This window comes from Novosphingobium sp. SG919 (assembly GCF_012932495.1).
Taxonomy (GTDB): domain Bacteria; phylum Pseudomonadota; class Alphaproteobacteria; order Sphingomonadales; family Sphingomonadaceae; genus Novosphingobium; species Novosphingobium rhizosphaerae.
On sequence record NZ_JABCNG010000003.1, the window covers coordinates 229,103 to 344,445 of the forward strand.

Annotated in this window: 100 protein-coding genes and 2 tRNA genes (2 of these 102 running past the window's edge); 44 read left to right on the top strand and 58 right to left on the bottom strand. The window is 67.1% G+C overall.

Features of this window, described 5'->3' with window-relative positions; all coding sequences use genetic code 11:
• Both prfA and hisS read right to left on the bottom strand, forming a co-directional pair.
• Positions 1–368: the beginning of a peptide chain release factor 1 gene (prfA, locus tag FHT19_RS14050; RefSeq protein ID WP_168555836.1), read on the bottom strand. It extends 703 nt beyond the left edge of the window; only the first 368 of its 1,071 coding nucleotides appear in the window; the start codon lies at positions 366–368; the stop codon falls past the left edge of the window.
• Positions 368–1,630, bottom strand: a complete 1,263-nt coding sequence (gene hisS / locus FHT19_RS14055; protein ID WP_169475635.1) for a histidine--tRNA ligase — start codon at positions 1,628–1,630, stop codon at positions 368–370. Before hisS ends, prfA begins: the two co-directional genes overlap by 1 nt.
• A 114-nt stretch (positions 1,631–1,744) precedes the next feature.
• Between hisS and FHT19_RS14060 the strand changes: the two genes are divergently transcribed.
• The 3 genes from FHT19_RS14060 (at position 1,745) to ppa (ending at position 5,101) form a co-directional block, all read left to right on the top strand.
• Positions 1,745–3,757, top strand: coding sequence for a M61 family metallopeptidase (locus FHT19_RS14060; protein WP_169475636.1), 2,013 nt, complete (start codon positions 1,745–1,747; stop codon positions 3,755–3,757).
• Positions 3,758–3,807: 50 nt separating this feature from the next.
• Complete coding sequence (locus FHT19_RS14065; protein WP_248290469.1) at positions 3,808–4,428, top strand: DUF1345 domain-containing protein; 621 nt, start codon at positions 3,808–3,810, stop codon at positions 4,426–4,428.
• A 118-nt stretch (positions 4,429–4,546) separates the two neighbouring features.
• Positions 4,547–5,101 carry an inorganic diphosphatase gene (gene ppa, locus FHT19_RS14070; protein ID WP_168555832.1) on the top strand — a complete coding sequence of 185 codons (555 nt, stop codon included), beginning with the start codon at positions 4,547–4,549 and terminating at the stop codon, positions 5,099–5,101.
• Between the two features lie 169 nt (positions 5,102–5,270).
• On the opposite strand, the gene thrS is transcribed toward ppa, so the two are convergent.
• From thrS to pdxH, 4 genes are all read right to left on the bottom strand, one after another.
• Positions 5,271–7,262: a threonine--tRNA ligase gene (gene thrS / locus FHT19_RS14075; RefSeq protein WP_169475638.1), complete on the bottom strand. Its 1,992-nt coding sequence runs from the start codon at positions 7,260–7,262 to the stop codon at positions 5,271–5,273.
• Positions 7,263–7,502: 240 nt separating this feature from the next.
• Entirely contained in the window at positions 7,503–8,792 is a 1,290-nt protein-coding gene (locus FHT19_RS14080; RefSeq protein ID WP_169475639.1) for a glycosyltransferase family 39 protein, read from the bottom strand.
• 107 nt (positions 8,793–8,899) lie between these two features.
• Positions 8,900–9,871: a cation diffusion facilitator family transporter gene (locus tag FHT19_RS14085; RefSeq protein WP_169475640.1), complete on the bottom strand. Its 972-nt coding sequence runs from the start codon at positions 9,869–9,871 to the stop codon at positions 8,900–8,902.
• 9 nt (positions 9,872–9,880) lie between these two features.
• Complete coding sequence (gene pdxH / locus FHT19_RS14090) at positions 9,881–10,516, bottom strand: pyridoxamine 5'-phosphate oxidase (protein WP_248290470.1); 636 nt, start codon at positions 10,514–10,516, stop codon at positions 9,881–9,883.
• A gap of 152 nt (positions 10,517–10,668) precedes the next feature.
• On the opposite strand from pdxH, the gene FHT19_RS14095 reads away from it, so the two are divergent.
• From FHT19_RS14095 to fabI, 3 genes are all read left to right on the top strand, one after another.
• The gene (locus FHT19_RS14095; protein ID WP_168555828.1) at positions 10,669–11,607 is read left to right on the top strand and encodes a DnaJ C-terminal domain-containing protein; all 939 of its coding nucleotides are present in this window, start codon (positions 10,669–10,671) and stop codon (positions 11,605–11,607) included.
• An 81-nt stretch (positions 11,608–11,688) separates the two neighbouring features.
• Positions 11,689–12,774: a YihY/virulence factor BrkB family protein gene (locus FHT19_RS14100; RefSeq protein ID WP_168555827.1), complete on the top strand. Its 1,086-nt coding sequence runs from the start codon at positions 11,689–11,691 to the stop codon at positions 12,772–12,774.
• 65 nt (positions 12,775–12,839) lie between these two features.
• Positions 12,840–13,643, top strand: coding sequence for an enoyl-ACP reductase FabI (gene fabI / locus FHT19_RS14105; protein ID WP_168555826.1), 804 nt, complete (start codon positions 12,840–12,842; stop codon positions 13,641–13,643).
• A gap of 59 nt (positions 13,644–13,702) precedes the next feature.
• Here the strand turns inward: fabI and FHT19_RS14110 are convergent, their stop codons facing one another.
• The 9 genes from FHT19_RS14110 to FHT19_RS14150 form a co-directional block, all read right to left on the bottom strand.
• Positions 13,703–14,344: a hypothetical protein gene (locus tag FHT19_RS14110; RefSeq protein WP_246866066.1), complete on the bottom strand. Its 642-nt coding sequence runs from the start codon at positions 14,342–14,344 to the stop codon at positions 13,703–13,705.
• Between the two features lie 196 nt (positions 14,345–14,540).
• Complete coding sequence (locus tag FHT19_RS14115) at positions 14,541–15,056, bottom strand: demethoxyubiquinone hydroxylase family protein (RefSeq protein WP_168555825.1); 516 nt, start codon at positions 15,054–15,056, stop codon at positions 14,541–14,543.
• A gap of 4 nt (positions 15,057–15,060) precedes the next feature.
• Positions 15,061–15,555 (bottom strand): disulfide bond formation protein B, encoded by a 495-nt coding sequence (locus tag FHT19_RS14120; protein WP_169475641.1) that lies wholly within the window; start codon positions 15,553–15,555, stop codon positions 15,061–15,063.
• 21 nt (positions 15,556–15,576) lie between these two features.
• Positions 15,577–16,911, bottom strand: a complete 1,335-nt coding sequence (locus tag FHT19_RS14125) for a S41 family peptidase (RefSeq protein WP_168555823.1) — start codon at positions 16,909–16,911, stop codon at positions 15,577–15,579.
• A gap of 146 nt (positions 16,912–17,057) precedes the next feature.
• Entirely contained in the window at positions 17,058–18,272 is a 1,215-nt protein-coding gene (locus FHT19_RS14130; RefSeq protein WP_248290471.1) for a peptidoglycan DD-metalloendopeptidase family protein, read from the bottom strand.
• 14 nt (positions 18,273–18,286) lie between these two features.
• Positions 18,287–18,712, bottom strand: a complete 426-nt coding sequence (locus tag FHT19_RS14135; RefSeq protein WP_168555821.1) for a 23S rRNA (pseudouridine(1915)-N(3))-methyltransferase RlmH — start codon at positions 18,710–18,712, stop codon at positions 18,287–18,289.
• 78 nt (positions 18,713–18,790) lie between these two features.
• The gene (rsfS, locus tag FHT19_RS14140) at positions 18,791–19,189 is read right to left on the bottom strand and encodes a ribosome silencing factor (RefSeq protein ID WP_169475642.1); all 399 of its coding nucleotides are present in this window, start codon (positions 19,187–19,189) and stop codon (positions 18,791–18,793) included.
• 157 nt (positions 19,190–19,346) lie between these two features.
• On the bottom strand, positions 19,347–20,069 hold the full coding sequence (locus FHT19_RS14145) for a nicotinate-nucleotide adenylyltransferase (RefSeq protein ID WP_248290472.1): 723 nt from the start codon (positions 20,067–20,069) through the stop codon (positions 19,347–19,349).
• A gap of 8 nt (positions 20,070–20,077) precedes the next feature.
• Positions 20,078–21,358 carry a glutamate-5-semialdehyde dehydrogenase gene (locus tag FHT19_RS14150; protein WP_168555818.1) on the bottom strand — a complete coding sequence of 427 codons (1,281 nt, stop codon included), beginning with the start codon at positions 21,356–21,358 and terminating at the stop codon, positions 20,078–20,080.
• Between the two features lie 191 nt (positions 21,359–21,549).
• Between FHT19_RS14150 and FHT19_RS14155 the strand changes: the two genes are divergently transcribed.
• On the top strand, positions 21,550–22,743 hold the full coding sequence (locus FHT19_RS14155; protein WP_248290473.1) for a M23 family metallopeptidase: 1,194 nt from the start codon (positions 21,550–21,552) through the stop codon (positions 22,741–22,743).
• Positions 22,730–23,116: a polymer-forming cytoskeletal protein gene (locus FHT19_RS14160; protein WP_168555817.1), complete on the top strand. Its 387-nt coding sequence runs from the start codon at positions 22,730–22,732 to the stop codon at positions 23,114–23,116. The genes FHT19_RS14155 and FHT19_RS14160 overlap by 14 nt, the downstream gene beginning before the upstream one ends.
• A gap of 223 nt (positions 23,117–23,339) precedes the next feature.
• On the opposite strand, the gene rpoC is transcribed toward FHT19_RS14160, so the two are convergent.
• Positions 23,340–27,620 (bottom strand): DNA-directed RNA polymerase subunit beta', encoded by a 4,281-nt coding sequence (gene rpoC, locus FHT19_RS14165; protein WP_168555816.1) that lies wholly within the window; start codon positions 27,618–27,620, stop codon positions 23,340–23,342.
• 94 nt (positions 27,621–27,714) lie between these two features.
• Positions 27,715–31,878 (bottom strand): DNA-directed RNA polymerase subunit beta, encoded by a 4,164-nt coding sequence (gene rpoB, locus FHT19_RS14170; protein ID WP_169475644.1) that lies wholly within the window; start codon positions 31,876–31,878, stop codon positions 27,715–27,717.
• Between the two features lie 446 nt (positions 31,879–32,324).
• Here rpoB and FHT19_RS14175 point away from each other — a divergent pair, with 446 nt between their 5' ends.
• The 7 genes from FHT19_RS14175 (at position 32,325) to groL (ending at position 40,052) form a co-directional block, all read left to right on the top strand.
• Positions 32,325–33,530, top strand: coding sequence for a GGDEF domain-containing protein (locus FHT19_RS14175; protein WP_169475645.1), 1,206 nt, complete (start codon positions 32,325–32,327; stop codon positions 33,528–33,530).
• Positions 33,531–33,870: 340 nt separating this feature from the next.
• Positions 33,871–34,386: a 50S ribosomal protein L10 gene (gene rplJ, locus FHT19_RS14180; protein WP_168555813.1), complete on the top strand. Its 516-nt coding sequence runs from the start codon at positions 33,871–33,873 to the stop codon at positions 34,384–34,386.
• A 78-nt stretch (positions 34,387–34,464) separates the two neighbouring features.
• Positions 34,465–34,839 carry a 50S ribosomal protein L7/L12 gene (gene rplL, locus FHT19_RS14185; RefSeq protein ID WP_110763792.1) on the top strand — a complete coding sequence of 125 codons (375 nt, stop codon included), beginning with the start codon at positions 34,465–34,467 and terminating at the stop codon, positions 34,837–34,839.
• A 245-nt stretch (positions 34,840–35,084) separates the two neighbouring features.
• On the top strand, positions 35,085–36,419 hold the full coding sequence (locus tag FHT19_RS14190; RefSeq protein WP_248290474.1) for a chloride channel protein: 1,335 nt from the start codon (positions 35,085–35,087) through the stop codon (positions 36,417–36,419).
• 112 nt (positions 36,420–36,531) lie between these two features.
• On the top strand, positions 36,532–37,860 hold the full coding sequence (locus FHT19_RS14195; RefSeq protein WP_169475807.1) for an MATE family efflux transporter: 1,329 nt from the start codon (positions 36,532–36,534) through the stop codon (positions 37,858–37,860).
• Positions 37,861–38,070: 210 nt separating this feature from the next.
• The gene (gene groES, locus FHT19_RS14200) at positions 38,071–38,358 is read left to right on the top strand and encodes a co-chaperone GroES (protein ID WP_110763794.1); all 288 of its coding nucleotides are present in this window, start codon (positions 38,071–38,073) and stop codon (positions 38,356–38,358) included.
• Between the two features lie 50 nt (positions 38,359–38,408).
• Complete coding sequence (gene groL / locus FHT19_RS14205) at positions 38,409–40,052, top strand: chaperonin GroEL (protein WP_168555808.1); 1,644 nt, start codon at positions 38,409–38,411, stop codon at positions 40,050–40,052.
• Between the two features lie 168 nt (positions 40,053–40,220).
• On the opposite strand, the gene FHT19_RS14210 is transcribed toward groL, so the two are convergent.
• The 11 genes from FHT19_RS14210 to FHT19_RS14260 all read right to left on the bottom strand — a co-directional run bounded on the left by FHT19_RS14210 (position 40,221) and on the right by FHT19_RS14260 (position 51,190).
• Complete coding sequence (locus FHT19_RS14210; RefSeq protein ID WP_169475647.1) at positions 40,221–41,555, bottom strand: family 1 glycosylhydrolase; 1,335 nt, start codon at positions 41,553–41,555, stop codon at positions 40,221–40,223.
• Between the two features lie 25 nt (positions 41,556–41,580).
• Positions 41,581–42,441, bottom strand: coding sequence for an alpha/beta hydrolase (locus FHT19_RS14215; protein WP_169475648.1), 861 nt, complete (start codon positions 42,439–42,441; stop codon positions 41,581–41,583).
• Positions 42,442–42,520: 79 nt separating this feature from the next.
• A complete protein-coding gene (locus tag FHT19_RS14220; RefSeq protein WP_169475649.1) occupies positions 42,521–44,734 on the bottom strand; it encodes a TonB-dependent receptor in 2,214 nt (737 codons plus the stop codon).
• 90 nt (positions 44,735–44,824) lie between these two features.
• On the bottom strand, positions 44,825–45,658 hold the full coding sequence (locus tag FHT19_RS14225) for a fumarylacetoacetate hydrolase family protein (RefSeq protein ID WP_168555804.1): 834 nt from the start codon (positions 45,656–45,658) through the stop codon (positions 44,825–44,827).
• A gap of 30 nt (positions 45,659–45,688) precedes the next feature.
• Positions 45,689–46,609 (bottom strand): VOC family protein, encoded by a 921-nt coding sequence (locus FHT19_RS14230; protein ID WP_169475650.1) that lies wholly within the window; start codon positions 46,607–46,609, stop codon positions 45,689–45,691.
• Positions 46,606–47,046, bottom strand: coding sequence for a heme-binding protein (locus FHT19_RS14235; RefSeq protein ID WP_169475651.1), 441 nt, complete (start codon positions 47,044–47,046; stop codon positions 46,606–46,608). The genes FHT19_RS14230 and FHT19_RS14235 overlap by 4 nt, the downstream gene beginning before the upstream one ends.
• Positions 47,043–48,569 carry a bifunctional 3-(3-hydroxy-phenyl)propionate/3-hydroxycinnamic acid hydroxylase gene (locus tag FHT19_RS14240; RefSeq protein ID WP_169475652.1) on the bottom strand — a complete coding sequence of 509 codons (1,527 nt, stop codon included), beginning with the start codon at positions 48,567–48,569 and terminating at the stop codon, positions 47,043–47,045. Before FHT19_RS14240 ends, FHT19_RS14235 begins: the two co-directional genes overlap by 4 nt.
• On the bottom strand, positions 48,570–49,802 hold the full coding sequence (locus tag FHT19_RS14245) for an amidohydrolase family protein (RefSeq protein ID WP_169475653.1): 1,233 nt from the start codon (positions 49,800–49,802) through the stop codon (positions 48,570–48,572). It lies immediately after the preceding gene.
• Positions 49,803–49,906: 104 nt separating this feature from the next.
• Complete coding sequence (locus tag FHT19_RS14250; protein WP_168555800.1) at positions 49,907–50,824, bottom strand: LysR family transcriptional regulator; 918 nt, start codon at positions 50,822–50,824, stop codon at positions 49,907–49,909.
• Positions 50,825–50,993: 169 nt separating this feature from the next.
• A tRNA-Gly gene (locus FHT19_RS14255) sits at positions 50,994–51,068 on the bottom strand.
• A 47-nt stretch (positions 51,069–51,115) separates the two neighbouring features.
• Positions 51,116–51,190 (bottom strand) — tRNA-Gly (locus FHT19_RS14260).
• A 295-nt stretch (positions 51,191–51,485) separates the two neighbouring features.
• On the opposite strand from FHT19_RS14260, the gene FHT19_RS14265 reads away from it, so the two are divergent.
• Entirely contained in the window at positions 51,486–52,403 is a 918-nt protein-coding gene (locus tag FHT19_RS14265; RefSeq protein WP_248290475.1) for a tetratricopeptide repeat protein, read from the top strand.
• Between the two features lie 5 nt (positions 52,404–52,408).
• Entirely contained in the window at positions 52,409–53,035 is a 627-nt protein-coding gene (locus FHT19_RS14270; RefSeq protein ID WP_168556088.1) for an LON peptidase substrate-binding domain-containing protein, read from the top strand.
• 61 nt (positions 53,036–53,096) lie between these two features.
• Here FHT19_RS14270 and FHT19_RS14275 read toward each other — a convergent pair whose 3' ends face one another.
• The 5 genes from FHT19_RS14275 to erpA form a co-directional block, all read right to left on the bottom strand.
• A complete protein-coding gene (locus FHT19_RS14275; RefSeq protein ID WP_168556087.1) occupies positions 53,097–53,558 on the bottom strand; it encodes a transcriptional repressor in 462 nt (153 codons plus the stop codon).
• 36 nt (positions 53,559–53,594) lie between these two features.
• On the bottom strand, positions 53,595–54,275 hold the full coding sequence (gene msrA, locus FHT19_RS14280; protein ID WP_168555798.1) for a peptide-methionine (S)-S-oxide reductase MsrA: 681 nt from the start codon (positions 54,273–54,275) through the stop codon (positions 53,595–53,597).
• Positions 54,275–54,427 carry a hypothetical protein gene (locus FHT19_RS14285; protein ID WP_168555797.1) on the bottom strand — a complete coding sequence of 51 codons (153 nt, stop codon included), beginning with the start codon at positions 54,425–54,427 and terminating at the stop codon, positions 54,275–54,277. The genes msrA and FHT19_RS14285 overlap by 1 nt, the downstream gene beginning before the upstream one ends.
• Before the next feature lie 130 nt (positions 54,428–54,557).
• Positions 54,558–55,331 carry an exodeoxyribonuclease III gene (xth, locus tag FHT19_RS14290; RefSeq protein WP_169475808.1) on the bottom strand — a complete coding sequence of 258 codons (774 nt, stop codon included), beginning with the start codon at positions 55,329–55,331 and terminating at the stop codon, positions 54,558–54,560.
• Positions 55,332–55,342: 11 nt separating this feature from the next.
• Positions 55,343–55,690 (bottom strand): iron-sulfur cluster insertion protein ErpA, encoded by a 348-nt coding sequence (gene erpA, locus FHT19_RS14295; RefSeq protein ID WP_168555796.1) that lies wholly within the window; start codon positions 55,688–55,690, stop codon positions 55,343–55,345.
• A gap of 95 nt (positions 55,691–55,785) precedes the next feature.
• Between erpA and FHT19_RS14300 the strand changes: the two genes are divergently transcribed.
• The 5 genes from FHT19_RS14300 to FHT19_RS14320 all read left to right on the top strand — a co-directional run bounded on the left by FHT19_RS14300 (position 55,786) and on the right by FHT19_RS14320 (position 64,760).
• Positions 55,786–56,532 (top strand): alpha/beta hydrolase, encoded by a 747-nt coding sequence (locus FHT19_RS14300; protein ID WP_169475655.1) that lies wholly within the window; start codon positions 55,786–55,788, stop codon positions 56,530–56,532.
• Positions 56,533–56,539: 7 nt separating this feature from the next.
• Entirely contained in the window at positions 56,540–57,439 is a 900-nt protein-coding gene (locus FHT19_RS14305) for a hypothetical protein (protein ID WP_168555794.1), read from the top strand.
• Positions 57,436–58,431, top strand: coding sequence for an LLM class flavin-dependent oxidoreductase (locus tag FHT19_RS14310; protein ID WP_169475656.1), 996 nt, complete (start codon positions 57,436–57,438; stop codon positions 58,429–58,431). The genes FHT19_RS14305 and FHT19_RS14310 overlap by 4 nt, the downstream gene beginning before the upstream one ends.
• 192 nt (positions 58,432–58,623) lie before the next feature.
• A complete protein-coding gene (locus FHT19_RS14315) occupies positions 58,624–63,378 on the top strand; it encodes an NAD-glutamate dehydrogenase domain-containing protein (RefSeq protein ID WP_169475657.1) in 4,755 nt (1,584 codons plus the stop codon).
• A gap of 140 nt (positions 63,379–63,518) precedes the next feature.
• Positions 63,519–64,760: an FAD-dependent oxidoreductase gene (locus FHT19_RS14320; RefSeq protein ID WP_168555791.1), complete on the top strand. Its 1,242-nt coding sequence runs from the start codon at positions 63,519–63,521 to the stop codon at positions 64,758–64,760.
• A gap of 13 nt (positions 64,761–64,773) precedes the next feature.
• On the opposite strand, the gene FHT19_RS14325 is transcribed toward FHT19_RS14320, so the two are convergent.
• Positions 64,774–66,282: a YifB family Mg chelatase-like AAA ATPase gene (locus tag FHT19_RS14325; protein ID WP_169475658.1), complete on the bottom strand. Its 1,509-nt coding sequence runs from the start codon at positions 66,280–66,282 to the stop codon at positions 64,774–64,776.
• Positions 66,283–66,465: 183 nt separating this feature from the next.
• The gene (gene polA, locus FHT19_RS14330; RefSeq protein WP_169475659.1) at positions 66,466–69,297 is read right to left on the bottom strand and encodes a DNA polymerase I; all 2,832 of its coding nucleotides are present in this window, start codon (positions 69,295–69,297) and stop codon (positions 66,466–66,468) included.
• A 362-nt stretch (positions 69,298–69,659) separates the two neighbouring features.
• Between polA and FHT19_RS14335 the strand changes: the two genes are divergently transcribed.
• Positions 69,660–69,857, top strand: coding sequence for a hypothetical protein (locus FHT19_RS14335; protein WP_022677666.1), 198 nt, complete (start codon positions 69,660–69,662; stop codon positions 69,855–69,857).
• 274 nt (positions 69,858–70,131) lie between these two features.
• Here the strand turns inward: FHT19_RS14335 and FHT19_RS14340 are convergent, their stop codons facing one another.
• Both FHT19_RS14340 and FHT19_RS14345 read right to left on the bottom strand, forming a co-directional pair.
• Entirely contained in the window at positions 70,132–71,121 is a 990-nt protein-coding gene (locus FHT19_RS14340; protein ID WP_168555788.1) for a serine hydrolase, read from the bottom strand.
• 179 nt (positions 71,122–71,300) lie between these two features.
• Positions 71,301–72,806 (bottom strand): replicative DNA helicase, encoded by a 1,506-nt coding sequence (locus FHT19_RS14345; RefSeq protein WP_168555787.1) that lies wholly within the window; start codon positions 72,804–72,806, stop codon positions 71,301–71,303.
• 173 nt (positions 72,807–72,979) lie between these two features.
• Here FHT19_RS14345 and FHT19_RS14350 point away from each other — a divergent pair, with 173 nt between their 5' ends.
• From FHT19_RS14350 to FHT19_RS14370, 5 genes are all read left to right on the top strand, one after another.
• Positions 72,980–73,462 (top strand): UPF0262 family protein, encoded by a 483-nt coding sequence (locus tag FHT19_RS14350; RefSeq protein WP_169475660.1) that lies wholly within the window; start codon positions 72,980–72,982, stop codon positions 73,460–73,462.
• A gap of 152 nt (positions 73,463–73,614) precedes the next feature.
• Positions 73,615–74,310: a glycoside hydrolase family 25 protein gene (locus FHT19_RS14355; protein WP_169475661.1), complete on the top strand. Its 696-nt coding sequence runs from the start codon at positions 73,615–73,617 to the stop codon at positions 74,308–74,310.
• Positions 74,311–74,324: 14 nt separating this feature from the next.
• Positions 74,325–74,756 (top strand): cytidine deaminase, encoded by a 432-nt coding sequence (locus FHT19_RS14360; RefSeq protein WP_211184928.1) that lies wholly within the window; start codon positions 74,325–74,327, stop codon positions 74,754–74,756.
• Positions 74,757–74,789: 33 nt separating this feature from the next.
• On the top strand, positions 74,790–75,344 hold the full coding sequence (dcd, locus tag FHT19_RS14365) for a dCTP deaminase (protein ID WP_168555783.1): 555 nt from the start codon (positions 74,790–74,792) through the stop codon (positions 75,342–75,344).
• A 106-nt stretch (positions 75,345–75,450) separates the two neighbouring features.
• Complete coding sequence (locus tag FHT19_RS14370) at positions 75,451–76,011, top strand: DoxX family protein (RefSeq protein ID WP_169475663.1); 561 nt, start codon at positions 75,451–75,453, stop codon at positions 76,009–76,011.
• 45 nt (positions 76,012–76,056) lie between these two features.
• Here FHT19_RS14370 and FHT19_RS14375 read toward each other — a convergent pair whose 3' ends face one another.
• Complete coding sequence (locus FHT19_RS14375; RefSeq protein ID WP_248290494.1) at positions 76,057–76,380, bottom strand: hypothetical protein; 324 nt, start codon at positions 76,378–76,380, stop codon at positions 76,057–76,059.
• A gap of 288 nt (positions 76,381–76,668) precedes the next feature.
• Between FHT19_RS14375 and FHT19_RS14380 the strand changes: the two genes are divergently transcribed.
• A complete protein-coding gene (locus FHT19_RS14380; protein WP_169475664.1) occupies positions 76,669–77,667 on the top strand; it encodes an adenosine kinase in 999 nt (332 codons plus the stop codon).
• 20 nt (positions 77,668–77,687) lie between these two features.
• Here the strand turns inward: FHT19_RS14380 and FHT19_RS14385 are convergent, their stop codons facing one another.
• The 3 genes from FHT19_RS14385 to FHT19_RS14395 form a co-directional block, all read right to left on the bottom strand.
• Positions 77,688–78,449: a LytTR family DNA-binding domain-containing protein gene (locus FHT19_RS14385; protein ID WP_169475665.1), complete on the bottom strand. Its 762-nt coding sequence runs from the start codon at positions 78,447–78,449 to the stop codon at positions 77,688–77,690.
• Between the two features lie 8 nt (positions 78,450–78,457).
• Positions 78,458–79,900 carry a histidine kinase gene (locus FHT19_RS14390; RefSeq protein ID WP_248290476.1) on the bottom strand — a complete coding sequence of 481 codons (1,443 nt, stop codon included), beginning with the start codon at positions 79,898–79,900 and terminating at the stop codon, positions 78,458–78,460.
• Positions 79,901–80,148: 248 nt separating this feature from the next.
• The gene (locus FHT19_RS14395; protein ID WP_169475667.1) at positions 80,149–81,672 is read right to left on the bottom strand and encodes a fumarate hydratase; all 1,524 of its coding nucleotides are present in this window, start codon (positions 81,670–81,672) and stop codon (positions 80,149–80,151) included.
• 168 nt (positions 81,673–81,840) lie between these two features.
• Here FHT19_RS14395 and FHT19_RS14400 point away from each other — a divergent pair, with 168 nt between their 5' ends.
• Genes FHT19_RS14400 through FHT19_RS14415 form a run of 4 tightly spaced genes read left to right on the top strand, consistent with a single transcriptional unit; the run spans position 81,841 to position 84,909 of the window.
• Positions 81,841–82,440 (top strand): protein-L-isoaspartate O-methyltransferase, encoded by a 600-nt coding sequence (locus FHT19_RS14400; protein WP_246866060.1) that lies wholly within the window; start codon positions 81,841–81,843, stop codon positions 82,438–82,440.
• 5 nt (positions 82,441–82,445) lie between these two features.
• Complete coding sequence (locus FHT19_RS14405) at positions 82,446–83,909, top strand: TolC family outer membrane protein (RefSeq protein WP_169475668.1); 1,464 nt, start codon at positions 82,446–82,448, stop codon at positions 83,907–83,909.
• 44 nt (positions 83,910–83,953) lie between these two features.
• Entirely contained in the window at positions 83,954–84,529 is a 576-nt protein-coding gene (locus FHT19_RS14410) for a DUF2497 domain-containing protein (RefSeq protein ID WP_169475669.1), read from the top strand.
• Positions 84,529–84,909, top strand: a complete 381-nt coding sequence (locus tag FHT19_RS14415; protein ID WP_168555775.1) for a (2Fe-2S) ferredoxin domain-containing protein — start codon at positions 84,529–84,531, stop codon at positions 84,907–84,909. The genes FHT19_RS14410 and FHT19_RS14415 overlap by 1 nt, the downstream gene beginning before the upstream one ends.
• 108 nt (positions 84,910–85,017) lie before the next feature.
• Here the strand turns inward: FHT19_RS14415 and FHT19_RS14420 are convergent, their stop codons facing one another.
• The 4 genes from FHT19_RS14420 to FHT19_RS14435 all read right to left on the bottom strand — a co-directional run bounded on the left by FHT19_RS14420 (position 85,018) and on the right by FHT19_RS14435 (position 88,112).
• Positions 85,018–86,418 carry a sodium:solute symporter gene (locus FHT19_RS14420; RefSeq protein WP_169475670.1) on the bottom strand — a complete coding sequence of 467 codons (1,401 nt, stop codon included), beginning with the start codon at positions 86,416–86,418 and terminating at the stop codon, positions 85,018–85,020.
• Positions 86,415–86,594 carry a hypothetical protein gene (locus FHT19_RS14425; protein ID WP_168555773.1) on the bottom strand — a complete coding sequence of 60 codons (180 nt, stop codon included), beginning with the start codon at positions 86,592–86,594 and terminating at the stop codon, positions 86,415–86,417. The genes FHT19_RS14420 and FHT19_RS14425 overlap by 4 nt, the downstream gene beginning before the upstream one ends.
• 5 nt (positions 86,595–86,599) lie before the next feature.
• Positions 86,600–87,745: a P1 family peptidase gene (locus tag FHT19_RS14430; protein WP_169475671.1), complete on the bottom strand. Its 1,146-nt coding sequence runs from the start codon at positions 87,743–87,745 to the stop codon at positions 86,600–86,602.
• A gap of 67 nt (positions 87,746–87,812) precedes the next feature.
• Positions 87,813–88,112 carry a hypothetical protein gene (locus FHT19_RS14435; RefSeq protein WP_168555771.1) on the bottom strand — a complete coding sequence of 100 codons (300 nt, stop codon included), beginning with the start codon at positions 88,110–88,112 and terminating at the stop codon, positions 87,813–87,815.
• Between the two features lie 116 nt (positions 88,113–88,228).
• Between FHT19_RS14435 and FHT19_RS14440 the strand changes: the two genes are divergently transcribed.
• On the top strand, positions 88,229–88,660 hold the full coding sequence (locus FHT19_RS14440; RefSeq protein ID WP_169475672.1) for a CBS domain-containing protein: 432 nt from the start codon (positions 88,229–88,231) through the stop codon (positions 88,658–88,660).
• A 134-nt stretch (positions 88,661–88,794) separates the two neighbouring features.
• On the opposite strand, the gene FHT19_RS14445 is transcribed toward FHT19_RS14440, so the two are convergent.
• Positions 88,795–89,505 (bottom strand): DUF1013 domain-containing protein, encoded by a 711-nt coding sequence (locus FHT19_RS14445; protein WP_168555769.1) that lies wholly within the window; start codon positions 89,503–89,505, stop codon positions 88,795–88,797.
• A gap of 159 nt (positions 89,506–89,664) precedes the next feature.
• On the bottom strand, positions 89,665–90,666 hold the full coding sequence (locus FHT19_RS14450) for an NAD(P)H-quinone oxidoreductase (protein ID WP_169475673.1): 1,002 nt from the start codon (positions 90,664–90,666) through the stop codon (positions 89,665–89,667).
• Positions 90,667–90,766: 100 nt separating this feature from the next.
• Between FHT19_RS14450 and FHT19_RS14455 the strand changes: the two genes are divergently transcribed.
• A complete protein-coding gene (locus FHT19_RS14455) occupies positions 90,767–91,030 on the top strand; it encodes a DUF1192 domain-containing protein (RefSeq protein WP_168555767.1) in 264 nt (87 codons plus the stop codon).
• Between the two features lie 239 nt (positions 91,031–91,269).
• Positions 91,270–93,627 (top strand): ATP-dependent Clp protease ATP-binding subunit ClpA, encoded by a 2,358-nt coding sequence (clpA, locus tag FHT19_RS14460; protein WP_168555766.1) that lies wholly within the window; start codon positions 91,270–91,272, stop codon positions 93,625–93,627.
• 115 nt (positions 93,628–93,742) lie between these two features.
• Here the strand turns inward: clpA and FHT19_RS14465 are convergent, their stop codons facing one another.
• Both FHT19_RS14465 and FHT19_RS14470 read right to left on the bottom strand, forming a co-directional pair.
• The gene (locus FHT19_RS14465; protein WP_169475674.1) at positions 93,743–94,699 is read right to left on the bottom strand and encodes a glyoxylate/hydroxypyruvate reductase A; all 957 of its coding nucleotides are present in this window, start codon (positions 94,697–94,699) and stop codon (positions 93,743–93,745) included.
• Between the two features lie 50 nt (positions 94,700–94,749).
• The gene (locus FHT19_RS14470) at positions 94,750–95,757 is read right to left on the bottom strand and encodes a DUF3667 domain-containing protein (RefSeq protein WP_169475675.1); all 1,008 of its coding nucleotides are present in this window, start codon (positions 95,755–95,757) and stop codon (positions 94,750–94,752) included.
• Between the two features lie 136 nt (positions 95,758–95,893).
• Here FHT19_RS14470 and FHT19_RS14475 point away from each other — a divergent pair, with 136 nt between their 5' ends.
• From FHT19_RS14475 to FHT19_RS14500, 6 genes are all read left to right on the top strand, one after another.
• Positions 95,894–97,477: a M23 family metallopeptidase gene (locus FHT19_RS14475; protein ID WP_248290477.1), complete on the top strand. Its 1,584-nt coding sequence runs from the start codon at positions 95,894–95,896 to the stop codon at positions 97,475–97,477.
• Positions 97,478–97,579: 102 nt separating this feature from the next.
• Complete coding sequence (locus FHT19_RS14480; RefSeq protein WP_169475676.1) at positions 97,580–98,806, top strand: GDSL-type esterase/lipase family protein; 1,227 nt, start codon at positions 97,580–97,582, stop codon at positions 98,804–98,806.
• Complete coding sequence (locus tag FHT19_RS14485; RefSeq protein ID WP_169475677.1) at positions 98,803–100,137, top strand: GDSL-type esterase/lipase family protein; 1,335 nt, start codon at positions 98,803–98,805, stop codon at positions 100,135–100,137. Before FHT19_RS14480 ends, FHT19_RS14485 begins: the two co-directional genes overlap by 4 nt.
• A gap of 10 nt (positions 100,138–100,147) precedes the next feature.
• On the top strand, positions 100,148–101,542 hold the full coding sequence (locus FHT19_RS14490; RefSeq protein WP_169475678.1) for an MBOAT family protein: 1,395 nt from the start codon (positions 100,148–100,150) through the stop codon (positions 101,540–101,542).
• 10 nt (positions 101,543–101,552) lie between these two features.
• Positions 101,553–101,867: a hypothetical protein gene (locus tag FHT19_RS14495; RefSeq protein ID WP_169475679.1), complete on the top strand. Its 315-nt coding sequence runs from the start codon at positions 101,553–101,555 to the stop codon at positions 101,865–101,867.
• A gap of 42 nt (positions 101,868–101,909) precedes the next feature.
• Positions 101,910–102,545, top strand: a complete 636-nt coding sequence (locus tag FHT19_RS14500) for a YoaK family protein (protein ID WP_169475680.1) — start codon at positions 101,910–101,912, stop codon at positions 102,543–102,545.
• On the opposite strand, the gene FHT19_RS14505 is transcribed toward FHT19_RS14500, so the two are convergent.
• From FHT19_RS14505 to hemB, 3 genes are read right to left on the bottom strand one after another with little or no spacing between them, the layout of a single operon-like run.
• Positions 102,523–102,810, bottom strand: coding sequence for a DUF167 domain-containing protein (locus FHT19_RS14505; protein WP_169475681.1), 288 nt, complete (start codon positions 102,808–102,810; stop codon positions 102,523–102,525). The two genes, FHT19_RS14500 and FHT19_RS14505, sit on opposite strands and share 23 nt — an antisense overlap.
• On the bottom strand, positions 102,791–103,372 hold the full coding sequence (locus tag FHT19_RS14510; protein WP_211184929.1) for a gamma carbonic anhydrase family protein: 582 nt from the start codon (positions 103,370–103,372) through the stop codon (positions 102,791–102,793). Before FHT19_RS14510 ends, FHT19_RS14505 begins: the two co-directional genes overlap by 20 nt.
• 7 nt (positions 103,373–103,379) lie before the next feature.
• Positions 103,380–104,375, bottom strand: coding sequence for a porphobilinogen synthase (gene hemB / locus FHT19_RS14515; RefSeq protein ID WP_169475683.1), 996 nt, complete (start codon positions 104,373–104,375; stop codon positions 103,380–103,382).
• 348 nt (positions 104,376–104,723) lie between these two features.
• On the opposite strand from hemB, the gene FHT19_RS14520 reads away from it, so the two are divergent.
• Positions 104,724–105,299 carry a cell wall hydrolase gene (locus FHT19_RS14520; RefSeq protein ID WP_169475684.1) on the top strand — a complete coding sequence of 192 codons (576 nt, stop codon included), beginning with the start codon at positions 104,724–104,726 and terminating at the stop codon, positions 105,297–105,299.
• A 247-nt stretch (positions 105,300–105,546) separates the two neighbouring features.
• Here the strand turns inward: FHT19_RS14520 and FHT19_RS14525 are convergent, their stop codons facing one another.
• The 6 genes from FHT19_RS14525 to xseA form a co-directional block, all read right to left on the bottom strand.
• Entirely contained in the window at positions 105,547–108,369 is a 2,823-nt protein-coding gene (locus FHT19_RS14525; RefSeq protein ID WP_169475685.1) for a TonB-dependent receptor, read from the bottom strand.
• Positions 108,366–108,560 (bottom strand): hypothetical protein, encoded by a 195-nt coding sequence (locus tag FHT19_RS14530; protein ID WP_168555753.1) that lies wholly within the window; start codon positions 108,558–108,560, stop codon positions 108,366–108,368. Before FHT19_RS14530 ends, FHT19_RS14525 begins: the two co-directional genes overlap by 4 nt.
• A 282-nt stretch (positions 108,561–108,842) precedes the next feature.
• Complete coding sequence (locus tag FHT19_RS14535) at positions 108,843–111,701, bottom strand: TonB-dependent receptor (RefSeq protein WP_248290478.1); 2,859 nt, start codon at positions 111,699–111,701, stop codon at positions 108,843–108,845.
• Between the two features lie 365 nt (positions 111,702–112,066).
• Positions 112,067–112,918 (bottom strand): M23 family metallopeptidase, encoded by an 852-nt coding sequence (locus FHT19_RS14540; RefSeq protein WP_248290479.1) that lies wholly within the window; start codon positions 112,916–112,918, stop codon positions 112,067–112,069.
• Between the two features lies 1 nt (position 112,919).
• Entirely contained in the window at positions 112,920–113,126 is a 207-nt protein-coding gene (locus FHT19_RS14545; RefSeq protein ID WP_169475686.1) for a DUF2093 domain-containing protein, read from the bottom strand.
• Between the two features lie 37 nt (positions 113,127–113,163).
• The gene (gene xseA / locus FHT19_RS14550) at positions 113,164–114,648 is read right to left on the bottom strand and encodes an exodeoxyribonuclease VII large subunit (RefSeq protein ID WP_169475687.1); all 1,485 of its coding nucleotides are present in this window, start codon (positions 114,646–114,648) and stop codon (positions 113,164–113,166) included.
• Between xseA and purD the strand changes: the two genes are divergently transcribed.
• A protein-coding gene (purD, locus tag FHT19_RS14555; RefSeq protein ID WP_169475688.1) for a phosphoribosylamine--glycine ligase crosses the window boundary here: on the top strand, positions 114,647–115,343 show its 5' portion. 581 nt of this gene lie beyond the right edge of the window; 697 of the gene's 1,278 nt are visible here — the first part of the coding sequence; it begins with the start codon at positions 114,647–114,649; the stop codon falls past the right edge of the window. The two genes, xseA and purD, sit on opposite strands and share 2 nt — an antisense overlap.

Genomic DNA, 115,343 nt, shown 5'->3' on the forward strand with positions numbered 1-115,343 from the left:
GCCGCTTCGTCGCCGCCGGTCCCGGCGCGGATTTCCAGCATGGCCGGGCGCACGTCGGCCGAATCGCGCGGCAGCATGGCAATGGCCAGCGTCCGCTCGGCCTCGGGCAGCAGGCTGCGAAGGCTGTGCATTTCCTCTTCGGCGAGCGCGCGCATCTCGGCGTCGGGTTCTTCCAGCGCGGCCAGGCTGGCCAGTTCGGCGCGCATGACCTGCACCGCCCGCGCGGCCCGCGCGACCGGTTCCAGCTCGGCATAGTCGCGGCTGGCGGCAACGAAGCCTTCGCCTTCCAGCGTGCCCGAAGCCAGGCGCGCTTCCAGTTCGGCAAAACGCGCCGCGATCTGCCCCAGACGTGCGTCGGAAACGGCCATCAGGCGGCGATGTGCGCCGGAATCGCGTGGAGGGCCATGCGCTCCTGCGTGCCGGTAACCAGGTTCTTGACCGTCGCTTCGCCCGCCGCCAGTTCCTCGTCGCCCACGATCAGGGCAAAGCGCGCGCCGCTTTCGTTGGCGCGGCTCATCCGCTTCTTCATGTTGCCGCGATAGCCCATGTCCACGGTCAACCCGCCCCGGCGCAGCGTGGCGGCCAGGCCCAGGCACGCGGCCTCTGCCGCCGCGCCCATCGGCACGATCGCCACGTCGGCCGCCGGTTCGGCAATCGTGCGGCTATCGGCCACCAGCATGGCCAGCCGCTCGATCCCCGCAGCCCAGCCCACCGCCGGGGTGGCCGGGCCACCCAAGGCTTCGAGCAGCCCGTCATAGCGCCCGCCGCCCAGCACGGTGCCCTGCGCGCCCAGCCGGTCGGTGATGAATTCGAACGCGGTGTGGCGATAGTAATCCAGGCCCCGCACCAGCGCCGGCGCGCGAACCCAGGCCACGCCGGCCGCATCGAGGCCCGCCGTCACCTTGCCGAAAAAGTCCTGCGCTTCATCAGACAGGAACTGGTCGATCATCGGCGCATCGGCCGTGAACGGCTTGTCGCGCGGGTCCTTGGAATCGAGGATGCGCAGCGGGTTGCGCTCCAGCCGGTCCTGCGAATCTTCGGAAAGCTGGTCCTTGTGGGCACGGAAGTATTCGATCAGCGCCGCGCGCCAGGCCTCGCGGCTGGGCCCGTCGCCCAAGGTGTTGAGGTTAAGCGTCACGCCGTCGGCAATGCCCAGTTCGCGCAGCAACTGGTCGGCCATGACCAGCAATTCCACGTCGGCCTGCGGCTCGGCGGCGCCGATCACTTCGGCATCGATCTGGTGGAACTGGCGATAGCGGCCCTTTTGCGGGCGTTCATAGCGGAACAGGGGGCCATGCGTCGCGATCTTGAGCGGGGCGTGCTGCTGCCAACCGTTGGTGAGATAGGCCCGGGCCAGGCCGGCGGTGAATTCGGGCCGCAGGGTCAGCGATTCCCCGCCGCGATCCTCGAACGAATACATTTCCTTGGAGACCACGTCGGTGGTTTCGCCCAGCGAGCGAGAGAACACCGTGGTCTTTTCGAACACCGGCATTTCCACCCGGCGAAAGCGGTAGAGCTTGCGCACGCGCTCGAACGTTTCGACGACATGGCCGAAGGCTTCCGCCTCGGCGCCGAAGATGTCCTGGGTGCCACGGATGGCCTGCGGGGTGGGGATCGCTTGCTTGCTCATGGCGCGCGCGGATAGCGGCTTTCGCGCGGTGGGGGAAGCTTCTGCGGCAAATGGTCGCGCTTTGAGCCCATCTGGCCGTTGCGAATGAGACTTTATCACGCCATGAAAGGGGCCATGCGCAAGACCCCCCAAGGCATTGGCCTCCTTTCCGCCCTTTCGTTGTCCACCCTGATGCTGGTTCAGCCGGCGCTGGCCCAGGTCCAGCCCCCCAGCAACAGCCGCCCGATGGCTGTGCCGATCACGCCGTCGGTGCCCGATGCACAGGATGTGCCCTACGTTGGCACGATCGGCTTGCAGATCGACGCGACCGATCTTGCCACCGGTGCCTTTCGCGTGGTGGAAACCGTGCCCGTGGCGCAGGGCGCCAAGGAACTGATCCTGCAATTGCCGCGCTGGCTGCCCGGCGAACACGGCCCGCGCGGCCCGGTGGCCGAGCTTGCCCAGATCACCTTCGAGGCCAAGGGCCAAAAGCTGGCATGGACGCGCGATCCGGTGGAAGTGAACGCCTTCCACATCACCCTGCCGGCCGGCACCAGCGAAGTGGTGGCCCGCTTCGTCCACACCTCGCCGCTGCGCGAGAGCGAAGGGCGCATCACCGTCACGCGCGAAATGCTCAACCTGCAGTGGGAGAAGATGAGCCTCTATCCCGCCGGCTATTACGTGCGCCAGATCAAGGTGCGCCCCACCGTCACCTTCCCGCAAGGGTGGACCGTGTTCACCGCGCTCGACGGCAAGACGCAAAGCGGCAGCGGCAACACTGTGACCTGGGCCGAGACGGACTATGAAACCCTGGTCGATTCGCCGATCTTCGCCGGGATCTATGCCGCGCGGCACGATCTGGGGCATGACGTCACTCTCGATCTGGTGGCCGACAAGCCCGAACTGCTGGCGATCAAGCCGGAAAACCTGCAGGCCTATCGCAACCTGGCCGACGAGGCCGTGGCCGCGTTCGGCGCGCGCCACTTCGATCACTACGATTTCCTCCTCGCGCTGACCGACCGGATGGGCGGCATCGGCCTGGAGCATCACCGCTCCAGCGAAAACCAGCAGGAGCCCAAGAGCCTGACCGACTGGGCCGGCTATGACTGGGACCGCAACGTGATCGCCCACGAATTCAGCCACAGCTGGGATGGCAAGTATCGCCGTTCGGCCAAGCTGTGGACGCCCGACTATCGCCAGCCGATGCAGGACAACCTGCTGTGGGTCTATGAAGGGCAAACCCAGTTCTGGGGCTTGGTCCTGGCCGCGCGCTCGGGCGTGCAGAGCAAGGACATGGTGCTGGGCAGCCTGGCCAACTATGCCGGCACCTTCAGCCAGATGGCCGGGCGCGAGTGGCGCTCGGTCGAAGACACCACGCTCGATCCGGTCTTCGCCGCGCGCAAGCCCAAGCCCTATGCCTCGCTCACCCGGGGCGAGGACTATTACACCGAAGGCGCGCTGGTATGGCTGGAAGCCGACCAGATCATCCGCGACGGCACGGCCGGCAAACGCGGCCTGGACGATTTCGCCAAGGCATTCTTCGGCGTGCGCGACGGTGATTGGGGCGTGCTGACTTATGAATTCGAGGACGTGGTCAAGACGCTGAACGGCATCTATCCCTATGACTGGGCCAGCTTCCTCACGACCCGGCTGCAGACGCCGGGCCAGCCGGTGCCGCTGGGTGGGGTCGAACGCGGCGGCTACAAGCTCGAATTCCGCGAAGAGCCCAACCCCTATGACAAGGCGCGCATGGCCGATGCCAAGGTGCTGGGCCTGTTCAACTCGCTCGGCGTGACGCTGGACAAGGACGGCAAGGTCACGGCCTCGCGCTGGGATGGCCCGGCGTTCAAGGCCGGCCTGGTTTCGGGGATGCAGGTGGTGGCCGTCAACGGCGACGCCTATGACGCCGACAAGCTCAAGGCCGCGATCACCAATGCCAAGACCGGCAACCCCGGCGCGGGCCGGCCGATCGAACTGCTGGTCAAGCGCGACGATCGCTATGTCACGCTGCCGATCACATATGCCGATGGCCTGCGCTGGCCCTGGCTGGTGCGCGCCGCGCCCGGCACGGCGCCGACCGGTCTCGACAAGCTGCTCAGCCCCAAGGCCGGCAAGAGCAAGACCGGCACGAGCAGGGCTGGCAAGTGATGGCGCGGGCCGGGTGGCACCCGGGCCGCCTGGCCCCGCCCCGCTTTCTTATGTTCCTGTTGCTGTTCATGGGCGGCACCGCTGGCTGGTGGGTGTGGCACCCGCTCAGCCAGAAGGGTGCCGAACTGGCCGATTCGCTGGCCATGGGCTTTGACTTTGCTGCACTCGCCTTCCTGGGCTCGTTGATTCCGCTGCTGCGCTGTGCCGATGCCGATACCATGCGGCAAAGCTCGGTGGACAACGATGCCAACCGCGCGGCGGTGCTGTGCATCACCACGGTGCTGACCCTGGTGGTCATGGCGGCGATCGCCGGCGAACTGCCGCGCGCCGCCCATGGCGATTCGCTGGCCAAGGTGCGGCTGATCGGCACGCTGCTGCTGACCTGGCTTTTTGCCAACACGGTCTATGGCCTGCACTATGCCCATCTTTACTATACCCGCGACGAAGACAGCGGAAAGGATCGCGGCGGCTTGGACTTTCCCGATACCAAGACCCCCGACTATTTCGATTTCGCCTATTTTTCATTCACCTTGGGCATGACGTTCCAGACTTCGGACACCGCGATCACCAGCGGGCGCGTGCGCCGGATCGTGACGCTGCATTCCTTTGCCGCCCTTGTTTTCAACATCGGCGTGATCGCCTTCACCATCAACGCGCTGGGCGCCGGTTAACCAACGATAGGGGAATGCGTCACAAGTATTGTTGCGACGCAAAAGCCACGGCGCTAGAGCCGGTGGACGGCGAACAACAACTGGCCCGACGGGCCTGAACCAAGGCAAGAAAGAACCGATGCGCATCGACCTTATCCCCACCGGGGACAATCCGCCCGAAAGCCTCAATGTCGTGATCGAAGTGCCGGTCGGCGGCGAACCGGTGAAGTACGAGTTCGACAAGGAATCCGGCGCCCTGTTCGTGGACCGCATCCTGCACACGCCGATGCGCTATCCGGCCAACTATGGCTTCGTCCCCCACACCCTGTCGCCCGATGGCGACCCGCTCGACGCGCTGGTCATTGCCCGCTCGCCGTTCATCCCCGGCTGCGTTGTCCGCGCCCGCCCGATCGCGGTGCTGAACCTGGAAGATGAACAGGGCGGCGATGAAAAGCTGGTCTGCGTGCCGGTCGATTCCACCTTCCCGTATTACACCGAAGTGCTGGAAAAGGATCACTTGCCCGAAATCGTGCTCAAGCAGATCGAGCACTTCTTCACCCACTACAAGGACCTGGAAAAGGAAAAGTGGGTGCGCGTGGGCACCTGGGGCGGCGCCGACGACGCCCGCCGCATCACGGTGGAAGCGATCGAACGCTACAACGAAGCCAAGGCGGCCAAGCAAGCGGCGGAGTAATCCACCCTTTCGCCTGATGGCATAAAAAGGCCAGGGTCGGACATGCGACCCTGGCCTTTTTTGTATCCTTGGGGCCCTCCACCACCACTTCGCGGCGGTCCCCCTCCCCGCCTTCGGCAGGGAGGATCGAGGGAAAAGATCCTCCCCATACAATGGGGAGGTGGCTCCCTTACCCCCGCAGATCCGGCGCCAGCGCATCGGCCTTGATCAGCGCAATCGCCTCGGCCAGCGGCAGCACGGCTTGCGCCTGCTCGCCCAGGCGGCGGATCGCCACGGTGCCTTCCTCGGCCTCGCGCTTGCCCACCACCAAAAGGTACGGCACCTTTTGCAGTGAGTGTTCGCGCACCTTGTAGTTGATCTTCTCGTTGCGCAGGTCGCTTTCCACCCGGATGCCGGCGGCGCGCAGCGCCTCGGTCGCCTGGACGGCAAAGCCATCGGCGTCCGAAACGATGGTCGCCACCACGGCCTGGGTCGGGGCCAGCCAGGTCGGCAGCTTGCCGGCGAAATGCTCGATCAGGATGCCGATGAAGCGTTCATAGGAACCGAAGATCGCGCGGTGCAGCATGACCGGGCGATGGCGCTCACCATCCTCGGCGATATAGCCGGCGTCAAGCCGCTCGGGCAGCACGCGGTCGGACTGGATCGTGCCCACCTGCCAGGTACGGCCGATGGCATCGGTCAGGTGCCATTCCAGCTTTGGCGCATAGAACGCGCCTTCGCCGGGCAGTTCTTCCCAGCCATATTCGGGCGTGGCAAGGCCGGCGGTGGCGACGGCATCGCGCAGTTCGGCCTCGGCCTGGTCCCACATCGCTTCGGTGCCAAAGCGCTTTTCCGGGCGCAGCGCCAGCTTGATCGAATAGGTAAAGCCGAAGTCCTTGTAGATGCGGTCGGCCAGTTCGCAGAACGCGCGCACTTCGTCCACGATCTGGTCTTCGCGGCAGAAGATATGCGCGTCATCCTGGGTGAACTGGCGCACGCGCATCAGCCCGTGCAGCGCGCCGTGCGGCTCGTTGCGGTGGCAACAGCCGTTTTCATAAAGGCGCAGCGGCAGCTCGCGATAGGATTTCAGGCCCTGGCGGAAGATCAGCACGTGCGCCGGGCAGTTCATCGGCTTGAGGGCCATCCAGTCGGCCTCGCCGCTGATCACCGGGCCGTCGTCCTCGGTGTTGGGCACTTCGTCGGGAATCACGAACATGTTTTCGCGATACTTGCCCCAGTGGCCCGATTGCTCCCACTGGCGCGCGTCCATCACCTGCGGGGTCTTGACCTCGCGATAGCCGGCGCCGTCGATCGCGCGGCGCATATAGGCTTCCAGCTCGCGCCAGATGCGATAGCCCTTGGGGTGCCAGAACACCGAACCATGCGCTTCCTGCTGCAGGTGGAACAGGTCCATCTCCGCGCCCAGCTTGCGATGGTCGCGCTTGGCCGCTTCCTCCAGGCGGTGGAGGTGTGCATCCAGCTGCTTCTTGTTGAGCCAGCCGGTGCCATAGATGCGGCTGAGCATCGCGTTCTTCTGGTCGCCGCGCCAATAGGCGCCCGACACGCGCGTGAGCTTGAAGGCATTGGGATCGAGCTTGCCGGTGGAGGCGAGGTGCGGCCCACGGCACATGTCGAGCCAGTCGCTGCCCGACCAATAGACCGTCAGTTCCTCGCTCTCGGGCAGTTCCGCGGCCCATTGCGCCTTGAACGTCTCGCCCTGCTCGCTCCAGCGGGCGATCAGGTCCGCGCGGCTCCACACTTCGCGGCGCAACGGCTTGTCGGCGGCGATGATCTTGCGCATCTCCGCCTCGATCGCCGGCAGGTCCTCCTCGGTGAACGGGCGGACGGGGGCGAAATCGTAATAGAAGCCATCGTCGGTGGCGGGGCCGAACGTGATCTGCGTGCCGGGGAACAGCGCCTGCACCGCCTCGGCCAAGACGTGGGCATAGTCGTGCCGCACCAGTTCCAGGGCGTCGGCCTCGTCGCGCGCGGTGACCAGCGCCAGTTGCGCGTCACCCTCGAACGGGCGGGTGATGTCGAACAGCTCGCCATTCACGCGCGCGCCGATCGCGGCCTTGGCGAGGCCCGGGCCGATCGCGGCGGCAATATCGGCCGGCGTGGTACCCGGCGCCACTTCGCGCAGCGAACCATCGGGCAGGGTGATCTTGAGCAGGTCTGACATCGGATCTCTCTTGCGGGATATGACGCGCGCCATGGCACAAGTGCCGCGGCGCCGAAAGGGGCGGCATCTCGGGTTTGGCCGAAACCGGCAGAAACGATCCGGGAGGAAGATGCCATTCCGCCCGAACCGGGGCGGTGGCGTTGCGGTGGGGCCGATCAGGCGCCCGCGCGACCCCACCCCCGGCACACCGGGGTGGTGATAGTAGTCAGCGCGGCGGAACGGAGGTCCATGGGCAGCGCCTTAGCGCAAGGGCGCCGTGCTGTCACGCCCGCGCAGCATGGTCACGATCAGCCAGGCCGCCGCGACGCACACGAACGGCATCGCCGGATAATGAAAGCGCGATTGCCCGGAAAAGACCATGGCAATAACGCTAGGATAGGCGGCAATGCCATAGGGCAGCAGCCACCAATCGATGAGGCCGAGGCCGGCGCTGCGCCGCGCGCGCAGCATCACAGGAAAGGCCGCGACGAACAGCGCCAGCAAGGCCCAATACCACGCCTGGTTGGCCACGCGCAGCGCCAGGAACGCGCGCGGCGCGGCCGCATAGGCCCACGACCCGGTTTCATAGGCCCATTGCCCTTCGCCATCGGGCCCCCACAGCCGCGCCAGCTTCATCGGCATCAGCTTGAGGAAGGGAGCCGGGTGCGCCTTGATCCAGTCCATGCCCAGCCTGCCGGCCTCCCGGTCATAGGCCAGTTCGTTCAGGTCGGTGCGTGCATCGAGCGCCTTGACCACCGGATCGTCGGGCGTGAAGCCGCCGCGCGCGCTGTCGTTGTTGCCGGTCAGCAAGGTGATGCCACCGTTGGTGGAAACCAGCACCCAGGCGCCCAGTTCGCGATGGTTGCGCAGGGTCCACGGGGCAATCACCAGCAGGGCGGCCGCGCCCATGACCAGGCCTTGCCCCACGATGCCCGGCAGGCGCGGCCAGGGCGCGGGCTGTCGCAGCCAGGCAATCGTCAGCAGCAGCGGCGCCAGGATCAGGCTCTGCGCCTTGACCAGCGTGGCCAGGCCCAGCACCAGCCCGGCCAGCACTGTCCAGCCCCAGCCCTGCCGCGCCACCACGATCCAGCACAGCGCCAGCAGCAGCGTGGTATAGAACACCTCGGTCAGCGCCAGCGGCACATAGAGCACGGCATTGGGATAGACCGCCCAGAGCAGCAGCGCGAGGCGGCCCGCCGCTTCATGGCCGGCCAGGCGCCGCCCAAGATCGAGCGTAAGCCAGCCAGCCAGCGCCGACAAAGCGAGGTTGCACAGGCCCACCACCCAGATCGAAGGGCCGGTCAGGCGAAACACCAGGCTCAGCGCCAGCGGCCAGCCCGGCGGCCAATAGGCCGTCGGTGCGCCATGATCGCCCAGGTAACCCCGGCCATCGGCCAGCATCGCCGCGCGCGAGAAATACCAGGCGGCGTCGGAACTCGGCTCGACCGCCGCCAGAATCGCCAGCGCGCGCAGGCCCAGCGCGACGGCGAACAGCACGATCACGGTGCGGCGCCCTTCCGCCAGCCAAGCCCAAGCCCGATGAAACCCCATGGCCCCGACCTACAACGCCAGCGTTAAAAAAGCCCCATCGTCTTCAGAGCAGGAGGAGGAGGAGAGGGAGAAAATCACACAACATCCGTTCGCCCCGAGCGCCGGCCCTATCCCTCGCCTGGCCCGCCCTGCACCGCCAGCGCCGGGCTTTCGCCATTGGGGCCGGGCGCCAGCAGGTCGGTGGCGCCCAGGCCGGCTTCGTCGACGTGGCCTTCGGGATCGGGATGGATCAGCACTTCCAGCCCGGGAAACTCGGCCATCAGCTTTTCCTCGATCTCGTCCATCACGCGGTGGGCCTGGGCCACGGTCATCTTGCCGTCCACCCACACGTGGAATTGCACGAAATCGCGGTTGCCGCTGGTGCGCGTGCGCAAGTCGTGCAGGCCTTTCAGCTCGGGATGCTGGGCCACCACTTCCAGGAACCGCTCGCGCTTTTCGATCGGCCATTCGTGGTCCATCAACTGGTCCACCGCTTCCTGCGAGGCACCCCAGGCGCCCCAGGCCAGCCACAGCGCGATGCCAAAGGCAAAGACCGCGTCGGTGCCGGGCAGGTTCAAGGTCCGCTCGATCACCAGCGCGGCGATCACCGCCGCGTTGAGCAGCAAGTCAGACTTGTAGTGCACGTTGTCGGTGCTGATCGCCAGGCTGCCGGTGCGGGCGATCACCATGCGCTGGTAGGCGAGCAGCGCGAGCGTTGCCCCCATCGCCACGGCCGAAACCACGATACCCGATTCGGCCTCGATCGCCGGGGCGCCGGCCAGGAACTGGGTAATCGCGCGCCAGGCCAGGCCCAGCGCGGAAAACGAGATCAGGATCACCTGGAACATGGCCGCCAGCGCCTCGGCCTTGCCATGGCCGAAACGGTGGTTGTGATCGTCGGGAATGGCCGCGATCCACACGCCCAGCAGCGTCGCCAGGCTGGCCACCAGATCGAGCGCGGTGTCCGCCAGGCTGCCCAGCATCGCCAGCGAGCCGGACTGGACCACGGCCCAGCCTTTTAGGCCCAGCAGCAGGAGCGCCACCGCGCTGCTGGCCATGGCGGCGCGGCGATTGAGGTCTGCGTGCGAGGTCTGGGTCATCCCGCCCCTTTACGGATAAAGCAGGGTGCTGGTCCAGCCGCCTTGCCCATCCGCCACGAAACGGCGGCGTTCGTGCAGGCGATAGTCGCGATCCTGCCAGAATTCGATGGCGCGGGGCACCACGCGATAGCCCGACCAGTGCGCCGGGCGCGGCACGTTACCGTCAGGAAACTGCGCGCGCAGGGCCGCCACGCGATCGAGATAGACCTGGCGCGAGGGCAGCACGCGCGACTGGTCCGACGCGGCCGAACCCAGCCGCGATTCGGGATGGCGGCTGGCGAAATAGGCATCGGCCGCTTCCGGCGTCACTTCCACCACCGGCCCTTCGATGCGGACCTGGCGGCGCAGGCTTTTCCAGTGAAACAGCAGGGCCACTTGCGGGTTGGCGGCCAGTTCACCGCCCTTGCGGCTTTCGAAATTGGTGTAGAACACAAAGCCGCCGGCGTGATCGAAGCTGGGCCCGAGATCGGCGCCGTGGCCCTTGAGCAGCACCATGCGCAGCGAAGGCGCGCCTTCGGGCGTGGCGGTGGCCAGCGCCATGGCATTGGGATCGTTGGGCTCGCTCGCCTGGGCCTGGGCGAACCAGTCCTCGAAGATGGCAAAGGGATCGCCGTGGGGAATCGCGTCCTGGCTCTGTTCGGTCACGGGAAAATGTCCTGTTGGCAGCATGGTGGCGGGCATGATGGACGCCTTGCATCCATTCCCGCGATGATATGGGTCAAGGCGCTCTATCGCGGGCGCAACGATGTTGAAAGCGAGCCTTGCGGGCAAGGCGCCCTGTCCCTAGCTAGAGAGCCATGGCAGCAGACCCTTATTCCATTCTCGGCGTGGCGCGCAGTGCGAGCGAAAAGGACGTGAAATCGGCCTATCGCAAGCTCGCCAAGGAACTGCATCCCGATCACAACAAGGACAATCCCAAGGCGGCCGAGCGCTTTGCCGAAGTGACTCGCGCCTATGATCTGCTGTCCGACAAGGACAAGCGCGCCAAGTTCGACCGCGGCGAGATCGATGCCGACGGCAACCCGACGATGCCATTCGGGGGCGGTGGTTTCGGCGGCGGCGGCTTTCGCGGTGGCCAGGGCGGCTTTCGCCACGATGGCGGCTTCGAAAGCGGTGACGGGCCTGACCTGTCGGACCTGTTCGAAGGCCTGTTCGGCGGGCGCGGCGGCATGGGTGGAATGGGCGGAATGGGTGGCGGGCGCCGTCCCCCACCGCCCAAGGGCGCCAATGTCAGCTATCGCCTGCAAGTGCCCTTCGTGGAGGCGGCCACCCGCGCCGCGCAGCGCGTCACGCTGTCTTCGGGCAGCACGATCGAACTCAAGCTGCCGCCGGGTGTCGAATCCGGGCAGCAGATGCGCCTGGCTGGCAAGGGCGAACCGGGCCCCGGCGGGCCGGGCGATGCGCTGATCACGATCGAGATCGCCCCGCATCCCTTCTTCGTGCGCGATGGGGACAATATTCGCCTGGACCTGCCGATCACCCTGGAAGAAGCGGTCAATGGCGCCAAGGTGAAAGTGCCCACTGCCGATGGCGCGGTCATGCTCACGGTGGCGCCGGGCAGCAGCAGCGGGCGCACCCTGCGCCTCAAGGGCAAGGGCTTTTCCCGCAAGGATGGCGAACGTGGCGACCAGCTGGTGACGCTGCAGATCGACCTTCCGGCCGACGACGCCGATCTCAAGGCGCGCCTTGCCGGTTGGCACGACGGGCGCAATCCGCGCGCGCGCCTTGGTGCCTGAACCGGCTGAAACCATCCTTGTGGCACCCGCGGGTTGCGCCCGGCCGGGAGCCGACCGGCCTTCCGTGCATTGCCACAAGTGATGGACAATCAATTCGATCCTGCCGGCGCCGATCCCGCCAACATCGACCCTGATCGCGCCGATCACGTGCCGGGGGTTCCCGACGGGGCCAAGGCGCTGGTGCCCGATCTTTCGCCAGAGGCGCGCCGCCGCGCCGCGCTGCACCGCCGCTTGCGTGCCGAATGGGACGAAGCGCGCGAGGAATTGCGCCCCGGCACCCGCATCCATGAAACGCTCAAACGCATCTGGACCGGCGTCATCAACGACGGTTTCATCCACGCCGGCAACTTTGCCTATATGGTGCTGATCGCGCTGTTCCCCTTTTTCATCACCGGGGCCGCGCTGTTTTCGCTGATCGGAGAAGCCAGCCAGCGCACCGCCGCGATCAACACCGTGCTCATGGCCCTGCCCCCGGTGGTGGCCACCACGATCGAGCCGGTGGCCCGCGCCGCGGTGGAAGCGCGCACCGGCCACCTGCTGTGGATCGGCGGCCTTGTCGGGCTGTGGACGGTGAGCAGCCTGGTCGAAACCATCCGCGATATCCTGCGCCGCGCCTATGGCACGAACTGGGAGCACGCGTTCTGGCGCTATCGCCTGATGTCGACGGGTCTGATCATCGCCTCGGTCGTGCTGATTCTCGTTTCCATCCTGGCGCAAGTGGCGATCGGGGCAGCGCAGGAAGTGATCGCGGCCTGGCTGCCGCAGTTCGGCGCCTGGATCGATGGCCTGGCGGCGGGGCGTTTCCTGCCCACGCTGGTGCTGTTCGGCGCGCTGTGGCTGCTGTTTCTCTCGCTCACGCCCAGCGCCTATCGGTCGAATCGCTATCCCAAATGGCCGGGCGCGCTGTTCGTTTCGCTGTGGTGGCTGGGGGTGAGCATCCTGTTGCCCAAACTCCTCGCTTCGGTTTTCTCGTATGATCTGACCTACGGCAGCCTGGCCGGGGTGATGATCGCCCTTTTCTTTTTCTGGCTGGTCGGCATAGGGATGGTAATAGGTGCCGAACTCAATGCCGCGCTCGCCGAAACTCCGGAGGAGCGCGACATGCTGGGCCAGGCAGATGATCGCGCGCGGGCCATTCGCCAGGCCGGCGCGCCCGAACCAGAATGACATGCCCGTTGGCCGCGCCTCTTTGAGGGGCACGCGCACACCGGGGCAGGAGCGTACGAGGGCGCATGACCGGATTGATGAAGGGAAAGCGCGGCCTGATCATGGGCCTCGCCAATGACAAGTCGCTAGCCTGGGGCATAGCCCGGCAGTTGCACGAACAGGGGGCAGAGCTGGCCTTCTCCTATCAGGGAGAGGCGCTGGCCAAGCGCGTGCGCCCGCTGGCCGCAAGCCTCGACAGCGATTTCCTGATCGAATGCGACGTGGCCGACATGGACGCGCTCGATGTCGCGTTCGAAACGCTCAAGGCGCGGTGGGAAACGATCGACTTCGTCGTCCACGCCATCGGCTATTCCGACAAGAACCAGTTGCGCGGGCGGTTCTACGATACCACGCTCGACAACTTCCTGATGACCATGAACATCTCGGCCTACAGCCTGGTCGCCGTGACCAAGCGCGCCATGCCGATGATGCCCCATGGCGGATCGATCCTGACGCTGACCTATTATGGCGCGGAAAAGGTCGTGCCGCATTACAACGTGATGGGCGTGGCAAAGGCGGCCCTGGAAGCCAGCGTGCGCTACCTCGCCAACGATTGCGGCCCGCAAGGGGTGCGCGTCAATGCCATCTCGGCCGGCCCGATCAAGACCCTGGCCGCCAGCGGCATCGGCGATTTCCGCTACATCCTCAAGTGGAACGAGCTGAACGCGCCGCTCCGCCGCAATTCCACGATCGAGGACGTAGGCGGCTCCGGCCTCTATTTCCTGTCCGACCTGTCCGCCGGCGTCACCGGCGAAGTGCACCATGTCGACGCAGGCTATCACCTGGTCGGCATGAAACAGGAAGACGCACCGGATATTGCGCTGAGCTGATCGGCCTCAAGGTCGAAAGGCCACCCCGGGTTCGCCCCGAGGTGGCCTTTTTCTATGGGTCAGTTCGATGCAGGCGGCGCGGCGGGGGTCGGCGCCGGCGTCGTCTCGCCGTCGCGCTCGCGCGCCAGGCGGGCGTCGTATTCCTTTTCCAGCTGTTCCACGCGCGATTGTTCGGCGGCCGCGTCCTTGTCGATGGTGGAAAGGCGGCGTTCGCGCTCTTCCTGGATCAACTTGCCGAACTGCACGTCGCTGCCCTGCTTCTTTTCGGCATAGGCCTGGTTGATCAGGCGCATGGTGCAGCCCGAAGCCCCGCCCGAGCCGACCGGCGAGCACGAGTTGATCCCGGCCGCACCCACGGTTTCATAGGCTTTCACCCGGTCGGTCCAGGTCTGGTTCTTGGGATCGTTGGGATTGTCGCGCAGCGGCGTGGGGATGCGATAGCGTTCCGCTTCGTCCTTGCGCGCGCAGACGGTGATCTGCTCGGCCGTGGAAACCGGGCAGGGATCATCGCCATAGATGATCAGCTGGTTGACCTTTTCATCGCCCTGCACCGGCCCTTCTTCCACCGGCTGGGTGGCGGGGCCGCGCGTGGCGCCCTGCGCGGCCAAAGCCGGCGTTGCCCCCATGAGCAGCCCGCCCAGCAGCAGGGCCGGAACCCCAAGGCGCACCGTCAGGCGCGAAGATGTGGCAGCAAGGCGCATTGTCGGTTCGTCTCCAGCGGGTGAGGCGATCGCAGGCCGCCCCCGGTTCACCCCACCATAAGGCGGCGGGGCGGTGAATGATAGATGAAGGGGCAACGCACGAAGCGGGCTTTCGTCATCGCATCGTTTTGCGAAAAACCGGTTCCCGCTTTTCCGCACGATGCTTCGTCCGCTCCCCCGCCGGCCACCGGTATTTTCAAATCCGTTCCGACAGCTTGATCGCGGCGCGGCATCCCAGGCGGATGGCGTTGAACAACAGCGGATAGGCCGGCGTCTGTTCCGCCCCGGCCGCCAGCGCCGCATCACGGTGGGCGCGCTCGTCATCGCGGAATTCACGGATCGTGGCGGCCAGTTCCGGGTCGGTATCGCCCAGTTCCTCCAGCTGCTCGGTATAGTGACGGTCGATTTCGGTTTCGATCGCCGCGGTGCAGGCCATGGCCGCCTTGGGGCCAAGCAGCGCGGTGGCCGCGCCCAGGGCAAACCCGGCAACATTCCACACCGGCTGCAGCGCGGTGGGCCGCACGCCACGTGCCACGATCATGGCGTCGAACTTGGCGCGATGATCGGCTTCTTGCCGCGCCATTTCCACGATTTCGGCCGAATCCGGGCCGCGATCGCCCATCACCGCCAGTTGCCCGGCATAGATGCGGGTGGCGCCAAATTCGCCGGCCTGGTCCACGCGGATCATGCGTGCAGTGTCGGGACGAGTCATCGCTTCAGGCTCCCTTGGCGCGGCTCTTGGCCAGCAATCCCAAGATTGCCAGCGCCGCCGGAGTGGAAAACAGGAAATTGAAGCCGGCCATGCTCACGCCCAGCATGGTCCAGGCCGGAGTATCGCAGCGCACCAGCGGCGCGGCCATGATCGCAGCGAGCGGATCGCCCTCGATATGGCTGGACGAGCAGGTGGTGAGCCCTTCCCACCAATGATACTCCACCCCGGCGTGAAACGCACCGATCACCCCGCTCGAGAGGATGCCCAGCGCAGCCAGCGCCACCAGCCAGCGCGCTTCGGGCCGGCCGCGGCGCAGCAGAGCCAGGATCGCCAGCGCGATCGCCGCGAGGTGGCCATAGCGCTGCCACCAGCACATCTCGCACGGGGGCAGGCCAAAGCCATATTGCGCCACCAGCGCGGTGCCCATGGCCACCAGCGGCACGCCCAGCGCCAGGGCATGCGCCAGCGACAGGGGAGAATTGCGAATGTCCGTGCTCATCTTCAAGGTCCGCAGTCTGTATCAGCGCTTGCGCAGGGCCAGCAGCGCGCCGGGCGCCGTGCGCTTGAGCGTCTGCACCGCATAGTAGAGCTGGAAATCGTCGATGCCCTTGGCCTTCAGCTCCTCGGGCGTCATCTTGAAACGCGGATCGTCGATCTTGTCCTTCTCCAGATCCTTGTCCTCCTTGATCTCGTTGATCAGGTGGCGGCGCAGGTCGCTTTCGCGGTAGGAGCGGAGCGCGCGCTTGCGCAGGTCGGGATCGGAAATCTGCGGCACGGCGATGTCGGGTTCGATCCCGCCTTCCTGCACCGAACGGCCCGAAGGCGTGTAATAGCGCGCCGTCGTCAGCTTGAGCGCGGCATCCTTGCTCAGCTGGATCAACGTCTGCACGCTGCCTTTGCCAAAGCTGCGCTGGCCCATGATCAGCGCGCGGTGCTGGTCCTGCAAGGCGCCGGCGACGATTTCCGAGGCCGAGGCCGAACCTTCGTCGATCAGCACGATCATCGGCAAGCCGCGCGCCACGTCGCCGGGGTGGGCGGAATAGATGTCGTTGTCCTGCGGATCGCGCCCGCGCTGCGAGACGATCGTGCCCTTGTCGAGGAAATCGTCGGACAGCGAGACCGCTTCATTGAGCAGGCCGCCGGGATTGCCCCGCAGATCGAGCACCACGCCAGCCAGGTTGTTGCCCAACTGGGCGCGGATCGCCTGCACGGCCTGCGCCACTTCGCTGCCCACGTTTTCGCTGAAGCTCGACACCGAGATCACCCCGATGTTGTCCTTCACCTTCCATTCCACCGGGCGCAGCTTGATCACCTGGCGGGTGAGCGTGAGATCGAGCGGCTCGTCGCGGCCCGGGCGATAGACCGTCAGCTTGATCTTGGTGCCCGGCACACCGCGCATCTGGTCCACCGCATCGTCGAGCGAGCCGCCGTAGATCAGCTTGCCATCGAGGTGGGTGATATAGTCGCCGGCCTTGATGCCGCCCAGGTCGCCCGGCGTGCCCTTCATCGGCGCGATGACCTTGACCGCGCCGTCATCGAGCGTGACCGACAGGCCCAGGCCGCCATAGGCGCCTTCGGTCTGGGTGCGCAGGTTCTCGAAATCGCGGGCTTCCAGATAGGCGCTGTGCGGATCGAGCGTGGCCAGCATGCCATCGATGGCGCCCTTGATCAGGGTGTCGTCGTCCACCGGCTCGACATAGTTTTCCTTGATCTTTTCATAGACCAGCTCGAGCTTCTGGAACTGCGGCCCGGTGCGGGAATCCACCGCCGCCAGGCCGGCCGTGGCCACGGGCAAAACCGCCACGGCCGTGACCAGGGCCGTTGCACGCAGCAGGGAAGCAAGCGGTTGTGCCATGTTTGCAATCGAACCTTAGATAGGGGGCATGCTGGCACGACGAGCGCCAATCTGCCCGCTTGTATAGCCCCGCAAGCCTGAATGCCAGATGGAGCGACACCGGATTCCCGTTTGGCCGGTGGAACCCCGGCGCGCCTTGTTGCCGATCAATTCCGCAGGGCCACCAGCGGGTTGACCGGCACGCCATCCTTGCGCAGTTCCACGCCGACCAGCGGATTGGCCGGGGCGGCGATCCCCAGGGGCGAGCCTTGCACCACGCGATCGCCCACCGCCGCATCGATCCGCCCCAGGCCCGTGACCAGCGACGTCCATCCGCCCGGATGCTCCACGATCACGATCTGGCCATAACCGCGGTAGGAACCGGCAAAGGCCACACGCCCGGCCGCCGGCGCGACGATCTGCGCCGATGGCAAGGGCGCGATGGACAGGCCTTGCGCCGGGCCCGCTGCGCTCGCTTCAGCAAAGCCGGTGACCACGCGGCCCGATACCGGCAGGATCCACACCAGGGGCGTGCCGGTGCGCAGCAGGGGATCGGCGTCTTCCACCATCAGCACCGCGCCGGGCCGGTCGGGCCGCTGCATCGGGCCGGGCAGCGCGGCCAGCAGGTCGCGCATCTGCCCATCCCGCCCCAGGCGTTCCATCAGGGCCGCCAGGTCGCGCGTTTCCTCGGCCAGGGCCAGGGCATGGTCGGCCTCGCGGCTGGCGGTGCCGCTGGCGGCACGGCTGGCAATGCGCTGGCGACTTTCCAGCGCGGCCAGTTGCTGGCGCCGCTCGGCCAGACCGGATTGGCTGGCGCGCAGGCGCGCCGCCTCGCTGCCAGCCTGTTCCTGCAAGGCGCGCCCGCGCACGATCGCGCCGCGCAAGGTGGCGGTGCGGCGGCGCACTTCGGGCACCATCGTTTCCAGCACCGCGCGCAGATAGACCGTGTCACGCAGCGAATCCGCGCGCAGCAGGCTGAACGCCAGCGGCCGGCGGGCAAAGAGCTGCAGCGCGGCGGTCAGCCTCACCACCGGTTCCTGCCGCGCGGCAATGCGCAGGCGCAAGTCGGCGCGCTCTTGGTCGATCAAGGCGATCTTGGCTTCGCTCAGGCGGATTTCGGCTTCGGATTGCTGGATGCGCGCAGCAATCGCGGCAGCTTCCTGCGCGGTCTTGTCGGCCGCCGCGGTGGCAGCCTGGGCCTGGGCCTCCAGCTTTTCGCCGCGGGTGCGCGCTTCGACCAGCGCGCCTTGCGCGCGGGCCAGCGCCGCAGCGGCTTCGCCCCTGGTCTGGTAGGAAGGCGCCGGATCGGCCCCGGCGATCTGCCACAGCGCCAGCGGCGCCAGCAGCAGGGCCGCAAGGACCAGCGAGCGACGCGCGTTCATGGTCCTTGCTGGCATCATCCCTCGCGGTGATAGGGGTGGCCGGCGATGATGCTGGTGGCGCGCCACAGCTGCTCGGCCAGCATCGCGCGGGCCAGCATGTGCGGCCATGTTGCCGCGCCAAATGCGATCAGCAGGTCGGCACTCTCGCGCAGGGCTTCATCGTGCCCATCGGCGGCGCCGATGAGAAAGCGTGCCTCGCGCACGCCGTCGTCGCGCCAGCGGCCCAGCACTTTGGCAAATTCGCTTGAAGCCAATTGCTTGCCGCGCTCGTCCATCACCACGGTGCGGGTGGGGCTGGCGGTCACCGGCGGCACGGCGCCGCCCCGGTCGGGCAGCTCGGTCACCTTGAAGCCCCAGGTCACCCGCTTGCCATAGCGATCGACCAGTTCCGCCTCGGGCGAGCGGCCGATCTTTCCCCGGGCGATGATGTGGAGGAGCATGGATGTCCGTGTCTGGCGTTGGGCTGGGCTTCCGCCACCCCCTGGCCCCCTCCCCTGACGAGGAGGGGGAAGAGATCATCAGGCAGAGCCGGCGTCGCCGAAGCCCCACATGCGCTCCAGGTTGTAGAAGCTGCGCACTTCGGGGCGGAACAGGTGAACGACCACGTCACCGGCATCGATCAGCACCCAATCGGCGGCGGGCAGGCCTTCGATGCGCACGTGGCCATAACCGGCGTGCTTGATGCGCTCGGCCAGCTTCTGCGCCATGGCAGCGACCTGGCGGGTGGAGCGACCCGATCCGATCACCATGTAATCGGCGATCGAGCTTTTGCCTTCCAGGGGGATCGACACCACGTCCTGGGCCTGGTCATCATCCAGCGATTGCAGGACAAGGTCGAACAGGCTGGCAGGCACGCCGGCAGAAGGGGCCGAGACAGCGGCGCCGGCATCTGCCGGCTGGGGTTGGGCACTGGTCATTGGATTGCGGTGAACTCCGGTTGAAAGATGGCTATGTTCGCAACGCCCGGTCGCCCATTGCGATCCAACGACAAAACCGCCTTGCGCCAGGGCGCGCGGCGGGAAAGCCGAAGTACCGGACAGGCGTGCCGGAAAGCAGGGATGGCAGCCAGGACGCTCAGTGTCCGCTCCTTCCGCCAGGCATTTGCACGATGCGAGTATGAGTCACATCATCGCGCAGGCCGTTTGCGGAAACGTGGTCGGCCCAATCGGGCTCTGCCTGGCGCAAGGCCGTGGCGGAGCGGGGATCGGGATCGAACCGCAGGATGACAAGCGCTGGGGCGCGAGGCATCGGATCGTGCGGGATACTGGCGTTCAGGGCGGCACCCCCTGCTGGCCCACAAACGGACCAAAGAGCGCCATCACTTTCCTGCCTGCACCGCCGGCGCCATCGGCGCAGCCATACCATGGCGGGGCTCGCCATCGCAGCGCCATCATAGCCCGGACGCGCGATAACCGCAATCGGCATGGTGCGGGCGATCCCGCGCCAGTCCCGCCAGCGGTGGAACTGGGCAAGATTATCGCTTCCCATCAACCAGATAAAGCGTCGACGCGGATAGCGGCGCACCAGCGCGCGCAGCGTATCGACGGTAAACCGGGTGCCCAGTTCGCGCTCGATCGCCGTCACCCGAATCGGCGCACGGCGGGCCTGCCGCCGGGCCGAGACGACCCGCGCGGGCAAAGGCGCCATGCCCTGGGCGGGCTTGAGCACATTGCCCGGCGAAACCAGCCACCACACTTCGTTCAGCCCCAGCGCCGCGCGCGCAAACAGGCTCACCCGGCGATGGCCGCCGTGCGCCGGGTTGAAGCTGCCGCCCAAAAGGCCGGTCAGCCGGGGCAAGCCGTGTTTCAGGGGCGAACCTGCCCGCTGCCGTGGACCAGCCACTTGTACGTGGTCAGCCCTTCCAGCGCGACCGGGCCGCGTGCGTGCAGCCGCCCGGTGGCAATGCCGATTTCCGCGCCCAGCCCGAATTCGCCGCCATCGGCAAACTGGCTGGAGGCGTTGTGCATCACGATGGCGCTGTCCACTTCGGCCAGGAAGCGCGCGGCCGCATCGGCATCGGCCGTCACGATCGCGTCGGTGTGGCCAGAGGAATGGCGCGCGATATGCGCCAGCGCGGCGTCCAACCCATCGACCACTGCAACAGACAGCACCGCATCGAGGTATTCGGTGTCCCAGTCGTTGTCGGCCGCGGGCACGATGCGCGGATCGATCGCGCGGGCGCGGGCATCGCCGCGCACTTCGCAGCCGGCCTCGATCAGCGGGGTGACGAGCGCGGCCGCGGCGGGATAAGTCGCGTCGATCAGCAGGGTTTCCATCGCCCCGCAGATGCCGGTGCGGCGCATCTTGGCATTGAGCACGATCGCTTCGGCCATCGCCCGGTCGGCGCCGGCATGGACGAAGGTGTGGCAAATGCCGTCAAGGTGCGCCAGCACGGGAACGCGGGCATCGGCCTGCACGCGGGCCACCAGGCTCTTGCCGCCGCGCGGCACGATCATGTCGATCAGGCCCGCAGCGGTCAGCATGGCGCCAACGGCAGCGCGATCCTGGGTGGGCATCAGTTGCACCACCTCGGCCGGCACGCCGCCTTCGACCAGGCCCGCCACCAGGGCGGCGTGGATCGCACGGTTGGAATGGACCGCCTCGCTGCCGCCGCGCAGCAGGGCGGCATTGCCCGAACGCACGCAGAGCGCGGCAGCATCAGCCGTCACGTTGGGGCGGCTTTCGTAGATGATCCCGATCAGCCCGATCGGCACGCGCACGCGCGACAGGATCATGCCGTTGGGGCGGGTAACGCGGTCGATTTCCTGGCCTACGGGGTCGGCCAGGCTGGCCACTTGCGCCACGGCATCGGCCATGGCGGCCACGCGGCCTTCGTCCAGCTTGAGCCGGTCAAGCAGCGCCGCGGTCAACCCGCGGGTGACGCCATTGGCCATGTCGATGGCATTGGCCGCCAGGATTTCCGGCGCAGCGCGGCGCAGCGCATCGGCCGCCAGCTTGAGCGCGGCTTCCTTGGCCGGCGCCGGCATGCGCGCCAGTTCACGCTGCGCAGCACGGCCAGCGCGGGCAAGGCGCTCCACCAGCTGCTCGGGAGACTCGAGGGCGATTTCCTGGGGCTTGGTCGACATAGTGGCGCGGGGCTTACCATTGCTGGCCCGCGCTGTCACGGGCGCGCGGGGCATTGCAAACGATTCATCGCCACCCAGGCACGGCCCGCCCCGGCCTGGCGCCTGCGGATTCGACTCCCGGGTTCCCGCTCGATAAGCGCCGCGCCCCAGGGGTCGTCAACACGTCTTGTCTTGCGGGGTCGCTGGAAATCTTGCCGTCTGCCAAATCCGAAACCGCGCGCCGCGTGGGTCCCGCCCCTGCGGCCGGCGCCACGCCCGGCACCCGCCTGCGCCGCCTCCGCGTGCGCCTGGCGGCTGCGCCGGCGCAGGTACGCGGCTGGTTTCCCGATCGCGAGTTCTTCATGCGCGCGCACGGCCAAGTGCGCTTCATCCGCCTGTCCGGCCGCCTGCAGATGCGCGTGGCGGCGGGCGCGGCGCTGGCCTTGCTGGTGTGGCTGGGGGTGATGATCGCCATGCTGGTCGGCCAGGTTCTTGCCCAGCGCGATCTTGCTGCCCTGCGCCAGCGCGAAGCCGCCGTGACCCAGGCCGAACAGCACATGGCCCGCACCAAGGGCGGCGTGGCCGGCGCGCTGCAAGACCTGCAGCGCCGGCAGGACATGATCGAAACCATGGTCAAGGGCCAGCTGGGCGATCTGCCGCCGGCCGAGGCCAGCGCCACCGACGGCAAGCCCTTGTCGCTCAATGGCGCGCCCGAAGCCGCCACGCTCTCGCGCCTTGCCGGGCGGCAGGCGGCCTTCGTGGCGGCGCTCACGCACTATGCCGATGCCCGCGCCACGCAGGCCGAAACCGCCATCCGCCGCGTCGGTCTCAACCCGGCGCAAGTGGCGCCCTTGCGGCTGGCCAATCGCCGCGCCATGGGCGGCCCGCTGATCGCGCTCGGCCAGGATGATCCTGCGCTTGCCCGCCTGGGCCAGGCCATGACGCGCCTGTCCGCGCTGGAACAGGGGCTGGCGCGCCTGCCCCATGCCCTGCCCGCCAGTGCCGACTATATCTCCAGCGGCTTTGGCTATCGCGCCGATCCCTTCACCGGCGGTGGCGCGTTCCATCCCGGCCTCGATTTCAAGGGACCGATCGGCGCGCCGATCTATGCCGCCGCCCAAGGCGTGGTCAGCTTTGCCGGCGTCCGCTCCGGATATGGCAATTGCGTGGAAGTGGACCATGGCCAGGGCCTGGTCACGCGCTATGCCCACATGTCGCGGATCGAGGCGCGGCCCGGCCAGCGCGTGGGCCCCGGCGTGGAAATCGGCAAGATCGGTAGCACCGGCCGCTCCACCGGCCCGCATCTGCATTTCGAAGTGCGCATCGCCGATCGCCCGGTCGATCCGCGCCCCTTCCTGGAGACTCTACCCGATGTTTTCAAAGAAGCCGGCCATGACCACCCCTGATCGGGCACCGGCCACTTTCTCGGTGCTCGGCGCAGACCTGGCCGTGCGCGGCGACATCACCGCCGAGGCCGACCTGCACATCGACGGCAAGATCGAAGGCGACGTGGCCTGCGCCGCGCTGGTCCAGGGCGAAAGCAGCGTGATCACCGGCGCCATCACCGCGCGCAACGCCCGCCTGGCCGGCACGGTCAACGGGGCGGTGAGCGTGGCCGACCTGGTCATTACCCGCACCGCGCGCATCGTGGGTGACGTCGGCTATGACACGCTCACCATCGAACAGGGCGCCCGCGTGGAGGGCCGCTTTGCCCCGCGCGGCGCCAATGCCGCCGCCGCCGTGCCCGACAGCCTGATCGCGGTGCGCACTTCGGCCTGAGTACAGGCCCCTCCGCCATTGCCCCCTCCACCACCCGCTGCGCGGGCGGTCCCCCTCCCCATTGCATGGGGAGGATCTGGCAGGTCCTCCCCGCTTGGCGGGGAGGTGGCAGGCCGTAGGCCTGACGGAGGGGCGAAGCCTCACCCCAGACCCGCAAACGAAAAACCCCGCCGGTCGCCCGGCGGGGTTTTCGTTTGTCAGCCATCTGACCAGGCGTCGAGGATCAGTCCTCGTCGCCCTTGATCAGGTAATCGGCCGCATCGGCATCGGTGCCGTGGGTTTCACCCTCGACAGCCGCCAGCGGATCGTTGCCGATCGCCGCTTCGGGGCCTTGGGCCAGTTCGGCGGCATGCTCTTCGGCGGCCGTGCGCGGCGCGATCAGGGCTTCCTGAAGGCGACGGTTGGCAGCGCGCAGGGCAGCGTCGCGGCTGTTGGCCGCCACGCGCATGCGGTTCATGCCAGCGCCGGTACCGGCGGGAATGAGCCGGCCGACGATGACGTTTTCCTTGAGGCCGATCAGGCTGTCGCGCTTCCCTTCGACCGCCGCTTGCGTGAGCACGCGGGTGGTTTCCTGGAACGACGCGGCAGAGATGAACGAACGCGTCTGCAGCGAAGCCTTGGTGATGCCCAGCAGCACCGGCTTGCCTTCCGCGAAGCGCGAGCCCCCCGGCAGCTTGGCGTTGGTCTCGTTCATTTCCTCAAGGTCAACCTGCTCGCCCGGCAGCAGGGTGGTGTCACCGCCATCGGTGATTTCCACCTTCTGCAGCATCTGGCGAACGATCACCTCGATGTGCTTGTCGTTGATCTTCACGCCCTGCAAGCGGTAGACTTCCTGGATTTCCGCCACGAGGTATTCCGCCAGGGCCTCGACGCCGAGAACCTCCAGAATGTCGTGCGGATCAGGCGAGCCCGAGATCAGGTTGTCGCCCTTCTTGACGTAGTCGCCTTCCTGGACGTCGATCACCTTGGACTTGGGGATCAGGTACTCGACCGGTTCGCCCTCTTCCGGGATGATCGCGATCTTGCGCTTGGCCTTGTAGTCGCGAATGAACTCGATCCGGCCCGAGATCTTGGCGATGATCGCGTTGTCCTTGGGCTTGCGCGCCTCGAACAGCTCGGCCACGCGCGGCAGACCCCCGGTGATGTCGCGGGTCTTGGCGGCTTCGCGGCTGGCACGGGCCAGCACGTCACCGGCCTGGACTTCCTGGCCGTCTTCCACCGACAGGGTGGTGCCCGGCGCCATCATGTAGCGCGCGGATTCACCCGAGGCATCGTCGAGCAGGGTCAGGCGCGGACGCAGGTCTTCCTTCTTCGCGCGGCCACCGGCACGGTTTTCGGTAACGACGCGCTGGGCGATGCCCGTCGCTTCGTCGACCTGTTCCGTCAGGGTGCGGCCGTCGATCAGGTCCTGGTAGCGCACGATACCGGGCTTTTCCGTGATCACCGGCAGGGTGAACGGATCCCACTCGGCCAGGCGCTGGCCCTGGGCCACCGTCGCACCGTTTTCGTGCAGCAGGTGGGTACCATAAGGCACGCGGTGCATGGCGCGTTCGCGGCCGTCGGTGTCCATGATCACGATTTCACCGTTGCGCGCCAGCGACAGGCGGCGATTGCGGCTGTCGGTGATCGTCGGGATGTCGCGATAGTGCACGGTACCGTCGCAGATCGATTCCAGGTGCGACTGTTCGTTCACCTGCGCCGCGCCACCGATGTGGAACGTGCGCATGGTCAGCTGCGTGCCGGGTTCACCGATCGACTGGGCGGCAATGACACCGACCGCTTCACCGATGTTCACCGGCGTACCGCGCGCGAGGTCGCGGCCATAGCAGGTGCCGCACACGCCCTGGGGCGCTTCGCAGATCAGCGGCGAACGGATGCGGGCCGATTGTACGCCGGCCGCTTCGATGCGCGCCACGGCGGCTTCATCCAGCAGCGTGCCCTTTTCGCAGATCACCTTGCCGGTCTTGGCCTCGATCATGTCCTCGGCCAGGGTGCGGCCCAGGATACGTTCGCCCAGCGAAGCGATGGTCGAACCGCCCTGCACGATCGCGCGCATTTCCAGCGCCCGCTCGGTGCCGCAGTCGTTGACCGTCACCACGCAGTCCTGCGACACGTCGACCAGACGGCGGGTCAGGTAACCCGAGTTCGCCGTCTTGAGCGCGGTATCGGCCAGGCCCTTACGCGCGCCGTGGGTCGAGTTGAAGTATTCAAGGACGGTCAGGCCTTCCTTGAAGTTCGAGATGATCGGGGTTTCGATGATCTCGCCCGAAGGCTTGGCCATCAGCCCGCGCATACCCGCCAGCTGCTTCATCTGGGTTGGCGAACCACGCGCGCCCGAGTGGCTCATCATGTAGATCGAGTTGATCGGCTTTTCACGGCCGTGCTCGTCGCTCGGCGTGGCGCGGATTTCGTCCATCATGGCGTTGGCCACCTGGTCGCCGCAACGGCTCCAGGCGTCGATCACCTTGTTGTACTTTTCCTGCTGGGTGATCAGGCCGTCCTGGTACTGCTGCTCATAGTCCGCGACCAGTTCCTTGGTCTCGGCCACGAAGGCGTCCTTGGTGGCGGGGATGATCATGTCGTCCTTGCCGAACGAGATGCCCGCCTTGAACGCGTTGCGGAAGCCCAGGCTCATGATCGCGTCGGCGAAAAGGACAGTCTCCTTCTGGCCGGTGTGGCGATAGACCTGGTCGATGACGTCGGCGATTTCCTTCTTGGTGAGCAGGCGGTTGACCAGCTCGAAGGGCACCGTGTGGCTCTTGGGCAGGCACTCGCCGATCAGCATGCGGCCCGGCGTGGTTTCATACCGCTTGAGATAGGTCTTCCCGTTCTCGTCGGTCTGCGGCACGCGCGCCACGATCTTGGTGTGCATGGTGACCGCGCCAGCGAACAGCGCCTGGTGCACTTCGGCCATGTCGGCCAGCAGCATGCCTTCGCCCGGCTCGCCCTTGCGGTCCATCGACAGGTAATAGAGGCCCAGCACCATGTCCTGCGAAGGCACGATGATCGGTTTGCCGTTGGCGGGCGAGAGGATGTTGTTGGTCGACATCATCAGCACGCGCGCTTCCAGCTGGGCTTCCAGCGAAAGCGGCACGTGGACGGCCATCTGGTCCCCGTCGAAGTCGGCGTTGAAGGCCGAGCAGACGAGCGGGTGCAGCTGGATCGCCTTGCCTTCGATCAGCACGGGTTCGAAGGCCTGGATGCCCAGACGGTGCAGCGTGGGCGCACGGTTGAGCATGACCGGGTGTTCGCGGATCACTTCGTCCAGGATGTCCCAGACTTCCTTGCGTTCCTTTTCCACCCACTTCTTGGCCTGCTTCAGGGTCATCGACAGACCCTTGGCGTCAAGACGCGCGTAGATGAACGGCTTGAACAGCTCGAGCGCCATCTTCTTGGGCAGGCCGCACTGGTGCAGCTTGAGTTCCGGCCCGGTCACGATGACCGAACGGCCCGAATAGTCCACGCGCTTGCCGAGCAGGTTCTGGCGGAAGCGGCCCTGCTTGCCCTTGAGCATGTCGGACAGCGACTTGAGCGGACGCTTGTTGGCGCCGGTGATCACGCGGCCACGGCGGCCGTTGTCGAACAGCGCGTCGACCGCTTCTTGCAGCATGCGCTTTTCGTTGCGCACGATGATGTCGGGCGCGCGCAGCTCGATCAGGCGCTTCAACCGGTTGTTGCGGTTGATCACGCGGCGATAGAGGTCGTTCAAGTCCGAGGTGGCGAAGCGGCCACCGTCGAGCGGCACCAGCGGGCGCAGTTCGGGTGGAATGACCGGCACCACGTCGAGGATCATCCATTCCGGGCGGTTGCCGGAATCGATGAACGATTCCACCACCTTGAGGCGCTTGATGATCTTCTTGGGCTTGAGTTCCGACTTGGTCTCGGCGAGTTCCTTGAGCAGGTCTTCGCGCTCTTGGACCATGTCGAGGTCCATGAGCATGTGCTTGACCGCCTCGGCGCCGATGCCGGCCGAAAAGGCGTCTTCGCCATATTCGTCCTGCGCGTCGAGCAGTTCGTCTTCGGTCAGCAGCTGGTAGCGTTCAAGCGGGGTAATGCCCGGCTCGATGACCACGTAGCTTTCGAAGTAGAGGATGCGTTCGAGCTGCTTGAGCTGCATGTCGAGCAGCAGGCCGATGCGCGAGGGCAGCGACTTCAGGAACCAGATGTGCGCAACCGGGGCGGCCAGTTCGATGTGGCCCATGCGCTCGCGGCGCACCTTGGTCACAGTCACTTCCACGCCGCACTTTTCGCAGACGACGCCCTTGTACTTCATGCGCTTGTACTTGCCGCACAGGCACTCGTAGTCCTTCACGGGGCCGAAGATGCGGGCGCAGAACAGGCCGTCACGCTCGGGCTTGAACGTGCGGTAGTTGATCGTTTCCGGCTTCTTGATTTCGCCGAAGGACCAGCTGCGGATGCGCTCGGGCGAGGCCAGGCCGATCTGGATCTGGTCGAACGTTTCGGGCTTGGGCAGCTGGTTGGTGAATTTGGTCAGGTCGTTCATTGCGTGATCCTCACTGGGAGGGAAATCCTGTGCATGCGGCTAGCCGGGGCGGCGGCAGCGGGGGATGCAAACCCCGCCGCCGCGCCAAACCGGCTTATTCGGCTGCCTCGGCCAGGCCGTCCTCGTCGCCTTCGTCGTCGAGCGACGAGAGTTCGACGTTGAGACCCAGGCTGCGCATTTCCTTGACCAGCACGTTGAAGCTTTCGGGAATGCCGGCCTCGAACGTATCGTCACCCTTGACGATCGCTTCATAGACCTTGGTACGGCCGACAACGTCGTCGGACTTGACCGTGAGCATTTCCTGCAGCGTGTAGGCCGCGCCATAGGCCTGGAGCGCCCAGACCTCCATTTCCCCGAAGCGCTGGCCACCGAACTGGGCCTTGCCGCCCAGCGGCTGCTGGGTGACGAGGCTGTAGGGGCCGATCGAACGGGCGTGGATCTTGTCGTCCACCAGGTGGTGCAGCTTGAGCACGTACTTGCAGCCTACGGTGACCTTGCGGTCAAAGGCTTCGCCGGTGCGGCCGTCATACAGCGTCACCTGGCCGGATTCGTCCAGCCCGGCCTTGCGCAGCATGGCGGTCACGTCGGCTTCCACGGCGCCGTCGAACACCGGCGATCCCATCGGCACGCCGTTGCGCACGTTCTGGGCCAGTTCGACGATTTCGCTGTCGCTGCGTGCCTTGATCTCTTCGACGTAGTTGTCGCCATAGATGTCGAGCAGCAGTTCGCGCACCGCTTCGGGCGGCTCACCGGCCTGCGGATCGGGATTGGCTTCGCGCCAGGCGTCGAGCGCCGCCCCGATCTTGTGGCCCAGGCCGCGTGCGGCCCAGCCCAGGTGGGTTTCGAAGATCTGCCCGACGTTCATGCGCGAAGGCACGCCCAGCGGGTTGAGCACGAAATCGACCGGGGTGCCGTCTTCCAGGAAGGGCATGTCTTCCTGGGGCAGGATGCGGCTGATGATGCCCTTGTTGCCATGGCGGCCGGCCATCTTGTCGCCCGGCTGCAGCTTGCGCTTCACCGCGACGAAGACCTTGACCATCTTGAGCACGCCCGGCGCCAGTTCGTCGCCGCGCTCCAGCTTTTCCTTGCGGTCCTCGAACTTCTCCTGGATCGCCTTGATCGCGGTGTCGTACTGGCCCTTGGTCGCTTCGAGCTGCTGCTGGCGCAGATCGTCGGCCACGGCGAACTTCCACCATTCGTGGCGTTCCACGTCGGCCAGGATCTGCTCGTCGATTTCAACGCCCTTCTTGATGCCCTTGGGCGCGGCGGTGGCCACCTGGCCCAGCAGCATGTCCTTCAGGCGGTTGAAGGTCGCACGGTTCAAAATCGCGCGCTCGTCTTCGCGGTCCTTGGCGAGGCGTTCGATTTCCTCGTTCTGGATGGCGCGGGTACGGTCGTCGATCTCGATGCCGTGGCGGTTGAAGGTGCGCACGTCCACGATCGTGCCCGAAACGCCCGGCGGCAGGCGCAGCGAGGTGTCGCGCACGTCAGACGCCTTTTCGCCGAAGATCGCGCGAAGCAGCTTTTCTTCCGGCGTCATCGGGGATTCGCCCTTGGGCGTGATCTTGCCGACGAGGATGTCACCGGGGTGCACTTCGGCGCCCACGTAGACGATGCCCGCTTCGTCGAGGTTGCGCAGCGCTTCCTCGCCCACGTTGGGAATGTCGCGAGTGATGTCTTCGGGCCCAAGCTTGGTGTCGCGGGCCATGACTTCGAACTCCTCGATGTGGATCGAGGTGAAGACGTCTTCCTTGACGATGCGCTCGCTGATCAGGATCGAGTCTTCGTAGTTGTAGCCGTTCCAGGGCATGAACGCGACGAGCACGTTGCGCCCGAGGGCCAGTTCGCCGAACTCGGTCGAGGGGCCGTCAGCCAGGATATCGCCCTTTTCGACGATATCGCCCACGCTCACCAGCGGGCGCTGGTTGATGCAGGTGGACTGGTTGGAGCGCTCGAACTTCTGCAGGGTGTAGATGTCCACGCCCGACTTGCCGGGTTCGACATCGCCGGTCACGCGGATCACGATACGCGTCGCGTCCACCTGGTCGACGATCCCGCCGCGCAGCGCGGCGATCGCGGCGCCCGAATCGCGCGCCACGGTTTCTTCCATGCCGGTGCCCACGAACGGCGCATCGGCCTTGACCAGCGGCACCGCCTGGCGCTGCATGTTCGAGCCCATCAGCGCGCGGTTGGCGTCGTCGTTTTCCAGGAACGGAATGAGCGAGGCGGCCACCGAAACGAGCTGCTTGGGGCTGACGTCCATCAGCGTCACGGTTTCACGCGGCGCCATCACGAATTCGCCGTTCTGGCGGGCCGAAACCAGTTCTTCCACGAACGAGCCGTCGCCGGTGATTTCCGCCGAAGCCTGCGCCACCGTGTGCTTCTGCTCTTCCATGGCCGAAAGGTAGACCACTTCGGACGAGACCTTGCCGTCCAGCACCTTGCGGTACGGCGTTTCGATGAAGCCGTACTTGTTGACGCGGGCAAAGGTCGAGAGCGAGTTGATCAGGCCGATGTTCGGCCCTTCGGGCGTTTCAATCGGGCAGATGCGACCATAGTGCGTGGGGTGAACGTCGCGCACTTCGAAGCCTGCGCGTTCGCGCGTCAGACCGCCCGGCCCGAGGGCCGAGACGCGGCGCTTGTGCGTCACTTCCGACAGCGGGTTGGTCTGGTCCATGAACTGCGACAGCTGCGACGAGCCGAAGAATTCACGCACCGCGGCCACCGCCGGCTTGGCGTTGATCAGGTCGTTGGGCATCACGGTCGACACGTCGACCGAGCTCATGCGTTCCTTGACCGCGCGTTCCATACGCAGCAGGCCGACGCGGTACTGGTTTTCCAGCAGCTCACCCACCGAACGCACGCGACGGTTGCCGAGGTTGTCGATGTCGTCGACTTCGCCCTTGCCATCCTTGAGGTTCACCAGTTCCTTGACCACGGCGAGGATGTCCTCGGTGCGCAGGGTGGTGATCGTGTCGGGGCAATCCAGGCCCAGGCGCATGTTCAGCTTGACGCGGCCCACGGCCGAAAGGTCGTAGCGGTCGGCATCGAAGAACAGGCCGTCGAACAGGGCTTCGGCGGTTTCGCGCGTCGGCGGTTCGCCGGGGCGCATCACGCGATAGATGTCGGCCAGGGCGTGGTCGCGATCTTCGGCCTTGTCGGCCTTCATCGTGTTGCGGATCCACGGGCCGGTGCTGACGTGGTCGATGTCGAGCAGGTCGAGCTGGTCCACCCCGGCGCGGTCGAGCACGTCAAGGTTTTCCGGCGCCACTTCATCGCCGGCTTCGATCCAGATGCGGCCGGTCGATTCGTCGATCAGGTCCTTGGCGGCATAGCGGCCGAAGATTTCCTCGGTCGGGATCAGCAGCGACTGCAAGCCGTCCTTGGCCGCCTTGTTGGCAGCGCGAGGGCTGATCTTCTGGCCGGCCGGGAACACCACTTCGCCCGAAGCGGCATCGACGATGTCGAACGTCGGCTTGGCGCCGCGCCACTGGTCGAGCACGAAAGGCACCTTCCAGCCGCCTTCGGCGCGCACCCAGGTGACCTTGTTGTAGAAGTGGTCGAGGATCTGCTCGCCATTGAGGCCCAGGGCATAGAGCAGCGCGGTGACCGGCAGCTTGCGCTTGCGGTCGATACGCACGTTGACGATGTCCTTGGCGTCGAATTCGAAATCGAGCCACGAGCCGCGATAGGGAATGACGCGCGCGGCAAACAGGTACTTGCCCGAAGAGTGCGTCTTGCCGCGGTCATGGTCGAACAGCACGCCCGGCGAACGGTGCATCTGCGACACGATCACGCGCTCGGTGCCGTTGATGATGAAGGTGCCGTTGTCGGTCATGAGCGGGATATCGCCCATGTAGACGTCCTGCTCCTTGATATCGATGAGGCTCTTGGTCTCGGTTTCGGCGTCCACTTCGAACGTCGCGAGCTTGAGCGTCACCTTCATCGGCGCAGCATACGTGATGCCGCGCTGGCGGCATTCGTTCACGTCGTACTTGGGCGCTTCCAGCACATAGCCGTCGCGCTCCTTGATATCGAGGCTGGCCGTGCCGGCGAAATCCTGGATCGGGAACACCGAACGCAGCGTCTTTTCCAGGCCCGAGACATAGCCCGTGGCCGGATCGGAGCGCAGGAACTGCTCGTACGATTCGCGCTGAACCTCGATCAGGTTCGGCATCTGCACCACTTCGTGGATGTCGCCGAAGATCTTGCGGATGCGCTTCTTCAGGCCGGCGCGGGCTGGAGCCTTGGTTGCCATGGGAGGTTTATGCCTCTTTGCTAAGTCGGGCCGGTGCAGACCGGCGGAAATTCTGCCATGCGCGGCGATTGGCACGGCATGAACGCAAAAGAGGCCACGTTGCCCAGGGAACCCTTGTCCGGATACCCATGGCCCGCAGCCTTCGCGTCATGCCGATGCCCGCTGCCTCCTTCCGTGAACCTTCCCCCGCGCATGGGAAAGTCTTGCTCGAAGCAGCAGGTGTTGCATCGCCATATAGGCTTTGGCCCGGGCAAAGTCAAAGGGGCGCGCCACACTTGCGCCGCCTGCGCGCCGGCCAACTGTAATTAATTCTAAAGAACCCCCATTTTAGCGCTAAAATCATCGTTCGGGCGGGCCAGCCGTTTGCGTTCTGTTTACCCTGATCCCATAGGCAGGACGCGCGTGCAGCAAAGCCTGCGCAAGCCACCCTCTCGCTTGCCGGATTCATGAACGACAGATTCGCCTTCATCTTGCCGGTCATGCAGGTTGCCTTCGGCGTTGCCGCCGTGCTGGCCGGCCGCTGGCGGGTGTCCAGCGCCGGCTGGTGGGCGGGCGGCTTTCTCTGCAGCGCCAGTGGCTTTGCCATGCCGGCACTGGCCCTGCTGATGCCGGTGGAAGGGCGCGCGATTGCCGCCACCGCCGTCTTTGCCGCGGCGTTCTTCTGTTTCGGCCAGGCCCTGTGCGAACATTTCGGCCTGCGCCGCAACCACATGGCGTTGCGCGCCGCGATTGCCGTGGGCAGCACGGCGGCGAGCGCCTGGGGCGTGGCTGCCGACAGCCTGCGCCTGCACCTGGTGGCGTCCGACGTGGGCTGCGCGCTGCTGCTGGCCGTGCCGCTGCTGCTTGCCCGCGGGCGCACCCGGCGCAGCGGCGATCGCGCCCTGGTGGCGATGAGCTGGGTGGTGGTGACAGATTGCACGCTGCGCGTGATCGCCATTCGCTGGCTGGCCAGTGGCGGCATCGCCAATTTCCCCGTCACGGCTTATGCCTTCTGGTACCAGGTCACCGGCTCCCTCATCGGGGTGGCGTTCGCCATGGCGGCGCTCGCCTCGGTCATGATCGGCGTGCTCATGCGCTATCGCGACTGGGCGATCTGCGATCCGCTGACGGGGCTGCTCAACCGTCGCGGCTTTGACGAAGCGCTGGCCGGGCGCAGCAGCCACGAGCGCGCCGGCGCCGCGGTGATCGTGTGCGACATCGACCACTTCAAGGCCGTCAACGATCGCTTTGGCCACCACCGCGGCGACGAAGTGATCGCGCAGATGGCTGCCGCGGTCGATGCGCACCTGCCCGCCCGCGCCTTTGCCGCCCGCTTTGGCGGAGAGGAATTCGTGATCTACCTGCCCCAGGGCGCGCTCGGCAGTGGCGGCGCGGCCAATGCCGCCGCCGATCTGGCCGAATCGGTGCGGCGCGATTTCGCCCTGCGCGCACAACGCCTGCTTGGCCGCGATTTTCCGGTCACCGCCAGCTTTGGCGTCTCGGGCGTGGGCGTGGGTGAAACCACGCTCGATCCCGCGCTGCGCCGTGCCGACCAGGCGCTGTATCAGGCCAAGAGCGCGGGGCGGAACTGCTGCGTGGTCAAGGCCGCACCTGCCGCCACCGGCCCGGCCGCGCGCGCCGGTTATGCCGGAACCGCCACCGCCCCGGCATAACCGACGGCTTGGCCGCGCGCCGCGCCGTCCCGGCACGGCTTGACTCCCTGCCCGCATCTGCTAGGGGCCGCACCCGAACGACGGCTTTGCCTGTCGCTCATCCGTCCGAGACCGTCGGTGCCTGGCTGCCAGGCTTAATTTCCGACCTAGGCGGGGAAAAGAGATTTCACGGCCGCGCGCTCCGTTTTCGGATCGTGGCGCCCACCGCGGTGGCTTTACCCCCCGCGCAACCTCCTTCCCTTGTCGAACGGACTCGCCCCAGGTCGCTTGCGGCCCGGGACAAACGTAGCCGGCTGCACGGGGGCTCGCCCCTCGCGCGGCCATTGTGAAGGAGTAAGGCATGGATCGTTCGCAAAAAGCCGAATCGGTCGCTTTCCTCAACGAGGTCTTCTCCGAGGCCGGCGCGGTGGTCGTCACCCGCAACCTCGGCATGACGGTGGCCCAGTCCACCGCCCTGCGCACGAAGATCCGCGAGGCCGGTGCGACCTACAAGGTTGCGAAGAACCGTCTTGCCAAGCTTGCCATCCAGGGCACCGATTACGAAGGCATTGGTGATTTCTTCACCGGGCCGACCGCCATCGCTGCCTCGGCTGATCCCGTCGCCGCCGCCAAGGTGATCGTCGAGTTCGCCAAGACCACCGACAAGATCGAAATCGTCGGTGGCGGGATGGGTTCGCAGGTTCTCAGCCCCGATGGTGTCAAGGCCCTGGCCACGATGCCCTCGCTCGATGAACTGCGTGCCAAGCTTATCGGTCTCGTCCAGGCTCCGGCCACGAAGATCGCCCAGCTCACCACCGCTCCGGCGGCGAAGCTGGCGCGCGTCTTCAACGCCTATGCCGAGAAGGACGCGGCCTGAGCCGGTTCAAACGACTTCTGCCCGAGCGTGCCGCACCGTGCGGCATCCGGGCGCCACATATTAACGGAGTGAAACATCATGGCCGATATCGCCAAGCTCGTTGAAGAACTGTCGCAGCTCACCGTTCTCGAAGCTGCCGACCTTGCCAAGGCTCTGGAAGAAGCATGGGGCGTGAGCGCCGCTGCTGCCGTGGCCGTGGCCGCTGCCCCCGCCGGTGAAGCAGCTCCCGCTGCTGAAGAAAAGACCGAATTCGACGTCATCCTGACCGGCGACGGCGGCAAGAAGATCCAGGTCATCAAGGAAGTCCGCGCGATCACCTCGCTCGGCCTGACCGAAGCCAAGGCCCTGGTCGAAGGCGCTCCCAAGGCCGTCAAGGAAGGCGTGTCGAAGGCTGAAGCCGAAGAAATCAAGAAGAAGATCGAAGAAGCCGGCGGCACCGTCGAAATCAAGTAATCTTCTTCGGGTTCTTCCCGACGAAAAAGAGAAAGGGCGGGCCGCAGGGCTCGCCCTTTTTCTTTGTGCCAAGTGCCCCTCAACCACCGCTTCGCGGCGGTCCTCCTCTCCATTGCATGGGGAGGACATTGATCCTCCCTATCGCGTAGCGATGGGCAGGGGACCGCCCGCGCAGCGGATGGTGGAGGGGCTTTTTCCAAAACTTTCAGGCGAAATTCAGGTCCATGCGCGCTAGGCCCTTGGCCATGCCAGCCCCCCGTCTTGAAAAACCGCTCGCCGCCGCCAGGAACCTGCAACCGCGCATGGCCGCGCTGGGCGGGGCGCTGGCGCTGGGCCTGGCCGCCATATTCTTCGCGCGCGCCGGGGAAGCCGCCCAGGCGCTGTTCACCCGCCTGGTCACCGCCTATCCGCTGGCACCGATCGTGCTGACCCCGGCGATTTTTGTGGGCGTGACCTGGCTCACCCGGCACCGCTGGCCCGCCGCGCGTGGCTCGGGCATTCCCCAGGTCATGGCCGCGGCCGAGGCGCCGCACCATCCCGCCATGGCGCCACTGCTGTCGCTGCGCACCGCGCTGGCCAAAGTGGCCGGCACCCTGGCCATGCTGCTGGGCGGGGCATCGGTTGGCCGTGAAGGGCCCACCGTGCAATTGAGCGCGGCAATCATGGTCGCGGTGCATCGCTGGCTGCGCGTGCCGATCGGCGCCGGGGTGATCATCGCCGGGGGCGCGGCGGGGGTGGCGGCGGCGTTCAACACGCCGCTGGCCGGGGTCGCTTTCGCCATCGAGGAGCTGGCTTCCGCCTTTGAACAGCGCCTGGCGCTGCTGGTCATGCTGGCGGTGATGACGGCGGGCCTGGTCAGCCTCGGCCTGGCGGGCGACTATGTCTATTTCGGCGCGATGAGCCAGCATGTGCCGATCGTGCCCGCGCTGATCGCCGCGCTGGGCGCGGGCGTGGCCGGGGGCCTGGCCGGGGGGCTGTTTGCCCGCGTGCTCAGCCGCTTTGGCACCATCGATCACGGCTGGATCGGCGCCTTGCGCGCGCGTCCCGTGGCGCTGGCCGCCGGGCTTGGCCTGATCGTGGCGGTGGTGGGCGTGGCCACGCAGGGCCTGGGCCCTGGCGGGCCGGCTTCGGGTGGTTTGGCCTGGGGCACCGGCTATGGCACCACGCGTGGCCTGCTCTCGGGCGCCGATACGTCGCTGTGGTTCGGCCCGGCCAAGTTCGTGACTTCGCTTGCCACTGCGCTCAGCGGCGCGCCGGGCGGCATCTTTGCGCCCTCGCTCTCGGTCGGCGCCGGGCTGGGCCAGTGGGTGGGCCTGCTGTTTCCGCCCGAATATTCCGGCGCCGTCGCCATGCTGGGCATGATCGCCTACTTTGCCGGCGTCACCCGCGCGCCGCTCACCGCCGTGATCATCGTGATGGAAATGACCGCCGATCGCGCGATGATCCTGCCGCTGTTCGCCGCCGCGCTGGTGGCCGACCAGGTGAGTGCGCAAGTCTGTCCGGAAAAGCTCTATCACGCGCTCAGCCACGCCTTTCGCGCACCTGCGGGCGATGCCGGCTCGCCCCAAAAGACGCACTGACTTTTCCTTTCCCCCGCGCCGCCCAGCCCCTATGGCCGGCGGCATGACCGCAGCCACGCTTCCCACTTCGCCCGATCTGGCCGGGCCCCATGCCGCCAGCGAATGGCGCGAGATGTTGCGCCTGGCAGCGCCGCTGGTGGGCGCAAACCTGTTGCAGATGGCGGTCTTTGCCGTGGACGTGCTGTTCGTGGCGCGCCTGGGGGCAGAGGCACTGGCGGCGTCTTCGCTGGCCGTTTCCATCTTCGGCCTGCTGATCTGGAGCCTGACCGGCCTGGTCGGCGCCACCTCGCCCCTGATCGCCGCCGAACTCGGCCGCCGCCGCCACGCGGTGCGCGAAGTGCGCCGCACCGTGCGGATGGGGGGCTGGGTTGGCCTGATCGCCGCGCTGGTGGCCATGGCGCTGTGCCAGCTGGGCGGGCCGCTGCTGCGCGCCACCGGGCAGAGCGAGGCGGTGGTGGTGCGCGCCGTGCCGTTCCTCACGGTCCTTTCGCTGGCCTGCGTGCCGGCGGTGCTCGCCTCGCTGCTGCGCACGGTGGTATCCACCCTGGGACGGCCGGGCATCGGCACGGCGATCACCGCGCTGGCCGTGGCGGTCAACGCCACCGGCAACTGGATCTTCGTCTATGGCCACGCCGGCATGCCGGCGCTCGGCCTGATGGGCTCGGCCTGGTCCAGCGTGATCACCAGCAGCGCAATGCTCGCCGCCTATGCCATGGTGCTGCGGTTTGATCGACGGCTGCACCGCTATCGCCTGCTGGGCCGGTGGTGGCGCGCGGAATGGCGCCGCTTTGCCGACGTGTGGAAGATCGGCCTGCCGATCTGCGCCACGATCGTGGCCGAAGCCGGCTTGTTCAACGGGGCCGCGCTGCTGATCGGGCGGATCGGCGAACTGCAGCTCGCGGCGCACACCGTCGCGCTGCAACTGGCCGGCATGACGTTCCAGGTGCCGTTCGGGCTGGGCCAGGCCGCCACGATCCGCGTGGGGCTGGCCTATGGCGCGCGCGACCATGCCGGGATCGCCCGCGCCGGGTGGACGGCCCTGGGCATGAGCGTGGGCTTCATGGCCACGACGGCCGCGTTGATGCTGGCAATGCCGCGCTTCTTTCTCGGCCTCTATATCGACGTGACCGATCCGGCCAATGCCGCGCTGGTGGGCTTTGCCCTGCAGTTCCTGGTGGTGGCGGCCGCGTTCCAGCTTTTCGATGGCGCCCAGGCCACCTGCGGCGCGGTGCTGCGCGGCCTGCAGGATACCCGCGTGCCGATGACCATCGCCATCTTCGGCTATTGGGTGCCGGGCCTGTTCACCGCGATCGGCCTGGGGCTCTATACGCCGCTCGGCGGCATGGGCGTGTGGCTGGGGCTGCTGGCCGGGCTGGTCTGCGTGGCGGCGCTGCTGCTGTGGCGCTGGCACAACCGGGCAAGGCTGGGCCTGCTGCCATGATCGGCGCCTGATCGCGCGGCGATCGTGCCGGGGCGCTTGTCCCGCCCTGGCACCGTCCCGGCGCGCCAAGGCCCCATCCATTCATTTTGGCGAAAAGAATCTGTGCCACGACGCTTGACGCTCCTCCGGCATCCACCCATATGCGGGCCGCTGGCACTCTTGACCTAAGAGTGCCAGCGCAGATTTTCTGATTGGAAGAGGGAGCAACCCATGACTTTCCGTCCGCTGCACGACCGCGTGCTGGTGCGCCGCGTCGAAGCCGAGGAAAAGACCGCCGGCGGGATCATCATCCCCGACAGCGCCAAGGAAAAGCCCGCCGAGGGCGAAATCGTTGCCGTTGGTACGGGCGCCCGCGCCGAGAACGGCACGATCACCCCGCTCGACGTCAAGGTGGGCGATCGCGTGCTGTTCGGCAAGTGGTCGGGCACCGAAGTGAAGGTGTCGGGCGAAGACCTGCTGATCATGAAGGAATCGGACATCCTCGGCGTGATCGGCTGATCCACCGGATTTCCTGATTTTCTACCCTTAGAATTCAAAGGAACAGAGCAATGGCTGCCAAGGACGTACGCTTTTCGCGCGACGCGCGCGAACGCATCCTCAAGGGCGTCGACATTCTCGCCGACGCCGTGAAGGTCACGCTGGGCCCCAAGGGCCGCAACGTCGTGATCGACAAGAGCTTCGGCGCACCGCGCATCACCAAGGACGGTGTTTCGGTCGCCAAGGAAATCGAACTCAAGGACAAGTTCGAGAACATGGGCGCCCAGATGCTGCGCGAAGTGGCATCGAAGGCCAACGACAAGGCCGGTGACGGCACCACCACCGCCACCGTGCTGGCCCAGGCCATCGTGCGCGAAGGCATGAAGTCGGTTGCCGCCGGCATCAACCCGATGGATCTCAAGCGCGGCATCGACATCGCCGTGACCAAGGTCGTCGAAAACCTCAAGGCCCGCTCCACCCCGGTGGCCGGCTCGGCCGAAATCGCCCAGGTCGGCATCATCTCGGCCAACGGTGACGTGGAAGTCGGCGAAAAGATCGCCGAAGCCATGGAAAAGGTCGGCAAGGAAGGCGTGATCACCGTGGAAGAGGCCAAGGGCCTCGAATTCGAACTCGATGTCGTCGAAGGCATGCAGTTCGACCGCGGCTACCTGTCGCCCTACTTCATCACCAATCCCGAAAAGATGGTGGTGGAACTCGAAAACCCCTACATCCTGATCCACGAGAAGAAGCTCTCGTCGCTGCAGTCGCTGCTGCCGATCCTGGAAGCCGTGGTGCAGTCGGGCCGTCCGCTGCTGATCATCGCCGAAGACATCGAAGGCGAAGCGCTGGCCACCCTGGTGGTCAACAAGCTGCGCGGTGGCCTCAAGATCGCCGCCGTCAAGGCGCCGGGCTTCGGTGACCGTCGCAAGGCCATGCTGGGCGACATCGCCACGCTGACCGCCGGCGAAATGATCTCGGAAGACCTCGGCATCAAGCTCGAGAGCGTTACGCTCGGCATGCTCGGCCAGGCCAAGAAGGTCACCATCGACAAGGACAACACCACGATCGTCGACGGCGCTGGCGCTGCCGAAGACATCAAGGCCCGTGTCGAGCAGATCCGCGCGCAGATCGAAGTCACCACTTCGGACTACGACCGCGAAAAGCTGCAGGAACGCCTGGCCAAGCTGGCTGGCGGCGTGGCCGTGATCAAGGTTGGCGGTGCCACCGAAGTCGAAGTCAAGGAACGCAAGGACCGCGTTGACGACGCCCTCCACGCCACCCGCGCTGCGGTGGAAGAAGGCATCGTGACCGGCGGCGGCACGGCTCTGCTCTATGCCACCCGCGCTCTCGAAGGCCTCACCGGTGCCAACGAAGACCAGACCCGCGGCATCGACATCGTCCGCAAGGCGATTACCGCGCCGGTCAAGCAGATCGCTGAAAACGCCGGCAACGACGGCGCCGTCGTGGCGGGCAAGCTGCTCGACCAGACCGACGAAGGCATCGGCTTCAACGCCGCTACCGAAGTCTATGAAAACCTGAAGGCTGCCGGCGTGATCGACCCCACCAAGGTCGTGCGCACCGCGCTCCAGGATGCGGCCTCGGTCGCCGGCCTGCTGATCACCACCGAAGCGGCGATCAGCGAACGTCCGGAAGACAAGCCTGCCCCGGCCGGCATGCCCGGCGGCATGGGCGGCATGGGCGGCATGGACTTCTAAGTCCAAGCCCAAGGCTGACAAAAAGGAAGGGCCGCCCGGGAAACCGGGCGGCCCTTTCCTGTTCCTGAAAGCCACAAAAAAGCCCCCTCCTCTTCAGAGGAGGGGGTTGGGGGTGGTGGAAGCCTAAAGCCCCCGTTTCAGCAATATGAAAACTTCACAGGACCGAAATCACACCCGATTCGCCCGCGCAATCGCCCCCAGCACTGCCGCGCTCGGCTTGGGCGTGCGGGCGAAGGTGACGGGATCATAGCTCGCCAGGCCGAACTTGGGCTTGTACCCAAAGATCCATTCGAAATTGTCGATCAGGCTCCAGTGGCAATAGCCCATGACGGGCACGCCGTCGTCGATCGCGGCTTTCAGATGGGTCAGTGCGGCGGGGATGAACGCGGCGCGGATGCTGTCGTCATCGGTGCCCACGCCATGTTCCGAGACCAGGATCGGTACGCCCGTGGCCGCATGGGCATAGCGCACCGCGCCGGCCAGCGACGGCGCCCATACTTCGCTGCCCGACCAGTTGCGCACCGCGTCCTGCGGCGCCGGCAGGCGGCCCTCGGCACCCCACAGCGCGCGTTCATAGTTCTGCACGCCGATGAAGTCGTCGCCCTTGGCCACGTCCAGCCAGGTGCCGTACATCTGCTGGCGGCGCATGTCGCGCTGCGAGCCCTTGCCCACCGCCTGATCGTCCATCATCGCCAGCGAAAAACCCACCGGCAGCTTGGGCGCCGCGGCCTTGATCGCCGCCTTGCCAGCCTTGTGCGCAGCCAGCAGCCCGCGCTGCAGATCGGGCAGGTCATCCTTGCCGGCCACGTTGGCGCAGAGGAAGCGCGGCACGCCCAGCCGCCTGGCGGCGGTTTCCAGCGTCAGCTTCTGGATGTCCCACAACTGGGGAGGGACATTGGCGTTCTGCAACAGCAGCAGGATGTTGGGCTCGTTGAACGTGATCGCGGCGTGGATGCGGTTCCCGAAATGGCGCGCGGCCTTATCGGCAAAGCGGGCGAACAGGTCGGCGCTTTCGGGATTCGCCCAGCCGCCTTGCGCGGAAAACCAGCGCGGCGCGGTGAAGTGGCTGAAGGTGACCACCGGCGCCAGCCCGCGCGCGCGGCAGCCATCGATGACGCGCGCATAGTGATCGAGCATGGCCTGCGAGAACAGGCCCTTTTCCGGCTCGATCCGCGCCCATTCGATGCCGAAGCGATAAGTGTTGAGCCCGATTGCCTTGGCCAGGTCGAGATCCTGTTCCCACAGCAGCAAGCTGTTGGCCGCATCGCCCGAAGGCGCGGCAAAGACCGTGGGCTGCTGGTTTTCGATGAACCACAGGTCGCTGGCGGTGTTGTTGCCCTCGATCTGGTGCGGCGCGGTGGAGGCGCCCCACAGGAAGCCCTGCGGGAACTGGGGTGAAGCGGCGGCGCCCTTGGCGGCCTTGGCACTCACCCGGCCCAGCGCAGGCGCGGAGGTGGCAGCCAGCGCAGCCGCGCTGGCCAGCACAGTACGACGATCAAGCATGGAAGAGCCTTTCAGGAAAACGAATTCAGGCGCAGGTTTCGCGCACGAAAGCCACGATCTCTTCGGCCAGGCGGCGATCGGCCGTGCCCAGGTGCATCGCCATCGAATAGTGGTTGTGTCCCGAGGCGATCTGCCCGCGCGGCATGGTGCCGTGGCGGGCCAGGCGGTCGGCCATCAACCCCAGGAATTCGGCCTGGAAGCGGGGCGGATCGAATTCGGCCGAAGCAACCAGCAGGGGCAGCGTGGTGGCGACCATCGCTTCGCGCGGGGCGCGTTCGGCATAGTCCGCCGCCGCGCCATAATAGAGCATGTCGCGCTCATCGAGCGGGGTGTGGCCATAGAGGCCCGAAAGCAGCACCGCGCCACGTATCGTCAGATCGGGCCGCAGCCGGATCGCGCCGGCCACGTGCACCGCCCCGGCCGAGGTGCCCATCAGCACGATGCGCTGCGGGTCACCGCCATGGTCGGCCGCATGGGCCACCAGCCAGTCGAGCGCGGCCAGCACGTCTTCCGATCCGGCCGGCCAGGTGTGGTCGGGCGCCAGGCGATAGTTGATCACCGCGCCGATCAGCCCGGCCTGCGCCGCCATGCGGCCCACCGCGGCATTGGGCCAGGTTTCGGGCGCGTCGCCACCCTTGTCGCCGCGCAGGAACCCGCCGCCATGGACGAAGACCAGCACCGGCTTGGGGGCGCCGTCTGCCGTGCCATAGAGATCGAGCCGATGCCGTTCGTGCGGGCCATAGGCCAGGTCCACCGCCGCGGCCGATACCGCGGCCGCCAGCGCCTGCTGCTCGGCATCGAACAGCGCCCGCACCCGGCCCAACAGATCGGGGGTGAGCGTGGTGCCCATGGCGGCAATGGCGGCGCGGATCGTTTCGAGGGGCATCGGGCTCTCCTTGGGGGCACAGGATAGCAGAAACACACGGCCGCCCTTCATGCCTTGCACGAAGGGCGGCCGTGCCGGATCAGAACTTGCCGTCGAGCGACAGGCCCACCGACCGGAACGATTGCGGGCCATAGATGGCGCCGATGTTGGCCGCGCCGCCAAACGGGAAGTCCGACTGGTAGAGCGAGGGTTCGTGCACGTCGAACAGATTGCGGGCAAAGACCGCGATGGTGAAGCGATCGTCTGCCGTGCGCAGGCCGATGCGGCCACCCACCGTCCAATGCGGGGCAAACGTGGTATCGGCCACCGAATTGGCTTCATAGCGCAGGCGCGATTTCCACACCGCATCGGCGGCCAGGAAGCCCTTGAGGTTTTCGCCCAGGTCACGCGCATATTCGCCCGAAACCGTGAACTTGTATTCGGGCGCATAGGCCAGCTGGGTGCCGCCGATGTTGGTGCCATCGGTGCCGACATAGCCGTTGGGATAAGTCGCCTTGGCCCAGATGAACCCGGTGTTGAGCGACAGGTCATGCGTGACCTTGCCGAACAGGTTGATTTCCGCCCCGCGCGACTTGACCCCGCTGATGTTGGTCTGGACGCACGAGATCACCGTGGTGGTGGCATTCACCGTGCACTGCTGCGCCTGGAAGTTCTGGATCTTCTGGTAGAACAGGTTGGCATCGAGCACCCAGCTGCGCAGCAGCGTGGTCTTGAAGCCCAGTTCGTACGACGTCGGGATTTCCGGCAGCACGACATAGGGATTGGCATCCGAAGGCGTGGCGATCTGCCCGCCCTTGAAGCCGCGCGCCACGGTGGCATAGGCCATCGTGCGCGGATCGATGTCATACTGGATGCCGCCCTTCCACGAAACCTTGCCGACATGCAGGCGCGTGGTCGATGCGATCGCGGTGGCGGTGTCGTTCTGCATCTGCAGCGACAGCACGTCGTCGGTATAGCGGCCGCCGGCGATCAGGCGCAGCTTGTCACTGGCATGGATCGTCATCTGGCCAAAGGCTGCCAGCGATTCATCGCTGACGCGATAGGCGTTGACCGGGCTCGACGGAATGGCGTTGCCGAACAGCAGGACGGTGGCACCTTCCTGGTCGCGATGCTGGATCTGGCGCGAATAGAACCCGCCCAGGGTATATTCCACGGTCTGGTTGGCCGGCGAGGAAATGCGCAGTTCCTGGGTGATCAGGTCGGTCGGCCGGTTGACATAGGAATTGTGCACGGTGACCGGCAGGGTATCGACGCGGAACACGTTGGTGGCCGCGCCATAGCCCTGCTCGTGCGTGCCGCGATAGGCGGTGATCGAGGTCAGCGTGAACGGCGCGAACTGGTAATCAAGCTGCAGCGAGGCGCCGCCGGTCTTGATCCGGTCGGTATACTGCTCGCTGGTGCAATAGTTGCGGTTGCCGTTTTCCGCCGTGATGCCGCAGGCTGCCAGGGCCGAACCGAGCGAGAGGGACTTCACGAAAGTGAAGAAGTTGCCGCCGTTGGTGGTGCGGGTATCGGCATAGTCGCCGATCACGTTGACCGTCAGCTTGTCGGTCGGTTCCCACAGCAGGCGGGCGCGGCCGCCCATGGTTTCGTTCTTGTCGTACTTGCCGGTGGACAGGTTGTAGTCCGGGCCCTGGCGCAAGTTGGCATAGCCGGCCACGCGGATCGCGGCGTTATCGGCGATCGGCACGTTGGCCACGCCCTGCACCACCTGGTTGCCCGACTTGGAACCGGCAAAGCCGGCGGCCGACAGTTCGCTGCGCACGCGCACCGAGACCTTGCCGAATTCGGGCTTGTTGGTGGTGATGTTGATCACCCCGGCCGAGGTCGTCAGGCCGAACAGCGTGCCCTGCGGACCTTTCAGCACTTCGATGCGGGCCACGTCGAACAGGTCGGAAATGTTGGCATTGCCCTGGCTGACCTGGTCGACCACCACGCCCACGGAAGCCACCGCACCGGCCGAGAAGGTCTGCGTACCGATGCCGCGAATGGCGCCGCCGCCGCCGGTGTTCTGCCCCGGGGCAGACTGGATTTCCAGGCTCGGCGCAATGCGGTTCAAGTCGTTGACGGTGTTGACCTGCTGGCGTTCCAGCTGGCCGGCATCGGCCACGGTGATCGAGATCGGCACTTCGGTGACTTTTTCGACGCGGCGCTGCGCGGTCACCACGATAGCGGCATCGGGGCTGCCGTCAGCGGCCTGCGGAGCGGTTGCGGCGCTCTGCGCGAGGGCCGGCGTCGCCATCACGGCCAGGGAAAGCCCGGTCAGCAGGGCGGTTTTATGGCGCGAATTCATGGTTGGTTCTCTCCCCAAAAGGCATGCATTTATCGGTCCGCGCCCGCCGTTATGCGGGCGCGGTGGCTGGGTTGGACAAAGGGTGGCGGATCAGATCTCGTCGATGACCGGGTTGGTCAGGGTGCCGATCACGCCCACGGAAATCTCGCAAACATCGCCGGCCTTCATGTAGAGCGGCGGCTTGCGCTTATCCCCCACGCCGCCCGGCGTGCCGGTAACGATCACGTCGCCGGGTTCGAGCGGGGTGAAAGTGCTGCAATATTCGATCACGAACGGGATATCCCAGATCATGTCGCTGATCGGCTGGTCCTGGACCAGTTCGCCGTTGAGGCGGGTCTGCACGCGCTGGCTGGCGAGGTCGTCGATCTCGTCGGCCAGGACCAGCGCCGGGCCGAACGCGCCGGTGGCGGGATAGTTCTTGCCCGGCGTGAACTGGATGTTGTGGCGCTGCCAATCACGCGCCGAACCATCGTTGAACACCGAAAAGCCGGCCACGTGGGCCATGGCATCGGCGCGCGCGATGCGGCGGCCGCCCTTGCCGATCACCACGGCAAGTTCGCCTTCGTAGTCGAACCGCTCGGTCTCGCGCGGGCGCACCAGCGGCTCGCCATCGGCGATCAGGGTATCGGCCCAGCGGGTGAAGATTGCCGGGAATTCCTTTTGCTCGCGGCCCGTCTCGGCCACGTGGGTGGCATAGTTGAGGCCCACGCACAGGATCTTGCCGGGATTGGGCACCACCGGCAGCAGGCGCACATCGGCCAGGGCAAAGGTGCCGGTGGCAGGCAGGGCGGCCAGGTCCTGGTCGGCCACGTCCTTGAGGTAGGCCGGCGCGCCCGCGGCGCCCAGATCGTGCACGGTATCGCCATCGAGACGGCCGAAGCTGGGCTGGCCATCGGGGCGGCGGAAGCTGATGAGACGGGTCATGATATTGGGATCACTCCGGAAAAATTCGGTTCAGGCCTTGGCAGGGGTGGCCGGGGCAGGGACGGCCGGCTGCCCATTTGGCTCCCACGTGCGGCGAAAGCGGAAGCGCTCTTCGGCCTGGCGCAGGCCAGCGAAGTCCTTGTCGGAAATGCCCCACTGGTCGATGCGGCCCGGTGGCCAGGTCCAATCGTCGGGTTCGCCCGCCTTGTAGTCTTCCGGCACCTTTTCCACCGCCGTGGAATATTCGATCACCGGCCCGAACGGCGCGATGTAATAGGCATAGACATTGGCGCCCGGCCCATGGCGGCCCGGCCCCCAGGCGGGGGCAAAGCCATGGTCGCGCATCCGCCCGATGCCGCGCATCACGGCATCAAGGTCTTCCATCTCGAACGCGATGTGGTTGAGGCTGGAAAAACCGGCGCGGGCAAAGGCGGTGGAATGGTGGCTGTCGTTGCAGCGCACGAAGACCATGCCCTTGGTGCGGTCAGACACGCGAAAGCCGAGCACCGCTTCGGCGGCCAGGCCCGAGGCTTCCGCATCGGCGGAATTGAACACCACGTGGGTGAGCTTCACCGGCAGGTCGCGGCCCACGATCGGTTCCACTTCCGTGGCATCCACCAGGAAACGCAGCAATTCGCCCTCGGGCAGTTCCACGATCACGCCAGCGCCGGCACCGGGATCAGCCGAAACCGTTTCGGTCAGCGGCCAGCCGTGCTGGGCCGCCTTGGCGCGAATGCCAGCCAGTTCCTGCGCAGTGCACACGAACGTCGTGTGGCGAACGAATTCCTCTTCCGCCTTCTCGAACGAGACGAGGTAGGGATACGTGCCCGAGCCGCGCAGGTAATGCGTATCGCCCCGCACCTCGCCCGGCGCCATGCCCCAGATATCGAGCATGAAGCGGGCGGCGCCGGCCGGATCGGGCAGGGCCAGTTCGATGCTGCGCAGTTTCATGGCTGGGTCTCCAGATTGAAGCCGGCGGCCCGCAGGCCCGCCAGGACACATTCCTCGTCGCAATCCCCGGTATCGCCACTGGCGCCAACCGCGCCCAGCACGCCACCATCGGCGCCGCGCACCAGCACGCCGCCGGGCGAAAAGGCGATTTTTCCATCGAGCGCGACGGTCACGCTTTGGAAGAACACCGGATTGCCGGCCGCGCGCTGCGCCAGCACGCGGGTATCGGCCTCCATCGCGACGGCGCCCGCCGCCTTGGCGCGGGCAATGTCGAGCCGGGCAAAGCTGGCGCCATCCTCGCGCGCAAAGGCAATGGGGTGGCCGCCGGTATCCACCACGATCACCGCCAGCGGCCTGGCCGCGCGGGCGCGGGCGCTGGCGAGCGTGGCGGCAACAACGGCCTGGGCCGCAGCAAGATCGAGCTTCGTGTTGCTCATACCGTCTCCATCGCCAGGCCCAGCGCACGGGCGCGAGCCTCGATCAGGTCGATCGCGGTGCCGCTCGCCGTGCCGAACACGCAGTGATCGGGGCGCAGCAGCACGGCATCGATTTCGTGCCGGTCCAGCCACGCCGTGACCGCGCCGCCGTCTTCCAACGACGCGGCCACCACGCGCGTGATGGCGGGAGAGGAACCCACCACGCTGTCATCGCGCACCAACAGGCGCCAGCCCTGCCCGGCCAGATCGTCGAGCTTGCGCCCGTCGGCCAGGATCGGCTGAATGAAACGCTCGCCCGCCGCGGGGCTGCCGGCCAGGATGATGCCGGCATCGATCGCGGGGATCAGGTCGTGCGCGGTCTCACCGGCCTTTTGCGCCGCGGCTTCGCGGATCGCGGCATCGCGCGCGGCGGCCTTGTCCAGGTCCAGCTCGCAGATATAGCGGCCGGCAGCCACCGCCGCGCCGATCACGCCGCGCACATGCGGATCGCGTTCGGGCTGGTAGGTTGCCAGGATCGCCGGATCGGCGCCCTGGTTGACGATCGCGTCCATCTTCCACGCCAGGTTGGCCACGTCGCGCAGGCCATGGCACATGCCCTGGCCAAAGAACGGCGGCGTCTGGTGTGCGGCATCACCGGCCAGGAACACGTTGCCGTCCTGCCAGCGCTCGGCCACCAGGCCGTGGAAGCGATAGGTGGCGGCGCGCACGATCTGGTGCGGCACGTCCTTCATCCAGGCGCCGACCAGTTCGCGCACCTTTTCGGGCTGCATCATCGCCTGGTCGTCTTCGCCAGGCAGCAGCATGAATTCCCAGCGGCGATGGTTGCCGCGCCCTGGCACCACCGTGGCCGGACGCGCCGGATCGCACATCATCACTGACAGGCGCTGCAGATCGGCATCGGCGGGAACCCCGGAAATGGCCGGGAACGTGACCGGCCCTTCCACTTGCGCATCCACGACCAGCCAGGGTTCCTCGAAATCGAGATCGTCGAGCGCGATGCCCAGCGCCTTGCGCACCGGGCTGCGCGCGCCATCGGTGGCGATCACCCAGCGGGCGGCGACGGTCTGCTCCGCGCCATTTTGGGTGAAGCGCACGGTCACGCCGTCATCGCCCTGGTCCAGCGTGGTGAACGCGGCGCCCAGGCGCAGGTCGATCGCACCATTGTCGGCAAAGGCGGCGCGCAAGTGCGCTTCCAGCTCGGGCTGGTAGAAGAAGTAGTCGTTGGACCAGCCGAACGGCTTGGGCTTGCCCACCGTGCCCATGTAGCGGATCACGCCGTGATCGGCGCCCACGTGCAGGTGCCCGTCGGTGGCCACCATATCGGGCGCCACGCGATCGAGCACGCCGGCGGTCTGGAACAGGCGCATCATCTCGTGATCGAGATGCACCGCGCGCGGCAAGGGATAGTGCTCAAGCTCCTTTTCCAGCACCACCACCGACAGCCCGGCGCGGCCCAGCAGATTTGCAGCGAGTGCCCCCACCGGCCCACAGCCGATCACCGCCACATCGAAACGCTCGCTCATTTATGCGGCCTCGGCATCGGCAGGCGCCTTGTACAGCGCGCCGCCCTTCATGATCATCGCCAGCCGCGCGGCATCCTGCAGGATCGCCACGTCCTGGGTGGGATCGCCATCCACCAGCAACAGATCGGCGAGGAAGCCCTCACGCACCTGCCCCACGTCGAGCCCCATCAGTTCGCCACCCAGGCGCGTGGCCGCCACCAGCGCCTCGGCCGGGGTGTAGCCATAGTATTCCACGAAATGCGCCAGATCGCGGGCATTGCGGCCGTTGGGATTGAACGGGAAGCCATAGTCGCCACCGATCAGCACCTTGACACCGGCCGCCTTGAGCGCGGGCACCAGCACCTTTTCATGCTCCAGCCGCTCGGCCGCGCTCGCTTTCATCGCGCTCATGTCCACGTGCGGCGGCGGACTGGCTTCGAGAGCGCCCACCGAGACACCGGGACCAGGCGCATAGAACGTGGCGTCCTTGGCCGCGATCATCCGCGCGATGGTGGCTTCGTCGGCATAAGAGGCGTGATAGATCACGCGCGCCCCGGCATCGAGCGCCAGGCCGATGGCTTCGGGATAATAGGCATGGGCCGCGATCCACAGGCCCGCTTCGCGGCAGGCTTCGCCCGCGGCGGCCATTTCCTCGTGCGTGTACAGCACATGCTGCGCCGTGCCGGGCTTGAGCGCATCCTCGCCCGAGACCACCAGCTTGATCGACTTGACGCCCTGCTGCGCGCAATAAGCCACGAAGGCGCGCATCGCCTCGGGGCCGCGGCCGTTGAACACGTTGCCGGTGTCCACGCCTTCGTCGCCTTCGGGGCTGCGCTCGATGGTGGAAGGAACATAGCGCGGGCCGGGGGTTTCGCCCGCGGCAATTGCGGCGGCCAGGTCCGGTTCGATTCCGTCGACCAGCGCGCCGGCCGAATAGAGGCTGGTGAAGCCCTGGTCGAGCAGCACCCGCGCATTGCGCCAGGCGGCCACTTTCAATTCTTCGGGCGGCAGGATGAACTGGTGGTAGATCTTTTCGATCGACGAAGCCCAGGTCAGGTGGGTGTGCGCATCGACCATGCCGGGCATCAGCGTGCGACCGGCACCCTCGATGCGGTGATCGTGGCTTTCGCCGTCGAGGCCGTCGGCCTGGGCGGCCACGCGCACGATGCGCTCGCCATCCACCAGCACGCTGCCGGCAAAGGAAGCGCTGCCGCTTCCGTCGAAAATCCTGACATCGCGGATAAGGGTCCGCATCTTTCGCTCTCCCGCGCTACCACGGCCCTTGGATATGGGGCTGCGTTGCCGGTGCCTTTTCGCGCAAGATGCCTATCGAACCAAAATATTATCTCTCTATCATGCTATAGGCTGGGACTATAGCGTATCGCCAGGACATCGAGCAGGGCCTGCGCCGCCATCGAGGGCGGCTCGTCGCTGCGCAGGCGCACGCCGATGCTGCGCTGGAACGCCGCCTCGCGCAGTTCGATGCCGCGCAGCACGCCGATGGACAGTTCCGATGCCGCCACCTGGCGCGGCAGGATGGTGATCCGGTCGCTCATCCGCACGATCGCCTTGGTGGTGAGCAGCGAATCGCAGCGCACGGCATTGGCCGGTACCGGGGTCTGCGCGGCAATGAACAGGGCATCGACCTGGCGGCGGAACGCGCCCTGCGCCTCGGGCAAGACCCAAGGCAGGCCGGCCACGTCGCGCAGCGAAACCGCCGAAGGCAGGCTGTCATGGCGCCGGCCCACGATCAACGCAAACGGATCGCGGGCAAAGGTGCGCTCGGCAATGTCGGGCGGCGGCACTTCCATTTCGGTGGTGACAAAGGCCAGGTCGATCTGGCGCTGGCGCAGCAGGTCCACCAGCACGCTATCCGGCCGCTCCACCACGCTGAGCGCGCAAGGCCCGATCCGCGCTTCCAACCGGCCCATCACGAAAGGCAGCAGGCTGACCAGCGCGCCGGGCGTGCCACCGATGCGCAAGGGCCCGGCAAGGCCGCGCGCCAGGTTGTCCAGTTCCTCCTGCGCGCCCAGCAGGACATGGTGCATCGCCTCGGCCCGCTCGGCCAGGACCGTGCCCTGCGCGGTGGGCCGCACGCCAGTCTGGTGGCGCTCGAACAATTGCACGCCCAGCCGCGCCTCCAGCTGCGCGATCGCCGCAGAAACCGAAGGCTGCGCGATATTGAGCGCGCGCGCCGCGGCCGAGATCGAGCCTTCGCGGCAGACGGTGCGAAACGTGAGCAAGGCACGCGGATCGATGCTGGGGCGCTTGTCCATAGCGCCAAGCTATGGGCGCCGTCACGCATGTGGGCAAGCGTTTGCGCGGAACCGCCAGCGGAACCCGGATGACGCCCAGGGTGACAATGCCTGTGCCATGCACACGGGGATTGCTGCCCGACAGCACAAGGCGCGGTGGCGGATGGACAAATCTGCAGGAAAAGCAAACTGGAGCGGGCGAAGGGATTCGAACCCTCGACCCCAACCTTGGCAAGGTTGTGCTCTACCCCTGAGCTACGCCCGCTCGGCGTTTGCGCGGGCCGGGTAACGGCCGTGCAAGGTTCTGAAAACTGGAGCGGGCGAAGGGATTCGAACCCTCGACCCCAACCTTGGCAAGGTTGTGCTCTACCCCTGAGCTACGCCCGCTCTGGCGTTTTCAGTGGGGGGCCACAAGGGCCGTCCCGCTGGGGTGAGGCGGGCCAATAACGGGGGATCGGGGGCGGTGCAACAGCAAAGTTGCATTTTTCCCGCAAAACCGGGCGCTGTGCCTAAGCGCCTGTGGATGCAGCTGTGGATGGCCGGCCCCGGCAGACAAAACCTTGGGCGGATTCGCCCTGCCCGCCTTGCTGCCCCTTGCCGAACCGGGTGGCTTTCCCACATGGTGAGGGCAAGACGGGCCGGCGCGGCCCGTACCCGGACCGATTTGAAGTGGAGACGTGTAGTGGCAAGCCTGGGCCTCAACCTTGACGAACAAAAGGCGGTGGACCGCTTCCGCAAGGCTGTTGTCGAACCCTCGATGACCAAGCTCGTCATCCTCGATTTCTGGGCGGAATGGTGCGGCCCGTGCAAGGCGCTGACGCCGGTGCTGGAAAAGGTGGTGGCCGAATACGCCGACAAGGGCGTGGTGCTGGCCAAAGTCAACGTGGACGAGGAACAGTTCATCGCCGCGCAGTTCCAGGTGCGCTCCATCCCCACGGTCTATGCCATGTTCCAGGGCCAGCCCGTGGCCGACCTGACCCCGGCGCGCAGCGAATCGCAATTGAAGCAGTATCTTGATCAGATCCTGTCGCAGTTGCCGATCCAGCCCGGTGCCCTGGGCGAGGAAGGGCCGCAGGACGTGGCGCCGCTGCTGGCCATGGGCGAGGAAATCCTGGGCGAAGGCGATGGCGAACGTGCTGCGGCGATCTTTGCCCAGATCGTGGAAATCGCCCCCGACAATGCCGCTGCCCATGCCGGCCTGATCCGTGCCCTGCTGCTGGCCGGGCACAAGGACGAGGCCGAACAGGTGCTTGCCGCGCTCGATCCCAAGCTGGCGGCCGACCACGCGCTGGACCAGGCGCGCGCCGCGCTGGCCCTGGCCGAAGACGCGCCCGAGGAAGGCGAGCTGGCGGCGCTGCGCGCGGCCGTGGCCGCCGCGCCCGAAGACATGGACGCCCAGCTGGCGCTGGCCAACGGCCTGTTCGCCGCCGGCGACCGCGATGGCGCCGCCGATACCCTGCTGGCCATGGTGGCCACCGATCGCGCCTGGAACGAAGGCGCGGCCCGCGCCCGCCTGCTGCAGATCTTCGAGGCGATCGGCCTGGAAGATCCGTGGGTGGCGCGCACGCGGCGCAAGCTTTCCACCGTGCTGTTCGGGTGATGGCGATGGGCGGCGCGATCGGCACGGTCAGGCTTTCGATCTTTCCACTTTCGGGCGCGCTGCTCTTTCCCGGCCTGCAACTGCCGCTGCACATTTTCGAGCCACGCTATCGCGCCATGGTGTCCGACGCGCTGGCGCGTGACCGGCGCATCGCCATGATCCAGCCCCAGGCCCCCGAAGAGGGCGCCGCCCTGTTCCAGGTGGGCTGCGTGGGCAAGATCGAGGACGTCGAGGCGCTGGAGGACGGGCGCTACAACATCGTGCTTTCGGGCATCGCCCGCTTTCGCGTGCTGCGCGAACTGGAAGCCAAGACGCCGTTCCGCCAGGTGGAGGCCGAACTGCTGCCCGACGATCTGGACGAAGCCCTGAGCGCGGTGGAACGCGCCGGGTTCGAACGCGAGGCGCGCACCTTTGCCGAGGCGCAGGGCTATGCCGTGGACTGGGATTCGGTGGCGCGGCTGGACGACCAATCGCTGATCAACGGCGTATCGCAGATCGCCCCGTTCGACGTGGCCGCCAAGCAGGCCCTGCTCGAAGCGCCAAACCTTGCCACGCGCTGCGAATTGCTGATCCAGCTGATGCAGTTCTTTGGCCGGCGCGATACCGATGACGGGGCAGTGACGCTGCAATAGAGCGCTGGGCGACGAAACCTCGGCCGAGCCTGTCTAAACCCCAGCACAACCCCGCGCAGGTTCAGCCTGCGCAGGCCTGGCAGCGGCCGCGGATTTCCACCACCGGGCGCACGTCGGCAAAGCCGGCATGGCGCGCAGCCTCGCGCAGGTGGCCCGTCAGGCTGTCGTTGTCGATATGGGTCACCTGGCCGCACACGTCGCAGATCAGGAAGATGCAGTCGTGCCGGCAGCCGGGATGGGTGTTGGCGACATAGGCATTGGCGCTTTCCACCCGGCGCGCCAGGTTGGTGCGCACGAACAGGTCGAGAATGCGATAGACGCTGTTGGCGGCCACGCGCTTGCCCCGGCGCTGCCCCACGCTTTCGGCGATGTCATAGGCAGACGCCGGGCGTTCCTGCGCGGCCAGCGCGCTGAACACGTCGGCACGCATGTCGGTCCACTGTTCGCCCGAAACGGTCAGCGCTTCGCGCGCGGCGGATACCAGCCCTTCGCCGGCATAATCGTGATGATGGTGGCCACCCATGGACACCAGATAAGCATTGCCGGCGGCCGTTGCAAATCAGTGCTGCGTGAAATCGGGCTTCCACCACTGGGGGAACGTGCGATGCAGCGCATCGACGCGGGCCACGTCCCAGCGCAGGATATAGGGATGGCGCGGGTTGCGCAGCGCAAAGTCCTGGTGTTCCTCGGGGCCGGGGTAGAAACCGCGCCACGGCTCGATCCGCGTCACGATCGGCCGTTTCCACAGCTTGAGCGCCTTGAGCTGGGCGACATAGGCGCGCGCGACGCGGGCCTGTTCGGGCCCGATCGGCACCAGCGCGTTGCGGTATTGCGGGCCCACGTCGGGTTCCTGGCGATCCAGCTGGGTGGGATCGCTCGCCACCCCGAAGAAGACCTGGAGCAGTTGGTCATAGCGGATGCGCGCCGGATCATAAGTCACGCGGATCGATTCGGCGTGGCCGGTGGTGCCGGTGCTGACGGTCTCGTAATCGGCATCGGCAGCGCGGCCGCCTTCAAAGCCGGAAACCACGCTGGTCACGCCGGTAAGATGGCTGAACACAGCCTCCATGCCCCAATAGCAGCCGCCGGCGAACACCGCGGTCTTGGTACCGGGCGCTTCATGCGCGGGGATGATCGCGGCGGGCGCCTTGACCGGCGCATCGGCATGCGCGGGCTGAAGGCAGGCTGCCAGGGCGGTGGTCAATGCCGCCCCCAACAGGCGCAGGGAGCGGCGCGCCATCACTGGTCAGACCCCACGGTGGGCGCAGCCGAGGCGGCAGCCACGGGCGCAAAGACATGGGCCTCGTTGAACACCGTCACGCCCATGGCCACGGCGCCGATCGCGAAGCCGACCAGGAGCGAGCGGAAAAAATCCTTACGAAACAAGCCCATTTAGATAATCCGGTTATAATCAGTTGCAAAACGCTACTTAGCACGAAAGCGTAGCGCGCCCTAGTCCCAGACCCTCTCTCACACCCGCTTCCATCGGCGAGCTGTGCATATTGTTCGACGAACGACAAATTCAGGCGCGCAGCGTCACCCATACCGGCGCATGGTCGCTGGCCTTTTCCCGCCCACGATGGGCCTTGTCCACGCCCGCGCCGGCCAGTCGGTCCGCCAGTTCGGGGGACAGCAGCGCGTGATCGATGCGAAAGCCGTGGTCGCGCTGCCAGGCGCCGGCCTGGTAATCCCAGAACGTCCACAGCCCGCCCTGCGGATGGTGCAGGCCGATGGCGTCGGTCCAGCCGGCGGCGAGCAGGCGGTTATAGGCATCGCGCGATTCGGGCTGCATCAGCGCATCGCTGGCCATCGCGCGCGTGTCCCAGATATCGTTGTCGCGCGGGATCACGTTGTAATCCCCCAGGATCGCCGCGGGCACTTCCTCGGCCCAGATCTGGCCCATGCGGGCGTGCAGCCGGTCCATCCAGCGCAGCTTGTAATCGAACTTGGGCCCAGGCTGCGGATTGCCGTTGGGCAGGTAGATGCACACCACGCGCAGGCCGAAGACATCGGCTTCGAGATAGCGGGAATGCTCGTCCTCGGGCTCTCCGGCCAGGCCGCGCTGCACTTCGACCGGCTTTTCACCATCGGCGAGGATGGCCACGCCGTTGAACCCCTTCTGCCCGTGCCAGATGGCGTGATAGCCGATCTTCTCGAACTCTTCGGCGGGGAAGCCTTCGTCCTGCGTCTTGATTTCCTGCAGGCAGGCCACGCTGGGCCGGGTTTCGGCCAGCCATTCCAGCAGGCGCGGCAGGCGCGCCTTGATGCCGTTGATATTGAAGCTGGCCAGCTTCAGCGGTGCACCGCTCACACCGAGAAACTCGCGCCGCAGCCACAGCCCGATGCCGCATTGGGATTGGTCACGCGGAACGCGGCGCCGCCCAGCGATTCGACGTAGTCGACCGTCGCGCCACCGACCAGGTCGAGGCTGACGGTATCGACCACCAGTTGCACGCCGTCGGTTTCGACCACCACGTCGTCTTCCTCCACGCCCTCGGCCAGGCCGAAGCGATACTGGAAGCCGGAACAGCCGCCCCCCTCCACCGCCAGCCGCAGGATCGCAGGCCTTGCCTGCTTGGCCGCGATCGTGGCCACGCGCGCGGCGGCCGAGGGGGCCAGGGTGATGGGTGACGGGATGATCGGGGGCTGGCTCATGTCATGGCAGATAGGCGCGCCGCCCCTGCCGCTCAAGGGCCAGCGAAAAGATCAGGCGTGGACACTGCCCGCCCGAAGCCGGTAGCACGGCGGCCATGACCACGCCGATGCCTCCCAGCTTTCACCCCGGCCCGCACGGATTGCGCCTGGCCACCCGCTTCGTGCCCGGGACCGGGCCAGCTCTGGTGTTCCTGCCGGGCTATATGTCGGACATGGCCGGCGGCAAGGCGCAGGCGGTGCTCGATTGGGCCGTGGCGCAGGGGCGCCCGTGCCTGCTGCTCGATTATTCCGGCTGCGGCCTTTCGGAAGGGGACTTTGCCCAAGGCACGCTGGGCCGCTGGCGCGACGAGGTGGTGGCGCTGGTCGCCGCGCATGGCCTGGATCGCGTGGTGCTGATCGGGTCGAGCATGGGCGGCTGGCTGATGCTGCTGGTAGCCCGCGCGCTGAGCGACAAGGCGCAGGCGCTGGTGGGCCTGGCCGCTGCGCCCGATTTCACCAGCTGGGGCTACTCGGCCGCGCAGCAGGCGGCGCTGGCAGCGGGCGAAACGATATTCGAAGACAATCCCTATGGCCCCGAACCGACGCCCACCCACGCGGCGTTCTGGGCCGATGGGCAGGCACAATTGCAATTGAACGATACCGTTCCATTCGATGGCCCCGTGCGGCTGATCCACGGGCAGGCCGATCCCGATGTGCCGTGGGACATCTCGATCAGGCTGGCCGCCGCGCTGCGTTCAGCCGATGTGCAGGTGCACCTGATCAAGGACGGCGACCATCGCCTGTCGCGCCCGCAGGACATTGCCGTGCTGCTGGCCACGCTGAACAGCCTTTTGACCGAATAGAGCCCCCATGCTGCTGGCCGCTGCCCTTCTCGCTTCGTCGCTTTCTCCCGTCTGGCACCAGATCGGGCCCAATCCCCGGCCGATGGAATTCGGCGCGCTGCCCACCCCCGGCCGGCGCAAGGCGGCACAGGCAGACGATGGCCCGCCGCCCGAAAAACACGATCGGCTGGCCGATTGCCTGACCGTGGGGCGCAGCAACCCCGACCTGGCGATCAGCCTGGCGCGGCATTGGCTCGATGAAGTGAAGCTGGCGTCAGAGCGGGTGCGCGCCAACCAGTGCCTGGGCATGATGCTAAGCCAGCAAGGCGATTTCGAAGGCGCGCAGGCGGCCTTTGGCGAAGCGGTGGGCCTCATCCCCGAAGCGCAGGCGGTGGGCGCCGTGCCGCTGATGGCCATGGCCGGCAATGCCGCGCTGGCCGCCGGCAAGCCGCAGGACGCATTGACCTGGCTGAATCGCGCGCTGGTGGTGCGCGGCTTTGCCGACAACCTGGCGCTTTCGGCGATCCAGAACGACCGCGCCCGCGCGCTGGTGGCGCTGAACCGCAATGCCGATGCCGCCACCGCCCTTGCCAGATCGCACGAACTGGCGCCCCAGAACGCCGAGGGCTGGTTGCTGTCCGCCACGCTGCACCGCCGGGACAAAGACCTGGTGGCCGCCCAGCACGATATCGAGGAAGCCGCCCGCCTGGCCCCACGCGATCCTGCCGTGGGCGTGGAAGCCGGGGTGATCGCCATGCTGGGCAATCGCGAGGATGCGGCACGGCAATCGTGGCAATCGGTGGTGGCCATGGCCCCGGCGAGCGACGAAGCGCGCGTGGCGCGCGGATACCTTGAACAGATCGGCGCGGCCCCCACATCCATTCCTGCTCCCCCCGATCCGGGCCAGGATAAGGAAATCACGCGATGAAACTGTCCGTTCTCGATCTGGTGCCGGTGATCGAGGGCGGCACCCTGCCCCAAGCCATGGCCGATGCCGCACTGCTGGCCAAGGCTGCCGAAGAGGCCGGCTACAACCGCTATTGGGTGGCAGAGCACCATGGCATGCCCGGCATCGCCGGCGCGGCGGTTTCGGTCGTGCTTGCCCATGTGGGGCACCACACCCGGACCATTCGCCTGGGCGCAGGCGGGATCATGCTGCCCAACCACAACCCGCTGGTGATTGCCGAACAGTTCGGCGCGCTCGACGCGCTCTATCCCGGCCGGATCGACCTGGGCCTGGGCCGTGCGCCGGGCGCGGACCAGCGCATCGTGCGCGCCCTGCGCAAGGACGTGAACCGCGCGGCCGAGGATTTCCCGGCCGACGTGGTGGAATTGCAGGCGCAATTTGCCGGCGACCCGCGCCTGCCGCTGGCCGCCACGCCCGGCCACGGCGCCAACGTGGACTTGTGGATCCTGGGCTCCAGCCTGTTCGGCGCGCAACTGGCCGCGATGCTGGGCCTGCCTTATGCCTTTGCCAGCCATTTCGCGCCCGATCACCTCGATGGCGCGCTGAAACTCTATCGCGAGCGATTCCAGCCTTCGGCCACGCTCGACCAGCCCTATGTGATGGCGGCGATCAATGTGCTGTGCGCCCCCAGCGACGAGGAAGCGCAGTTCCTGGCGAGCAGCCAGGACCAATCGTTCGTGCGCCTGCGCAGCGGCGATCCGGGGCGCCTGCCGCCGCCGATCGAAGGCTATCGCGAAACGCTGGCCGCGCCGCAGCGGGCCACGCTCGATCATTTCCGCCAGGTCAGCGCAATCGGCAGCCCGGCCACCGTGCGCGCGGGGCTCGAAGCGTTCCAGCATCGCACCGGCGCGGACGAACTGATCGTGGCCGGCGCGACTTTCGATCCGGCCTTGCGCCGGCGCTCGCTCGCGCTCACCATGGATGCGTTGGTGCCCTTAGGCGCAAACACGTAAGCGGCTGATGAGGCCGATGGTGATGGTTTCGTGCCATCACCGCGTGTCCACCCCCGCGCGGCGGTTTGCAATTCAGGTTTCATTCGTTACCACCATACCCAACGCTGAAGACATCGGCGACAACGGCACCAACGATAACGACACGGCGGGCATGATAACCCGACCCGCCCGGGAATGCAGGAAGCGAACGCCATGGCGACCACGATTGATCCCAACGCCCCAGTTGCGCCTGATGCGGCCGGAGCCCCAGGCGGGGGCGCCGATGCCGAGCATCTGCCCAATGCCGAGAATCTGGTTGCCGCGCTTGCCGCGCGCCTGGCCGGCGCCCTGCTGCCCGGCGACGAGGTGGATTTCACCGCCGAGCGGCTGACCGAAGCGGCGCGCTTCACTTTGGCGACCGCGGCGTTGCGCAAGGGGCCCGATGCCGCCGTGGCCATCGAATCGATGGGCGGCCAGCGCGCGCTGCGCATTGCCGTGATCAACGACGACATGCCGTTCCTGGTGGATTCGATCGCCTCCACCATCACTGCGCAAGGGCTGACCATCGAAAAGCTGCTGCATCCGGTGCTGGCGGTGCGGCGTGATCCGCTGGGCGCGCTGGTCGATCTGCCGGCCGGCGAGGCGATCGGCGAACTGCGCGAATCGATGATCTACCTGGAAACCGAACGCGCCGATGCCAAGGCGCGCCGGGAACTGGCCGCTGCGCTGGCCGCCACGCTGGCCGATGTGCACGCCGCCGTGGCCGATTGGCCGCAGATGCAGGGCCTGATGCAGCATGATGCGCGCGCCCTGCCCGACCTGGAAGGCGCCGCGCTGCTGCGCTGGCTGGCCGATGGCATGCTGACGCAGCTGGGCCACGTCACCCGCCACCGCGATGGCACGGTGACCGAGGCGCTGGGCATCTGCCGCGCCACCGACGTGCCGCTGCTCTCGGATGCCTCGTTCGAGCGCGCCTTTGCCTGGTTCGACAAGGCCGGCACGCGCGGCGAGGAAGCGGTGCGCATTCCGCTGATCGTCAAGGCCAACCGCATTGCCAACGTGCACCGCCGCGTGCCGCTGGACCTGTTCCTGGTGCCGGTGGTGGAAGGCGGACGGATCACCGCGCTGTCGGTCCATGCCGGGGTGTGGACGAGTTCGGCCCTGGCGGCGACGCCCGATCGCGTGCCGCGCATGCGCAGCCAGCTCGATACCCTGATGAACAAGCTGGGCTTCGACCCGGCAGGCCACGCCGGCAAGGCGCTGGTCCATGCGCTGACCGCGCTGCCGCACGACTTGCTGATCGGCTTTTCCGATGCCGACCTGGAACGCATCGCCACAACGATGATGGGCCTGGTCGACCGGCCGCGCCCCCGCCTGGCACTGGTGCGCGCCGCGTTGGAGCGGCACCTCTATGCCTTTGTCTGGCAGCCGCGCGACAGCCAATCGACCGAAGTGCGCGAACAGGTTGCGCGCATGCTGGAACAGGCCACCGGCGGCCAGGTCATCGACTGGGCCTTGCAGGTGGAAGGCAGCACCCTGGCGCTGACGCGCTTTGCCATCGACATGCGCGGCGAGGAAGACACCCTGGCCGATGGCGGCGAAGGCGTGGACGAAGCGGCGTTGGACGAAGCGTTCCAGACCCTGGTGCGCGGCTGGGATGCGGCGGTGGAAGCCGAGCTGGCCAAGACCGAGGAACAGAGCCGCGCCGCGGCCATCGCCACCCGCTATGCCCCCGCCTTTCCGGTGGGCTATCGCGCCAACTATGGCGCGGCCGAAGCGGCCGGCGACATTCGCGTGCTGCGCGCGCTGACCGCCGATGATGCCCCGCGCCGCGCGGTGCGGCTGCACCGGCTGAGCGGCGAATCGGCGCTGCGCCTCAAGCTGTACCAGCGCGAAGGCGCGATCGTGCTGTCCGACGCGGTGCCGGTGCTGGAAAACTTCGGCTTCCGCGCGCTGGAAGAAGTGCCCACCGCACTCGACCATGGCAAGCTGGGCTTCATCCACGATTTCCTGGTGGCGCATCCGGCCGATACCACGCCCGAGGCGCTGCTGGCGCGATCGACGGCGATCGAGAGCTCGCTGGCCGCCGTGCTCAACGGCGCGGCCGAGGATGATGCGTTCAATCGCCTGATCGTGGCCGTGGGGCTGACCGCGACCGAGGCCAACTGGCTGCGCGCCTGGTATCGCTATTTGCGCCAGGCGGGCATGACGTTTGGCATCGGCACCGTGGTCGATGCGCTGAAGAACGCGGCGGATGTGACGCGCGGCCTGATCGGCCTGTTCCGTGCGCGCCACGATCCCGCCTTCGTGGGAGAGCGCGGGCGTGCCGCCGAAGCGGCCGCCGAACAGATCCGCGCCGGCCTGGCGCAAGTGGCAGCGATCAACGACGACCGCCTGCTGCGCGGTTTCCGCGCCCTGGTCGAAGCGATCCTGCGCACCAATGCCTTTGCCCCGGCTGCGGCCGAAGCCCTGGCTTTCAAGATCGATTCTTCGCTGGTGCCCGGCCTGCCCAAGCCGGTGCCGTGGCGCGAGATCTTCGTCTATTCGCCGCGTGTGGAAGGCATCCACTTGCGCGCCGGGCCGGTGGCGCGCGGCGGTCTGCGCTGGTCTGACCGGCGCGACGATTTCCGCACCGAGATCCTGGGCCTGATGAAGGCGCAGCGCGTGAAGAACGCGGTGATCGTGCCGACCGGGGCCAAGGGCGGGTTCTATCCCAAGCAATTGCCCGACCCGGTGCGGGAGCGCGAGGCCTGGCTGGCTGAAGGCAAGGGCAGCTACCAGGCGTTCATCCGCACGCTGCTGTCGATCACCGACAACATCGTCGATGGCGCGGTGGTGCATCCGCAGGACGTGGTGATCCGCGACGGAGAGGACCCCTATTTCGTGGTCGCCGCCGACAAGGGCACGGCCACCTTCTCCGACGTGGCCAATGCCATTGCGGCGGAGCGCGATTTCTGGCTGGACGACGCTTTCGCCAGCGGCGGTTCAAAGGGCTATGACCACAAGGCCATGGGCATCACCGCCAAGGGCGCATGGCTTTCGGTACAACGCCACTTCCTGGAACTGGGCGTGGACGTGCAGGCCGATCCGGTGCGCGTGGTGGGCGTGGGCGACATGTCGGGCGACGTGTTCGGCAATGGCATGCTGCTGTCCAAGGCACTCAAGATCGTGGCGGCGTTCGACCATCGCCACGTGTTCCTTGATCCCGAGCCCGATCCGGCGAAAAGCTGGGAAGAGCGCGCGCGCCTGTTCGCGCTGCCGCGATCGAGCTGGGACGATTACGACAAGAGCCTGATTTCCGAAGGGGGCGGGGTTTTCCCACGCAGCCTGAAAGCCATTCCCTTGAGCCCGCAAGTGCAGGCGGTGCTGGGCGTGGCCATGGACGAACTCGATCCCGACACGCTCATCGCCCTCATCCTGCAGGCACCGGTGGACCTGTTGTGGTTCGGCGGCATCGGCACCTATGTGAAGGCGTCGAGCGAGGCCAACGTCAACGTGGGTGATCCGGCCAACGACGCGTTCCGCGTTTCGGCCAATGAAGTGCGTGCCCGGGTGATCGGCGAAGGCGCGAACCTGGGCATGACCCAGGCCGCGCGCATCGAATATGCCCTGCACGGTGGGCGGGTGAACACCGACTTCATCGACAATTCGGCCGGCGTCGATTGTTCGGACAACGAGGTGAACATCAAGATCGCGCTGGCCAATGCCAAGCGCGCCGGGCGGTTGGACGAAGATGGCCGCGTTGCCCTGCTGTCCAGCATGACCGACGCGGTGGCGCACCTGGTGCTGGAGGACAACCGGCTGCAGGCGCTGGGCCTGTCGATCGCCGAACGCGGCGGGGTGCAGGCCGTGCCGGCGCTGACCCGGCTGATCGACGTGCTGGAGGAAAGCGGCGACCTCGATCGCAAGACCGAAGGGCTGGCCCCGTCCGACGACTATGCCCGCCGCGCTGCCGCCGGCGCCGGGCTGACCCGGCCCGAACTGGCCGTGCTGGTATCCTCCACCAAGCTGGTGCTGCAGCGCGCGCTGGAAGACAGCCCGGTGGTGGACGATCCGGTGCTGGAAGAGGAACTGCTGGCCGCGTTCCCCGAAGCGATGCGCGAGACGTTCGAGACCGACATCGTGCACCATCGCCTGCGCCGCGAGATCATCGCGACCAAGCTGGCCAACCGCATCGTCAACCGCCTGGGCCCGGTTCATCCCTTCGAACTGGCCGAGGAAGAGGGCATGAGCCTGGCGCAAGTGGCGGCGGCCTTTGTCGCGGCCGAACGCCTGCTGGGCCTGGCGGAAACCTGGGCGCTGCTCGACACCGCGCCGATGGCCGAGGCCTTGCGGCTTTCGCTGTTCGAACGCACCGCGCGCGGCCTGCGCGGCCATATCGCCGACGTGCTGCGTTCGTGCCATGGCACGCTCAAGCCCGATGCCCTGATCGAAGATCTGTGCGGCGGGGTGGGCCGGCTTTCCCACACCACGGCCGAATTGCTGCGCGGCGAAGCCCAGGCCCAGGCCCGGCGCCTGGCGCAGGAACTGGCCGACGCAGGCACCCCGGCCGATGTGGTGGAACGGGTGGTGCACCTGTTCGACCTGGATGGCGCGATCGGCCTGGCGCACCTGGCCGACGAGCTGGACGTGGATGCGGTGGTGCTGACCGGCGCCTTTGCCGACCTGGGCGCCCAGCTGGGCATCGACTGGGCGCAGCAGACCGCAGCGCGGATGAATCCGTCGGACCCGTGGGAGCGGCTGCTGGTGGCGGGCCTTGCCCGCGATTTCCAGCAGATGCGCATGGAATTCCTGCGGCGCATGGGCGGCAGCAATCCCGATGCCACGGCCTATGCCTGGCTCAACGCCAAGGCCGATCCGGTGCGCCAGTTGCGCAGCCTGATCGCCCGCGCCCAGGCCACCGCGGCCGTGACCCCGGCCATGCTGGCGCAGATCGCCAGCCAGGCGCGCAGCCTGCTGCTGCGCTGAGCGGCCCTTGTGCCGGCATTGGCAACGCACCCGATGGGCGCATTGCAAATGCCGGCTTGAGCAAAAATTATGGCGCGTGCGCGCTTGACGCGCCGCGCCGTTTGCCCACAAGCCTCCTCCCCGCGTGAGAGGAGGACTTCATGGGTGCATTCGAAGCGGGCTTTGCGGATGTGGTGATCGTTGGCGCAGGCCACGGTGGCGCACAAGCCGCCATTGCCTTGCGGCAGAACGGCTTTGCCGGATCGATCCTGGTGATCGGTCGCGAGCCGGAATTGCCCTATGAACGCCCGCCGCTGTCCAAGGAATACCTCGCCCGCGACAAGACATTCGACCGCATCACCATTCGCCCCGCGGCCTTCTGGGCCGACAAGCAGGTGGAAATGGCGCTGGGCCACGAAGTGGTGGCAGTCGATCCCGATGCGCGCAGCCTGCGCACGGCCGATGGTGCCACGGTCAGCTATGGCGACCTGATCTGGGCGACCGGCGGCGACGCGCGGCGCCTGTCTTGCGCCGGGCACGACCTGATCGGCGTACACGGCGTGCGCACGCGCGCCGACGCCGACCGCCTGATGGCCGAGCTGGACGCCGGGGCCAAGCGCGCCGTGGTGATCGGCGGCGGCTATATCGGATTGGAAGCAGCCGCCGTGCTGACCAAGCTGGGCTGCCATGTCACGCTGCTCGAAGCGCTGCCGCGCGTGCTGGCGCGCGTGGCCGGCGAAGCGCTGTCCACCTTCTATCAGGACGAGCACCGCGCCCATGGCGTGGACCTGCGCACGCAAGTGGCGGTCGATTGCCTGGAAGGCGATGGCACCAAGGTAACCGGCGTGCGCCTGGCCGATGGCAGCGTGTTGCCCGCCGACCTGGTGATCGTGGGCATCGGCATCATCCCCCAGGTGGGGCCGCTGCTGGCCGCGGGCGCGGGCGGCGGCAACGGGGTGGACGTGGACGAATTCTGCCGCACGTCCTTGCCGCATGTCTATGCGATCGGCGATTGCGCCGCCCATGCCAACGATTTTGCCGATGGCGCGGTGATCCGCCTGGAATCGGTGCAGAACGCCAACGACCAGGCGACCGCCGCGGCCAAGGCGATCTGCGGCGCGCCCGTGCCTTACAAGGCAACGCCGTGGTTCTGGTCCAACCAGTATGACCTGCGCCTGCAGACCGTGGGCCTTTCGACCGGGCACGACCTGGCCGTGCTGCGCGGCGATCCGGGCACGCGCAGCTTTTCGGTGGTCTACCTCAAGCAGGGCAAGGTGATCGCGCTCGATTGCGTGAACATGGTCAAGGACTATGTCCAGGGCAAGAAACTGGTGGAAGCGCGTGCCCCGATCGCGCCCGAACGGCTGGCCGATGCCAGTGTGCCGCTCAAGGAACTGCTCTGAATTTGCCGGCCGCTCAGGCGCGGGGGGCCTGGCGCCTGTAGCTCAACGCCTCGGCGACGTGCACGCGGCCCACGCTGTCTGCGCCGGATAGATCGGCGATGGTGCGCGCCACGCGCAGGATGCGGGTATAGCCGCGTGCCGAAAGGCGCATGGCTTCGGCTGCCTTGAACAGCAATTGCCGCCCCGGCTCGTCGGGCGTGGCAAAGCGTTCGAGCAGGTCGCCGTCCAGCTCGGCATTGTTGCGCCGGTTGCTGCCTTCCAGCCGCGCCGTCTGCCGCGCACGGGCGGCCGCCACGCGCGCGGCCACCTGGTCCGATCCTTCGGCCGGCGGGGGCAGGGCCAGATCGGCAGCCGAGACCGGATCGACTTCGACGTGGAGGTCGATACGGTCGAGCAGCGGCCCCGACACCTTGGACTGGTAATCGGCGGCGCACTTGGGCGCGCGGCTGCAGCCCAGCGCGGGATCGCCCAGGTGGCCGCAGCGGCATGGATTCATCGCCGCAACCAGCTGCACCCGCGCCGGGAAAGTCACATGGGCATTGGCGCGGGCCACGGTCACTTCGCCGGTTTCCAGCGGCTGGCGCAGCGAATCGAGCACGACGCGCTGGAATTCGGGCAGTTCGTCGAGGAACAGCACGCCCAGGTGCGCCAGGCTCACTTCGCCCGGCCGCACGCGCAGGCCACCGCCGGTCAGCGCCGCCATCGAAGCGGAATGGTGGGGGCTGCGAAACGGCCGCGCGCGGCTGATCCGCCCTTCCTCCAGCGTGCCCGCCACCGAGGCGACGAGTGAGGTTTCCAGCGCCTCGCCCGGCGTCAGTTCGGGCAGGATGCCGGGCAGGCACGAGGCCATCAATGACTTGCCCGCGCCCGGCGGCCCCACCAGCAGCAGGTTGTGCCCCCCGGCGGCGGCAATCTCCAGCGCGCGCTTGGCGGTTTCCTGGCCTTTTACCTGCCTGAGGTCGGCCATGCGCACGGGGGGCAGGGCCTGGCCCACCTCGGGCGGGGCGAGGCGCTGCGTGCCTTTGAGGTGGTTGAGCAGCGAGATCAGGTCTGGCGCAGCGATCACGTCGATGCCGCTGGCCCAGCGCGCCTCGCTGCCTTGCGCGGCCGGGCACACCAGGCCCTTTTCCGCCCCGCTGGCGTGCAGCGCAGCCAGCAGCACGCCGGGGCTGGGAATGATCCGCCCATCCAGCGCCAGCTCGCCCACGGCCACATAGTCGGCAATCGTCTCGCGATCGACCACGCCCATCGCCGCCAGCAGGGCCAGCGCGATCGGCAGATCGTAGTGCGAGCCTTCCTTGGGCAGGTCGGCCGGGGAAAGATTGATCGTGATGCGCTTGGGCGGCAGGCTCAGCCCCAGGGCAGCCAGCGCGGAATGCACGCGTTCGCGGCTTTCGCCCACGGCCTTGTCGGGCAGGCCGACCACGCGGAACGAAGGCAGGCCGGGCGCCACCTGGCACTGCACTTCCACCGCGCGGGCTTCCAGCCCCAAGTAAGCCACCGTCGATACCAGCGAAACCATGGCGCGAGGGTTGCCGCCCAGGGCGCTGCGTCACAAGGGGGCGGGGGGTAGTGCTGCCATATCGGTGGCGATTGTTACGCGACAGGCCCTCCCCAAACCCCTCCCGCAAGCGGGAGGGGCTTCTCATTCTCCCTCTCCCGCTTGCGGGAGGGGGTGGGGGGAGGGCATGTTGTCCTCGTCAGCTTAGTGCGCCGCGCCCCAACTGTGGCCGGTGCCGATCTCCACGCCCAGCGGCACGGTGAGCTGGACCGAGGGCGCGGCGGCATTGGCCATCACGGCGCGGATCACGTCGCTCGCCGCCGCCACGTCTTCCTCGGGCAGTTCGAACACCAGTTCGTCGTGCACCTGCAGCAGCATCTTCACGCGGGGCAGGCCGGCGGCTTCCAGTGCGGGCAGCATGCGGGCCATGGCGCGCTTGATGATGTCGGCGCTGGTGCCCTGGATCGGGGCGTTGATCGCGGCGCGCTCGCTGCCCTGGCGTTCGGCCTGGGTGCCCGAATTGATGCGCGGGAACCAGGTCTTGCGGCCGAACAGCGTTTGCGAATAGCCCTTGGCCCGCACGCTCTCGAGCGTTTCGTGGATGTAGCGCTGGATGCCGGGGAACCGCTCGAAATAGCGGTCGATCATCGCCTGGGCTTCATCCGCGCTGGTGGCAAGGCGCGTGGCCAGGCCCCAGCGGCTGATGCCATAGAGGATGGCGAAGTTGATCGTCTTGGCGCGGCCGCGCGTGTCGCGGTTGACCTCGCCGAACAGCTCGCGCGCGGTGCGGGCGTGGATGTCCTCGCCCTGCTCGAACGCGTCGCGCAAGGGCGCCACGTCGGCAATGTGGGCGGCCAGGCGCAGTTCGATCTGCGAATAGTCGGCACTGAGCAGCACATGCCCCGGCGCGGCCACGAAAGCCTCGCGAATCTCGCGGCCGATTTCGGTGCGGATCGGGATGTTCTGCAAGTTGGGATCGTTGGACGATAGCCGCCCGGTCTGCGCCCCCACCAGGCTGTAGCTGGTGTGCACGCGGCCGGTTTCGGGGTTGATCGCGGCCTGCAGGGCATCGGTATAAGTGCTTTTCAGCTTGGACAGCTGGCGCCATTCCAGCACCAGCGTGGCCACTTCGGCGCCCTGCCCGGCGAGCGTTTCCAGCACCGACTGGTCGGTGGAATATTGCCCGCTCTTGCCCTTCTTGCCGCCCTTGTAGCCCAGCTTGTCGAACAGCACCTCGCCCAGCTGCTTGGGGCTGCCGATGGTGAAGGAAACGCCGGCCTTTTCGTGGATCACGCCTTCGAGCCGCGCGATCTCGGCGGCAAAGCGGGTGGAGAGGTTGGCCAGCTGCTCGCGGTCCACGCGGATGCCGTGGCGCTCCATCTGGGCCACGACGGGGACCAGCGGGCGATCGACGCGCTGGTAGATCCGCGTGCCGCCTTCGTCGGAGAGGCGCGGGGCAAACAGCTGGTGCAGGCGCCAGGTCACGTCGGCATCCTCGGCGGCATAGCGCGTGGCATCGGCCAGCGGCACTTCGGCAAAGGAAATCTGCTTCTTGCCGCTGCCGCACACGTCCTTGAACAGCATCGTGGTGTGCTGCAGGTGGCGGCTGGCGAGTTCGTCCATCCCGTGGCCGGCCAGGCCGGTTTCGCTGCGCCCCGCGTCGAGGCAGAAGCTCATCACCATGGTATCGTCGATCGGCGCCACGGCGATGCCGTGGCGGGCCAGCACGGTCAGGTCATACTTGATGTTCTGCCCCACCTTGAGCACCGCATCGCTTTCCAGCAGCGGCTTGAGCGCAGCCAGCGCCTCGGCGCGGGGGATCTGCACCGGCACTTCGCTGAACATGTCGGTGCCGCGATGGCCCAGCGGGATATAGCAGGCCTGGTTCGGCCCCACCGCCAGGCTTACGCCGACCAGATCGGCGCGCATCGAATCGAGCGCCGAGGTTTCGGTGTCGATCGCCACGGTCCGCGCGGCAAAGGCGCGGGTGATCCAGTCCTGCAGTTCGGAGAGGGACTGGACGCAAGGATAGGCATCGCGGTCGATCGCCGGCCAGGCGGGCAGTGGCTGGCGCGTCGATTCGGCCGTGACCGGCGCCGGGCTGCCCGAATCACCTTCCACCAGCGGGGTCGCCGCCGCGAGCGCCGGGCTGCCCAGCTTGCGCAGCAGGCTGGTGAAGCCATGGGTGGACAGGAACGCAGCCAAAGGTTCGGGCGGAATCGGCCCCAGGGCAAAGTCTTCCAGCGGCACGGGCAGCGCGCAATCTTCCTTGAGCGCCACGAGCTGGCGCGACAGGCGGGCCATCTCGGCCTGCTCGATCAGGCTGTCGCGCAGCTTGCCCGCCTTCATCGCCGGCGCGGCGGCCAGCGCGCCTTCCAGCCCGCCGTGTTCCACGATCAGCTTGGTCGCGGTCTTGGGGCCGATGCCGCGAATGCCCGGCACATTGTCTACCGCATCGCCCATCAGCGCGAGCACATCGCCCACCAGTTCGGGCGGCACGCCAAACTTTTCCACAACCTCGGGAATGCCGATGCGCTGGTTCTTCATCGTGTCGAGCATGTCGACACAGCCTGCGCCGCCCTGGGCGCATTTGCCCACCAGCTGCATCAAGTCCTTGTCGGAAGACACGATCGTGACGTCCCAGCCCTGTGCCGTGGCGGCGCGGGCATAGCTGGCGATCAGATCGTCGGCCTCAAGGCCGTCTTCCTCGATGCAGGCCAGGCTGAACGCGCGCGTGGCATCACGGATCAGCGGGAACTGCGGCTTGAGGTCTTCGGGCGGCGGCGGGCGATTGGCCTTGTACTGATCGTACAGGGCATTGCGGAACGTGATCGAGCCCTTGTCGAGAATCACCGCCAGATGCGTGGGGCCATCGGCCTTGTGCAGGTCTTCTGCCAGGCGCCACAGCATCGTGGTATAGCCATAGACCGCGCCCACCGGGGTACCCTGCGGGTTCGTGAGCGGCGGCAGGCGGTGATAGGCGCGGAAGATATAGGCCGAGCCATCGACGAGATAGAGGTGATTGCGGGAATCCATGGAATGCGTCCTAGCGCTTCGCCCGGCATTTGGAAAATGGCCGTTTGGAAAATGGGCCGCAGGGGATTTTCGCCACGCTGCCCACGGACAAGCGCAAGTGCGCGATTTTGTGTGCATATGCGCAATAGCCCTGATGGGCATTTAACGCTTTGTCGCTGCAAAAGGGCATTTGGGCGCAGCAGCGCTCGCGCAAAAAACCCTTGCCGCTAAGGGCGATAGCGACGGCCCGTCGCAATGCTGTCGTCTTGTGCTTGCAAGCCGATGAATTGCCGATTAATTGGGACGTCGAAGTCTACCGTGGGAGTAGGCTTTGCGGCGGGCTTTGCCCGGCGCGGTTCACTTCAATCCAGGGATTGTAACGCATGCGCAAGCTCATCCTCGCCGCCGTCGCCGGCACCGCCTTCGCCCTCGCCGGCTGCTCGGAAAAGCCGGCTGACACTGCCACTGAAGCTGCCAGCGAAGCTGCTGACGCTTCGGCCGACGCTTCGGCTGCTGCTGCTGACGCCAGCGCTTCGGCTTCGGAAGCCGCCGCTGACGCGAGCGCTGCCGCGAAGATGTAATCCCAGCCCGCAAGGGCAGGTTACAGATAGAAAAGGGCGTAGCCTTCGCGGCTGCGCCCTTTTTCGCATGTGCAGCGCGAATCGCCGGTCCCGGCCTGTGTGCGGTGCAGCGATGTTGCCGCACAACGCAAATGGCCCCCTCTTCTTCAGAGGAGGGGGTTGGGGGTGGTGCCGGGCCTTGCGCCAAGGGGCCGCGACAAGCGCGGCCCGAACGGCTCTTGTTCTGGATTATCAACGGCTCCGTTCGCCCTGAGCCTGTCGAAGGGCCCGCGCGTTACCGCCGCCGCGAAACTTCGCCGGTCAGGTTCGGCCCGTCGGACGGAGTGAGGAAGCCTTCATAGAGCGTGGCGGCGATGCGCGAGATCATGCCGGCCTGGGCGGTGTGGTTTTCCGGCCCGGCCACGAAGATCGCCATGGCCAGGTGCCGGCCATCGGGCATGCGCACGATGCCCACGTCGTCGGTCACGCCGGCCAGCGTGCCGGTCTTGTGGGCCAGCAGCACGCCTTCGGGCAGGCCGGCACGAATGCGGTTCTTGCCGGTGCTGGTGCGGGTCATGGTGTCGAGCAGCACGGCACGGGCCTGGGGGCTGAGCGCGCCGCCCCGGTCGATCGCGGAAAGCAGCGCGATCATGGCGCGCGGCGTGCTCGACGTGCCGGTGTCGATCGCGCGGGCCGGGTTGATTCGCCCGTCGTCGCGCACCAGCGTGGCCATGGTATGGTCCAGGTGCTGGCCCGAAATGCCGGTCTGCACCAGGAAGCGGTTGACCGCGCCGATCCCGCCAACCGCAGCAATCAGCCCGTCGGTGGCGTGGTTGTCGCTGCGCGTGATCATGCGTTCCAGCAGAGTCTGCGCGGTATAGACCGGGCCGGGGCGCACCATCGCCACCAGATTGCGGCGCCCGGCCGGCTCGGGCACCGGCATCATCATCGGCAATTGCTGGTCCAGCCGGAAGCGGCCTTGCTCCACCATCTGCAGGAACGTGGCGGCGACGGCCACCTTGGCGGTGCTGGCCATGGGGAAGGGCATGTCGCCATTGATCAGCACTTGCCCGCCGCCATCCAGGTCCATCGCGGCAACGCCCACGCGGCCCCGCGCAGCAGCGGCAATGGCGGCAACCCGTTGCTGGATGGCCAGATCGCGTGCGCTTTGCACGGCGGCCGGCGGCCGGCTCTGCACGGCCGGGCTGGTGGCGGCCAAGGCCGGAAAGGCCGCCAGAACGGCAGCCAGGATGCGCAGTTTACGCTTGGATTGAAACCCGACCATTATGAGGGATTACCCCGACCCATCTTATTATTTCGTTGCGCCAGGATAAGCCATTGTGACTCCGGCGCAAAGGCAGGTGGTTCCCCGATTCGCCGCCACCCGGCGCACAGGCGCTGCAATTCGTCGCAAGTGTAAAATGCGGCGGCGTTTCTAACCGAGTGTGCCGGCTTGCGCCGGCGTCAATCGTCCATGTCGTGCATCATCTGGTCGGGCGCCAAATCGCTGAATCGCGTGATCCGCGCTTCGAAGCGCAGGCGCACTTTCCCGGTAGAGCCGTGGCGCTGCTTGGCCACGATCAGTTCGGCCAGGCCGAACACGCGCTCCATTTCCGCGGCCCAGGCGGCGTGGGCCTCGTGGGTCTTGGCGTCGTCGCTTTCCACCGGGCGCTTGGGCTCGCGCGAGGCGACGTAATAGTCTTCGCGGAAGACGAACCAGACCATGTCGGCGTCCTGCTCGATCGAGCCCGATTCGCGCAAGTCCGAGAGCATCGGCCGCTTGTCGTCACGCTGTTCCACCGCGCGCGACAGCTGCGACAGGGCGATCACCGGAACCGAGAGTTCCTTGGCCAGGGTCTTGAGGCCGCGCGAGATTTCCGAGATTTCGTTGACGCGGTTGTCGGACCGGCCCGAGCCCGAGAGCAGCTGGAGATAGTCGACCACGATCAGCCCGATATCGTGCCGCCGCTTCAACCGGCGGGCGCGGGTGCGCAGCGCACCGATCGACAGGCCGGGCGTGTCATCGATATAGAGCGGCAGTTCGGCCAGGCGCTGGCTGGCGAACGACAGCTGCTGGAAATCCTCGCGGCTGATGCGGCCCATGCGCAGCGATTCGGAACTGATGCCCGATTGTTCGGCCAGGATACGCGTGGCCAGCTGGTCCGCGCTCATTTCCAGGCTGAAGAACGCCACGGCGGCGCCCACCGAATCCTTGACCGGGATGCCGCGCGCCATGTCGTCGCGCAGCCGGTCGGCGGCGTTGAACGCGATGTTGGTGACGAGCGATGTCTTGCCCATGCCCGGACGCCCGGCCAGGATGATCAAGTCCGAATCGTGCAGGCCGCCGATCTTTTCGTTGACCGAGGTAAGGCCGGTGGTCTTGCCCGAGATATGGCCGCCCGATAGCAGCGCCTTCTCGATCATTTCCAGGCTGGCGCGGGTGGCCTGGCCGAACGTCTGCGCCTCGTTGCCGGTCTGCGCGCCTTCGGCCACGGAAAACAGCGCGGCTTCGGCCTGTTCCACCTGTTTGAGCGGCTCCACCGTCTCGCTGGTGTCCATCGCGCCTTCGACCAGGTTGCGCCCCACGCTGATCAACTCGCGCAGCAGGGCCAGGTCATAGATCTGCTGGGCCAGTTCGCGCGGCGCCAACAGGCCCTGCCCATCGCCGGTCAACCGCGCGAGATAGGCGGTGCCGCCCAGCTCTTTCAGCTCCTCGTCGCTTTCGAAATAGGGCTTGAGCGTGACGGGCGTGACGATCGCCTTGCGGTCGATGAGCGCCAGGATGCGTTCGAACACGCGGCCATGCACGGGGGCAAAGAAATGATCGGGCCGCAAGGGCACGGTCATTTCCTCCAGGATGCGGTTGTCGATCAGAACGGCGCCGAGAAAGGCAGCCTCTGCCTCGACATTGGCGGGAAGCGCACGGACCTCGCTGGCCGGACGCGCGAGAATGGCTTCGCTGGCGGACATGACATCAAAATGAACCAAGCCCCGGGGTGTGGCAAGGCGCCGATGCGGCTCGCCCGTCCAGCCGTTTTCCACAGCCTGTGGACGGATTGCCCCGTCCTGACCCAAAGGTAGGACGCCACAAGGCGGCAAGGCGCTTGCTGCGCGCCTTCGCATGTTGCAACTATCGCCTCCTTATGGCGGACCCGCGCATCTCGCATATCGAGCTGGACGAAGCGACGATCGTCTGGCGCAACGCCGATGTGGAGCAGGAACGCCGCGTCGCGATCTTCGACCTGATCGAGGAAAACACGTTTCGTCCGCTGCGCGCCTGCGCCGCCGGCCATGAAGGACCCTATCGCCTGCGCCTGTCGGTGCACGATGGGCGCCTGACCCTCGACATCGCCGATGAAGGCGGCGCGCTGCTGGAAAGCGTGGTGCTGGGCCTCGGGCGGTTCCGCCGCCCGATCCGCGAATATTTCGCCATCTGCGACAGCTATTACCAGGCGATTCGCCGTGCCACCGCGCAAGAGATCGAGACGATCGACATGGCCCGGCGCGGCGTGCACAACGAAGCGGCAGAGCTGCTGCTGGAGCGCCTGGACGGCAAGGTGGAAACCGATTTCGCCACCGCGCGCCGCCTGTTCACGCTGATCTGCGTGCTGCAAATCCGGGGATAGGGGCGGGAGCAAAAGCCCCCTCCGACGGCCTTCGGCCGCCACCTCCCCCCGCAAGCAGAGGGCGGATCTGGGGTTCGCGCGCATTTTGACGTCATGTCCCCCATGCCCTATGGGCCGCGCTTGCACAGCAAGGCTTGGGGCGAATCTCTTTCATGGCAAAGCGCAGGAATACGGCGTGGCGGCGCGCGCTGGCGGCATTGCTGCTGGCGGCGCTGATCGGCGCGGGCCTGCTGTGGTGGCAATCGCGGGTGTGGCGGCCCGATCGCCAGCGCTTTGCGGTCCAGGGCGCCTGGGCCGATGTCCACGATGCACCGGTCGATTGGCGCCTGCTCAAGGGCGATGGCGCCGATTTTGCCTATCTGACGGCCAGCGAGGGCCCGCAGCGCCGCGACGAAGCCTTTACCGACAGCCTGGACCAGGCACGCGCCGCCGGGCTGCAAGTGGGCGCGGTGCATGTTTATGACCTGTGCGCGCCAGGCGATGCCCAGGCCGCCAATTTCGTGACGATGGTGCCGCGCGACGATGCCCTGCTGCCGCCGGCCGTGGCGCTCGATATCGATTCGCGCTCTTGCCCCACCCCGCCAACCGAGGCGGCACTGCAAAGCGAGCTGACCACCTTCCTCAACCAGGTGGAAATGCACAGCGGCAAGCCGGCCATCCTGATGCTCTCGCGCGGGATCGAAAGCCGCTATCACCTGGCGGCGGTGATCGACCGCAACATCTGGGTACGGCAGGACTATATCGAGCCCGGCTATGCCGGCCGCCCCTTCGTGATGTGGACCGCCACCGATCGCTACCACGGCAAGGCCGCGCCCGGCCCGCTGCGCTGGGTGGTGGTGCAACCTTGATGGATGTGAAGACGATGCCTGATGAAGCCACCCGCGCCGCGCTGATCGCCAAGGCGCGCGCCGCGCGCGACACCGCCTATGCCCCCTATTCGCGGTTCACCGTGGGCGCGGCGCTGCTGTTCGACGATGGCAGCGTGGTGACCGGGTGCAACGTGGAAAACGCCAGCTATGGCCTTTCGCTATGTGCCGAAACCGTGGCTTGTGCCAACGCGGCCCATGCCGGCCAGCGCGGCGGGCTGATTGCCGTGGCGGTGGCCGGCGGGCCCGAAGGCGTGGACGGCGATCCGATCACGCCATGCGGCCGCTGCCGCCAGGTGCTGCACGAACAGGCCGCACTGGGCGGCACCGATCCGCTGGTGCTGAGCGCCGGGGGCGATGGCGTCGTGGTTGAAGAGCGGCTGTCATTCCTGCTACCGCGCGCGTTCGGCCCGGCCTATCTCGGCTGACCGCTTTTCATCCGCACACGCAAAGGACCAGCCTTGTCCATTCTTTCCGACAAGTGGATTCGCAACAAGGCACTCACCGAAGGCATGATCGAGCCTTTCGTGGAAAACCAGCGCCGCGATGGCTGCATCAGCTATGGCCTCTCGTCCTATGGCTATGACGCGCGCGTGGCCGACGAGTTCAAGATTTTCACCAACGTGGATTCGGCGATCGTCGATCCCAAGGATTTCGCGAGCAATTCGTTCGTCGATCGGCAGACTGACGTGTGCGTGATCCCGCCCAACTCGTTCGCCCTGGCCCGCACGGTGGAATATTTCCGCGTGCCGCGCGACGTGCTGGTGATCTGCCTGGGCAAATCCACCTATGCCCGCTGCGGCATCATCGTGAACGTCACGCCGCTCGAACCGGGCTGGGAAGGCCACGTCACTCTGGAATTTTCCAACACCACGCCGCTGCCTGCGCGCATCTATGCCAACGAAGGCGCGTGCCAGTTCCTGTTCCTGCAAGGGAACGAACCTTGCGAGGTCAGCTATGCCGATCGCGCCGGCAAATACATGGGCCAGCGCGGGGTGACCCTGCCGCGTCTTTGAGGCGGCCATTCCGGGCAACACGGAACCTAACCGGCCTTGCCACCATTGTTGCCGCATATTCCTCGTCTGAGGACGGGGGCGGACAACGGTTTGGAAAGGTACGCCCATGAACACGATCGCGGCCCTGGCAGGGCGCATCCTGCTATCGCTTCTTTTCATCATCTCTGGCCTGGGAAAGCTGTTTGACCTGAGCAGCGCCCAGGTTGCCCTGGCCGGCGTTGGCCTGTCGCCCGATCTGGCGCTGCCGGCCGGCCTGTTCGAACTGGTCGGAGGCCTGGCGCTCGCGTTTGGCGTGGCCACGCGGCTTTTTGCAGTGCTGCTCGCCGGCTTCACGCTGCTCACCATCCTGTTCTTCCACCATAACCTGCTCGATCACACCCAGGTGGTCGAAGCGCTGAAGAACCTGGCGATTGCCGGGGGCCTGCTGGCGCTGTTTGCCCATCGCCAGGTGGCGTGGAGCTATGACGGCCTGCGCGCCCGCCGCGATCGCGAAAGCGTGGCACGCGACGCCGAAATGCGCGCCGCGCGTGCGGAAGGCCGGGCCGAAGCGCTTTCGGAAACCACGGTGGCAGGAACGCCCGTGACCCGCGTGGAAACGGTTACCGATGTCGATGGCAATCCCACCGGCACCGTGGCCGTCGCCCGCCGTCGCTGGTGGCAGATCTAAGCCGTTGACCGGTGCCGTCCTCCCCGGCGGCACCGGCCCGCCAAGCTAGGGCCGCTTGAGCGCAGCGATGCAGGCGGCCCGGTCCACCTCTCGCCCGTCGCCGCGCCGCGCATCGACATACGTCGCGGTGGGGCGACCCCCGCCTTGCGGCGGATAGAGGTAGACATCGAGAATGCAGGCCGCGCCGCTCCATTGCAGCTTGCGTGCATCTTCTTCCTTGATGTCCAGCCGCGGCGGGCCGAACTGCCGCACGAGCGCATCGCCGTCAGCGCCGATCACGCCTTGCAGGCCAGGCGCGACCTGGATCGTAGGCGCCGGGCGCGGCTGTGGCGCAGGCAGATGGGCCGGTGGCCGCTTGGGCGGTGGCAGCCGCGAAGGCGCCTTGGGGCCGCTGGGCACGGCGCCACTGCAGCCCGCCACCAGCGCTGCACCAAAGGCGGCAAGGGCCAGGCCACGCCAGGCTCCTTCGCGTCGGGACGGGCGGGAAACGCCGAAACCGGATCGGGCAGGGGCGAGCATCGGGGCAGAGCGCAGCATGGCTGCGTTGATGGCGTGCCCGGCGTGGCGATGCAAGCGGCCGCAAGCGGCCTTGCGGCCGGCCGATGCTGCGGGTAGGCGGCAGGGTGACTGCTTCCCCATTTCGTTGCGAAAGAGACCATGGCCGAAACTGCTGCCGACCACCGTTTTGACGTCATCGCCATCGGCAATGCCATTGTCGACGTTATGGCCCCCGCCACCGACGACGAGATCGCCCGGCTGGGCCTGGCCAAGGGGGGCATGACGCTGGTGGACGCAGACCGCGCCGCCGCGCTCTATGCCGCGATGGGCCCTGCCCGCGAAATCTCGGGCGGATCGGCCGCCAACACGCTGGCCGGCCTGGCCGCGCTTGGCGCTTCGTGCGCGTTCATCGGCCAGGTCGCCGACGACCAGTTCGGCCGCGTCTTTGCCCACGACATTCGCGCCGGCAAGATCGCCTTCGACACCGCCGCACGGGCCGGCGATCCGCCGACGGCGCAGTGCCTGATCTTCGTGACGCCCGATGGCCAGCGCACGATGAACACGTTCCTGGGCGCCTCGCAGTTCCTGCCCGCCGCAGCGCTCGACGAAACGCTGATCGCGGCCTCCCGCGTGCTCTATCTCGAAGGCTATCTGTGGGACCCGGAAGAGCCGCGCGCCGCGATGCGCAAGGCGATTGCCGCCGCCCGCGCCGCCGGCACGCAAGTGGCCTTCACCCTGTCGGACGCCTTCGTGATTTCGCGTCACGGCGACGATTTCCGCGCGCTGATCGCCGACGGGATGATCGACATCCTGTTCGCCAACGAACACGAACTCGCCGCCCTGACCGGCAAGGCCGATTTCCACGATGGCATGGCCGCGCTTTCCAACGTCCCCACCCTGGTGGTCACGCGTGGCGAACTGGGCGCCCATGCCCGCCATGGCACCGATGAAGCCCATGTCCCGGCCCAGCCGATCGCCAAGGTGGTAGATACGACCGGTGCGGGCGACTTGTTTGCTGCCGGTTTCCTTCACGGCCACGTGCGCGGCCTGTCGCTCAGCGAAAGCCTGACGCTGGGCGCGATCTGCGCGGCCGAGGTGATCTCGCACTATGGTGCGCGGCCCGAAGCCGATCTCAAGGCGCTGACCGGCCTGGCCTAAGCAATGCGGGGCGCTGCGTATCAGCGCCCCGCCATCGCCTTGGCCTTGGCCAGATAAGTGCGGCCGATGCGCTGCAACGTGCCATCGGCCAGTTCGGCCGACCACACGCCCAGGCCATCGTGGCGCAAGCCCTGGATGCGATCACGGCGCACGATGGTGGAGCGGTGCAGGCGGATGAAGCGCGCCGGGTCCAGCCGGTCTTCCAGCCGCTGGATGGTGTGCAGCATCAGGTAGCTGCGCTGGCCCACGTGCAGGCGCACATAGTCGCGCTCGGCATCGATGCGGTCGATATCGCCGGCGGCCACGCGCACCAGTTCGCTGCGGTGCGGCACCCAGAATTCCTCGATCCACTGCGACGGGCTGGCCGAGGGGGCCAGCGCGGGCGTGGACGCGGGAACCGGCGCCAGATCGGACGAAGCGGCGGCATGGCGGGCCACAGCACGCTCCACCGCCCGTTCGAGGCGATCCTGCGCCACCGGCTTGAGCACATAGTCCACCGCATCGCAATCGAACGCCTCGACCGCGAAATGATCATGCGCGGTGACGAAGATCACCATCGGCTTGGGGTTTTGCCGGCCCAGCGCGCGGGCCACGCCCAGGCCATCCAGTTCGGGCATCGTCATGTCGAGCAGCACGAGCTGCGGCGCAAGCGCCTCCACCAGGCGCAGCGCCGCCGCGCCATCGGCCGCCGTGCCCACGATCTGCAACGCGGGGATGCGCGCGCACAGGATCTGCATGCGTTCGATGGCCAGGGGTTCGTCGTCCACGATCAGGGTGCGCATCAAGGCCTCTAGAGATTGGAAATGATTGGCAAGGTCAACACCGTAGCATAGCCGCCGGCCGGCAGGGGCGCGCTTTCCACCCGCGCCTGCGCGCCAAAGCGGGCGGCCAGGCGGCTGCGCACGTTGGCCAGGCCGATGCCGGTGCCACCGGCGGGAATACCGGCCGGCTCGGCTCCATGCCCATCGAGACCAGGGCCATCATCCGCCACGGTCAGCACCAAAAGGCCGCCCGACATGCGCGCGCGGATGCTGATGGTGACCGGGCGGGTGGTGGCCGAAACGGCGTATTTGATCGAGTTTTCCACCAGCGGCTGGAGAATCATGCCCGGTACGCAGGCCTGTGCCACATCATCGGGCACATCGAATTCCACGCGCAGCCGTTCGGGAAAGCGCACGCCCTCGATCGCCAGGTAATGGCGTTGCAGCGCGATCTCGTCGGCCAGGGTGACATCGGCCGTGGGATCGGCGGCCAGGCTGTGGCGATAGAAGCTGGAAATGGTCTGGATCATCCGCTCGGCTTCTTCGGCGCGGCCCACCATGACCAGCGCCGAGAGCGAATTGAGCGTGTTGAACAGGAAGTGCGGGTTGACCTGGTAGCGCAAGCTGCGCAGCTCTGCCGCCTTGGCCGCGCGGCGATATTCGCCTTCGCGCCATTCGGCGGCGCGGCGCTGCTCGGCATTTCCCAGCGCCAGATAAAGCGCCGCCCAGGCGATCAACAGGAAATAGCGGCCGAGCGCGATGTCGGTCAGTTCCTGCCAACCTTCGTCCTGGTTGATCTCCTTGGCGGTGTTGGCCGCATTGGCGGCATCGCGGGTGACGATGTGGACGCCGGGCGCCGTGATCTCGGTCGTGCCGTCGGCATGATGGCGCACGCTGACCCTGTCGCCATCGGCGTTGGCATGCGGCGGTGCCGGTGCGGCCGGCTCTGCGGGCGCGGCGGGGAGCTGGCCGGTGGCGGGCGGCTCTGGCGGCGCGGGCGGCATGGCGGGCGTGGAAGGCATGGGCGGCGCCACGTCGATCAGCATGTTGCCGCCGGTGTTGCGCTGGGCCACGTCGTTGCGCACGGCGGTCTGGTCTGCCTGCCCCGCTTGCGCCTGCGCTTCCTTGTCCCAGCGCGCTTCGAGCGGGGCGAAAGCCTGCTGGTTGATCACCGCCAGCAGCAGGGCGGCCGGCAGCATGATCACCAGCGCCAGGGCCACGCGCGCGCCCAGCCGGCAATGATCCCAGCGGCGCAGCACCGGCCAGACCAGCACGGTGACGGCAATCCCGGCAATGGTCACCAGCGCGCGGCGCCAGAGCAACTCGATCCACACCGAAAGGTCGGTTTCCGGCGGGCCAACCAGCGCCCAGCGGATCGACACCAGCACGAAATAGCACAGCCACAGCGCGGTGGCCGAGAGCACGACCTGGCGCGCCCCGACGTGACCGATGCCGGGCGGAGTGTCTTGCAATGTCGAAGTCGGATCGGTCCGCGCGTGAGAGGCCATGGCGTTTGGTAGGCGAGGCCCGGGCCGGAAGCCAGTGCGGCGGTCGAGATGGGTGGGCGGTTGGTCGAACCTGGCGTTGCTGAAGGGTTCCACCACCCCCCGGCCCCCTCCTCTGAAGAGGAGGGGGAGTCAAGGTACTGATTTCAAAGCCCCATCCTCTTTAGAGGAGGGGGTTTGGGGGTGGTGCGAAGCCTAGCACAAGACTGCAAACCTCAAGCCGGCAGCAGGCCTTCGTCGGCGATTTTCTTCTTCCACACCAGCGGGGCGAGCTGGTGCACGTTCTGCCCTTCGCTATCGACGGCGACCGTCACCGGCATGTCTTCCACGGTGAATTCATAGATCGCTTCCATGCCCAGATCTTCGAAACCGACGACCTTGGCTTCCTTGATCGCGCGGGCGACAAGGTAGGCTGCGCCACCCACGGCCATGAGATAGGCCGACTTGTGGTTGGCGATCGACTGCGTGGCCGCCGGGCCGCGTTCGGCCTTGCCGACGCAGGCGAGCAGGCCCTGGTCGAGCATCATGTCCATGAACTTGTCCATGCGCGTGGCGGTGGTCGGGCCGGCCGGGCCGACCACTTCGTCGCGCACCGGATCGACCGGGCCGACGTAATAGATTACGCGGCCCTTGAATTCGACCGGCAGTTCCTCGCCCTTGGCCAGCATGTCCTGGATGCGCTTGTGCGCGGCGTCGCGGCCGGTGAGCATCTTGCCGTTGAGCAACAGGCGATCGCCCTGCTTCCAGCTTTGGACTTCCTCGGCCGTCAGCGTGTCGAGGTTGACGCGCTTGGCCGCCGCGTCGGGCGCCCAGTGCACCTGCGGCCATTCGTCGAGCTTGGGCCGTTCGAGATAGCTGGGGCCGCTGCCATCGAGGGTGAAATGCGCGTGGCGGGTGGCGGCGCAGTTGGGGATCATCGCCACCGGCTTGCCCGCGGCGTGGCACGGCGCATCCATGATCTTGACGTCGAGGATGGTGGAAAGCCCGCCCAGGCCTTGCGCGCCGATGCCCAGCGCGTTGACCTTGTCGAAGATTTCGATGCGCAGGCGCTCGATATCGGTCTGGGGCCCGCGCAGCTTGAGCTGGGCCATGTCGATCGGCTCCATCAGGGCTTTCTTGGCCAGCAGCACGCAGTGTTCGGCCGTGCCGCCGATACCGATGCCCAGCATACCCGGCGGGCACCAGCCGGCGCCCATCTGCGGCAGCATTTCCAGCACCCAGTCGACGATCGAATCGCTGGGATTCATCATCTTGAACTTGGACTTGTTCTCGCTGCCACCGCCCTTGGCCGCGACATCGACCGTGATCGTGTTGCCCTTGACCATCTCGACGTGGAGCACGCAGGGCGTGTTGTCGCGCGTGTTGCGGCGGGTGAACGCCGGATCGGCCAGGACCGAGGCGCGCAGCTTGTTATCGGCATTGAGATAGGCGCGGCGCACGCCTTCATCGACCACGTCCTGCAGGGACTTGTCGGATTCCAGGCGGCAATCCTGGCCCCATTCGATGAACACGTTGACGATGCCGGTGTCCTGGCAGATCGGCCGGTGACCTTCGGCGCACATGCGGCTGTTGGTCAGGATCTGGGCGATGGCATCCTTGGCGGCGGGGCCCTGTTCGGCCTCGTAAGCGTCGCCCAAAGCGCGGATGTAATCCATCGGGTGGAAGTAGCTGATGTATTGCAGCGCATCGGCCACGCTTTCGACCAGATCCGCTTCCCGGATCGTCACCATTTCCGCCATCGCAATTTCGCTCCTGCTACAGCATTCTGCCAATGTCCCTTACGCGCCGATCAACAGCATGCAAGACGCTTGGCGCAAGGCGGGCAATATTCTAGAGACGCTGGCAACCCATGGCGTGTGCGCTTGCGAAGGCCGGCCCACGCACCCGGAACTTGATGAGGAACACCGATGAGCGTGGCAGTAGCTGAGGCAGCAGAGACGGGAATGGTGCGCGAGCGCAAGGCCATGATCGAAAGCCAGCTGCGCGTGAGCGGCGTGAACGATCCGGCCGTGCTGGCCGCCTTTGCCGCCGTGCCGCGCGAGGATTTCGTGCCGGCGGATCGCCGCCCCGTGGCCTATATGGACCGCGCCGTGCCTCTGGGCGATGGCACCGTGCTGGCCCCCGCGCTCACCCACGGGCAGATGCTGATCGCCGCGGTTCCCGTTGCCGGTGAACGCGCGCTGGTGGTGGGCAAGCCCGGCACCTATCTGGCCGCGCTGCTGCGCGAACTGGGCCTGGTGGTCACCGTGGCAAGCCCGGCCGACGACCTGGCCGCGCTGGGCCAGTTCGCGCTGGTCCTGGTCGACGGTGCGATCGAGCAGACGACGCCGGCACTGGAAGCCGCCGTGGCCGACGATGGCCGCCTGGTGACCGGCCTGGTCGAACGCCGCGTGACGCGGCTGGCGCTGGGCCGCAAGACCGCCGGCCAGGTGGTCCTGGCCGCACTGGGCGATGCCGACTTTGCCGTGCTGCCCGAATTTGCCGCCCCCAAGGGCTGGAGCTTCTGAAACCCATGACCGAGCGGAGCCGGTGGCGCGCGGCAGCGGCCGGAACCTGCCTGGCGGCAATGCTCGCCACGCACGGTGCCCCGGCCCGGGCGGATGATCTGCGCAGCGCGCTCACGGCGGCCTATCAGACCAACCCGGATCTGCAGGCGGCGCGCGACAACTTGCGCGCCACCGACGAAAACGTGCCGATCGCCCGCGCCTCGGCCCTGCCCTCGCTTTCGGGCAGCGTCAGCTACAACGAATATGTCGACAAGGGCGGCTCTTACTTTTCCACGAGCTATCCCGACCGGGTGGTGGGCCTGGGCGCCACTGCCGGCCTGCCGCTCTATCGCGGCGGGGCGGTAAAATACGGCATTCGCGCCGCCGAAACACGGGTGGATGCGGGCCGCGCCAGCCTGCGCGGCACCGAATCGAGCGTGTTCACCAGCACGGTGACGTCGTACATGGACGTGATCCGCGACGCCGCGATCGTGGGCCTGCAGAAGAACAACGTGCAGGTTCTGGAAGTCAACCTTCAGGCCACCAGCGACCGGTTCGAAATCGGCGACGTGACCCGCACCGACGTGGCGCAGTCGCGCTCGCGCCTGGCGCTGGCGCGGGCCAGCCTGCGTTCGGCCGAAGCCAACCTGGTGGCCAGCCGCGAAACCTATGTGCGGGTCATCGGCCATGTGCCCGGCACGCTGGAAGCGCCGCCGCCGCTGGTGGGCATGCCCGCCAGCGTGGAAGACGCGGTGGACTATGCGCTGGACAACAACCCCGACCTGATCGCCGCGCGCGAGGCCAGCAAGGCAGCCGGCTATGACGTGAAAGTGGCCGGCGCCAGCCGCCTCCCCACCGTTTCGGCCAGTGCATCGACCAACAGCACCAATTACCTGAGCAGTTATCTGCCCGGCGTGCCCAATTCCTATCGCAACATGGTGGCGGGCCTGACCGCCTCGATCCCGCTGTTCCAGGGCGGCGCCCCGGCAGCCCGCGTGCGCCAGGCCCAAGCCTCGCAAGGCGCGACGATGGAGCAGGAAATCGGCACCGAGCGTGCGGTGATCGCCACGGTGCGATCGGCCTGGTCAGCCTGGCTGGCGGCCAAGGAAGTGATCGCGCTCAACCAGACGGCAGTGGATGCCGCGGCGCTGAGCCTTGAAGGCGTGCGCGCGGAAAACACCGTAGGCAACCGCACGATCCTCAACATCCTCGACGCCGAGCAGGAATTGCTCAACGCCCAGGTGCAACTGGTGACGGCAAAGCGCAACGAATACGTGGCCGGCTTTGCCCTGCTTTCGGCGATGGGCAAGGCCCAGGCCAAGGATCTCGGGCTGGACGGCGGCACGCTCTATGATCCGCAGGCGAACTATGAACGCGTGCACAACCGCATCTGGGACTGGGACAGCGATCCGCAGCCCACGGCGCACGCAACCGCCACGGTTGACACCCCTGCCCAGGATGCGACAATCCCGGATCAGCCGCTGCCCTGACCGGGCGGTTTGCGGCAACGTATTGCAGAACTTGGGGGATTAGAATGCGTCAGGCCGGTGAACCTTCGGTCGAGGAAATTCTCGAATCGATCAAGAAGGTGATCGCCCGTGACACGCGGGGCGAGGCACCAGCCGCGCAGGCCCCGCGTGCGCCGATGTCTGCCGCGGCGGCGGCTGCCGCCATTGCCCCCGCGCTTCAGGCCCAGGCCGGGCGCGAAGGCGCCGCAGCCCCGCGCGCTGCCGCCAATCCCGCGATCGCGATGAACCGCGCCGCCAGCCCGGCCGACGTGCTGGACCTGACCGACGTGGCCGCGCAGATCATGGGCGAGTATCGCAAGCCGGCGGCCGAAGCCGAAGCGCCGGTCGGCGAGGACGACGAGGAAGCGCTGGTGCCGCAGGAAGCGGCCGCATCGATGCGCGATTCGCTGGCGGCGCTGGCCATGCTGGCCCAGCCCGGCGCCCAGCCGCAGATCGTGCGGTCGGGCGAAACCTCGCTGGAAGGCATGGTGCGCGACATGCTGCGCCCGATGCTGGCGCAATGGCTGGAACGCAACCTGCCGGTGATGGTGGAAAAGATGGTCGCCGCCGAAATCGCCCGCATTGCCGGCAAGCGCGGCTGATGGGCGAAAAGACGCGCGCGAAAGACATTGCCGAAGCAGAAGGCACGCTGGCCAAGCTGGGCGGCTTTGCCACGCAGCGGCACATCTTCATCTGCGCCGATTCCGACAAGGACAAATGCTGTTCGCACAAGGAAAGCGACGCAGCCTGGTCTTTCCTCAAGAAGCGGTTGGGCGAACTCAAGCTGGGCGGCGGGCAAGGCGTGCTGCGCAGCAAGGTGGGCTGCCTGCGCGTGTGTGCGGCAGGGCCGGTGGCCGTGGTCTATCCCGAAGGGGTCTGGTATCATTCCTGCACCCCGCCGGTGCTGGAACGGATTATCCAGGAACACGTGATCGGCGGCGTGCCGGTGGCGGAATACCGCCTAAACCCGCCCGGTTCCTGATCGAGGGCGTCGCAGGCGCCATTCGACAAGCACAGGGCGAACGGGGAATGGCTCAGCCCCTGGTGCTGAAATCCGTTCAGGCTGCGCCTGTCGAAGCCCCCGCGCGCGCTATCGCAGCAAGGCGAGCACGCTCTGCCCATCACGGCGCGGCCAAGCCCAAGTGCAGAGCGCGAGGACCAGGGCGTTGAGGAAAAGGCCGATCAGGCCGGGATTGATCCCGCCCAGGCTCCAGCCGGCAAAGCGCGCAGCAAGGATGAACACCGCTGCAACGGCGATGCCGGCGATGACGCCGCGCGCGCCGGCGCGGCCGGTCCACAGCGCCGCCAGGAAGCCGGGCAGGGTCTGGACGATGCCGAAATAGAACACGGTGTTGAGCGTGGCGAGCAGCGGCACCTGGGCCAGCGCGCCGGCGGCAGACAGCGCGATGAACAGCGCGGTGATGGCCTTGGCCCAGCCCTGCTGCGCCGCGCCATCCAGGCCGGGCACCAGATTGCGCGTGATCAGCGGGGCGATGGCCAGGCACACGCTGGAAAGAATGACGAGGCCGGCCAGCACCACCGCCGCCATGACCACGCCCATGGCCCAGCCGGGCAGGAGATGCTGCGCGGCGGCCAGGAACACGAAATCGGGCTTGTCGAGCGGCAGCCCGATCTGTCGCACGAACACGGCCACGGCCATCAGCAGCGGAAACATCACCATATAAAGCGGCGCGGCGGCCTGGGCGCGGGCAATGGCTTGGGGGCCACGCGCGGCGAACAGGAACGCCCAGTTCTGCGGGATCATGGCAAAGCCCAGCGCCTGAACCGCAATGGTGCTGAGCGCAAAGGGCAAGCCCACCGGCACTTGCGGGGCCGCGGCCACCTGCGGCGCCGGCCCTGCCGGCCCCTGAAGCGCCGGCCAGTGCACCAGCGCCAAAGCGCCGACCAGCAGGATCGTGCCGAGCATCAGCGCATCTTTGAGCACTGCCACGAACGCCGCCGCCCGCAAGCCGGCCAGCGCGACATAGGCAAAAGTGACAAGGCCCGCGCCGGCCAGCAACAGCGGCATGGATGCCGCCGGCGCCAGCGCGCCCAGCACCAGGCGGATGCCGGCAAACTGCATCGTGCCGATCGGCAGCAGCAGCGCCATCGCCCCCACCGCAATCACGCGTTCGAGCAGGCGGCTGCCGAAATGGGCGGCGAAGAAATCGGGAATGGTGACGGCGCCATAAAGGTTGCCCGCCCGCCAGATCCACGGGCCGAGCACCGCCAGCACCGGCGCGGCGAGCAGGATATAGCCGAAGAACCACACCACGAAGCCTTCGCCCCCGGCATAGACCCCGCCGGGAAAGCCCAGCATCGTGGCGATCGAATAGGTTTCCCCCACGCTGAGGAAAAAGAACAGGATTGCACCCAGTTGCCCGCCAGCCACGAAGAACGCGCGCGGGCCGGCGGCATGGGCCGCCCCCCGCCGCGCCCACAGGGCAACGGCCAGCGACAGCGCCATCACGGCCAGGAACGCCGCGATCATGGCAGCACGCCCCGTTGGCGCCACCACAGCCAGGCGCTGGTCAGCGGCGCGCAGGCAAACAGCGCCCAGATGCGCGCGCCGATGCCCAGGAATACGCCCGGCCCATGCGGCACGGCCAGCACCGCCAGCAGGACCAGCGCCACCGGCACCGCCAAGGTGAGCAGCGCGCGCGCCATCGCCTTCACTTTTGCGGCTGGGTGGACGCTAGGGCAGACCAGGTGGGCACGGCCCAGCCGGCCGGCGCGCTGGCCGCATGCACCCCGCGCGCAATGGCGCGGGCCAGGGTATCGGCGGCCACGGCCCCCACAGTCAGCACGGCCAGGTCGCGCGGGCCCGACACGGCGATCCGCCCGGTGCACAGCGCGAACACGACATCGCCATCGAACGGCGTGTGCACAGGGCGAATCGCCCGCGCCAGGCCGTCCTGGGCCATGATCGCCACGCGCTTCATCTCGTCTGCCGTCAGATCGAGATCGGTGGCGACGCAGGCGATGGTGGTGTTTTCGCGCGGGGCGGGCAGCTTGGTGCCGCCCCATTGTTCGGGCCCCACGCGCGCCGCAATCGGGCCCAGGCCGCCGAATTCATCGCCCATTTCAAAGGCGCCTGCCCAGAAATGGTGCGTGCCGGGCACCAGCGTGGACCCCAGCGCATTGACCGCGACGATCGCGCCCACGGTGACGCCATCGTGGGTGAGCGTGGAGGCAGACCCCAACCCGCCCTTGAGCGCTCCGGCCGTGGCGCCATAGCCCGCCCCGGCGGTGCCCAGCGCGAATTCGGGGCCGGCGGCCGCCAGCGCGGCAATGCCCAGGTCGCGATAGGGCGGCTCGGTGCCCCAGCGCTTGTTGCCGCCATTGCCCAGGTCATAGAGAATCGCGGCCGGCACGATCGGCGAGACCGGCACGCCCTGGCTGGCCAGTCCGCCATAGCCGATGCCCCGCGCGCCCAGGTGCGCCGCCACGCCATCGGCCGCCGCCAAGCCCCACGACGATCCGCCCGAAAGCACCACGGCGTTGCAGGCATGGACCAGGTTGTGGCTTTCCAGGGCATCGCTTTCCCGCGTGCCGGGGCCGCCGCCGCGCACGTCGATCGCGGCGGTGCTGAGCTTGTCGGCCAGGATCACCGTGGTGCCGGTGCGCACGGCGGCATCGTGCGCGCAGCCCACGGTGATACCGGCCACATCGGTGATCAGGTTGCGCGGGCCGGTGCGGCCGCCCTGGCCGCTGGGCACAGGCTGGCTGGACCGGGGGCCGGCGGCCACCGCCCTTGCGCCGCCGAGCGCCAGCGGCGCGGCGATTCCCGTGGAAGCAAGCACTTGGCGGCGGTTCATCGGGGCACTCCGGGCTGGACAGAATGCGTCCAGTTGCCGCGTGGGCCGCCGCGCGGCAAGGTGATTTTCAGGTGTCGTCCCAGTGCGAGCTGTCGAGCCGGTCCTCGATGCTTTCATCGTGGCCCGTGCCGCTGGACAGGAACACCAGGCCCATCAGCGCGGCCATCAGCATCATCGTGATCCCCACCCCCAGCGAAGTGGCGATATAAAGGTGGATCGAGACAAGGCCCAGGCCCGCATAGAGCCAGGCATCGACCGCCACGATGACCACCAGCGTGGCCAGGCCCATCCAGCGCATCAACCAGCGATAGCGCGCCCAGGCATGCGCCGCGGTGTATGGGTCATCCAGAGGAGACCGGTTGGCCATCGTCATTTCTCCCAAGCAGCCATGCCTACAGGAAGGCCCTTGCCGCGCAACCGGAACGTGGCATGATTGTAGGTGGAGGCGGGACCAACTGCCCCAAGGGGAAGAGGAGACAACCGATGACCATTGCACGGTTGATGGCCGGACGTTCCGGCGAAGTCTGGTCTGTCCATTCGCAAGACACGGTGGCCGATGCCGTCGAGATTCTCAGCCGGCACAGAATCGGTGCCCTGCCGGTCCACGACGGCGACAGTGCCGTTGCCGGGATCTTTTCCGAACGCGACGTGATTCGCGCGCTGACGGCGCACAGCGAAGATGCGCTGCGCCTGCCGGTGAGCGCGGTGATGACGGCCCCGGTGGTGACCGTCACGCCCGAGACATCGGTGATGGAGGCCCTGGCCTTGATGACCCGGCGCCGGTTCCGCCACCTGCCCGTGCTGGAAGACGGGCGCATGGTGGGCTTCATCTCGATCGGCGACCTGGTGAAATACCGGATCGACCGGATCGAGGCCGAAGCCGACGCGATGCGGGTCTATATCCAGTCCGCCTGAGCGGGCTTTGGGCATGAAAAACCCCTCCCGCTTGCGGGAGGGGCTTGGGGAGGGCGTATTGGCCCGGCCCTTTTTCCCGACGTGCCCTTCCAGGCCCCTCCCGCAGGCGAGAGGGGGGAAGAGGGGCTTGGGACTTAGCTGTCGGAGATGCCTTCGGCGCGGCGCGCTTCGAGCCAGGCCATGGCTTCGGCGTGCTGGGCGGCTTCCGAAGCGGCCTTGGACTGGGCCTCGCGCTGGGCGCGCAGCTCCTCGATCAGGGCGTCGCGATCCGAACCCAGGCGATCGGTCACGGCGCCTTCGTCCTCGGCCGGCACGCCGGCGCGCTTGGACGCCTTGCTTACCAGCATGTCCAGCTCGCGCTGCGAGCACAGGCCCAGGGTCACCGGGTCCTTGGGATTGATATTGGCGATGTTCCAGTGGCTGCGATCGCGAATCGCGGCGATGGTGGTGCGCGTGGTGCCGATCAGCTTGCCGATCTGCGCGTCGGAAATTTCCGGGTGGTGGCGCAGGATCCAGGCGATGCCGTCGGGCTTGTCCTGGCGCTTGGACACCGGCGTATAGCGCGGGCCCTTGGTGCGGCTGACGGCCAGCGGTGCGCGCTGCATCTTGAGGCGGTATTCGGGATGCTCTTGCCCGCGATCGATTTCGCTCTGGCTCAGTTCGCCCGAATGCAGCGGGTTGCGGCCCGTGTACTTGGCGCCGGCCAGATCGTCGGCCATGGCCTGCACTTCAAGGATATGCAGCCCGCAGAACTCGGCAATCTGTTCGAACGTCAGTGCCGTATTGTCGACAAGCCACGAAGCAGTGGCATGCGGCATCAGCGGATACGTGGGCTGGTTGCTCACGGCATGGTCCTCTTTTTTTCGTGCGCGATTGGCTGTGTGAGTGGCGCGGAAACAATAAGGGCCGCCCCTTCACGGAGCGGCCACTTGCCTGAGAAGATGTAAGCGAGCATGGCCCAAACGGCAAGAGCAATCCGCGCAGGCACCGTATTTGCGCCCGAATCAGGGCATTTTCAGCACGATCTTGCCGATGTGGTGGCCCGCTTCCATCCGCGCGTGGGCAGCAGCGGCCTGATCGAGCGGAAAGGCCTGGTCCATGATCGGGCGCAGCTTGCCCTCGCCCACCAACGGCCAGACCGTTTCCAGGATCTCTCCGGCAAGCAGCGCCTTGAACGTGACGGACCGTGCCCGCAGGGTGGACCCGGTGAGCGTGAGGCGCCGGGTCATGACTTGCGCCATGTTGATCTGCGCCTTGACCCCGCCCTGCACCGCGATGGTCACGTGGCGGCCATCGGGTGCCAGGCATTGCAGGTTGCGCGCCACATAGTCGCCAGCGACCATGTCGAGCACCAGGTTGACGCCTTGGCCGCCAGTGATTGCCTTGACTTCTTCGACAAAATCGCTGGCCTTGTAGTCGATCGCGTGGGTGGCGCCGATCGCCAGCGCGGCCTGGCACTTTTCCGCGCCCCCGCAGGTGACGATCACGGTGAGCCCGAACAGCTTGCCCAGCATGATCGCCATGCTGCCGATCCCGCTGGTGCCGCCGTGGACCAGGATCGTCTCGCCCTCGCAGGCCCAGCCGCGTTCGAACACGTTGTGCCACACGGTGAACAGCGTTTCGGGCAGGGCCGCAGCCTGATCGAGCGGCAGGGATTCGGGCACGGGCAGGCAATGCCCGGCCTCTGCCAGGCAATATTGCGCATAGCCACCGCCCGAAACCAGCGCGCAGACATTCTGGCCGAGCAAGGGGATGGTCACGCCTTCACCGAGCGCCACCACCTGGCCGGCGATTTCGAGGCCGGGAATGGGCGAGGCGCCGGGCGGCGGCGGATAGGAACCCTGGCGCTGGATCACATCGGGGCGGTTGACGCCGGCATAGGCCACCTTGACCAGCACCTGCCCCGGGCCCGGGCGCGGCACGGGCAGCGTTTCGGGGCGGAGCACCTCCGGCCCGCCATGCCCGTCAAACCCCACTGCCGTCATCGTCACCGGAAGTTCCAGCATCTGCTGCCCCATGTTTTGACGTCATTTGCCTATAAGAGCGTCGCTCTAGCCATGGGACAGGTTGACAGCAAGCGTTTGCCGTCCAACATTGTGCAGTGCGATGGACGCAGATGACCTTCCGCGCCGCAAGGGCGACCTGGCCGGGCAACTGGCCGCCGAACCACTCGATTCGCTTTCGGTGGACGAGTTGAGCGCGCGCATCGCCCTGCTTGAAGCCGAGATCGCCCGGACGGCGCGCCATCGTGAAACCGCGGGGCGCACCCGCGCCGCGGCAGAGGCCCTGTTCGGTACTTCCCGTCCCGCCCTTGCTCCTTCTGGCCCGCCTCCTTCCGGCCCGCCCCCTTCCGGCGAAACTGGACGATGAGCGCCGCCGCCCTTCACCTTGCGGGGCGGCATCCCCATATAGCTGTTCAGCCCCCAGGAACGCGTCCGTTTGCCGGTTTTGGCAAGCGGTTGCGCAAACCATCGATTGAAGCATCCGTGGCGACCGCCCAACCTGGTTCGGCGGCGGTTAACCAACCCCGTGCTTTTCTCCCGCAAGGGAACCATCCCGTGGCGGAATACTTCCGTCATGGCCAAGAGTGAGCCCCAGAAAGCGAGCCTATGCCCAGTTTCGCCCAGAGCCTCGAAAAGACGTTGCACAGCGCCCTGGCCAATGCCTCGGAGCGCAGTCATGAATACGCGACGCTCGAACATCTCCTGCTTGCCCTGATCGACGATGCAGACGCGGCGCAGGTGATGCAGGCCTGCGGCGTGGATCTTGGCGATCTGGGCGACGTGGTACGCCAGTACCTCGACCAGGAATACCAATCCCTCAAGACCGCGGAAAAGGCCGATCCCCAGCCCACCGCCGGGTTCCAGCGCGTGATCCAGCGCGCGATCCTGCATGTCCAGTCTTCGGGCAAGGACACCGTGACCGGGGCCAACGTGCTGGTTGCGCTGTTTTCCGAGCGCGATTCCTATGCCGTCTATTTCCTGCAGCAGCAGGACATGAGCCGCTTGGATGCCGTGAGCTATATCAGCCACGGCATTGGCAAGGGCGGCCGCCAGGTCAATTCCAGCACGGCCAAGCCGAGCGAGGAAGAAACCCCCAAGCAGGAAGAAAAGGCCGAGGCCAAGGGCGGCAACAAGAAGGATTCCGCGCTCGACCAGTTCTGCGTCAACCTCAACGACAAGGCGCTTTCGGGCAAGGTCGATCCGCTGATCGGGCGTGGCCCCGAAGTGGACCGCACGATCCAGATCCTGTGCCGCCGCTCCAAGAACAACCCGCTTTATGTGGGCGATCCGGGCGTGGGCAAGACCGCCATCGCCGAAGGCCTGGCGCGCAAGATCGTGGAAGGCGAAGTGCCCGAGGTGCTGGCCAAGGCGGTGATCTATTCGCTCGACATGGGCAGCCTGCTGGCCGGCACGCGCTATCGCGGCGATTTCGAGGAACGCCTCAAGCAGGTCGTGTCCGAACTGGAAAAGATGCCGCACGCGATCCTGTTCATCGACGAGATCCACACCGTGATCGGCGCCGGCGCGACCAGCGGCGGGGCGATGGACGCCTCGAACCTCCTGAAGCCCGCGCTTTCGGGCGGGACGATCCGCTGCATCGGTTCGACCACCTACAAGGAGTTCCGCAACCACTTCGAAAAGGACCGCGCCCTGCTGCGCCGGTTCCAGAAGATCGACGTGAACGAACCCACCGTGGAAGACACGATCAAGATCCTCAAAGGCCTGCGCACGGCGTTCGAGGAGCACCACAAGGTCAAGTACACGCCCGAGGCGATCAAGACCGCGGTGGAGCTTTCCGCGCGCTATATCAACGACCGCAAGCTGCCCGACAAGGCGATCGACGTGATCGACGAAGTGGGCGCGATGCAGATGCTGGTGCCGCCGTCCAAGCGCAAGAAGACCATCACCGCGCGCGAGATCGAGGCGGTGATCGCGACGATGGCGCGCATCCCGCCCAAGTCGGTGAGCAGCGACGACAAGAAGGTGCTGGAGCATCTGGAGCGTGACTTGAAGCGCCTGGTGTTTGGCCAGGACAAGGCGATCGAAGTGCTGTCGAGCGCCATGAAGCTGAGCCGCGCGGGCCTGCGCGATCCGGACAAACCGATCGGTTCCTTCCTGTTCTCCGGCCCGACCGGCGTGGGCAAGACCGAAGTGGCGCGCAGCCTCGCCCAGATCATGGGCATTCCGCTGCAGCGCTTCGACATGTCGGAATATATGGAGCGCCATTCGGTGAGCCGCCTGATCGGTGCCCCTCCGGGCTATGTCGGGTTCGACCAGGGCGGTCTGCTGACCGATGCCATCGACCAGCAACCGCATTGCGTGCTGCTGCTGGACGAGATCGAGAAGGCCCACCCCGACCTGTTCAACATCCTGCTGCAGGTGATGGACAACGGGCGCCTGACCGATCACCACGGCAAGACGGTGGATTTCCGCAACGTGGTCCTGATCATGACCACCAATGCCGGCGCATCGGACATGGCCAAGCAGGGCATCGGGTTCGGCGATGTGTCCAAGCAGGACGCGGGCGACGAAGCGGTGAAGAACCTGTTCACGCCGGAATTCCGCAACCGCCTGGATGCCATCGTGCCGTTCGGCTACCTGCCGCCCGAAGTTGTCAGCCGCGTGGTCGACAAGTTCGTGCTGCAGCTGGAACTCCAGCTGGCCGAGCAGAACGTGCACATCCAGTTCGACGGCGATGCCCGCGCCTGGCTGGCCACGCGCGGCTATGACCGACTCTATGGCGCGCGGCCGATGGCGCGCCTGATCCAGGAAAAGGTCAAGAAGCCGCTGGCCGAGGAGCTGCTGTTCGGCAAGCTGGCCAATGGCGGGGAAGTGCATGTCAGCCTGAAGGACGATGCGCTGAGCTTCGAACTGACCCCGGCCGCGCCCAAGCTGGTCAAGAAGAAGGCCGGCAAGCGCAAGGCGAGCGACGCAGCCAGCGAGCCCAACGCCGACGAGGCCTGATGGTGTAACAACCAAAAAGGGCGGGAGAGGGATGCCTCTCCCGCCTTTTTTGTGCCTGCTCTTCCGTCATCCGGACTTGTTCCGGGATGACAAAATGGGCTGTTGAACCACCCGTTCAGTATCCCGTGCCGCGATCCACCAAGCCGACCAGCGGCTCTCTGGCGCGCCATCGCGCGATATTGGCGGCAATGGCGCGTGCCGCCGAATGCGGATCGGTGGGTGCCGCAACATGCGGCGTGATCGTGACGTCATCCCGCCGCCACAGCGGATCGCTGACCGGCAGCGGTTCGGTGGTGAAGACATCGAGCACGGCATGGCCGATCTGCCCGGCATCGAGCGCGGCGAGCAGATCGGGCACGACCACGTGGCCGCCCCGTCCCGCGTTCACCAGGCCGGCGCCGCGCGGCATGCTGGCAAAGGCCCCGGCCCCCAGCAGCCCATGCGTTTGCGCCGTCAGCGGCAGCAGGTTGACGAGAATCTGCGCCGTGCCCAGCACGTCCGCCAGCCCTTGCGCGCCGCTGGCCATGGCGACGCCCGGCAGCGGGGCGCGCGGGCGGCGGCTCCAGCCGATGACGTCAAAACCGGTTCGGGCAAGCAAGGCAGCGCTCGCCCGGCCCATTTCACCCATGCCCAGCACACCCACGCGACGCTCTGCCATGCGCGGCTGGGCCAGCGGCTGCCAGGCGCCACGGGCCTGCTGCGCGCGATAGGCCGGCATCTGGCGGTGCAAAGCCATGACATGGCCAAGCACCGCCTCGGCCATGTCGGCCGCCAATTGCGGATCGACCAGCCGCGCCAGGGGCACGGGCGGCAGCGCAGGATCGGCGAGCAACCCATCCACCCCGGCCCAGGCGCTTTGCACCAGGCGCAAGGCCGGCAGGCGCGCGAGGCGGCCGGGCGGTGGATTGGCGACGATGGCCACCGTGACGCCGGCCAGGACCTCCGTTGCCGGGGCAGAGGCGGCGTCGCCCGTCCAGGTGAGTATCGCCTCGCCAGGCAGGCTGGCGCGCAGCGCATCGGCCCAGCGGCCCAGCTCTTCCGCATCGAGATCGGCAAGAAACAGGATCGACACCAATCATCACCTCGGTAGCGGCATGGCGCGTTCCACGTGGAACAAGCGGATCATTCCGCGCCGGTCTGCGCCAGAATCACCGCCGCGAACAGCAGGAGCGCGAGCAACGCAAAGACCAGCAGCGCCGCCGTGCGCCACAACGCCCCCCACCGGCCACAGCCATAGGCGCCGCGCACCTGGCGATAGATGTGCAACGGCGGCACGACGGTCGCTACCACGGCAATGCCCGGCAGCCCCAGCCAATCGGCCAGCATCAGCACCACCAGCAGCAGAATCATGAACGAGAGCGAATACGTGACGAAAACGGTGTGGTCGTAAAGCTGGAACCGCCGGCTGAACGGAAACAGCAGCCACAGCATGGGCACCGAGATCGGGATCAGCACCCAGCTGTATTTGTAGGCATAGGATTGCAGCTTGTAGAACGCGAGGCCGGGATTGGTGCGGAACGCAGCGATCACGTGGGCCAGCTGCGGGATATCGCTGGTCACGCGCGGGCCGGCGCCCGTGCTGTCCGGCCCGCTGACGCTGGCGATCAAGTCCAGCGCGGTCTTTTGCGAATCGATCTGTTCGTCGATGCTTTCGGTGCTGCGGTGCTCGCGCACCAGATCGGCCCGCTGCGCCTCCAGCCGGGAAAGGGTGCGCTGTGCCTCTGCCTTGCCCTGCGCCAGGCTCTTGCCATCGGTGCCCACGGCGGGATTCCAGTGCCATTCCCCGCTAACCTGGTGGAACACGGCAAACATCAGGAACACGCTGAACAGGAACAGCGCCAGCGGCGAAACAAAGCGCACGCGCTGCCCGTCGGCATAGCGGCGGGTGAGTTCGCCCGGTTTCCACGCCAGCAGCGGCAGCGTGTGCCAGATGCGCCCTTCGAAGTGGAAAACGCCGTGGAGAAGATCGTGGAAAAAAGCGCCCAGCGTGCGGTGCACGTGCGCCGCCTGGCCACAGGCGTGGCAGTGGCTGCCGACCAGCGGCGTGGCGCAATTGAGGCAGGCAGTTTCGTGCGTATGGCCATCTTCCCCAATCGGAAAGGCGCCAACCGCTAGGGCAGTGTCCGGCATCGATCGATTTCCCCGTTCGTTACCGCAGATTGCGGCCTTCGCGCGCCATCCGCAAGACCCGGCCCCGCACTTTACGGGGCGTTAACCGTCATGCGGCAGGGAGGACAAAGGGGTTTTACGAAGGGATCATCCGGGCGTGCACGGCCCACGCGAGACATTCGGCAGCTTTGGCACCGGCATGGGTGGCGGCGGATTCGCGCGCGCTGGCGGCTTTGGCACGCGGCGCACGCCGATCATCGCCCCAACGCCCCCCGCGCCGCCGGCCGCACCCCTGTCCGACTGGCGCCAATCGCCCCATCCCCTCGCCCGGCGCTGGCTGGCGGCCTGCCTGCGCATGGAACGCGCCGCGGCACGCTGGCTGCATGTGCACGACCTGGCGCAGGATATCGGCAGCCACCGCTGGCTGCATGGCGCGGCCACTTGCGCCACGCTTGCCGCTGCGGCCTTGGCGCTGTGGCCCAGCTTTGCCCCGCTCCAGGCCGCACCACTGCAGGCGCTGGACGACGGCATGGCCCAGGAATTGGCCGCCCAGGGCATTCGCCCGCTGGCGCAAGGGGCGGGCAATGGACGGCATTTTGCCGCAACGCCGCTGGTTACCCACCTGGCCGCCGCACCCGAGCGCCCCAGCATCGCGATGACCGCCACGCTGGGCGAGAACGACAGCCTGGCGCGCATGCTGCAGCGATCCGGCCTCGCCATGAGCGATGCGGCGCAGGCCGCCAGCCTGATCGCCCGCGCCGTTCCGCCTGAACAACTGGCGCCGGGCACGCGCTTCCAGATGACGCTGGGCGCCCATGCCGGGCCGCTCGATCCCCGCCCGCTCGACAAGTTGAGCGTGCGCGCGCGGTTCGACCTGGCGATCGACATCGTGCGCCAGGGCGGCAGCCTTGCCCTGCGCCAGCGCGCGATCCCGGTGGATACCACGCCGATGCGCCTGACCGGCATTGTCGGCAGCAGCCTCTATCGTTCGGCCCGCGCCGCCGGCGCCAGCCCACAGGCCGTGCAGGACTATCTGCGCACGATCGACACCGTGCTGCCGTTCGAGGACATTGCCCCCACCGACGAATTCGACCTGGTGGTATCCTACAAGCGCGCCGCCGACGGCGAAGGGCAGATGGGCGACTTGCTCTATGCCGGGGTGCGGCGCGGCGGGCAGTCGCGCGCGCAATTGCTGCGCTGGGGCAACCAGGGCGAATTCATGAGCCCCGAAGCGATGAAGGGCACGATCCAGGGCGACGGTTCGGGCCTGCTCGCCGCACCCGTGGACGGGCACGTGACATCGGGCTTTGGCTGGCGGCGCCATCCCATCCTGGGCTATGTGCGCCTGCATGCTGGCATCGATTTCGGCGCGGCCTGGGGCGCGCCGATCCACGCGGTCAGCGATGGCACCGTCACTTTTGCCGGCTGGCATGGCGGGCATGGCGAATATGTGCGGCTGGACCACGGCGGGGGCATCGGCACCGGATATGGCCATATGAGCCGCATTGCCGTGGCACCGGGCACCCACGTGGTGCGCGGGCAAGTGATCGGCTATGTCGGTTCCACCGGGCTTTCGACCGGGCCGCACCTGCACTACGAACTCTATCGCGGTGGGCAGGTGGTCGATCCCTCCTCGATCAGCATGATCGCCCGCACGCGCAGCGTCGATCCAGCGCAACTGGCGGCCTATCGCGCCCGCCTCAACGCCTTCATGGCGCTGCGGCCCGGCCCGGCGCGCTGACCCCCGGCACCGGTCGTTGGCGACCGGTCGAACTGGCGCGAAGGCGTTGACGCCCCTGCCCGCCCTCCATAGGAGCGGCGGAAGAAAGGCGGGACGGTTTCGTTGGGTAAGCGCAGGTGGATCATGGTGCTGGATCGCGGGGCGGTCCTGTTCATCGGCATTGCCGTGGGCGCGGTGCTGGGCCTGTCATTCCGCACCGGGGGAAAACCCTGGCAAGCGCTGCCCGGCTGGGATGCCCCCGGGCCTGTCGCGGAAATCCCGGCCACGTCCAACGACGCGCCAGCGGCGGCCACTCCGCCGGTCATGGCGCCCGGCTGTGGCGGCCTGTTTCCCAAGGGGCCGCGCGTGGCCGCAGCGCTGGCCGCACATCGGCCGCTGCACATCGGCGTGTTCGGCGATTCGTTCGGTGACGGGCTGTGGGCCGCCACCGACCAGGCGTTTCGCAAGTTCCCTGACGTCAAAGTCCACCAGTTCAGCCACGAAGGCACCGGCTTTACCCGCTATCGCACCCGCGACCTGCTGCAGGACGCCAAGGATCGGGTGGCCGCCCAGCCGATCGACGTGGCGCTGATCAGCATCGGCGCCAACGACACCCAGGGCCTGTTCGTGGGCGGCCATGCCGCGCTTTACATGAGCGCGGCCTGGCAGGAGACGATCGACGGGCGCGTGACCGCGCTGGTGCGCATGCTGCAACAACGCGGCGTCGCGGTGGGCTGGGTGGGCCTGCCGCGCATGCGCGATCCCGAATTCGACCGCGACATCCAGGCGATGAACGGCTTTTTCGCCAAGGTCACCTGCCGGCTGGGCGTGCCCTTTGCCAACGCCGTGCCGGTGAGCGAGGATCGCCAGCACCGCTTTGCCCTGCGGCTGACCGATCCGGCCACCGGGACCAGCTATCTGGCGCGCGCCAACGATGGCAAGCATATGACGTTCCATGGCTATGAAGTGATCAGCCGGCCGGTGGTGCAGCCGATCCTGGCCCTGCTGGCCCCGCCCGCGCCCAAGGCGGCCACCCCTTCGGCGCAGCCCAGCCTGGCGCCACCAGCAGACCATCCGGCAACGCCGCCGCGCCACAAGCGCCCCGCCAGCGATGCGCCCAAGCCCGATGATGGCGGCAAGCCCACAGACTTGCCCACACACTTGCCCACACACCGGCCCACAGGGTCTTCCACGGATTCATCCACAGCCCCCGCCAAGCCGGCGGCCAAGGTCGAAGCGAAATCCGATCCCAAGCCCGATGCCAAGCCGGACAGCAAACCGAGCACGGCACCCAGCAATGGCCCCGACAGCAAGCCTGCTGCCACCCCACCTCGAGGAACGCGCCGATGAGCCACCGCCTGTCCTTGTGCGCCGGGCTGGCCCTGTCTGCACTGTCGTGTTCGCCAGTTCTGGCCCAGAACGCGCCGGTCGATCTGACGCCGCCGCTGGCCGCCGCGCCCACCGCAGCTGTCATCACCGCCGCCGTACCGGGGCAGCTGGGCAATGCCGCCGCCATTGCCCCGTTCCTGGCGCGCCTGGCGCCCAATGCCCCAGCCAGCGCGACGGGCGCGGGCGTGCTTTCGATCGTGCAGATCGGTGACAGCCACACGGCCGGCGACATGGTCAGCCAGGGCCTGCGCGCCGCGTTGCAGGCGCGGCTGGGCAATGCCGGGCGCGGCATGATGCCCGCCGGCAAGCCCTATCAGGGCTATTTGTCGTGGGGCGCGACCGCGCGACAAAGCGCGGAATGGCAGGGCAACAGCCTGTTCGGGCCACAGCGCCATGCCGATGGCGCACTGCTGGGCTTTTCGGGCTTTACCCAGACCACCACGATGCCGGCCGCCACAATGACGCTGTCTGCCGACATGCCCGCCACGCGGTTTACCCGCTTTACCTTGTGCGGGTTGACCAGCCCCGATGCCGGCGCGGTGACGATCACGTTCGATGGCGTGCCGGCCGAACCGATCAGCTTTTCCGCGCACACGCCGGGTGCGGCCTGCTTCGTGCGCACATCGCCCACCCCGGTGACGCAGGCCATGGTCGCGACGCTCGATACCCGCACGGTCAGCCTCACCGCCTGGGAAACCCGCACCGGCACGCCCGGCGCGATCGTGGCCAACTTGGGCGTGGTGGGCGCGCGCGCCATGCATCTGGCGCGGGCAGACGATGCAGTGGCCGGGGCCGAACTGGCCGCAGCGCGCCCCGACCTGGTGATCCTGGCGTTTGGCACCAACGAAGGGTTCGATCCCGCGCTGGGCCTGGCCGAGACCGAAGCGGTGGTGCGCACCGCCGTGGCGCGGGTGCGCGCCATGGCCGGGGCCAATGTGCCGATCCTGCTGGTGGGACCGCCGGATGCGGCCAGCAATCGCCCGGCCGTGGCCCTGCCCGCCCTGCCCGAAACGCAGGTCTGCGGCGGTGGCTGGTCCGTGCCCGGCCACCTGGCGCAGATGCGCGCGCTGGAGCGGCGGCTGGCCACCACGCTGGGCCTGGCCTTCTGGGACTGGCAAGGGGCGATGGGTGGCCCCTGCACCACCATGGCCTGGGTAGCCCAGGGCCTGCAACGCGGCGACCATGTGCATTTTACCCGCGAAGGCGGGCGCCTGATCGGCGCGGGCCTGGCGGCAGACCTGTTTGCAGCGGCCGCCTCCCTGCCGCCTGCACGCCTGCCGCCGGTGCGTTGAGCCGCCGCCCGTGCTGTTTCCCACGCTGGCCTTCCATGTCTTTTTCCTGGCGGTCTTTGCCCTCAACCGCCTGATGGCGCGCACGCGGGATTGGCGCGTGATCATGCTGCTGCTCGCCTCGTGGCTGTTCTACGGCCTGTGGGACGCGCGCTTCGTTGCCCTGCTGATTGCCAGCTCGGCGTGGAACTGGCTGTTTGCGCGAATTATCGCGCGCGGCAACGCGCAGGGGTGGGGCCGGGCGCCGCGCCTCGTGGCGCTGTGGTTGGCGATCCTGGGCAATCTGGCGGTGCTGGGCTGGTTCAAGTATGCCGGATTCCTGGCCGATCTCGCCGGCGTGTCGCTGGCGCAGGCGATCATCCTGCCGGTTGGCATCTCGTTCTTCACGTTCCAGGGCCTGAGCTATGTGATCGACGTGTACAACGGCCGCACGCGGCCGGCGCGCCTGCTCGACCTGACGCTGCTGATGAGCTTTTTCCCGCACCTGGTGGCCGGCCCGATCGTGCGGCCCAGCCACCTGCTGCCGCAATTGCGCCATCCGCCCCGCCTGGGGCGGCAGGAAGCGGCGGCCTGCCTCATCCTGATCCTGTGGGGCACGGTGAAGAAGGCGGTGATCGCCAACGACATTTCGGTCCATCTGGTCGATCCGGTGTTTGCCGATCCGGTGGGCCATTCGGCGCTGGAGCTGGTGCTCGCTGCCTATGGCTATGCGGTTCAGATCTATTGTGATTTTTCTGCCTACACGGATATGGCGATCGGCCTGGCCGGCCTTCTGGGCTTTCGCTTTCCGCGCAATTTCGACCAGCCCTATCGCGCTGCATCCTTGCAGGATTTCTGGCGCCGCTGGCACATCAGCCTGTCGAGCTGGCTGCGCGACTATCTCTATATCGGCGCATTTGGCGGATCGCGCCAGGCGCTGTGGCGCACCTGCCTGGCCCTGTTCGGCACGATGGTTCTGGGCGGGCTGTGGCACGGGGCGAGTTGGAACTTCGTGATCTGGGGCGCGCTGCACGGTGGCGTGCTGGTGGCCGAACGGTTGTGGCAGCGCGCCCGCCCGGCCGGCTGGCCAATCCTGCCCGCTTGGGCTGGCACGGTGATCACCTTTCACATCGTGGCGCTGGGCTGGATTTTCTTCCGGTGCAGCGAGTTTTCCGGCGCGATCGCGTTCCTGCGCGGCATGGTGGCTGGCACGGGCGGCGGCGCGCCGCTTGCCACACCCTGGGTCTTGGCCCTGATGGCGTTGGGCATGGCCTGCCATTTCGGCCCGCGCCACGCGGTGCAGCGCGCCGCCCAGGCGCTGGCCGTGCTGCCCGGCTGGGCCGTGGGCCTGGTCGGCACCCTGGTGCTGCTGGTCGTCGAAGGCTTGCGCGGCGGCGGGATCGCGCCTTTCATCTATTTCCAGTTCTAGGGGTTGGCGCATGGATGACGGACTGCCCTGGGGCGAATCGCCCATCGATCTGGACCAAGAGGCCGATCCCGCGCTGCAGACTGGCTGGCGCTGGGCCTGGGGCGTGCTCGCCAGCAGCAGCCTGGCGCTGGTGCTGTGCAATTCCCACGCCCTGGCCAACTGGGCCAACCAGTTGCCGCCCAACGACCTGACCGCGCCGATCGTGATGGCCGCCGACACTTGGCACGACACGGCCGGGCGCTGGGGCCTCAACACCGTGGTCGATGGCGTGGAACGCTGGGCCGATGGCGCGCGTGGCGAGGCGCCGGCTGGCGCGCGCGACTGATCCGCCCTTCCCTTTTCGCCGCTACGCCATAGTCTGCAACCCATGGACCGCATGGATCGTGCCCGCCGCCGTTTTGCCATTGCTCTGGCCGCCATGGCCGGCTTCATCGATGCCGTGGGCTTTCTTTCGGCCGATGGCTATTTCGTCTCGTTCATGTCGGGCAACACCACGCGGCTGGGCGTAGCGCTGGGCACCGATGTGCCGCGCGCGGCGATGCCGGCGCTGTTGATCGGCGGCTTCGTCGCAGGCGTCACGCTCGGTGCCCTGGCTGCGCTCAAGGCCGGCACGCGGCGCAAGCTGGCAGTGCTGGCACTCGTCGCGCTCTGCCTGCTGGGAGCAGCGGGTGCGCGTGCGGTGGGCCTGCACGGGGCGATGCTGGCGGGCCTGGTGCTGGCCATGGGCGCGCTCAACAACACGTTCCTGCGCGATGGCGAAGTGGCCGTGGGATTGACCTATATGACCGGCGCCCTGGTCAAGCTGGGCCAGGGCCTGGCGCGCGAGATCGCCGGAACCCGCGCCGAATGGCGGCCCTGGGCACTGCTGTGGGCCGGATTGCTCGCCGGCGCCGTGGTGGGAGCGTTCCTGCAGGATCGCCTGCCATTGGGCTGCCTGTGGATCGGCGCAGCCTGGGCCATGATCATGGCAGCCGTGGCAGTCAGGCTTCCGGCGGAAGCCTGACCAGCTTTTCGCGCGAAGTTGCGCCGCGCAACAGTTCCACGCGCGACGCGGCCACGCCCAGCGCCTGGGCCACCAGATCGATCACCGCGGCGGTTGCCTTGCCATCCTCGGGTTTGGCCCGCACTTTGACCAGCACGCGCCCATCCTCGATGCCCAGGCTTTCGGCGCGAGCACCGGGGGTGACGCGCAGCGCCAGGCGCCCTTCCGCATCGGCCAGCGCGCGCAAAGCGGCCGGCGGCGGCAGTTCAATCCGCGGCCGCGCCATGGCAAGCCTGCGCCACGGCAGCGGCATGGGCCTGGCCGTTTTCGACATAGTGCGCCACGCCGCGCTGCATGTCGGCCAGGGCGGCATCGTTCAATTCGCGCATGAAGGCGGCGGGGCGGCCGCTCCACAACTGGCGCGCAGGAAGGCGCTTGCCCGGCGTGAGCATGGCGCCGGCGGCCAGCATGCCATCGCTTTCGATCACCGCGCCGTCCATGACGATGGCGCCCAGCCCCACGAAAGCCCGATCGTGCAGGATGCAGCCGTGAACCATGGCCAGGTGGCCGATCAGGACATCCTCCCCGATCAGGGTAGGAAAGCCTTCGGGCCGGCCGGGCTTCGGGCTGTCGCAATGGATCACCGAGCCATCCTGCACATTGCTGCGCGCGCCGATGACCACGCGGTTGACGTCGGCCCGGATCACGCAATTGTACCAGATCGACGCGCCTTCATCGATGGTGACATCGCCGATGATGCGGCAACCGGGCGCAATGAACGCCGTGGGGTGGATCTGCGGCGTCTTGCCATGCAGCGGCAGGATCGTGACGTCGGGGCGAAAGGTCATGGCGCGTTCAGGCTCCCAGCAGGCGCGCCGCATGGGCGGCGTGATAGGTCAGCACGCCCGAACAGCCCGCGCGCTTGAACGCCAGCAGGGTTTCCAGCACGAGCGCGTCGCGCTCGCCCGCGCCGGCGGCCACCGCTGCCTCGATCATCGCGTATTCGCCGCTGACCTGATAGGCGAAGACCGGCACGCCGAAGGCTTCCTTCACCCGCACCGCAATGTCCAGGTAGGGCAGCCCAGGCTTGACCATGACGCTGTCGGCGCCCTCGGCCAGGTCCAACTCCACTTCGCGCAGTGCTTCCTCGGCATTGCCAGGGTCCATCTGGTAGGTCTTCTTGTCGCCCTTGAGCAGCCCGCGCGACCCCACCGCATCGCGGAACGGGCCATAGAAGGCCGAGGCATACTTGGCTGCGTAGGACATGATCTGCACGTTCACGTGGCCGTGGCTTTCCAGCGCATCACGGATCGCGCCGATGCGCCCGTCCATCATGTCGGACGGGGCGATGATATCGGCCCCGGCCGCGGCCTGGTTGAGGCTCTGCCCCACCAGCACCTCCACCGTGGCATCGTTCTCCACATAGCCGGCGGCGTTGACCAGCCCGTCCTGGCCATGGCTGGTATAGGGATCGAGCGCCACGTCGGTGAGAATGCCGATAGTATCGCCACAGGCATCGCGGATCGCGCGGATCGCGCGGCACATCAGGTTGTCGGGGTTGAGCGCTTCGGCGCCATCGTCGCTGCGCCGCTCGGCCTGAGTATTGGGAAACAGCGCCAGGCAGGGAATGCCAAGGTCCACCGCTTCCCTGGCACGCGCCACGATGCCATCGACCGACCAGCGCGACACGCCCGGCAACGAGGCGATCGGCGCTTCCACGCCGCTGCCCTCGGTGACGAACAGCGGCCAGATCAGGTCAGCCGGGGTGATCAGCACTTCGCGGTGCAGGGCGCGGCTCCAGGCGGTGGCACGGGTGCGGCGCAGGCGGGCTTGGGGATAGCTGGCGATCATGCCACCCTAGCTAGGCCCAAGGACCCGAGCGAGCAACGGGGCAGTTTGTCCGATCGCGCGGCGTCGCGGCGGTGCACCAGCGACGGGCCTTATGGGGGAAACACCCGATGTGGCCGGAAGGCTGCAACCGGGCGCAGGCACCCGCCACATGAACGCAACATGATTGACACATCGCCCCCAAGCGGCCACGGGGGGCGCCTTCGTTCAGCCGACTTGTCGGGGGAGGGGCCAATTCGGGCCCGGGGCCCTGGCCAGTGGCGAGACGTGGGGAAGCCCGCACGCGCTTTTCGATTTGGGTTTTTATCGCGCGTGTGACCAGGCGACCTTGCGCCCGTGTGATGCCTTGGAATGTCCAGAAGTGCTTTTGGCAAAATAGCTTGTGTTCTTTCCGCAGCCGCGTTCCTGGCTGCGCTGCAGTTTTCCGCGCCTGCGGTTGCGGCCAACCCGGCCGATCTTCAAACCGCCGCGATGCAACCCGCAGTCGTCCTGCCCGCCTTGCCCGGTGCAGACCAGTCGGCCCAGACCGACTCGCCCTTGGTTGACAACCAAGCCACCTTGCAGCCCACTGCCGACCCGCGACAGGTCGAATGCATGGCCAAGGTCATCGTCCACGAAGCCGGCAACCAACCCCGCCGCGGCCGCGCCGCCGTGGCCCAGGTGATCCGCGCGCGTACGCGCGATGCCCGTTTCGCCACAGAGCCCTGCGCCGTGGTGCGCCAGCCCGGCCAGTTCTTCAACGTCGACGCCTACAACCCGCCGCGCGACACCGACCAGTGGCGCGAAGCCGTGGCTATCGCCACGCAAGTCCTTAACGGCCAAGCCGAGGATCCGGTTCCCGGCGCCCTCTTCTTTCATGCCGCCAGCAGCCCGATGAAGGGCCGCACCAAAGTGGGCCGCATCGAAGGGCACGTGTTTTACCGCTGAGATCCAGCGCAGCAAAAAACCAAAGAGGGCGCGGCCTATAATGGCCGCGCCCTTTTTTGTGCCTTGCAGGGAGGCGGGCTGTCCTGCCTGCTGGGCCCGGTAACGTGGCCGCCTCTTGGGGTGCCACGCTGTGGAGGCTAAATGCCGCTCGTGCGACTCTGCAGCATTGGCGGGGTAACAAACCACCGGCACAAAAAAAGGGGGCCAGCCTTGCGGCTGACCCCCGATTTTTCGGCAGTGGACCGGATCAGAAGTTCGCGGTCACGCGGGCAAAGAAGCTGCGGCCCAGGATATCGTAGATAACCGGGAACGTGCTGCCTGCCACCGAGGTGGCGCCGCTGGTGTCACCGACGATCGGCGGCGTCTTGTTGAAGACGTTGAGCACGCCGAGCGTGAAGGTGAACTTGTCGGTGGCGCGGATGTTCACCGTTTCATCGAAGTAGTTCACCACCGGGATACGGCTGGTCAGGATGTCGGTCGAGGCGTCTTCGGTGCTCGCACCGATCAGGCGCCAGCGGGTGGTGAAGTCCACCTTCTGGAAGCCGAAGCCGAGGGTCGCAACATGCTTCCACTTGGGCGTCGGATTGTCGCAGTCAGCCCCGAACTTGCCAGCGCATTCCGTCAGGACACCGTTGATCTCGTTGTTGTTCTTGATCTGGTAGGTGCCGTTGAAGGTGAAGCTGTAGTGGAAGCCAGCACGCGGGCCGTGCGCGTAGGCAAAGCCAACGTCGATGCCACGCGCCACGATCGAACCGATGTTGGCGTAGGTCGAGGGAACACCATAGGTGATGTTGCCGCTGAGCGAACCGTCAAGCGGGTTGCGCTTGATGCTCGAGCAGGCTGCCGACGAAGCGTTGCGATCGGTATCGAAGCACTGCGAGATGATCTGCGAGATCGTCGCGGTGTAGATCGCGTCCTTGATCTTGATGTTGTAGTAGTCGACCGTCAGCGAAAGGCCACGGACCGGTTCGACCACGGCACCAACGGTGAAGGTGTTCGACTTTTCAGCCTTCAGATCGGGGTTGCCGCCGAAGAACGCGTTGACCTGGCCGGCGATGGGCTGCGGAATGCTGCCGATCTGGCTCTGCTTGGCGCCCTGCGCGACGCAGATCGCTGCGGTGGTGGCGTCAACGTTGGCGCCAGCGCAGGGATCGGTGCCGAGGCTGCCGGTGCCCGGCGTGATCGGCAGGTACAGTTCATAGAGGTTCGGCGCGCGCACGGAGTGCTGGAAGTTCGCGCGGAACTTCAGACCCTGCACCGGAGCCCAGTCACCGCCGAACTTGTACGACGACACGCGACCCGAGGTCGAGTAGTCGGAGATACGGTAGCCGGCTTCGACGTCGAGAGCCTGGAACAGGGGCTTTTCCTGCACCAGCGGCATCTTGAATTCGACGTAGGCTTCCTTGACGTTGTAGCTCTTGTTGCGAATGTCGAAACCCTGACCGTAATAGATCAGGTCGCCCGAAGCATAGGCATCGTCAACGTCGGTATCGGCCGTTTCACGACGATAGTCGGCACCGATCGAGAACGCGGCCGGCTTGTTGGCCAGCGGGCTGGTCAGGAAGCCGAGGTCACCCGAAATGCTGGCTTCGGCTACGAACTGGCTGGTCTTGTTGTCCTGGGTCGCGTTGCGCAGGACATACGACAGCGCGTTCTGCGGCAGCGTGCCGACGGTGAACACGTTGAGCGGCAAGCAGCCATTGGCCCGCGCGCTGGCGCTGCGGCAGATGGCGTTGCCGTTGGCATCGGCGATGACGTCCAGTGCTTCGGTCAGCGCGGTATAGGAAAGGTCGTTGCGCAGGATCTGGTGCTTGTGCACTTCGGCGTACTGGACCGAAGCATCCCACTTCAGGCTGCTGCCCAGATCGCCGCGCAGGCCGGCCAGGACCTGCCAGGTGTCGCTGCGGTGTTCCTCGATGCGGCCACCGGTTTCGGTGATGCGGCGGCGGATACCCACGGTGGAGGTGCCGTCCGAATTGATCACCAGATCCGGGTTTGCGGCCGTGTTGAAGAACGCATCGCGTTCTGCCGCAGTCAGCAGCGGGTTGGTGGGATCGATGTTGAACGAGAAACCAGCCGTGGCGGTGGGTGCCAGGGTGGTGATCACCTTGGTGTGCTGATACGAACCCCAGCCATAGAGTTCAACGCCATCGGTGATGTTGTAGTTGAACAGCGCGGTGCCGCCCCAGCGCTGGAAGGGCAGCTGGGCATAGTTCACCGGGTTGTAGTTGTAGCCCACGACGTTCGACGTGAGCGTGCCGTTAGCCGTGATCTGCTGACGACCAGCGCCGGGAATGTCGAACGCGGTCGGGGTGGTGTTGGACGAGCCGCAGAACGACACGTTGTCGTCCGAGCAAAGCACGCTGTTGCTGAACGAGCGCGCGCCATACTTGACGCCGTCGCGCTGCGAATAGTTGCCCGCGATCACGATGTGGCCGCGATCGCCCAGGTTGAAGCCAGCAGCGATGCTGCCGTCGTAGAACGCGCCGTCGCCATGGCCGGTGATCTGCGACCCGCCATCGACCTTGAAGCCGGTGAACTTGTCATCGAGCACGAAGTTGACGACGCCGGCGATGGCGTCCGAACCGTAGACCGCCGAAGCGCCGCCGGTGAGGACCTGGACGTCCTTGAGCAGGATGGTCGGGATCTGGTTGACGTCGACCGAACCGGTCGTGTCATAGAGCGGCAGGCGCTTGCCATTGAGCAGGACGAGCGTGCGCTGCGAACCCAGGCCGCGCAGGTCGAGCGTGGCCGAACCGTCACCCGGGTTGTTGCTGGCGCCGGTGCTGCCGCCCGCGAACTGCGGGTTGACCGACAGGATCTGTTCGACCGTAACGGTGTTGACCGACTTGATCGATTCCGAGCTGATCACCGAAACGGGGCTCGACGCGGTAAGGTCGGGGCGCTCGATGCGCGTACCAGTCACGATGATCGGGGTGGAGTCGTCGGCGGTAGCTGCATCGGCGGGAGCGGCGGCGTCCTGCGCGAATGCCGGTGCGGCCAAGGAGGCGATGGCAAGCGCGAAGCCTGCTGCACCGGCGCGATAGGCGGTGGTCTTGTGCTTGGTCACTGTTCAGTCCCTTCTGGTGGCAGCCGACCAGGTGGGCTGCCAGGAGCGACAATCCCGGCTTTCCAAAGCATGCCCGGCATAAGCGCAGGGCGATGCAGCGTTCCACGAAAGCCGGGATCGATGCTGCCTTGTGCGAGATTTTTCGTCGCAATTGAAAGCAGGTTCTGAGTGCAGGATTCAAAACGTTTCATCTATGTTGCAACGAAGCAACATAGGTACCAACCTAGGGGAAACTGCGCGAAATTTATGCAAATCAAAGCGGCCTGAAAGCCACATTTCGTTTCAACTGTGTCGGAATCTTGCCCCTTTGCGACGTGCCGTGAACGACAGCACCCGCGCCGCGCGAACCGATCGGCACAACCCCCGCGCCGCAGGCACGAAAAAAGGGCCGGGTCAAAAGACCCGGCCCCCTGATTGCCGAACGGCTGCTCGGCAGCCCGGCGCCGCAGCGCCCGGCCGCTTGCCCGCTGCCGTCAGAAGTTGGCGGACACGCGCGCGAAGAACGTGCGGCCCATCACGTCATAGACGGTCGCGAACGTGCTGCCCGCCACCGAGGTGGCACCGCTGGTGTCGCCCACGATCGGCGGCTTGGTGTTGAACACGTTCAACATGCCGAGCGAGAAGGTGTACTTGTCGTTGACACGGATATTCGCGGTTTCGTCGAAGTAGTTGTAGGCCGGGATGTGGCTCTTTTCGATGTCGGTGTATTCGTCTTCCTTCACCGCACCGATCAGGCGCCAGCGCGTGGTGAGATCCAGGTTCTTCCAACCAATGTTGAGCGAGGCAACGTGCTTCCACTTGGGCGTGGGGGTATCGCACTGCGCGCCGAACTTGCCCGCGCATTCATAGGTTTCGCCGTCGATCACCGAGTAGTTCTTGATGACGTAGGTGCCCGCGAAGTTGAACCCGTAGTGGAACGCCGACTGGCGACCGCGGCGGAAGTTCAGCCCGAAATCGAGGCCACGTGTGCGGATGACCGCCACGTTGTCATACAGCGTTTCCACGCCCACCGAGGTATCGCCGCTGAGCGAACCGTCGATCGAGCTGCGGTGGATCATCTGGCAATAGGCGTTGTTGACGTCGCCCGAAGCGAAGCACTTGCTCACCACCGTGGTGGCCGAGGTGTAGGTGATCGCGTTGGCGATCTTGATGTCGTAATAGTCCAGCGTCAGCGACAGGCCCGGCACGCGGCGCGGTTCGACAACCATGCCGACCGTGATCGTGTTGGACTTTTCCGGCTTCAGATCCACGTTGCCGCCGTAATAAGCGTTGACCTGGCCCGCGGTGGGCTGGGGAATGCTGCCCTTGTTCAGTTCGCTTTGCGTGGCGCCTTGCGCGATGCACAGCGTCTGGATCGAGGCGGCAACGTTGGCCCCCGCGCAGGGATCGGTCTGCAGGTTGCCGGTGCCCGACGTGGTCGGCAGGTAGAGTTCGTAGAGGTTGGGCGCGCGCACCGAGCGCTGGAAGTTGGCGCGGAAGCGCAGGCCTTCGACCGGCGCATAGTCGCCGCCGAACTTGTAGGCCGAAACGCCACCGGCGATCGAATAGTCGGCATAGCGGTAGCCGGCTTCGATATCGAGTGCCTGGATGCCGGGCTTGTCCTGCACCAGCGGCATCTTGAACTCGGCGTAGGCTTCCTTGACGTTGTAGCTCTTGTTCGGGATGTTGAAGCCCTGGCCGTAATAGATCAGGTCACCCGAGGCATAGTTGTCGCTCACCCGCGTATCGGCGGTTTCACGGCGATAGGTTGCCCCCACGGCGAGCGCGGCCGGCGCAACGGCGAACGGGCTCTGCAGGAACTTCAAGTCGCCCGACAGGTTGCCTTCGGCCACGAACTGCGTGGTGCGGTCGTCCTGCGTGGCGTTTTCCAGCACATAGGACAGCGCATCGCTGGTGATGCCATTGACCGAGAACACGTCGATCGGCACGCAGCCGGCGGCCCGGGCCGAGGCGCTGCGGCACTGCACGCCGCCATTGCCGTCGGACACGGCGTCGATCGCGTTGGTCAGCTTGGTGTAGGACAGATCGTTTTCAAGCAGGGTGTGCTTGTGCACCTGGGCATACTGCACCGAGGTGTCGAACTTGAACCCGGTGTCGAAGAAATCGCCGCGCAGGCCCATCAGCGCCTGCCAGGTGGTGGTGGTGTGCTGTTCCACGCGCCCTTCGGTTTCGGTGATGCGGCGGCGGATGCCGATGGTGGAGCTGCCATCGGAATTGATCTGGAGATCGGGGTTGGCGGTCGTGTCGAAGAACGCGGTGCGTTCCGCGTCGGACAGGTAGGGGTTGTCGGAATAGATGTTGAACGAATAGCCCGCCGTGGCCGTGGGGGCCAGCGTCTGCACCGTCTTGATGTGCTGATACGAACCCCAGCCGTAGAGTTCGACATGATCGCTCACGTCATAGTTCCACAGCGCCATGCCGCCCCAGCGCTCGAACGGGGTCTGCGCATAGTTGACCGGGTTGTAGTTGTAGCCAGCGACATCGCTGGTCAGGCCGCCCGAGGCCGTCACCTGCTGGCGCGAAGCGCCGGGGATGTCGAACGCGGTCGGCGAGGTGTTCGACGAGCCGCAGGTTTCCGACAGGTCGTCGGAGCAGAGCGTCTTGTTGCTGAAGCTGCGCGCGGAATACTTCACGCCTTCGCGCTTGGAATAGTTGGCCGACAGCACCAGGTGGCCGCGATCGCCGATGTTGAAGCCGCCCACCAGGCTGGCGTCGTACTGCGCGCCATCGCCATAACCGGTGACCTGGGCGCCGCCATCGAATTTGAGGCCGGTGAACTTGTCGTCCAGCACGAAGTTGACCACGCCCGAAATGGCGTCGGACCCATAGACCGCCGAAGCGCCGCCGGTGAGCACCTGGACGTTCTTGATCAGCGCGGTGGGGATCTGGTTGACGTCGACCGAACCCGTGGCGTCATAGACCGGCAGGCGCTTGCCGTTGACCAGCACCAGCGTGCGCTTGGAGCCGAGGCCACGCAGGTCGAGCGTGGCCGAGCCATCGCCGGGGTTGTTGCTGGCGCCGTTGAGGCCGGCGGCAAACTGCGGGTTCACGGCCAGGATCTGTTCGACCGTGACGGTGTTGACGGTCTTGAGCGTGTCGGCGCTGATCACCGAAACCGGGCTGGAGGCGGCCAAGTCGGTACGGTCGATGCGCGAACCGGTCACGACGATCTCGCTGCCGGCGTCGGCAGCAGGCGTATCGGCAGCCGGAGTGGCGGGAACGGCGGCAGGCGCGGCGGCGTCCTGCGCCATGGCCGGGTTGGCCAGCGAAGCCAGCGCCAGGGCCAGGCCTGCTGCACCAGCGTAATAGATGGACGGGGTGGTCTTGCTCACGGTCTATGTCCCTTCTGGGGGCCGATGCCACATGGGCAGCGGCCGAAAGCGACAATCCCGACACTCCGATGCCATGGCCCGCGACAGGCAAACCACAGCAAAGTTCCACGAGTGCCGGGATCGATGGACCGGTTTCTTGTGAGATTTGGGCCGCCATGAAAGCGCATTGTGCAGAGCCAAAATAATTGACTACCACTGTGTGACAAAGCGACAACAGTATCTGCAAACCCATGAAATTTATTAGTTTAATGTCGAAATATTACGTGCATATCTGCAACAGTCATTTTCCAATGAAACCATCGACGATTTCAGGTGAGACGATTGGGCACGCCTGTATCAGCGCCGTCGCAACTGCTGGCAGCCCGTCAGGCGAGGAATAGCAGCGGATCGAGCCGGCGCAGCAGGCTGCCTGCCTGCCAAGCCAGGGCCCAGTGCAGGTGAGGGCCGGTGGCCCGTCCCGTCATGCCGACGGTGCCGATCGGCTGGCCCTGCGCAACCTCGTCGCCTTCGCGCACCAAGTGCGTGCTGCAATGCAGAAATGCGCTGCCCAGGCCCATGCCATGGTCAAGCATCAAGAGCCGCCCTTCCAGGCTGAATGGCACCTGGGCCGCCAGCACGACGATACCATCGGCCGGGGCCACGAATGGCGTTCCGGCTGGCGAGGCCATGTCCAGCCCGCCGTGATAGGCGCCAGGCTGTCCGCGATAGACGCGCTGCGATCCAAAGCGTCCGGAAAAGCGGCCCGGCGCAGGACGCACCATGGCCTGTCGCCAGCCCTGGGCGGAGGTGCGCCGCGCCCGCGCGGCATCGATCTGTGCGCGTTCCTGCGTGCGGCGGGCCAGGAATTCGGCATCGGGCACGCCTGGCGGCCGCAAGGGCGCATCGACGCGCTCGATCTGCCAGGCGCGCGGCGTGATGGCAAAGGGGACCGTGGTGCGCCGGCCGCCGGCGTCAATCAGCGTCACCATGGCCTGGGCCGGAGCGTCGCGGTCAAATCCAACGAAGAATTGGCGATCTTCGGCCAGCGGCAAAGGCGTGCCATCCAGTTCGACCGCCACCACGCCGGCCGGGGCCTGCCCGCGCAGCCAGCCCCCTTGGGACAGGCGTGCTGGCCAGCGCGGCCCCTGGGCATCGGCTTGTTGGGCCAGCCCCGCGCGCGGCAGGGCCAGCACGCCCAACCCGCCGGCCATGATCGCGCGGCGGGTCAGCCCCGGCATCTCAGCCCGCCTGCCCCAGCAATCGCCGCGTGGCTATTTCGGGGGTGGCATAGGCTTCCTGCAGGTCTGCGCTCCAATAGCGCAGCGCGTCGAGCGGGATCGGCACGCCGCTGACCGCGCAGATCACGTGGTCACCGGCCGAAAGCTGGCGAAAGGTTCCGGGCAGATAGTGCAGGCGGGCGAGGCGGCCAGTGGGAGACATCAACATGGCCGCCGTTTTACGCGCTGCCACCGGCCTTGGCAAATCACAGCAGCTTGGGCTGGACGCTTTCCGCCGTGCTGCGCGGGCGGCTGGCAGAGCGCGCAGCGGCCGTGGGCGGCGCCGGCGCATCGCCGGTGGTCACATCGAGCGTGCCATCGGCGAACTTGAGCGTCAGGGCGGCGCGCGCCGCCGCCGTCGCCCGATCCTTGACCACATGGCCATCGCGATCGGTCACCAGCACATAGCCGCGCTGCAACGGCGCCTCGGGATCGAGCGAGCGGCGCAGGCGATCAAGCGCCTCGACCCGGCCGCGCGCATGTTCGATCCGCTGCAACAGCGCTTCGGGCCGCAGGCGCTGCGCCATCAATCGTTCGCGCTCGCGGTCCAGCCGCTGGGTGAGCAAAGCCGGACGCAGCGCGCCGCCGTGGCGCGCGAGCACGCCGGCAGCGATTTCGGTGCGGTGGACCAGAGCGCGACGCAGGCGATCCGACAGGTCGTCCAGCCGCTGGCTTTGCGGGCTGAGCAGCGCCTGCGGGCTGGGCAGGCGCTGGCTGCGCACCTCCAGCCGCTCGCGCGCATGGGCTAACAGGCGAGCCAGCGCACGGCCGCGCCGCGCCTGCAGTTCATGGACTTGCGCGGCCAGTTCGGCGCGCACGGGCACGACCAGCTCCGCCGCCGCCGTGGGGGTGGGGGCGCGCAAGTCCGCGGCGAAATCGGCCAGGGTGGTATCGGTTTCATGGCCCACGGCGCTGATCACGGGAATCGTGCTGGCGGCAATCGCGCGCACGACCTCTTCCTCGTTGAAGCTCCACAAGTCTTCGATCGAACCACCGCCGCGCGCCACGATCACCACATCGGGGCGCGGCACCGGGCCGCCCGGCGCCAGATCGGAAAAACCGCGCACGGCGGCGGCCACCTGCGCCGCCGCGCCCTGGCCCTGGACCAGCACAGGCCAGACCACGACATGGCTGGGGAAGCGATCGGACAGGCGGTGAAGAATGTCGCGGATCACCGCGCCGGTGGGCGAGGTGACCACCCCGATCACGCGCGGCAGGAACGGCAGCGCGCGCTTGCGCTGGGGCGAAAACAGCCCCTCGGCCTCAAGCCGGGCCTTGGTCTTGGCCAGCAGGGCGAGCAGCGCGCCTTCGCCGGCAATCTCCATGCGATCGACCACGATCTGGTAGTTCGAGCGACCGGGATAGGTCGTCAGCTTGCCGGTGGCGATCACTTCCACGCCGTCTTCGGGCACAAAGCCCAGGCGCTGGGCATTGCCGCGCCACATCACGCCATCGAGCCGCGCACCTTCATCCTTGAGCGACATATAGAGGTGGCCCGAAGCCGCGCGCTTCACGCCCGAAAGCTCCCCCCGCACGCGCACAAAGCCGAAGCGGTCTTCCACCGTGCGCTTGAGCTGGGCAGAAATCTCGGAAATCGACAGGGCCGGGGCGTTGTCGCCGGCGCGTTCGCTCGCTAGGAGCCCGTCCTTGCGAAAGTCATCGTCGTCAGAAGGCGCGGAAGGGAAGGGCATGCATATCCTGTTGTTGGGTTCGGGCGGGCGCGAACATGCCCTGGCCTGGAAACTGGCCCAATCCCCGCTGTGCAGCAAGCTCTATGCGGCACCCGGCAATCCCGGCATCGCGCAGGACGCGCAACTCGTGGCGCTCGACGCCACCGATCATGCCGCCGTCATCGCCTTTTGCGCCGAGCAACGCATCGGCCTGGTGGTGATCGGGCCGGAAGCGCCGCTGGTCGATGGCCTGGCCGATTCGCTGCGCGGCGAGGGTATTCCGGTGTTCGGGCCGAGCAAGGCCGCCGCGCAGCTCGAAGGGTCCAAGGGCTTTACCAAGGATCTCTGCGCCAAGGCCAACATTCCCACCGCCGGCTATGTCCGCGCCACCAGTGCCGCTGCCGCGCATGCCGCGCTCGACCAGTTCGGCGCGCCCGTGGTGATCAAGGCCGATGGCCTGGCCGCCGGCAAGGGCGTGGTCGTGGCGATGACCATGGATGAAGCCCGCGCCGCGGTGGACGACATGTTCGACGGGCAGTTTGGCGAAGCCGGGGCCGAAGTGGTGATCGAGGAATTCCTCGAAGGCGAGGAAGCCAGCTTCTTTGCCCTGACCGACGGCGCCACCGTGCTGCCGCTCGCCTCGGCCCAGGATCACAAGCGCGTGGGCGATGGCGATACCGGCCCCAACACTGGCGGCATGGGCGCCTATAGCCCGG

Coding starts and splice junctions, on each gene's coding strand:
- FHT19_RS14060 (WP_169475636.1), top strand. CDS start 1,745: ATGCGCAAGACCCCCCAAGGCATTGGCCTCCTTTCCGCCCTTTCGTTG.
- FHT19_RS14320 (WP_168555791.1), top strand. CDS start 63,519: ATGGGTGCATTCGAAGCGGGCTTTGCGGATGTGGTGATCGTTGGCGCA.
- FHT19_RS14250 (WP_168555800.1), bottom strand. CDS start 50,824: ATGGACAAGCGCCCCAGCATCGATCCGCGTGCCTTGCTCACGTTTCGC.
- FHT19_RS14315 (WP_169475657.1), top strand. CDS start 58,624: ATGGCGACCACGATTGATCCCAACGCCCCAGTTGCGCCTGATGCGGCC.
- FHT19_RS14235 (WP_169475651.1), bottom strand. CDS start 47,046: ATGAGCAACACGAAGCTCGATCTTGCTGCGGCCCAGGCCGTTGTTGCC.
- FHT19_RS14310 (WP_169475656.1), top strand. CDS start 57,436: ATGAAACTGTCCGTTCTCGATCTGGTGCCGGTGATCGAGGGCGGCACC.
- FHT19_RS14510 (WP_211184929.1), bottom strand. CDS start 103,372: ATGACCTTTCGCCCCGACGTCACGATCCTGCCGCTGCATGGCAAGACG.
- FHT19_RS14120 (WP_169475641.1), bottom strand. CDS start 15,555: ATGAGCACGGACATTCGCAATTCTCCCCTGTCGCTGGCGCATGCCCTG.
- FHT19_RS14455 (WP_168555767.1), top strand. CDS start 90,767: ATGGACGCAGATGACCTTCCGCGCCGCAAGGGCGACCTGGCCGGGCAA.
- FHT19_RS14405 (WP_169475668.1), top strand. CDS start 82,446: ATGACCGAGCGGAGCCGGTGGCGCGCGGCAGCGGCCGGAACCTGCCTG.
- FHT19_RS14400 (WP_246866060.1), top strand. CDS start 81,841: ATGAGCGTGGCAGTAGCTGAGGCAGCAGAGACGGGAATGGTGCGCGAG.
- FHT19_RS14380 (WP_169475664.1), top strand. CDS start 76,669: ATGGCCGAAACTGCTGCCGACCACCGTTTTGACGTCATCGCCATCGGC.
- FHT19_RS14325 (WP_169475658.1), bottom strand. CDS start 66,282: ATGGTTTCGCTGGTATCGACGGTGGCTTACTTGGGGCTGGAAGCCCGC.
- FHT19_RS14175 (WP_169475645.1), top strand. CDS start 32,325: ATGAACGACAGATTCGCCTTCATCTTGCCGGTCATGCAGGTTGCCTTC.
- FHT19_RS14305 (WP_168555794.1), top strand. CDS start 56,540: ATGCTGCTGGCCGCTGCCCTTCTCGCTTCGTCGCTTTCTCCCGTCTGG.
- ppa (WP_168555832.1), top strand. CDS start 4,547: ATGCGCATCGACCTTATCCCCACCGGGGACAATCCGCCCGAAAGCCTC.
- FHT19_RS14355 (WP_169475661.1), top strand. CDS start 73,615: ATGGCAAAGCGCAGGAATACGGCGTGGCGGCGCGCGCTGGCGGCATTG.
- FHT19_RS14335 (WP_022677666.1), top strand. CDS start 69,660: ATGCGCAAGCTCATCCTCGCCGCCGTCGCCGGCACCGCCTTCGCCCTC.
- hisS (WP_169475635.1), bottom strand. CDS start 1,630: ATGAGCAAGCAAGCGATCCCCACCCCGCAGGCCATCCGTGGCACCCAG.
- FHT19_RS14430 (WP_169475671.1), bottom strand. CDS start 87,745: ATGAACCGCCGCCAAGTGCTTGCTTCCACGGGAATCGCCGCGCCGCTG.
- FHT19_RS14230 (WP_169475650.1), bottom strand. CDS start 46,609: ATGAAACTGCGCAGCATCGAACTGGCCCTGCCCGATCCGGCCGGCGCC.
- erpA (WP_168555796.1), bottom strand. CDS start 55,690: ATGAGCCAGCCCCCGATCATCCCGTCACCCATCACCCTGGCCCCCTCG.
- rpoB (WP_169475644.1), bottom strand. CDS start 31,878: ATGGCAACCAAGGCTCCAGCCCGCGCCGGCCTGAAGAAGCGCATCCGC.
- FHT19_RS14240 (WP_169475652.1), bottom strand. CDS start 48,569: ATGAGCGAGCGTTTCGATGTGGCGGTGATCGGCTGTGGGCCGGTGGGG.
- FHT19_RS14150 (WP_168555818.1), bottom strand. CDS start 21,358: ATGTCGACCAAGCCCCAGGAAATCGCCCTCGAGTCTCCCGAGCAGCTG.
- FHT19_RS14505 (WP_169475681.1), bottom strand. CDS start 102,810: ATGGCGCGGCCGCGGATTGAACTGCCGCCGCCGGCCGCTTTGCGCGCG.
- FHT19_RS14080 (WP_169475639.1), bottom strand. CDS start 8,792: ATGGGGTTTCATCGGGCTTGGGCTTGGCTGGCGGAAGGGCGCCGCACC.
- xseA (WP_169475687.1), bottom strand. CDS start 114,648: ATGCCCTTCCCTTCCGCGCCTTCTGACGACGATGACTTTCGCAAGGAC.
- FHT19_RS14190 (WP_248290474.1), top strand. CDS start 35,085: ATGCCAGCCCCCCGTCTTGAAAAACCGCTCGCCGCCGCCAGGAACCTG.
- FHT19_RS14500 (WP_169475680.1), top strand. CDS start 101,910: ATGGACCGCATGGATCGTGCCCGCCGCCGTTTTGCCATTGCTCTGGCC.
- msrA (WP_168555798.1), bottom strand. CDS start 54,275: ATGGCGCGCCGCTCCCTGCGCCTGTTGGGGGCGGCATTGACCACCGCC.
- FHT19_RS14410 (WP_169475669.1), top strand. CDS start 83,954: ATGCGTCAGGCCGGTGAACCTTCGGTCGAGGAAATTCTCGAATCGATC.
- FHT19_RS14540 (WP_248290479.1), bottom strand. CDS start 112,918: ATGCCGGGGCTGACCCGCCGCGCGATCATGGCCGGCGGGTTGGGCGTG.
- FHT19_RS14065 (WP_248290469.1), top strand. CDS start 3,808: ATGTTCCTGTTGCTGTTCATGGGCGGCACCGCTGGCTGGTGGGTGTGG.
- FHT19_RS14470 (WP_169475675.1), bottom strand. CDS start 95,757: ATGCCGGACACTGCCCTAGCGGTTGGCGCCTTTCCGATTGGGGAAGAT.
- FHT19_RS14345 (WP_168555787.1), bottom strand. CDS start 72,806: ATGTCCGCCAGCGAAGCCATTCTCGCGCGTCCGGCCAGCGAGGTCCGT.
- FHT19_RS14385 (WP_169475665.1), bottom strand. CDS start 78,449: ATGCGCACCCTGATCGTGGACGACGAACCCCTGGCCATCGAACGCATG.
- FHT19_RS14530 (WP_168555753.1), bottom strand. CDS start 108,560: ATGAAACGTTTTGAATCCTGCACTCAGAACCTGCTTTCAATTGCGACG.
- FHT19_RS14215 (WP_169475648.1), bottom strand. CDS start 42,441: ATGCCCCTCGAAACGATCCGCGCCGCCATTGCCGCCATGGGCACCACG.
- FHT19_RS14210 (WP_169475647.1), bottom strand. CDS start 41,555: ATGCTTGATCGTCGTACTGTGCTGGCCAGCGCGGCTGCGCTGGCTGCC.
- FHT19_RS14370 (WP_169475663.1), top strand. CDS start 75,451: ATGAACACGATCGCGGCCCTGGCAGGGCGCATCCTGCTATCGCTTCTT.
- rpoC (WP_168555816.1), bottom strand. CDS start 27,620: ATGAACGACCTGACCAAATTCACCAACCAGCTGCCCAAGCCCGAAACG.
- FHT19_RS14130 (WP_248290471.1), bottom strand. CDS start 18,272: ATGAACGCGCGTCGCTCGCTGGTCCTTGCGGCCCTGCTGCTGGCGCCG.
- rplJ (WP_168555813.1), top strand. CDS start 33,871: ATGGATCGTTCGCAAAAAGCCGAATCGGTCGCTTTCCTCAACGAGGTC.
- FHT19_RS14195 (WP_169475807.1), top strand. CDS start 36,532: ATGTTGCGCCTGGCAGCGCCGCTGGTGGGCGCAAACCTGTTGCAGATG.
- rplL (WP_110763792.1), top strand. CDS start 34,465: ATGGCCGATATCGCCAAGCTCGTTGAAGAACTGTCGCAGCTCACCGTT.
- FHT19_RS14095 (WP_168555828.1), top strand. CDS start 10,669: ATGGCAGCAGACCCTTATTCCATTCTCGGCGTGGCGCGCAGTGCGAGC.
- FHT19_RS14435 (WP_168555771.1), bottom strand. CDS start 88,112: ATGGCCAACCGGTCTCCTCTGGATGACCCATACACCGCGGCGCATGCC.
- FHT19_RS14485 (WP_169475677.1), top strand. CDS start 98,803: ATGAGCCACCGCCTGTCCTTGTGCGCCGGGCTGGCCCTGTCTGCACTG.
- FHT19_RS14440 (WP_169475672.1), top strand. CDS start 88,229: ATGACCATTGCACGGTTGATGGCCGGACGTTCCGGCGAAGTCTGGTCT.
- FHT19_RS14545 (WP_169475686.1), bottom strand. CDS start 113,126: ATGTTGATGTCTCCCACTGGCCGCCTCGCCCGCCTGCACTATCTGCCC.
- FHT19_RS14395 (WP_169475667.1), bottom strand. CDS start 81,672: ATGGCGGAAATGGTGACGATCCGGGAAGCGGATCTGGTCGAAAGCGTG.
- clpA (WP_168555766.1), top strand. CDS start 91,270: ATGCCCAGTTTCGCCCAGAGCCTCGAAAAGACGTTGCACAGCGCCCTG.
- polA (WP_169475659.1), bottom strand. CDS start 69,297: ATGGATTCCCGCAATCACCTCTATCTCGTCGATGGCTCGGCCTATATC.
- FHT19_RS14285 (WP_168555797.1), bottom strand. CDS start 54,427: ATGGGCTTGTTTCGTAAGGATTTTTTCCGCTCGCTCCTGGTCGGCTTC.
- FHT19_RS14495 (WP_169475679.1), top strand. CDS start 101,553: ATGGATGACGGACTGCCCTGGGGCGAATCGCCCATCGATCTGGACCAA.
- FHT19_RS14415 (WP_168555775.1), top strand. CDS start 84,529: ATGGGCGAAAAGACGCGCGCGAAAGACATTGCCGAAGCAGAAGGCACG.
- groL (WP_168555808.1), top strand. CDS start 38,409: ATGGCTGCCAAGGACGTACGCTTTTCGCGCGACGCGCGCGAACGCATC.
- FHT19_RS14085 (WP_169475640.1), bottom strand. CDS start 9,871: ATGACCCAGACCTCGCACGCAGACCTCAATCGCCGCGCCGCCATGGCC.
- FHT19_RS14110 (WP_246866066.1), bottom strand. CDS start 14,344: ATGCGCCTTGCTGCCACATCTTCGCGCCTGACGGTGCGCCTTGGGGTT.
- FHT19_RS14350 (WP_169475660.1), top strand. CDS start 72,980: ATGGCGGACCCGCGCATCTCGCATATCGAGCTGGACGAAGCGACGATC.
- rsfS (WP_169475642.1), bottom strand. CDS start 19,189: ATGACCAGTGCCCAACCCCAGCCGGCAGATGCCGGCGCCGCTGTCTCG.
- thrS (WP_169475638.1), bottom strand. CDS start 7,262: ATGTCAGACCTGCTCAAGATCACCCTGCCCGATGGTTCGCTGCGCGAA.
- FHT19_RS14450 (WP_169475673.1), bottom strand. CDS start 90,666: ATGCTGGAACTTCCGGTGACGATGACGGCAGTGGGGTTTGACGGGCAT.
- FHT19_RS14270 (WP_168556088.1), top strand. CDS start 52,409: ATGGGCGGCGCGATCGGCACGGTCAGGCTTTCGATCTTTCCACTTTCG.
- FHT19_RS14275 (WP_168556087.1), bottom strand. CDS start 53,558: ATGGGTGGCCACCATCATCACGATTATGCCGGCGAAGGGCTGGTATCC.
- fabI (WP_168555826.1), top strand. CDS start 12,840: ATGACCGGATTGATGAAGGGAAAGCGCGGCCTGATCATGGGCCTCGCC.
- FHT19_RS14220 (WP_169475649.1), bottom strand. CDS start 44,734: ATGAATTCGCGCCATAAAACCGCCCTGCTGACCGGGCTTTCCCTGGCC.
- FHT19_RS14300 (WP_169475655.1), top strand. CDS start 55,786: ATGACCACGCCGATGCCTCCCAGCTTTCACCCCGGCCCGCACGGATTG.
- FHT19_RS14245 (WP_169475653.1), bottom strand. CDS start 49,802: ATGCGGACCCTTATCCGCGATGTCAGGATTTTCGACGGAAGCGGCAGC.
- FHT19_RS14100 (WP_168555827.1), top strand. CDS start 11,689: ATGGACAATCAATTCGATCCTGCCGGCGCCGATCCCGCCAACATCGAC.
- FHT19_RS14115 (WP_168555825.1), bottom strand. CDS start 15,056: ATGACTCGTCCCGACACTGCACGCATGATCCGCGTGGACCAGGCCGGC.
- FHT19_RS14520 (WP_169475684.1), top strand. CDS start 104,724: ATGTCCAGAAGTGCTTTTGGCAAAATAGCTTGTGTTCTTTCCGCAGCC.
- groES (WP_110763794.1), top strand. CDS start 38,071: ATGACTTTCCGTCCGCTGCACGACCGCGTGCTGGTGCGCCGCGTCGAA.
- FHT19_RS14135 (WP_168555821.1), bottom strand. CDS start 18,712: ATGCTCCTCCACATCATCGCCCGGGGAAAGATCGGCCGCTCGCCCGAG.
- FHT19_RS14425 (WP_168555773.1), bottom strand. CDS start 86,594: ATGGCGCGCGCGCTGCTCACCTTGGCGGTGCCGGTGGCGCTGGTCCTG.
- FHT19_RS14420 (WP_169475670.1), bottom strand. CDS start 86,418: ATGATCGCGGCGTTCCTGGCCGTGATGGCGCTGTCGCTGGCCGTTGCC.
- FHT19_RS14360 (WP_211184928.1), top strand. CDS start 74,325: ATGCCTGATGAAGCCACCCGCGCCGCGCTGATCGCCAAGGCGCGCGCC.
- FHT19_RS14160 (WP_168555817.1), top strand. CDS start 22,730: ATGACCACCCCTGATCGGGCACCGGCCACTTTCTCGGTGCTCGGCGCA.
- FHT19_RS14225 (WP_168555804.1), bottom strand. CDS start 45,658: ATGACCCGTCTCATCAGCTTCCGCCGCCCCGATGGCCAGCCCAGCTTC.
- FHT19_RS14340 (WP_168555788.1), bottom strand. CDS start 71,121: ATGGTCGGGTTTCAATCCAAGCGTAAACTGCGCATCCTGGCTGCCGTT.
- FHT19_RS14125 (WP_168555823.1), bottom strand. CDS start 16,911: ATGGCACAACCGCTTGCTTCCCTGCTGCGTGCAACGGCCCTGGTCACG.
- hemB (WP_169475683.1), bottom strand. CDS start 104,375: ATGATCGCCAGCTATCCCCAAGCCCGCCTGCGCCGCACCCGTGCCACC.